This window comes from Methylophilus aquaticus (genome assembly GCF_030769565.1).
Taxonomy (GTDB): Bacteria; Pseudomonadota; Gammaproteobacteria; order Burkholderiales; family Methylophilaceae; genus Methylophilus; species Methylophilus aquaticus.
Genome location: NZ_JAVCAP010000001.1, coordinates 1 through 89400 on the forward strand (window position 1 = coordinate 1; position 89400 = coordinate 89400).

An 89400-nucleotide genomic window follows, 5' to 3' on the forward strand; every position below is an offset into this window, starting at 1 on the left:
GCGTGGGTTCTTCGGGTACGTTTCATTGCTTTCTTTCTCTGCTTTCTGCCGCCTATCGGCTGCAAGGTTAAGCAAGAATATCACTTAAAACACTGTCCAGTTTTCCGGGTCCACCTCTGTGCTCTAGCGGGTGGCTCGGAAATTGCACCTGCTAGATATCAGTTTGCTATCCAAGCCAACAATCTAGGAAGTGCTGAAAAAGGTGCGGTATGCGTATTTGAAACGTTGGATAAAGTCTCGCCAGATGAACAACAGAACATCGCTATCTATGAAGAGGTTACTGGATCACAAAAAGACATGACTGTACAAGAGTATACCCATAGTACATTTCAGCAAATACACTCAAGATTGGAGAACGCACAGTCTAAAGTGTCATTGCTTGCACCCGATATTGATAAGCTAAAATTAGCTTTACAAAGGGATAAAGATAATAAGCCTCCTTCTTCGGATGATGAGACAGCAGCTCAAGAATTCATAGATAAAAAAATTAACGAAGAAATCGAAAGACAAAAAGGGAGTAATAATTTTATGGCCAAGGTCACATCATGGAAACAAACTGCAAAGATCAAGGTAGCAGGTGCAACCTATACTCAAGATGAGGTGAATCAGAAGAACAAAGATGGAGATATAGCTTTGCAAAATATCAAAGCTAAATTTGATGTTTGCATTCAATCAGTGGCAAATGCTATTTGAGTAAGTGATTCCAAAACAATTGTTCAAATTAAAAAATCGACTTTATTAAAAAAGCAGCAAAATTGATCGTAATTGATCTTAGCGAGAGAGGAAAGATCAGTAAGACTTAATCATTGCAGTAACCTTCTTGCCAGGAAATTAGAGGATGATATTCACACCCGATCAAGCGAAGAATTTAGAAGTTTTACAAAAGGAACTTCAAAGTATTTCGACTAAAGTATTTGAGGAGTTGGTCGCAGGCTTGATTTCAGAAATATTGCAGATCGGAGTGTCTGTAGCAAAATCTGGATTTCAACATGGTGCTGACGCGGGTACAGCAGGTCGTCAAGGGAGGAACCTCCGTATCGAGTGTAAGAGATATCAGGATAAAACCTCGTTAAAAGATAGGGAGTTACTTGGAGAAATTGATCATGCATTAAAACGGGATGCTTCACTTGAAGCATGGATTCTTGCTTCCACCCGAGATGTTCCAGAGCAGCTTGAAAACGATCTTTTCGAAAAAGCATTAGATGTTGGTCTTCCAATCATCATAATTGATTGGAAGAGCGATTATTTTAATGCAATGGCAGCTCTGTGTTGCGTCTCTTGGCAGTTAGTTGGAGATAAAGTATCTCCAAAGGCCGCGTCTGCAGTACAGTCAATATCTGATCTTGCTGGTGAGGCTATATACAAGCTAAAAAAAGATTTTGAGAGTTGGTACATTGGTTATCCAACTTTGTTAAATCTTTCTCGGAAGAAACTGATTGAAGTTTGGAGTGACGAGAGAGAGAGTCTGTCGCTTTGACCTGCCCCCAAAAACCATACCATTTTTAAGTTAGCAAAGTCCGTTAAAAATCATTTTGCATGCCTTAATTTCTGGGCGTAAATTGCTGGCGGAATCCTGCCACAACTACTGTGAGGTCGAACTTCATTGTAGTCCTGTCGCCACAGCGCAATTGTCTTTCTCGCTTGTGCGAGTGTCTCAAACCATTGCTCGTTTAAACACTCATCACGGAATTTACCATTGAACGATTCAATGTAGGCATTCTGCGTGGGTTTACCTGGCTGAATCAATAAATGCTCAATCCCATGGGTATGCATCCAAGCCATGAATGCCCGACTGGTGAATTCCGGTCCACCATCTGTTCTAATCGCTTTGGGAAATCCTCTGAACCTGGCCGCCTGTTCCAATACTCTGGTCACGTACAGTCCGCCAATGCCGTGGTCTACTGCAATATCAACACACTCATGTGTCTTGTCATCTGCAATTGTTAGACATTTAAGCTTTCTGCCATTGGCCAGACTGTCCATGACAAAGTCAATACTCCATACCTGATTAGGGGCATCAGGCACCAGCAATTCAGCACGTTCAGTGACAGGACGCTTTGCTTTCTTACGGCGCTTAACGCCGAGTTTTTGCTCTGTATACAAGCGATAAATACGCTTGTGATTGACTGTAACGCCTTGGAATCGCAGTAGGTCGTGAATACGTCGATAACCAAAGCGGCGACGCTGATGAGCAATTACCTTGATACGCTCACGTAACTCAGCTGTTTGATGCGAATCCTGTGGCGTGTCACGCCAGCTGGATCTGGATAACCCCACTAAACGACAAGCACGCCGTTCTGACAGCATCTGAGCATCCAGAATGCGCTGTATGCCATCACGTTTCGCTTGTGGGGCTAGCGCTTTACCCCAAAGGCAACCTTCAGTGCTGCCATATCCAAATGCGCTTCTGCCAGCAATTTCTTAAGCTCCGAGTTCTCTCGCTCAAGTGCTCTGAGCCGTTGCGCCTCAGTCGCCTCCATGCCGCCAAACTTGGCACGCCACTTATAGAACGTAGCATCACTGAAGCCACCTCGACGACAAATGTCAGTCACTGGTGCGCCAGCTTCTGCTTCCTTCAAAAAACCAATAATTTGCTCTTCGGTAAATCTGCTCTTCTTCATTACATCCACTCCATTGAGTGGACTTTACTAACTTTTAATTGGTAGGGCAAACGGGGAGCAGGTCAAAAGATATCTATGAGCTAACATCTGAATCTGAATTTCAACAAACAAAGCTCTTAAATTGGAAACTGAACAACAGTGCTTTCAAAAATACGATAAAGAAACGGGAAGAAAAATTAGACAGAACCTACCTTGGATTTGATTTGCCAGATGGTTTAGGTTACTGGTTGCACTAATCATGGACTCTATGTTTTTCTGGTTCCCACAGGTAGTCAGTATTGTTAATTAAAATGGCAATAATGGCGATTTCAAGCTTTTTATTTACATTTTTTAATATATGTATAGATAAATATATGAATATTTTAACTATTTCAATGGTTAAAGTTTATTGCATGTAGTTTATGGTGAATATAACCATTTTAGACTCACAATATTACTAATTGTAAATATAGATTGAATAAGGCCCTGTTTTTACAGGGCCTTTTTATTGATAAGTGTTGCTGTTATCGCGTAATCGGTTTGTAACGTATACGTTTAGGCTTGGCCGCCTCTTCTCCAAGACGTTTTTTCTTGTCGGCTTCGTATTCTTGGTAGTTACCATTGAAGAAGGTCCACTGTGAATCGCCCTCGGCCGCCAGAATATGCGTCGCAATTCTGTCCAGGAACCAGCGGTCATGCGAGGTTACCAGCACGCAACCAGAAAACTCTAGCAGAGCATCTTCCAGCGCACGCAGGGTTTCCACATCCAGGTCGTTAGAAGGTTCATCCAGCAGCAACACATTCGCCCCGGAAATCAATGTTTTGGCCAAGTGCAGGCGACCACGCTCACCTCCCGACAACTGGCCAACGACTTTCTGCTGGTCGCCACCCTTGAAGTTAAAACGGCCGATATAGGCACGGCTCGGCATCTCGAATTTACCGACAGAGAGGATATCCAGACCACCAGAAATCACTTCGAATACGGTTTTATCGTTATCCAAACCATCACGGGTTTGATCAACTGCGGCAAGCTTGACCGTGAGACCCATCACAATCTCGCCACTATCAGGCTGCTCTTTGCCCTGTAGCATTCGGAACAGGGTAGATTTACCCGCACCGTTGGGACCGATCACGCCAACAATCGCACCCGGCGGCACACTGAATGTCAGGTTATCAATCAGCAGGCGGTCACCAAACCCTTTGGACACGCCGTTAAATTCTATGACCTGATTGCCCAGACGTTCGCCTGGCGGGATAAAGATTTCCTGGGTTTCGTTGCGACGCTGGTATTCGAGGCTGGACATTTCTTCGTAGCGGGCCAAACGGGCCTTGCTCTTGCTCTGACGGGCTTTGGCGCCCTGGCGTACCCATTCCAGCTCCTGCTTCATGGCTTTGCGGTGAGCGTCTTCCTGTTTTTGCTCCTGGGCCAGACGGTCTTCTTTCTGCTCCAGCCAGCTGGAATAGTTGCCTTTCCATGGAATGCCCTCGCCACGGTCCAGCTCTAAAATCCACTCGGCGGCATTGTCAAGGAAGTAGCGGTCATGGGTGACCGCAACGACTGTACCGGGGAATCGCACCAGGAACTGTTCCAGCCACTCTACAGACTCTGCATCCAAATGGTTGGTCGGCTCATCGAGCAACAACATGTCAGGTTTGGACAATAACAATTTACACAGCGCAACACGGCGCTTTTCACCGCCCGACAGCGGACCAATTTTGGCCTCCCACGGCGGTAAGCGCAGCGCATCCGCGGCAATTTCCAGCTGCTGCTCGGTATCACTGCCGCTGGTGGTGAGGATGTTTTCGTATTTGGCCTGTTCTTCGGCCAGCTTATCAAAATCAGCATCCGGCTCAGCATAGGCAGCATAGATTTCTTCCAGCTTTTGCTTGGCCTCCATCACGGCACCGAGGGCGCTTTCCACTTCTTCACGCACGGTTTTATCGGCATCCAGTTGTGGTTCCTGTGGCAGGTAACCAATCGTCATATTAGGTTGCCATTGCACTTCGCCTTCGTATTCTTTGTCAGCACCGGCCATAATGCGCAACACTGTTGACTTGCCTGAACCATTTAGCCCGAGCAGACCAATTTTTGCACCAGGGAAAAAGGACAGGGAAATATTTTTGATAATTTGCCGTTTGGGTGGCACGATTTTGCTCACGCGGAGCATGGACATGACATATTGCGCCATAAGATTCTCAATCACCTAACATACAAAAAATGTATTTTAACCCATATCCGGATTGTCGACTTGAGCACACTGATGGCATCCGCGTAACTTGCCATGCAACCTTTAAAATGAAAGACAGAGATCTTATCTCCAGGCTCGGGGACTATTGGACAGCAATAAAAAAGGGCCCTCAGGCCCTTTTTTATCTAAAGCAGTTTAAGCTGCTTTTTGCTCAATCAAGGTGGGGTTTACCTGGATGCCGATTTCTATTTTGCGTGGTTTCAGGGCTTCAGGTAGTTCCCTGACCAACGCAATAGTGAGCAGGCCATGTTCAAGCTGTGCACCAGTCACTTTGACGTGGTCGGCCAGCTGAAACTTGTGCTCAAAATCACGGGTGGCTATGCCACGATGCAGGAAGGTGGCTTCCTGTTCTTTTTTTGCTTTGCGGCCTGTGACACGCAAGGTTTGCTGTTCGCTCTCGATTTCCAGCTCAGCCTCGTTAAAACCGGCGACCGCCATGATAATTTTGTAAGCGTTTTCATCCACCAGTTCGATGTTATAGGGTGGGTAGCTTAATTCGTTTTCGTTTCTTTGCACATCATTCAGCATTTTGGCTAAACGATCAAAGCCAATGGCAGTGCGATACAGTGGAGTTAAATCATAATGACGCATAGGTTTATCCTTTCAAAAATAAGCGATGAACTTTTACAGACCTCGAGTTGCAAGCATCTGTAGTTTTAATATTTGATCATCGTTTTATTTTTTCAAGTCCCTACAAGCCTAACGTTTCTGTCCAGGCCAAAGCGTCAATATGGCACTGGTTTATCTGGTTAGGGTTAAGTTGTAATAACTCGGCAAGTTTTACTATTTCTACGCTATTGTTATCCTCACAGGCTTCAGTTAACTGCAAGAAAGGGCCAAATACACCTGTACGATATAGCAACGCGTCTGCAATCGGTTCGGGTAATTGCAGCTTTTCCAGCGCCTGCTCCATTGGCATTTTCAAGATCACATCAAGCAATGAAAATACGCCCACTACAAACAAATTGTCTTTATCCTTTTTTTCAAAAAGTGCCTCGCCCAGCAACTCGGTCAAACGGCCACGAATAATCGATGTTTTCATCAATGCAGACGAGGTCGAATTATCGCCAGCCGTCACCATGAGTAATGTCAACCATCGATAAAGCTGGTTACGTCCCAGTATGGTCAATGCATGCCCAATCGATTGCACTTCGCAGGACAAACCAAAGCCGACGGAATTGATATATCTGAGTAACTTGTAGCTGAGTGTCGTATCACGCTTGAACCCGTTTTCAATCACACGGTTTTCAGCATCCTGGCTGACCAGATTGAGTAAGCTCAGCACCCCCTCAAAACTTGGGTTGATCACTTTAACGCTGATATTTTCTGGCTTTGCATAAAAATTACCCTGGAAATACCTGTAACCAGCTTCTTGCAATTCGGCAAATTGATTTCTGGACTCAATGCCTTCAGCAATAAGCGGACGCTGGATGGCCTGGTATTTTTTTAACCAAGCACTGGCTTGCGCATTGTTAACGTCGCGCATATCAATTTTAATAAAATCTGCGACTGCTATCAGTGGCGCAAGGTGTTCATATTGCTGTGGATTGTCGAGCGCAATTTTGAATTTGGCTGCTTTAAGCATTTCACAACGGGCAATAATATCTGGTGTCACCTTTGTTTGACGCATAATTTGCAGCACCGTTTTATCCGCAGGCATTAGCTCAATAAACGCCATATTGAGCATGACATGATCGACATGAATAAATGCAATCTGTTGACCAAGCACCCATTGCTCCTGTATGCCATCCAAGGTTGCGGACAATATTTTGGCACAAGACTCTACGTCTTCTTCCGACAGGTTTCTACTGTCATCCGTTTGGCTGCTGAAGAAAAACTCATAGCCAACTATCTGCTGCTTGGCATTGACTACAGGCCGCCGGCTAATAATGCTGTGTTGTGACATAGCTGTGATCCAAAGATTTTTTACCGGTTATCAGTGTAATTGCGTAGCGCAGAGTTCTTAACGAAAATAAACCCCCGTTTTACCGGGGGTTTATCACAATTGACTATTATTCTACTGTCACGCTTTTAGCCAGATTTCTGGGTTTATCAACATCAGTCCCTTTAAGCAGGGCCGCATGATAAGCCAGCAACTGCACCGGAATCACATGCAGGATGGGCGAAAGCACGCCAACGTGGCGTGGTGTACGAATCACATGTACCCCTTCAGAGGCATTAAAATGACTATCCGCATCTGCAAATACAAAGAGCTGACCACCGCGCGCTTTGACTTCCTGCATGTTGGATTTTACTTTTTCCAGCAGGACATCATTGGGTGCAATCACAACCACCGGCATATTGCTGTCGACCAGTGCGAGTGGTCCATGCTTGAGTTCACCGGCCGGATAGGCTTCAGCATGGATGTAAGAAATCTCTTTTAATTTAAGTGCACCCTCCATCGCGATCGGGAAATGCACCCCGCGACCAAGAAACAAGGCATGTTCCTTGTCGCCAAACTGTTTAGCCCATTCTCGAATTTGTGGTTCAAGGTTCAAGGCAATTTGTACGCTGCCGGTCACTTGTCGCAAGTCGCTCAAATAAGCCAGCTCTTGGGCAGGGGACAGTAAACCGCGTTCTTTTGCCAACGTCACTGCCAACACAAAGAGCGCAATTAATTGCGTCGTAAATGCCTTTGTACTGGCAACGCCAATCTCGGCACCTGCACGGGTATAAAACACCAGGGATGAGGCACGTGGAATAGCACTTTCCTGCACGTTACAAATGGCGAGGCTATGCGTGTGACCCAGCTTCTGTGCATGCTTGAGTGCTTCCATGGTGTCCAGGGTTTCACCGGATTGTGAAATGGTCACGATCAGCTGTTTTGGATTCGGTACGGACTCACGATAACGATATTCACTGGCAATTTCCACCGAGGTGGGTATTCTGGCAATACTCTCCAGCCAGTATTTTGCGGTCAAGCCTGCGTAATAACTGGTGCCTGCAGCCAGTATCAATACGCTGTCTATCTGACTGAAAATATCTGCGGCCTCAACACCGAACAGTTCTGTTCTGAATGCGCCATCATCAATCAGTGCTTCAATCGTATCGCTGATTGCACGCGGTTGCTCGTGAATTTCTTTCTGCATAAAGTGGTTATAAGGGCCCAATTCAAGGGAAGCCAGTGAGACATCACTCAGGTGCTCTTTACGCTCGACTACTTGCAGTGTTTTATCATAAATGACGACGCCGGCCGAAGTTAAACTCGCCACATCGCCATCTTCCAGATAAATCACTCTACGGGTGGCTGACAATACAGCCGAAACATCTGAAGCGACAAAGTTTTCGCCATCACCCAGTCCTATCAGTAAAGGACATCCCAGTCTGGCTACCACCATTTGTGTCGGGTTTTCCAATGCGATCACGCTAATGGCATAAGCACCTGTCAATTCGCTGATGGTTAATTTAACCGCTTGCAACAAATCCCGTGTTTGCTGATAGTAGTAATGCACAAGATGCGCAATCACTTCAGTGTCAGTTTGTGAGTGAAACGCATAGCCGAGTGCTGTCAGACGATCGCGTTGCTCATCGTGATTCTCGATAATGCCGTTATGCACGACTGCAATTTGCGGGTTGTCTTGTGTGGGCGATACATGCGGATGTGCATTCTGCTCGGTGACTCCACCATGCGTCGCCCAGCGTGTATGTCCAATACCAATGAAGCTCGACAAACCTTGCGCTTTGCGCTCCAGTTCGGCAACGCGGCCGACCGCACGTACACGTTCAATCTGTTGGTTGAGCACGGCGATTCCGGCGGAATCATAACCACGGTACTCCAGCCTGCTCAGGCCTTCTATCAGGATAGGGACAATATTTCTTTGCGCAATTGCGCCTACAATGCCACACATGATTTATCTATTTCTTCACTTTCTGCGGACGTTTCCATCCCTGAATAGAACGTTGTTCTCTGGCGCGGCACAAGGTAAGGCTGCCTGCCGGGACATCTTTGGTAATTGTGGATCCTGCGGCAATGGTTGCACCCTTACCAACAGTCACGGGAGCCACTAGCTGCGTATCCGAACCGACAAACACAGCGTCTTCAATAACAGTCAGGTGCTTGTTGGCGCCATCATAATTACAGGTAATCGTACCAGCACCAATATTCACATCGGCGCCGACGGTCGCATCCCCGATATAACTGAGGTGATTTATCTTGCTGCCGATGCCGAGTGATGCATTTTTGATTTCGACAAAGTTACCCACGTGCGTTTCAGCTGCCAATTGACTACCAGGGCGCAAACGCGCGAATGGGCCGACTTTACTGCTAGCACCTATTGAAGCCTGATCAATGTGGGTAAATGGCGCAATTTTGCTATGTTTGGCAATGTGTGCCTCTTTGATCACACAGTTGGCGCCAATCTCCACCCCATCTTCCAGTGTCACCTGACCTTCAAATACACAATTGACGTCAATCACAACATCGCGACCGCATTGCAATTCACCACGAACATCTATGCGTTGTGCATCCAGCACGGTGACGCCTTGCATACACAGCTGTTCGGCGAATCTGGTCTGAAACACGCGTTCAATCTGCATAAGATCCAATTTTGAGTTGATGCCGGTGACCGACCACTCGTCGCTCACAACATGCGCATACACTGGGCTGTTCTCTTTTACTGACAGGGCAATGATATCAGTGAGGTAATACTCTTGCTGCGCATTATGATTATTCAGTTGGGCTAACCAGCGCTGTAAACCGGTATTTGGCATGGCCATGATGCCGGTATTCACTTCCTGAATAGCGCGCTGCGTATTATCTGCATCTTTATGCTCAACAATCGCAATCACTTCGTTCGCTGCATTACGCACAATGCGTCCATAGCCAGCAGGGTTTGGTTTGATAAACGTTTGTACCACAAGATGCTGTGCTGCTGCCTCAAGCATTTCTCTGCACGCCTCTACATCCACAAGCGGCACATCTCCAAGTAAAATCAGGGTTTTGGCTTGTATATCCAGCAAGGGGAGGGCTTGTTGTACCGCATGGCCGGTACCAAGCTGATCGGCTTGCAACACCCACTGCAAGTCGTCACCGGGCGTATTCTGCTTTACCTGTTCGCCGCCAAAACCGTAAACGATGATGATTTTTTGTGGTTGCAGCTTTCTTGCGGTGGCAATGACATGATGCAAAATAGGCTTGCCCCCTACTGCATGCAATACCTTGGGTAAATCAGAACGCATACGCGTACCTTTACCTGCTGCCAGAATTACAATATTGAGTGGTGTCATGTGCTTATTTTATCTCAACGCAATAAAAAAGGCGGCTTTTAGGCCGCCTGATTTTTAAATCACTACTGAACTCACACTGACAGTCTAGTGTATTGTTTTACGTAATTTCTGAATTGCCTGAATCTGTGCTACAGCCTCTGCCAGTTCCGCCTGTGCAGCAGCATAGTCAATGTCAGCTGATCTATTTTTCAAGGCTTCTTCCGCGGCTTCTTTAGCAGCGATTGCTTTCGCCTCATCCAGATCCTGACCACGAATGGCAGTATCAGCGAGCACTGTAATCATGCCAGGCTGTACTTCCAGCATGCCACCGGAAATAAAGATCAAGGTCTCTTCCTGCTCTGAAGACTGCTTGATGCGTAAAGCCCCTGGTTTGATGGTCGTAATCATCGGGGCGTGATTTGGATATATACCCACTTCACCGCCGCCTGCTGGTGCAACCACAAACTCGGCTTCACCTGAGAAGATGGATTCTTCTGCACTCACTACATCAATATGCACGGTATTTGCCATAATGTTCTCTTTTCAAATCACTGTTAATTTGTTCTTTTCTTCAAACGAGACAAATATCATGGATATCTGCCTCGCCCTGCTCAGAAAATTAGTTCAGTGTTTTTGCTTTTTCGATTGCTTCCTCGATACCACCTACCATGTAGAAGGCTTGTTCTGGCAGGTGATCATACTCACCAGCCACAATAGCTTTAAAGCCTTTGATGGTTTCTTTCAGTGAAACGTATTTGCCTGGTGCGCCAGTAAATACTTCAGCCACGTGGAAAGGCTGTGACAGGAAACGTTGGATTTTACGTGCGCGGCCTACAGCCAGCTTGTCTTCTGGTGACAGTTCGTCCATGCCCAGGATCGCGATAATGTCACGCAGCTCTTTATAGCGTTGCAATGTTTGCTGTACTGAACGTGCCACAGAGTAATGCTCTTCACCAACTACCAATGGGTCCAGCTGACGTGAGGTTGAATCCAGTGGATCCACCGCTGGGTAGATACCCAGTGATGCGATGTCCCGTGACAATACAACGGTGGAGTCCAAATGCTGGAAGGTCGTTGCTGGTGATGGGTCTGTCAAGTCATCGGCTGGCACATATACGGCCTGGATAGAAGTAATAGAGCCCACTTTGGTAGAAGTAATACGCTCTTGCAGGCGACCCATTTCATCAGCCAGGGTAGGTTGGTAACCCACCGCTGATGGCATACGGCCCAGCAAGGCAGACACTTCAGTCCCGGCCAGTGTGTAACGATAAATGTTATCAACAAAGAACAACACATCACGGCCTTCATCACGGAATTTTTCCGCCATGGTCAAGCCTGACAACGCTACGCGCAAACGGTTGCCTGGAGGTTCGTTCATCTGACCGAACACCATGGCTACTTTTGATTCTTTCATGTTATCCAGTTTGATCACGCCAGCTTCTGCCATTTCGTGATAGAAGTCGTTACCTTCACGGGTACGCTCACCCACGCCGGCAAATACAGACAAACCAGAGTGCTGTTTAGCAATGTTGTTAATCAGTTCCAGCATGTTCACGGTTTTACCCACACCCGCGCCGCCGAACAGACCCACCTTACCACCTTTGGCAAATGGACAAACCAGGTCAATCACTTTGATGCCTGTTTCCAGCAGGTCCACAGAAGGAGACAGCTCTTCAAAGGCTGGTGCTTTCTGGTGAATGGTACGGAATTCTTTTGAATCAATCGGACCCACATCATCAATTGGGCGACCCAATACGTCCATAATACGACCCAATGTACCTTCACCTACAGGTACTGAAATCGCAGAGCCCGTATTTTTAAACGCGGTGCCGCGTGCCAAGCCGTCAGAAGAGCCCATGGCAATGGTACGTACAATGCCGTCACCCAATTGCTGTTGCACTTCTAGTGTCAAACCGGCTTCCGCGTTGGAATCCTTGTCGTCAATAATCAATGCATCAAATACTTTAGGCATTTGATTGCGTGGAAACTCCACGTCAACCACAGCGCCAATACACTGCACTACTTTACCTGTTACTGCTTGATTTGCCTTTGCCATTTTCTTTCCTAACTTTATAGAGTCAGATTCAATTAAATTCTTTTACTTGCAGATGCACGAAGCATCTTCACTTAGGACGATACCGCCGCTGCACCACCAACGATTTCTGAAATCTCTTTGGTAATCGCAGCCTGACGCGCCTTGTTGTAAACCAGTTTCAATTCACCAATCACACTCTTCGCGTTGTCTGATGCAGACTTCATCGCCACCATACGTGCAGATTGTTCTGAAGCCATATTTTCCGCCACAGCGTTGTAAATCAGTGACTCAATATAGCGTGTCATCAATTCATCCACGACAGGCTTTGCCTCGGGCTCATAGATATAATCCCAATGACCGGTCGGGCTACCGAGCTGCTCGCCAGACAATGGCAGTAATTGCTGCATAGTAGGCTCTTGCTTCATGGTGTTAATGAACTTGGTATAGCAGATGTAAAGCTGATCAATTTCACCGGCAATATAAGCGTCCAGCATCACTTTGATGCTCCCGATCAGTTTTTCCAGATGTGGTGTATCACCCAATCCTGTGATGTGTGATTTTACCTGTGCGCCAATCCGGTTCATAAAGCCGTAGCCTTTGTTACCGATGGCACTCACGCTGATGCCTTTGCCCTCAGCTTCCCAAGTTTTCATCTGATTCAAGGACAAACGCAGTACGTTAGTGTTCAAACCACCGCACAGACCTTTGTCCGAACTGACCACAATCAAACCCACATTTTTCACTACATCACGCTTGATTAAAAACGGATGACGATACTCGGATTGTGCAAAGGAGAGATGCGCAGCCACATTACGGATTTTGTCCGCATAAGGACGTGAGGCGCGCATTCTGTCCTGCGCCTTACGCATTTTCGAAGCCGCCACCATTTCCATCGCTTTGGTGATCTTGCGTGTATTTTCTACACTTTTGATCTTGGTTCTAATCTCTTTACTACCTGCCATATTAGGTTCCTAAGTCGAAGTGTCAGAGATTAATAAGCGTTGGTTGCTTTGAAATCTTGAATCGCCGCTTCGAGCGCTTTTTCGTTGTCGCCGCTCAAATCCTTGCTGGACTCAATCGCATCCATGATGTTCTTGTACTTGGAGTTCAGGAAACCATGCAATGCATTTTCAAATGCCAATACTTTATTGGTTGGCACGTCGTCAAAGAAGCCTTTGTTTGCTGCAAACAAGCTTACACCCATATTTGAAACGCTTAATGGTGCATATTGTGCCTGCTTCATTAACTCGGTAAACATGCGACCACGGTCCAGCTGTTTACGGGTTGCCTCATCCAGATCAGAAGCAAACTGCGCAAACGCAGCCAGTTCACGATACTGTGCGAGTGCCAGACGCACACCGCCGCCCAGTTTTTTGATGATTTTTGTTTGTGCAGCACCACCCACGCGTGACACTGAAATACCGGCGTTAATCGCTGGACGTACGCCTGCGTTAAACAAGTCTGTTTCCAGGAATATCTGACCATCAGTAATCGAAATCACGTTGGTAGGAACGAATGCAGATACGTCACCCGCTTGAGTTTCAATTACAGGTAACGCAGTCAATGAACCTGTTTTACCTTTGACTTTGCCTTTAGTGAATTTTTCTACGTACTCTTCGTTCACACGTGCTGCGCGCTCCAGTAAACGTGAGTGGATGTAGAACACGTCACCCGGGTAAGCTTCTCGGCCTGGTGGGCGGCGTAGCAACAGGGATATCTGACGGTAAGCCACCGCTTGCTTGGACAAGTCATCGTAAACGATCAGTGCATCTTCACCTCGGTCACGGAAGTACTCACCCATGGTACAACCTGCATAAGGCGCCAGGAATTGCAATGCTGCAGAATCAGATGCTGAAGCAGCCACGATAATGGTGTAAGCCATCGCACCGTGCTCTTCCAGTTTGCGTACCACGTTGGCAATCGTAGAGGCTTTTTGACCAATCGCAACGTAGATACAGGTCATGTTCTGACCCTTCTGGTTGATGATTGCGTCGACTGCAACAGCCGTTTTACCTGTCTGACGGTCACCAATGATCAACTCACGCTGACCACGACCCACTGGCACCATGGAGTCAATAGATTTCAAGCCAGTTTGTACTGGTTGTGACACTGATTTACGTGCAATCACACCTGGTGCAATTTTTTCAATCTTGTCCGTCAGCTTGGTTTTAACCGGGCCCTTGCCATCAATTGGCTGACCCAAGGCATTCACGACGCGACCAATCAGTTCTGGACCTACTGGCACTTCCAGAATACGGCCGGTACATTTACATACGTCACCTTCGGTGATGTGCTCGTAATCACCAAGCACCACTGCACCCACGGAGTCACGCTCCAGGTTCAGTGCCAAACCAAAGGTGTTGCCTGGAAACTCAATCATCTCGCCAGCCATGACATTAGACAGACCGTGAATACGCACAATGCCGTCTGTCACCGAAATCACGGTACCCTGGGTACGTGCTTCAGCGGTAGTAGAGAAGTTTTCCAAACGGCTTTTGATAAGCTCGCTAATCTCTGATGTAGATAACTGCATTTAATTCTCCTATGCCTTATGCTGTGAGCGTATAGGCTAAATTTTGTAACTGACCTTGGACAGACGCGTCGATGACGGTGTCGCCAACAATAATTTTGATGCCGCCGATAATTTCAGGATCTACCGAAACCGTTGCTTCAATTTTCTTGCCGAACTTGGCTTCCAGACGTTTTACCAAATCTTTGGTTTGTGTTGCCGTAATTTTTGCAGCAGCAATGATTTGAGCGTCCAAGGTGCCTTCATCTTGTGCTTTCAAAGCCTCAAACGCTTCAGCAATAGCAGGCAATAAGGATAAACGACCGTATTCAACCAAAATTTTGATTAAATTTTGCCCTTGTTCGTTGAGCTTTTCGCCACAGACCTTAAGAAATGCAGATTCAATATCTGCTGCATTCAGTTTGGGGTCATCAATCAAATTTTTCATTTGGTCATTAGCAGCCACCGCAGCCGCCAATGCCAACATTTCAGACCATGTTGCCAATGCCTTTTTTTCCTTGCCTAACTTGTAGGCAGCGACAGCATAAGGCCTTGCAATGGTTGAGAGTTCAGCCATGTTTTATCCTTTATCCCTCTTACCTTAAAGTTCCGCAGCGAGTTTGGACAACATATCGCTATGCGCTTTGGCGTCGATCTCTTTACGCAGGATTTTTTCTGCGCCAGCCACGGCCAGTGCAGATACTTGTGTACGCAGGCCTTCCTTGGCACGGTTCACTTCCTGATCAATCTCGGCTTTGGCACCTGCAATAATGCGATCACCTTCAACCTTGGCATTGCCCTTGGCTTCATCGATAATTTGCGCGGCGCGCTTTTCAGCTTGCCCAATGATCTCGCTTGCTTTCTGCTTGGCCTCGTTCAAAGTTGCTTCAGATTTTTTCGCAGCCACTTCCAAGGCACTTCTGCCTTCCTGCGCTGCAGCCAAACCATCAGCAATTTCTTTTTGGCGTGTTTCTATCGCTTTTAACAGCGGTGGCCAAACAAATTTCACTGTGAACCAGATCAACACTGCAAATGCGATTGCTTGCGCGACGAGTGTGAAATTAATATTCATTTTTGATCCATCATACTGGTTGGTTGAAAGGTTTAAGTCAGCACTTAAACCCTACCGGGCGTGATTACCGTTTAATTACTGGGCAACAACGCTCAACAATGGGTTTGCAAATGCAAACATCATTGCCAAACCAACACCGATAATGAAGGACGCGTCAATCAGACCCAACAGCAGGAATACTTTACCTTGCAAAGCTGGAATCATTTCAGGTTGACGTGCAGCGCCTTCCAGGAAACTGGCACACATAATACCAATACCGATACAAGCGCCAGCGGCACCCAAACCGATAATCAAACCGATACCAATACCTGTGTAGGCTTGAATCAATGCTAATGCTTCCATTTATTACCCTCTCTTATAAAGATTTAAAAACAACTACAAACTACGCTAATTTAGTGTGATTCATGCGCCATGGCCAGATAGACCACAGTCAGCATCATGAAAATAAAGGCTTGCAAGGCAACAATCAAAATGTGGAAGATAGACCAACCAGCACCTAGAATTGCACCAAATATGGTACCAGCCAAACCTGTAGCTGCCCACATGCCTAATAACAAGAAAATAATCTCACCCGCATACATGTTGCCGAACAGTCGCAAGGAATGGGACAGTGGCTTGGAAACATACTCAATGAGGTTGAACAAGAAGTTGGCTGGCCATACCAGTGGATTAGAACCAAACGGCGAACAGAACAGTTCATGAATCCAGCCACCGAGGCCTTTTGCCTTGATTGAGAAGAAAATCATCAAAAACCAGACAGCGAGTGCAAGTGCAAAAGTCGTGTTGATGTCAGAAGTTGGGACTGCGCGCCAATGCTCGAAACCCAGGCCGTGCATCAATTTGGCAAATATATCGACAGGCAGGAAGTCCATGGCATTCATCGCAAGCACCCACAAGAACACCGTCAATGCTGTTGGTGCGATAAAACTGTGACGATCGCCGTGGAAAATATTTTTAACCTGATCATCCACAAAACCAAACACCAGCTCCACAAACGCCTGACGTTTCGTCGGCACACCTGCAGTCGCGCCACGTGCCACCCACCAGATTAGTCCCATCACAACTAAACCCAAAATAACGGACATTGCCAGCGTATCCACATGTAGCGTCCAAAAACTGGCATCGCCTACGGATTGCGCATTAAAACCCAGATGATGTTGAATATAGCTGGAAGGGGTCAGTGCGTGTTCAGCTTGTTGTGTGTGTTCAGTTGTCATAATCTCAAACTATTTTTTAAATTAACTTGTCTACACTTCGGTTTGTGCTTTTGCCAATGCTGCACCTGAAAACAACGCAGCAGCAGCAAGTCCTGCAATCAGTGCAAAAGGCACCAGAGAATGGTAAAACTTGAAAATCACAAACAAGATGATCGCGATTAACAAAATTTTTACAGCTTCTGCTTTTAATAAATTCAGCAGTGCGGCGGTTGCTTGCATGTTTGACTGACCTTTTTCTGCAATTTTTGCGGCAGTCCATGCGCCTGCAATCACAGAAGTGCCACCCAACAATGCTGAAATGCTCGCTGAACTTCCTGCAAGAATACCTGCTAACAGCGCCACACCCAAGGTGGCCAGCACTTGCCAACGCAACATATTACGGTACATTTGCCTGGCTGACTGCTGGTTTTCCAATGTGCTCATGGGGGTTGACTACAAAAATTCAAGGCAAAATGCTACAAAGACGCGAGATTTTGAATTATTCATCGCGTGAAGTCAAGCGTAAGCGTAAGCATAACTGTCTGAATGTGCTGGAAAAATCCAGCACTCCTGCAGAAATACGCTATTTAACGCATCATTTTCACTTGCCAGCCTTCAGTTTTGCAATCCAATCATCCAACTGGTCCAAATTCGCGTAGCTCAATTTAAGCACACCCGAGCCATTAGTTTTTGTACTGATGACCACATCCGCGCCCAACTCTTCGCTCAGTTGTGTCTGTAATGCGGCAACATCCGGCTGCACTTTTTCTTTATTTTTTGGCTTGCTCCCGGGAGACTGTTGCATGAGTCGCTCAACCTCACGCACAGACAATCCTTCATGGGCAACTTTATTAGCCAGCATGATTTGTTGTGCCGGCTCAACCCCGATCAATGCACGCGCATGCCCCATATCAATCTGGTTATCCAGCAACATGTCCTGCACCATGGGTGTCAGCGTCAACAAACGCAACAGGTTTGAAACAGCGACCCGGGAACGGCCCACAGCCTCCGCCGCTTTTTCATGCGTCATGCTGAATTCATCAATCAGGCGTTTGATGCCCATTGCCTCTTCCAAGGGGTTTAAATTTTCCCGCTGGATGTTTTCAATCAGGGCCATGGCCAAGGCGGCCTCATCGGCAATATCACGCACCAATACTGGCACTTCTGCCAACCCTGCTTTTTGTGCGGCGCGCCAACGGCGTTCACCGGCAATAATTTCAAACTGGTTGGCTGTTAATTCACGCACCAATATTGGTTGCATAATGCCTTGCGAGCGAATTGAATCTGCCAGCGTTTGTAACGCCTCTTCATTCATGTATGACCGGGGTTGATATTTACCCGGACACAATTGGCTGACATTTAATGTTCGCAATGTATCTGATTGCGCAATCTCCCCCGTGTCGCCAGACAGCAATGCATCCAACCCACGCCCCAGTCCCTTAGGCTTTACCATACTGCTGATTCCTTGTTAATTAATTGAGTCACAACATTAATTTTTCTGAATAATTTCCTGCGCCAGCTCCAAATAGGCTTGCGCGCCCTTGGATGAACGGTCATACAGCAACACTGGCATGCCATAACTGGGCGCTTCCGCCAGGCGCACATTGCGCGGAATGATGGTGTCGTAGACTTTTTTTCCAAAATGGCTGACCAATTGTGCGGATACCTGCTGCGCCAGCATATTTCGATTATCAAACATGGTACGTAGTAAGCCCTCAATTTCAAGTACCGGATTCAAGTGCGCACGTACTTTTTTGATGGTATTGACCAGATCAGACAACCCCTCAAGCGCATAGTATTCACATTGCATCGGAATCATGACCGAATGCGCTGCGGTCAAGGCATTGACCGTGACCAGATTCAAAGAGGGCGGGCAATCGAGCAACACATAATCGTAGAGCTCAGCGCCCAGCTTCAAAATCGCGTTCTTCAACCGGGTTTCACGTGCCATTTCATTCACCAGCTCAACCTCCGCACCTGCCAAGTCACGGTTGGAGGGTGCCACATCAAATTTGGAGGCTTCCGCACGGATGATGACTTCCTGCAATGTGTTGTTACCAATCAGCACCTGATAAATACTGCCTTTGAGATGCGCTTTATCAATGCCGCTACCAGTACTGGCATTGCCTTGCGGATCGAGATCAACCAGCAACACTTTCTTGCCATGTTCGGCGAGACTGGCAGCCAAATTGACAGTGGTTGTGGTTTTACCTACGCCCCCTTTTTGATTGGTGATCGCGATTATTTTCATTGTACATTCTCAAACACGATTAAATGCCTTTCCGCATCCAGCTGCGGCACTTGCAAGCGAATCACTTGCGCCGGGATGACGCCAGCCTGACTCAGTTCTTCTGTGGGTAACACGCCCTTCATTGCCAGCCAGCGACCATGCACTGCCAGCAAATGCAGGGTAAGTTTCCTGAATAAGGCAATCTCGGAAAACGCACGCGAAATGATTTGTGTAAAAGGAGAGGGGGTCTGATAAGACTCTACCCGACCATGCACCACTTGCAAATTATCCAAGCCCAGTTCAGCTTTTACCTGACGCATAAAAATTGCTTTTTTCTGTACGGTATCAATCGTTGTCACTTGCACATCTGGACGCGTAATAGCAACAATAATGCCGGGTAAACCACCGCCACTGCCTACGTCCAGCAAATTACCCGCCTGAATATGCGGCACAACACTCAGACTGTCTAGTACATGCAATCTCAACATTTCCTGCGGATCCCGCACTGCCGTCAGGTTGTATACCTTGTTCCACTTTTGCAGCAAATCCATATAAGCCAGGCATTGCTGCTGCATGTGCGCATTGACAACAGTTTTTAAACCCAACGCATCGACGCCTTGGGAGAGTTGTAACTCTAGCGCTTTCATGCGGCAATATGCCCGGACTGACTTTGTTTTTTCTGTTGTCGGCGAAGGTAAACCAGCAACAATGAAATGGTAGCAGGCGTAATGCCCTGAATGCGACCAGCTTGACCAATGGTTTCCGGTTGATGCGAGATTAGCTTTTGTCTGGCCTCGTTACTCAAACCATGGACATCATTGTAATCAATCGCATCACCCAGCTTAATCTTCTCGCTCCCTTTTTGGCGGGCGATCTCTTCTTTTTGCCTGTCGATATACCCCTGGTATTTGGCAGCGATTTCCACTTGTTCCAATACGTCTTCCGCAAGCGCCTCTGGAGCGGGCATCAATGTCAGTAGCGCGTGATAACTCACTTCAGGTCGGCGTAACAATTCGAACAGCGAATACTCATGCTCAAGCGTTTTACCGAAAGCCGCTAATTGCTGCGCCTCGGTAACCCCCTCAACCCCACTGCCTTTATGTTGGCTTTGTGCAGGCTGCAAGAAAGTGCGCTTCAGACGGGCTTGCTCCCGCTCAATCGCTTCCTGTTTTTTACAGAACGCCTCCCAACGCACATCATCCACCAGACCGAGCTTGCGACCCTCTTCAGTTAATCGCATGTCTGCGTTGTCCTCACGCAATTGCAAGCGATATTCAGCGCGACTGGTAAACATACGATATGGCTCTGTCACCCCGGTGGTAATCAGATCATCGACCATCACCCCCAAATACGCCTGCTCACGGGAAGGACACCACCCGTCTTTACCTTGTGCGTAAAGCGCTGCATTTGCCCCTGCGAGCAAACCCTGTGCAGCCGCCTCCTCATAACCTGTGGTGCCATTGATCTGCCCGGCAAAAAACAACCCTTGCACAGCCTTGCTTTCCAGAGTCGATTTCAATCCACGTGGATCATAGTAGTCATATTCTATCGCGTATCCGGGGCGCAGGATGTGTGCCTGCTCGAGACCACGGATGGAGCGTACCAGCGCCAGTTGAATATCAAACGGCAAACTGGTCGAAATGCCGTTAGGGTAAATTTCATGCGTGGTTAAGCCTTCAGGCTCCAGAAATACCTGATGGGATTCCTTATCAGCAAATCGATGAATTTTGTCCTCTACCGAAGGGCAATATCTTGGACCAACCCCCTCAATCACACCCGTATACATCGGAGAGCGATCCAGGCCACTGCGGATAATGTCGTGCGTTTGCTGATTGGTATGGGTAATCCAGCACGGTAATTGCTGCGGGTGCTGTGACGCATGCCCTAAAAACGAGAATACCGGCACCGGCGTATCGCCAGGCTGCTCGGTCATGAGACTGAAATTAATACTACGCCCATCAATGCGCGGAGGGGTGCCGGTTTTTAAGCGACCAGCAGGCAGACCGATTTCACGTAGCCTTGCGGCCAGCGAAATGGCCGGGGGATCACCAGCGCGTCCTGCACTGTAGTTTTGCAAACCCACATGCACCAAACCACCCAAAAACGTTCCCGCAGTCAGCACAATCGATTCGGCATAAAAGCGCAACCCTATTTGCGTCACCACACCCGTCGCACGCACATCCTCCAGAATGATGTCATCTACCGCCTGTTGAAATAACCATAGATTGGGTTGATTTTCCAGACGCTGGCGTATCGCAGCCTTGTACAAAATACGGTCTGCTTGTGCACGCGTGGCGCGCACGGCCGGTCCTTTGCTAGAGTTAAGGGTACGGAACTGAATACCGCCCTCATCGGTTGCGGCCGCCATTGCACCACCCAGTGCATCCACCTCTTTGACCAAATGGCCTTTCCCGATACCACCGATAGAGGGATTGCATGACATTTGTCCCAATGTTTCGATATTATGACTTAGCAGCAGCGTTTTTTGCCCCATACGGGCAGATGCAAGCGCAGCTTCGGTACCGGCGTGCCCACCACCGACCACAATTACATCAAATTTATCAGGAAAGTTCATAATGACAGTATTGAACTGTTTGATTTCAAAAGAAATGTGATTTTAGCGTAAACTAGCGAAATGGTCATTCTATTCACAGCTTTGTTACAACATATCCGTGGTTGAATACAAATTGATAACGGTTTAATACAAATCAATTACAAGCGCGCCATACTTGCTTAACATAGGTTTTTTATCATAGACTTAACAACAACAAAGGAGTCCTTACCATGAAAATTAAAACAATCATTGCAACATTCGGGGTATTATTTTCTGCACACGCGTTGGCTGATGTCACCAATGCTGAAAAACTTGTCTACAAATATACCAATATCGCACATTCAGTAAATGCCACCTACCAAGCGCCATCCATTACTGATGGCAAAATTTTCTTCAACCGTAAATTCAAAACACCCAGTGGTAAAGAAGCTGCTTGCGCATCCTGTCACACCAACAACCCGGCCAATGCTGGTAAAAATATTGTGACAGGTAAAGAAATTCCACCATTGGCGCCGCGCGTTAATCCAAAACGCTTTACCGATCTGGACAAAGTGGAAGAAGAGTTCACCAAACACTGCAATGACATTTTGGGTGCAGATTGCGAGCCATCCGAAAAAGCTAACTTCATTGCCTATTTACTGACCGAAACAAAACCATCCAAATAACTGATGCTGCGATACGTTTGGGATCCGTTCATCAGGGTATTTCACTGGTCACTGGTGGGGGCCTTTGGGTATGCGTTTTATACCCATAACTCCCTCTGGGAACAGCTGCATCACGCTTATGCCGGCTACGTTGCAGGCTCATTGATTGTTGCACGCATTATCTGGGGCTTGCTTGCTACGGGGTATGCCAACTTTCACAGCTTTCCACCCAACCCGGTTTGGGCATTCAAATATTTTTTCAAAGTACTCAAAGGCACAGCCCGACATTACATTGGCCACAATCCGATAGGCTCCATGGCGATTTATGCCATGTTAGGCCTTGGGATTGTCACCGTGGGATCAGGCTGTATTGTATTTAATAATGGCTGGGGCTTGATTGATGACCAGGTGAGCAGGGTCATACACCATTACGCAACATGGACCTGGTTGGGCGTAGTTGTGGTGCATGTACTCGGCGTACTTTTCGATAGCTTTATTCATCATGACAATCTGATATGGGCCATGATTACCGGTTGCAAACGCGTATGCAGCATAGACGAACGCTTCGACCAAGGAAACACACCTTTCCCGCGTAAAAAAACCCGCTAGTGCGGGTTTTTATTTACCTATACAAAAGCGACTGAATATTTCACCCAGCAAATCGTCTGGTGTAAATTCGCCAGTAATACTCGACAAAGCCTCTTGCGCATAGCGCAACTCTTCTGCAATCAGCTCTGCAGCATGCATATTGGCCAAAGCACAATGCAAATGCGTATCCACCCTCTGCAACGCTTGCAAATGTCGTGCGCGTGCCATAAAAACACCTTCGCCACTGGGTTGATATCCAACAATCTGCAGCAAGGTTTTTTTTAGGTGGTCGATACCCATGCCTGTCTTGGCCGATAAAAACACGTGGCTTTCTTTTTCCAGCAACTCAACACGCGATGTTTCACGTGAAACATCAATTTTGTTATGCACCCAAACTTTTTGCACGCCCGCAGGGATGCGCTGCAAAATTTCAGCCTCAAAAGGACCAATACCATGCGCGCTGTCAACCAGTAACAATGCGACATGAGCAGTTTCCATGGCTTTCCAGGTGCGGGCAATCCCAAATTGCTCTACCGCATCTTCGGTATTCCGCAAGCCTGCAGTATCAATCATATGCAAAGGTACACCTTGAATTTGGATGGCTGATTTAATGGTGTCTCGGGTGGTGCCCGCAATAGGCGTCACAATCGCCACCTCTTCACCAGAGAGTGCATTTAACAAGCTGGACTTACCTACATTGGGCTGGCCAATGAGTACAACATTAATCCCTTCACGCAACAACAAACCTTGTTCTGCCTGTCTGAAAATAGCTTTTAAGCTTGCCTGATTGGCCTGAAGCTTCTCCAGTACATGCCCTTGCGTAATAAAATCTATGTCTTCCTCAGGAAAATCCAGACAGGCTTCCACATACATGCGTAGATCAATCAACTGTTGCAATAAGGTCTGAATCACTTGCGAAAATTCACCACTCAGTGAGCGAACCGCACTTCGGGCAGCCTCTTCAGTGGCTGCATTGATGAGGTCAGCCACTGCTTCGGCTTGAGCAAGATCAATTTTTTCGTTTAAATAGGCACGCTTGGTAAACTCGCCAGCCTCTGCATGACGTGCTCCACACTCAATACAGCGACTTAACAACAATTGCATCAACGCTGTGCCACCATGCGCTTGCAACTCCAGCACATCTTCGCCAGTATATGAATACGGGTTGGGGAAGTAGATCGCAATCCCGCGATCAATCAAACGACCATCAGCCTGTAAAAAAGGAAGGTAAGTGGCATGACGCGGGGAGGGGAGATGTCCGAGCACCTGCTCGGCAATGTGGCTAGACAGTGGCCCGGATACCCGAACCACACCAATACCACCAGCACCAGGCGCGGTGGCAATAGCGGCAATGGTTTCTATGGCAGACTTATTTGCCATGTCCTTTTTTAACTTGTGCTTCCGCATGAATCATACGGTTAATGGCCCACTGCTGCCAGATTGACAGAATATTGTTAACCAGCCAGTACAACACCAGACCCGCCGGGAAGAAGAAGAAAAATACACTGAACAGAACTGGCATCACCTTCATTACTTTTGCCTGGATGGGATCCGTCGGTGGCGGGTTCAATGTGGTTTGAATGATCATGGTCGCGCCCATCAAGAGCGGCAATACAAAATAGGGGTCGGTGGCCGACAAGTCATGTATCCAGCCAAAAAAAGGCGCATGACGTAACTCAACAGAACCTAAGAGCACCCAGTAAAGTGAGATAAATACTGGTATCTGTACCAGTATTGGCAAGCATCCACCCATTGGGTTGATTTTTTCGGTGCGATACATCTCCATCATGGCTTGCTGTAATTTTTGTTTGTCATCGCCAAACTTGTCTTTGAGTGCTTGCATGCGCGGTGCAATCTCGCGCAAGTGCGCCATGTTGCGATAGCCTGAAGCAGACAGCTTGAAGAAGGCCGCTTTGATCATGATCGTCAGGATGATAATCGCTACGCCCCAGTTTTTCACCAGTTCATGAATATGAGATAACAACCACATCAATGGCTTGGCAATAATAGTCAAAATGCCGTAATCCACAACATATTCCAACCCTGGCGCGGTCGCTTCCAGTTCTTGCTGTACCTGTGGCCCACTAAACAGTTTAGCATCTACTGTTTTACTGCTACCTGCAGCAATTTCTCCAACTGGCAACATAGCACCAATGGAATAATCATGCTCACTTAACTTGGTTGTATAGAATTTACGTTCATTGCCCGATTGTGGTATCCAGGCACTGACGAAATAATGTTGTACCAGTCCCACCCAACCATCCTTGGCGTTGATCGATACATCCTGTTTGGCCATCTCGTCAAATTTAACCTTGTTATATTTGTCAGCGACCGTGTAATAAGCCCCACCTGTAAAGGTGGGCATCATTTTAGAGCCCTGGTTGGACTGATTATCGTGAATAATTTGATAGTAAACAGATGGGGAGATGGCTTTATCACTGTTGTTTTTGATTTCATAGCGCACATCAATGACATACTGGCCGCGATGAAAGACATAAATCTTGTCAACTGCAATCCCGTTACTTTCCGGTGACGATAAACGAACCTCCAGCGTGTCCTGGCCGTCTTGCATTGCATAAATGCTTTGCGCGGCAGTGAATGTTTGATAATGCGTAGGCAATCCATCCCCTTTTAAACCAGTTTGCGCTACATACAGTTTGTCCTGAGACTGATCCGTCATCAGTTCATAAGGACCGGAATTATCATCAGCTTTGTGCTCCAGCAAAGACAACTGACGCAAGTCACCACCCGTGGTATCAATTTCTGCCGCATAACGATCAGTCTTCACCTGAATACGCTCGCCTTTCCTTAGATTAAAACCGGCAGCGGCCTGTGGCTTGTCAGTGGGTGCTGCGAGCGCAGGCTGTGAGTTTGTCGCCGCTGGTTGCGGCGTGTGCTGTTGTTGCCAGGCATCCCACAACAACATGATGGAAAAAGAAAAAATCACAAAAAGAATCAGACGGCGAGTATCCATATACACTTTTCTAACAAATCAGGGGAGGGGATCAAAACCACCGGGATGCCATGGATGACAGCGGCCAATCCGGCATACTGCCAGCTTGCATCCATGCCATGCACCATAGCGTTGTATTGCCTCAATGGCATAATGCGAACAGGTAGGCTGAAAACGACACTGGCGACCCATCCATGGGCTCAAACCCCATTGATAGCATTTAACCAGCGTGATCAGGAATGTTTTCATCATGGCCTTAGGAATTGCGAGACAATTTCTCCGGAGAAGTTTTTTGCATTTTACGCAGCAAAAAAGACATTTCTTGTTGTACGCGATCAAAATCTGCATGTTGAAATGCCTTGCGTACCTGCAACACGACATCATACCCGTAGACAGCCGACACTTCTAGTCGGCATAGCTCGCGTAAGACACGCTTCATATAATTACGGTTGACGGCAAGTTTGGCAGTTTTTTTGGAAACAACCAGACCAAAACGATAACAACCAAACGTATTCGGCTTTATGTGGGCAATCAGCCACTCACCATAAAGACGTTTCCGCAAATTAAAAACGGATGAAAATTCATCCGTTTTTTTTAGACGCTGCACATTCATGCATTGACTGTCATGCAATGCATTTATCCGGGCTTACAGACCCAAACGCTTGCGACCCTTGGCGCGACGAGCAGCAATCACTGCACGGCCACCTTTGGTTTTCATACGTACCAGAAAGCCATGGGTACGTGCACGACGGGTTTTAGATGGTTGATAGGTACGTTTCATTATGAGCTCCTGCCAGCTGGCAAACAAATAGTATTCGACATGTATTCACAGTGTAAATCGCACACTTTGAATACGGCTTACGCTGCACACAGACAGCGTAAAATTTGCCGATTTCAAAAACCCTCAATTAAACATTAATTGCCTGCATTATGTCAATGATTTTTTTTATATTTTTGTAGTCAGGGCTTGTGGATAACTTCAGGTAAAAAGTTTAGAATGTGGCTTGATTGAATAAAACAAGATCAGCATCCAATGTAACTTCCTGCCACACTATCCCGGCACACCTATAATAACTCGCAATCAAACGTTATACAGTAACGTGGCGTTTGCGTTACTAAAAAACACTGGAGCAATGGAAAACTTTTGGGCGCATTGTCTGCTAAGGTTCGAACAAGAACTGTCAGCGCAACAATACAATACCTGGATCAAGCCGCTGAGAGCACGCGTCAATGGTCAATCGGTACAAATCATCGCGCCTAACAAGTTTGTGATGCAGTGGGTCAAAAGCAAATTCTTCAATCGTATTGAATCCATGGCACATGGCTTGTCACAAACTGCGACGGTTGAATTAATTGTCGATGATTCAGAACATGCGTCTACTTTAACTCCAGAAATCAAACTCAAACCAGCTAATCCGGTAGAAACTGTCATTACAGAAGCAGTACAAAAATCACCGGGCAAACAGCCGGTAAAAGCACACGCAAAACCACTCAAACAAGAAAGAACCAGTGGTTTGAATAACAGTTTTCTGTTTGAAAACTATGTGACAGGCCGGGCAAACCAGTTAGCACGGGCTGCAGCGATTCAAGTCGCTGGCAATCCAGGGCAAGCTTATAACCCGCTATTCATCTATGGCGGAGTAGGGTTAGGCAAGACGCATTTATTGCAAGCCATTGGTAACCAGCTCAAAAAAGAAAAACCGGATGCCAATATCCGCTATTTGCATGCTGAACGTTACGTCTCCGATGTAGTAAAAGCTTATGAAAATAAAGCTTTTGATGAATTCAAACGCCAATATCACTCACTCGACTTGCTATTAATTGACGATATTCAATTTTTTGCCAAAAAGACACGCACACAAGAAGAGTTTTTTTACGCCTTTAACACTTTAATTGAAGAGAAAAAACAGATCGTCATCACCTGTGACACTTATCCTAAAGAAATTGTGGATATGGATGAACGCTTGCGTACGCGTTTTAGCTGGGGTCTCACAGTTGCAGTTGAACCACCAGAACTTGAAATGCGGGTGGCTATTTTGCGCAAAAAAGCAGAAACACTAAAAATTGATTTGCATGAAGATGTTGCTTTTTTTGTGGCCAAACAAATCCGTTCAAGTATTCGTGAACTGGAAGGGGCATTGAACCGGATTATTGCCATGGCAAACTTTACCGGGCATGCGATTGATGTACATTTGGCTAAAGATGCCTTGCGCGATTTGATTGCAGTGCGCGGCCGCCAAATCACTATTGAAAATATACAAAAAACGGTCGCTGATTATTACAAAATCAAGGTCAGTGACATGTTTAGCAAAAAGCGTTCTCGTAATGTTGCGAGGCCGCGGCAAGTCGCTATGTCACTGACGCGCGAGTTAACCAACCATAGCTTTCCCGAAATTGGCGAAGCGTTTGGTGGGCGTCATCACACTACAGTGATGCATGCATGTGAAGAAATTGAACAGTTGCGTCTGAATGACCAAACATTGGCACGAGATATTGGATTGTTAACACAAGTCATTAGAGACTAAATTACTTGTAGAATATAGGGATTACAAAAGGTGTGGATAACATGCGAATCAAGTGTGCTTAAATAATGGGTTAAGCGCACACAAATTAAGTTTAAAATATCAGTCACAATTGATGCATGTTTAAATCGCAAGTTACGCACAGAGCAATAAGTTTTTAAATAATTGAATTGAATGGTTTTTTCGAGTTATCCACAAAAAACCAGTCCATTACTATTATTGTTATTTTTATATATTGAAATACATATTATTAATTAGGTCAGACCATGCAGATTAAAATCAACCGCGAGGTATTGCTCAAACCATTAAACAATGTAACAGGGATTGTTGAACGTAGACATACGCTTCCTATCCTTTCAAACTTATTGGTCAATATCAAACAACAGGAAATGCATTTAACGGCGACTGACTTGGAAATGCAGATATCACTGAAAGTGCCTACCGACATAGAAGGTGAACTGAGTACCACTATTTCTGCTAAAAAATTACTGGATATCTGTCGTTCATTGCCTGACGGAACCAGCATAGAAATGGTCAGCCAGGATAATCGTATTACATTGAAAGCTGGCAAGAGCCGCTTTAACCTGCAAACATTGCCTGCAGCGGATTACCCCCTCATGAGCAAGGCAAGTGGGCAAAATATCAGCTTTACGATTTCACAGGCAGAATTGAAGCGCCTGTTGAAACAGGTGGAGTTTGCCATGGCACAGCAGGATATCCGCTACTATCTGAATGGCTTGCTGATGGAAGTCAATGGTGATCAATTGCACGTCGTGGGCACTGACGGCCACCGTTTGAGCTATACCAATACCACACTGGATCAGACGTTTGAAAAGAACGAAGTGATCCTGCCAAGAAAAACAGTACTGGAGCTGACCAAGCTGCTTGATGAGCAATCCGAATCGCCAGTGGTGATTGATTTGTTGAATGGACAGGTCAGTTTTGAGTTCGGTGATATTCAGCTGATCAGCAAAGTCATCGATGGTAAATTTCCTGATTACAACCGCGTGATTCCATCAGGTCATCAAAATACATTTGAAGTGAATCGTCAGGCGATACTGAGTGCTTTGCAGCGAGCATCTATTCTGTCTAACGAAAAGTATCGCAGCATCCGCATGGTAATTACTAACGGTCAACTCAAGTTGATCAGTACCAACACCGAGCAGGAAGAGGCAGAAGAAGAACTTGAAATTTTGTATGATAAAACGCCGCTTGATATTGGTTTTAACGTCACCTACCTGATTGATGTATTAAACAACCTCGGCGATGAACAAATTACTTTTGCATTTGCTGATGCCAATAGTAGTTGCCTGATCACTGCTGGCAGTGATGCCAATTATAAATACGTAGTGATGCCAATGCGCATATAATGCTGACTCCTGTGTTCCACGTGAAACACGGGGGTTTGTCTTTTTTAATCTCAAATTAAAGAATCAAGTTATGGCACAGCCACAAGAATACAACTCAGACAGTATCAAGATTTTGGAAGGTTTGGACGCAGTACGTAAACGTCCCGGCATGTACATTGGGGATACCTCGGATGGTTCAGGCTTGCACCATATGGTGTTTGAAGTTCTGGATAACGCAATTGACGAAGCATTGGCAGGACATTGCGATGACATTAAAGTCATTATTCATCACGACAACTCCATTAGCGTCTCAGACAATGGACGTGGAATTCCGACTGACGTAAAAGACGATGACAAAAACGAGCCCAAACGTTCCGCGGCTGAAATTGTGATGACCGAGTTGCATGCAGGTGGAAAATTTGACCAAAACTCCTATAAAGTCTCTGGTGGCTTGCATGGGGTAGGGGTGTCAGTAGTCAATGCCTTGTCGGACTGGTTGCGCCTGAAGATCTACCGCAAGGGCAAAGTGCATCAGATGGAATTCCGTCGTGGCGTACCACAGGCACCGTTGGCCATGACCGGCACTACCGATAAAACAGGCACTGAAGTACATTTTTTGGCTTCTGTCGATACCTTTGTGCTGGTTGAATACCATTTTGAAATTCTGGCCAAGCGTATTCGTGAGTTGAGTTTTCTCAATAATGGCGTCAAAATCGAGTTGATCGATCAGCGCAATGGCAAGTCCGAAAACTTTGCATTCAGTGGCGGCATAAAAGGGTTTGTCGAATACATGAACCGAACCAAAACGGTATTGCATCCCAAAGTGTTTTACGCAATTCATGAAAGAGATGGCATTACTGTAGAAGTGGCCATGCAGTGGAACGACAGTTATTCAGAAACTGTGCAATGTTTCACCAACAATATTCCCCAACGTGATGGCGGTACCCACCTCACAGGGTTACGTACGGCGATGACGCGTACACTGAACCAATATATCGAACAAAACGAGTTCGCCAAAAAGGCCAAAGTTGAAACCACCGGTGACGATATGCGTGAAGGCATTACCTGCGTATTGTCAGTCAAAGTCCCCGATCCAAAATTCTCTTCCCAGACCAAAGACAAACTGGTATCAAGTGAAGTGCAACCTGTGGTGCAGGAAATTGTTTCGGCCAAACTCGCCGAGTTTTTAGAAGAAAACCCGGTGGATGCCAAAATTGTATGTGGCAAGATTGTTGAAGCTGCGCGTGCGCGTGAAGCTGCACGTAAAGCCCGTGAAATCACCCGCCGTAAAGGCGTGATGGACACCATGGGTCTGCCGGGTAAGCTGGCCGATTGTCAGGAAAAAAATCCTGCCCTGTGTGAGCTCTACCTGGTCGAGGGTGATTCTGCCGGTGGGTCTGCCAAACAAGGCCGGGACCGTAAATTCCAGGCGATTCTGCCGCTCAAAGGCAAGATCCTTAACGTTGAAAAAGCCCGCTTTGATAAGTTGCTGGGCTCGCAAGAAATTGCTACCTTGATCACCGCCATGGGCACCGGTATCGGTAAGGATGACTTTAACCTGGAAAAATTACGCTATCACCGTATCATCATCATGACCGATGCTGACGTCGATGGTGCGCACATCCGTACGCTATTACTGACTTTCTTTTACCGTCAAATGCCAGAACTGGTTGAAAACGGACACATCTACATTGCGCAACCGCCGCTGTATAAAGTGAAACAAAGCCGTGATGAGCGGTATTTGAAAGACGAGCACGAGCTGGATGAATACCTGCTGAATTCTGCGCTCAGAGGCGCAGAACTGCTTACCCGCGAAGGCGGCGAGAGTCTTAAAGATGACGCTTTGAACAGCATTGCCAAACAAATGGTACTGACCGAAGCTGTGATCCGCCGTATTGCCAACCTGTATGATGAAAGCGTACTACGTGCAATTCAGGACCTCGGTGATGTGGACCTTTCCAGCGAAGCAAGCGCTCACGCCGCTGCTGAAAAATTGCGCCCTATCCTCGGTGCCGTCGGTTCCGAAGTGCTGGTGGTACAGGATACCGAAACCAGTGCTTACCGGTTGGAAATCAATAAATACGTTCATGGCAACCTGCAAAGTTGCGTGATTGATGCCGAGTTTGTCGGCAGTGGCGATTACCGTCAAATCAATCGCACCTCACACATGGTTAATCACCTGCTGGGTGAAGGGGCACTGATCAAACGTGGTGAAAAAGAGCAAAAGGTCAGTACCGTCAAGCAAGCACTGGACTGGTTACTGAGTGAAGCCAAACATAATTTGAACATTCAGCGCTATAAAGGCCTGGGCGAGATGAACCCGGAACAACTGTGGGAAACCACCATGGACCCAACGGTACGCCGCTTGCTTAAAGTGCAAATTGAAGACGCCATTGGCGCAGATGAAATTTTCACGACCTTGATGGGTGACAATGTGGAACCCCGCCGCGCCTTTATTGAAAGTAACGCGCTCAGTGTCAGTTCGCTGGATATTTAAGTAAAAAGTTTAATTTGTATTCAAATACAAAAAAGGCTCCGGTAGGAGCCTTTTTTGTACACTGAGAAAATGATTACAACGCATGTCGAAGGTGTTGCTACACTTCATTTTTGTCAGTACTCACACTTTCGAGTTCAAGCAATGTTTTAAGGTCCTGGCGACCTTGTTCCATCACACTGGACAAGGCTTTTCTATCATGCCGGATTTTAAGGGTGGCTTCGAGCTGTTCATGGTCGTGCTTTTCAAACTGTTTGATAATTTTTGCGGCAGCGCTGGCATTTTCACCAGTCGCCATCAATGCCTGTCTGGCAGCTTCCAGCGAAGAGTAAAAGGTTTCCCTGATCGGGTTCAAATCCAGCTCTCGCAAATCAAAGGCATCTGTTCTGCTTCTGGCCCGCACCACAATCGCTACGCGAGGCCAGCGCTCTTTGACTAATGTAGCCATTTCCAGCGTGGCTGCGGAATCATTGAGCGCGATCACCAGTAATTTTGCTTCTGCAATGCCGGCTTCCTCCAGCACGTCCAATCTTGCTGCATCGCCATAATAACAACGCCAGCCAAACTGACGGGTCAGGTCGACCTGGTTAGGGTCATTATCAATCAGCGTGGGGGTTATGCCTTTTGCAATCAGTACACGACCCACGATTTGTCCAAAACGGCCAAAGCCGGCAATGATCACGGAATTATTTTCCGGGATGGCATCCTTGGGGCGCTCTCCACATTGCAAGGTCAAAAAGCCGTCGTATAGCAATAACAGCAGCGGCGTAATCAACATCGAAACGGCAACGATGGCATTGAGGATATTGTACGTTTCGCGCGAAATGGAGGTTTGTGTTAGCGCAATGCCAAAAATGACAAAAGCAAACTCGCCAATTTGCGAGATGGCAACACCGAACAGCAATTTGTCACGCAGCGGGTATTTAAATAGCCAACCCAGGCCCATCAATACTGCAATTTTCAATAGCACAATCAGCAGTGCAAGCCCAAAAATCAGCAGCGGCTGGTCAGCCACCAGTGATAAATCTACCGTCATGCCAACGGAGATAAAGAACAAGCCGAGTAACAGGCCTTTCACAGGTTCAATATCCAGACGGAGTTCGTAGCGATATTCTGATTCTGCCAGTAGAACGCCGGCCAGAAAGGTTCCCAACGCCATCGACAAACCTACAGATTGCATGGCCAATGAAACACCAATCACCAGCAATAATGAAAAAGCGACAAAAATTTCCCTCACACCGGCCTGGGCGATGATGCGCATGAGCGGGCGGAGCAGGGTGCGACTGGCGATCACAATAGCTAAAATCACGGCCAGCGCCTTGGCGACAGCCAGCAAATCAAAACTCGATGTGGATCGATTTGGCGCAATAAAGGCGAGTAGCATGAAAAGGGGGATTACTGACAGATCCTGAAACAGCAAGGTGGCAAATGCTGCTTGCCCACCGGGCGTATGCAGCTGTTTTTTTTCAGTGAGTGCAGTAAGCCCGATCGCTGTGGAGGACATGGCAACCCCCATGCCAATAATCAGCGCTTCAGGCCAGCTAAAATGCATGCCATGTGCAATCACGGTGATCAGGCCCATGGTGAACACTACTTGCATGCCACCCAGGCCAAACAGAAGTTTGCGTAACTCCCAGACTTTTTGTGACTCTAGTTCCAGGCCGATCAAAAACAGCATCAACACGACACCAAACTCAGCAAAATGCATGACATGTTCCGGGTCCGCAATCAGCTTCAAAGCATAGGGGCCAATCAGAATACCTGCAATCAGGTAACCGAGGACTGACCCCAGGCCCAATCTTTTAAACAGCGGGACTAACATGATGGCCGCAGCGAGGTATATCGCGGCCTGCACAAGAAAATGAGAGGTATTCATTAGAGCCTTTTATAGATGCTTTAAACAGGGCGTGCGCTTTTCCCGGGGGGCGGTTTTTATGGGGAATTTACCATACTTACGTCTGTTAGGGTCGCGCATGCAGGACACTTGCTATTGGGCATCCTGTACATCCTATGTCAGCGCTATTGCGCAGGTCGAATCTGCGTGCTTGCCAGATTAATCTGACAACAAAATCAGACGATTCCCCGTGTTACGCTGACAGTATCCCTATTACACTACAAGCAACACATCCACAAAAATGTCTGGCAAGTTAGGACAGACCACGTATACAGGTTAAAGAACACATGTCTAGCCCGAATGAAATTGCAGAACAGATTTTTGAAGTATTGAGTTTTTCGATCAAACAAGCATGCGATGAACAAGATTGGTTCAATGTCAGCCGCGATGCACTTGCTTATGGTTTCAAGCAGAGTGACGTATCCACCAATTTTGCCTACTCGCAGCGCTTTGATCTGCTGATTGCGCCCGATATTTACCTGTGCCTGCTCTACCGGTCTTTTGACCCGTCTGGTCCATTTATCTCACTGCCCGCCATCAGCAGGTTCGAGCTAACCCTGTTACAGGGCCATGCGGTCATTAAGTCATATTTGAACGGGTTTGATGAGCCCATTTCACTCAAGGATAAAGGTGCCTGGAATGAACTCTCTTTTACTTGAGTCTTGAGTACCCAGACGATACCACTGTTGATATAAGTGTTGTATTTGCTGACTCGCAGGTGATTACGATCAAAGGAAAATACCATGTACATCAGAATGAACCGCCACGCGAAACCATCCGCCATTCAAGAAAAAAAGCCTGCATCTGCGCCCAACGCCTCTGCACTAAAAGAAGAGCAACTAGCTAACACCAACACGCTGGAAAAAGAAATTGCATGCGACATAGAAAATGGTCAGCTTTCAACCGATGAGTTGAATAGCCACAATGACATCTAGGATTTCAAAAACGCACGCATCAACTGACATAAGGTGCTGAAAGCAGGGTGTTGTGCAGCGATGAGTCTATGCGCACCCGTATTTAATGCGGCATCGTCTACTCTGCGCACCTGTACAGGCACCCCGGCCAGCAGCAATTTGGAAGCATAGCCTTCTGCCTCATCTCGCAGTGAATTCGCATGGCCCGTGATGACCAACGCCGGAGCCAGCCGGCATGAGTTTACCGGCGAAACGTAAGGGTGCATGCTATCACTGGCAACCGGAATATAGTCTGCCCACGCGCGCCGGCATGGGCTATCCACAGTGGCTGCCATCGAGCTTGAAGTTTGTGATGCACCCAGCATGGGATTGATTAACATCTGCCCGCGTAACCTGGCATACTTGTTCAGTGGTAACCCTCTGTCGCGAAACAGCATGGCCAGCACCGCTGCCAGGTTGCCACCGGCCTGTTCCCCCGCCACAACAATATTTTTCACATTGGCATCCATTGCCTGCGCATGTTCAGCCACCCATTCGAGCGCAGCATAAGCAACTTCAATTGTTTGCGGAAAACGCATGACTGGCGCCAGTGGATAGACTACACAGACAATCACTGCATCTTCAGACAGTGCGATGGCAAAATCCGCTTGAATGGAGCCACAATTAAACAGCCTGCCATGAAAATAGTCGCATCAGTGTCACCACGGATGGCGCCGCCTGCTACGAGCGCGCCATCAGGTTATTAAACGAGCTGGAAGAAACTGAAGCGGCCTTGAATCAGGCCACCAGCAATGCCAAAGACCGCTTGCGCGTAGATGTGCCCACGCCATTGGGGCGTTTGGTGATTATTCCGGCGCTACCGGATTTTTTTAAGCGCTACCCGGAAATTCAACTCGAAATCGGCTGCGATGACAGGCCGATGGATTTGCTGGAAGAGGGTGTCGATTGCGTAATTCGTGTTGGTCACCCAATGGATTCGACTTTAGTAGCCAGGCGCGTAGGCACCATGCAATTTTTGCTGGTTGCCTCGCTGACTACCTGCAAACTCATGGCAGGCCAACACATCATGACGATTTGCAACACCACCAGGCCGTGCATTTCTTTTCATCCAAAACCGGTAAAGTGCGTAATTTCATGCTAGAGCTCGAAGGCGGCCAGCAGGAAGTCCCCACTATCCGCAAACTGGCCATCAATAATGGTGATGCGATTGTATCCGCCGCGCTGGCAGGCATAGGTATCTGCCAATTGCCCAGCTTTATGGTGCAAAATTACCTGGCAAATGGGCAGCTGGAAAAAGTGCTTGGCGATTACCCGGTAGGTAGCCTGCCGCTCAATGCGCTCTACCCGCACAATCGGCACCTTTCATCCAAAGTACGCGCGTTTATCGAATGGGTGGCAGAGCTGTTCGCCGAGTGCCACTTGCTACAAAAAGCCAGCCAAAGTTAAATCACAATTTTCATAAAGGAAGCGCCATGGGCCCACTCGAACAAAATTTTGAAAACACCTTATTCAAGCTGATCCCGCAAACCAAAAACCTGGGTATGCAGATCACCAGGATTGAAGACCATCAGATTACAGTGCGTGGCGATTACGCCTTAAACAAAAACCATCTCGATATCGTGTTTGGTGGCAGCATTGCCGCAATCTCGATTACCACGGCATGGTCATTGGTGCAGCACAAAATTGAGCAAGCGGGGTTCAAGGGAAACCTGGTCATCAAACGTCAGGAGATTGATTATCTATTGCCAGTGAAAACAAATTTTGAATGTGTGGCTAGTTTTCAATCGCTGAATGACTGGACACTTTTTAAAAACACTTATCGAGAAAAGGGTAGGGCAAAAGTGATAGTCACTGCTGAAATCCTCAGTGAATCAAAAGTGGCATCAAAGTTTCAGGGTGTATTTGTGTTGTACCAGTAGAAACATTGCCATCTATAAAGCCCTGGAAGGGGAGTTTATTTTTGTTACGATGTGAAAAAACGGCATGCGGGGCGCTACTCATACGCTGTCTGAACGCGACCTTTGAACCACATTTGCTTACACCAGCCATTCAAAAAAGCTGGCTGGGAGATTGAGCGCCAATTCGTCAACAAGTGAGCCTTAGCAATGACTACATTATTGTGCTTGCTAATTTACCCTGCGGTTGAAGCGGGTGGGTTGAAGTTTTTGCTGGCATTGATCACAGACCATTATTCACCTAGTAGAGTGATTTTATTAAATAGCAGATTTCCAAGACGCCTGCATATCAATCTCATTAAATGGCTTAGGTTTACTAAAGAAATACCCTTGCACCACTTTGCAGTCACAATCTAATAAATACTTGGCCTGTTCTGCTGTTTCCACCCCTTCTGCCACCAGCTCTTTACCCAGACTTTTCGCCATGGAAATAATCGCCTGCACAATCAGTCTGTGGTCATTGTTGTCTGCTATGCCTTGCACAAAGGATTGATCAATTTTGATTTCACTGACGGGGAATTTGTTTAGATAGCTCAATGCTGAATAGCCAGTGCCAAAATCATCCAGAGATATTTTGAAGCCCAGGTTATCCAGGTTTTTAAGCATTTTTGTAATATGGATACTGTCGTTCAAGAGCAAGCTTTCGGTAATCTCGAAAGTGATCCATGCCGGATCACAATTGGTTTTTTTTAACAGGTGCTTGATGACGTTCAACAGGTTGTTATGGATAAACTGGCGACTGGATAAATTGATGGCGACGTTGATGGGCGGGTGCCGACCAGTGTTCCACCTGACGGCATCTTTAAAGGCTGTTAGCATGATCCACTCACCAATCTCGACAATCAAGCCAGAGTCTTCTGCAATGCCGATAAACCGGTTAGGCGGGATCATTTCGCTGTGGTTACGGTGCCACCGTAATAGCGCCTCCACGCCCACAATGCGCTGGGTCTCCAAATTGACCTTGGGCTGGTAGTGCAGCAGGAATTCATCATTTTGCAGTGCGGTGCGTAATGCGCGCTCAATGTCTATGCGTTCAATCGTGGTTTGCGATAAATCCGGGGAATAAAACTGGTAGTTATTTCTACCTTGTTTTTTGGCCTTGTACATGGCGATATCTGAATATTTTACAATATCGCTGACATCCCTGCTGTGGTCTGGGCAAATCACGATGCCGATACTGGCCGAAATAAACAGTTCTGTGCCCTGGATTAAAATCGGCTGCTTGATAGCCTCAAGCACGTTTTTTGCGACGACCCCCACCGTTTTAGGGTCTTGCATTGTTGACAGCACGATTGCAAACTCGTCGCCGCCCAGGCGAGCAACGATATCCGTTGGCCGCACAGACCGTTCGATGCGTCTGGCCATCTCGGATAGCAGCAAGTCACCTTCTGCGTGACCGAGTAAATCATTAACGGCTTTAAAGCCGTCCAGATCTAGCATCAAAAACGCAAATGCACAGTCTGCGCGGTCAGTTTTTTTGATGCATTGATCGAGTGTTTCGAGTAATGAAATACGATTGGGCAGCCTGGTAATGGCGTCGAAATAAGCCAGATGATGGATGCGGTCCAGATGTTCATAAGATTGCGTCATATCTTGCCCGATGGCGATGACGGCTTGTACTTCGTTGATGGCATTAAATTCGGGCGTTAATACCGTGTGCATGATTTTGTGCTTGCCATGTCTGGTGGTCAGCTTGAATGCGACATGCTGATTTTCACCACTTTGAAATACCTCGCGTATGCTTTTTTCAAGGGCTTTGGCCGATGCACCGCCGGGATACTGCGAGGGCGTTTTGCCAATCAGCGTTGTGGAATCCGTTTCATAAAATAATGCATTTGCATGATTGAGAAAGATACGTTCGCAGTCACGATTGTACTTTGCGATGCAATTGGACGAGTTTTCCACAATCGATTTGTACTCGTTTTCCCTCAGGATATTCTCCGTCACATCCCTGGCGTAACCAAGCGAGCCAACTACCTTGCCATCTACTACCACAGCAGATTTATAAGACTCTATCCAGTAGTATGCTCCTTCAGCGTTTTTAATCGGCACGGTGACGGCACTGGGGGTTGTACTCTGCATTGCTTTTTGATCGCCATCAACATACTCCTGCGCCAAATCAGGTGGAAAAAAATCAAAATCTGTCTTGCCAATGAGTTCGGCACTTGAAGCGACGCCCACCATGTTGGCATAGGCCGTATTCGCTACCAGAATGCGGCTGTCAGCATCCTTGAGCCAGACCATGAATGGAAAATTATCAATGAGTGTCTGGATGTATTGATTACTTTCAATATTTTGATTTTTAATATTTTTCATAAAAAGACTAATATTTCGAATATTGATTTATCTGTATCTTTGCATAATGAAATTAAGTTGCATGCCAATAAACTGTTTTCGGTAGTATTTAATTTTTCTTAAATATCCACTTGTTGCTAATTGGTCATTAATACATAAGTTGCTTTTTTGCGATACGGTATATTTCCCTGTAAAAGCTGCTTTGAACAGCCATAGACCTTTTTCTGGTTTTGCAGGCGTTAAGCTGCCAAGCACTATAAATTCGAGTACGATGGCGATCATGATGGAAAAACTGGAACCTACGCGCGAAGAAGTGAATGCCCTTACAGGCGTCACCCTGTTGGAGTTTGGCGCAAGTTGGTGTGGCTATTGCCAGGCGGCGCAAGCTGCGATTACGTCTGCGCTTGCTCAGTTTTCTCACGTCCATCACATTAAAGTTGAAGATGGCAAAGGCCGCAGGTTGGGGCGCTCGTTTCGCGTGACATTGTGGCCGACTCTGATTTTTATGAAAGACGGGCTTGAGCACAAACGCTTGGTGAGGGATATTGACGCGGTTGAATTGCGATTGGCACTGGCGTCGATGACGGCTGATCAAGGTATGATTTAATCAGGGTAGTATTGCAGGCGTTTATGCATAGCTACATTTAGAAAAACACAGCAGTTTTTAAAGCTGCTGTGTGGTGGTTAGCCGGTGTTATCGGGCTTGCAGCGCGTTATAAGCGGTCATCAGGTTACGGTAATCAGGAATGTGGTTGGCGCACAGGTTGCCCAATCCTTCGATATCGCGACGCCAGTCGCGGTGCAGCTCGCAGGCGACGCCAAACCAGGTCATCATTTGCGCACCGGCGGCTTCCATGCGGCGCCAAGCTGCGTCGCGTGTTAATGCGTTAAAGGTGCCGGAGGCATCTCCCACCACAAACACTTCAAACCCTTCTTCGATGGCGGACAAGGCCGGGAAAGCCACACAGACTTCGGTGACAACCCTGGCGATGATGAGCTGTTTTTTGCCTGTGGTTTTAATGGCTTTGACAAAGTCCTCGTTATCCCAGGCGTTGATCTGGCCCGGGCGGGCGATATAGGGGGCATCCGGGAGCAGGGCCTTTAACTCTGGCATCAGCGGACCATTGGGCCCAGTTTCAAAACTGGTGGTTAGAATGGTTGGCAGGTTAAAAAATTTAGCAGTATCGGCCAGTGCCATTACATTGTTTTTAAACTGATCTGGGTCGATATCACGCACCAGCGATAGCAAGCCCGCCTGATGGTCTACCAGTAATACGATGGCATTGTCACGGTCCAAACGTACGTAAGGTGTGTTGTCCATGATAAATCCTCTCAATAAAGGTTTGTGTTTAAAGTGTGGTGTCTGCTCATGCGGCTGCGATAAAACGGCCTTGATTGTAGTCATTAATCGCCTGGTCAATTTCTTCCCAGCTGTTCATGACAAACGTGCCATGGCCGACCACTGGTTCATTCAGCGGCTCACCGTTAAGCAAGAGCAACACAGTGTCTTGTTGCGCCTGCAAAATCAATTCAGTGCCTTCACGTTGCATCACCGCCAGTTCGGCTGGGCGGATGGTGTGCACTTCGCCGGTTTTTACCGCGCCATGCAGTACAAAAATGGCGGTGGTGTGGCCTTCAGGCAATGTTATCGTCGTGCGGGTGCCTGCATTCAGGCGTACATCCCACACATTCATCGGGCTAAAGGTATTGGCCGGACCTTTCTGGCCAGCATATTCCCCCGCAATTACCCGCACTTTGCCAGTTTCGTTGGGCAAAGCGACTTCCGGGATCTGCGTACGCGTAATGCCTTGATACCCTGGTGCAGTCATTTTGTCCTTGGCCGGCAGGTTGACCCACAGTTGTATCATTTCAAACGGACCGCCGGTACGGGCATAGTCATCGCCATGATATTCCTCATGAATAATGCCTGAACCCGCCGTCATCCATTGCACTTCGCCGGGACCAATGCTGCCACCGGCATTGGTGGAGTCATGGTGTGACACCTGGCCGTCATAGACAATCGTCACGGTTTCAAAGCCGCGGTGCGGATGCTGACCGACACCACGCCGTTGCTCGGTGGGTTCAAAGCTGGCAGGGCCTGCATAATCCATGAGCAGGAAAGGTGAAATCTGCTCGGCGATATCACGGTAAGAAAAAATGCTTTGCACCGGAAAGCCATCACCTACCCAGTGGTTGCCATTGCTGCGTTTGATAAAAGCCAGTTTTTTCATGATGCGCTCCTTGAAAGTGGTGTGCGTGTTTGCATGGTTCACACTATAAACAGATGACAATTCAGGCACTAGATGGTTAAATATGAAATTACTTTTCATTTAAATGAATAATATACCGGTATGGATTTCAATGAAGCCGCAGTCTTCGTCAAGGTGGTGCAAGCAGGCAGTTTTAGTGCCGCAGCGCGACAACTGGGGTTGCCGACTTCGACCATCAGCACACGGGTGGCAAGGCTGGAAAAAAGACTGGGTGTGACCTTGTTGCAGCGCACCACCCGGCGCTTGAGCCTGACCGAGGCCGGGACACTGTATTTTGAACATGCCTCCACCGGTTTAGGCTATTTGCTGGAAGCCGAGGCTGCACTTGATGAAGCCCGCCAGCAGCCGCAAGGGACACTGAAAGTGACCGCTCCGGCTGATTTGGGCGACGCCTTGCTGGGCCGTTTGATTGCGCAGATGCAAACCAGTTATCCAGCCCTCTCCGTAGAAGTATTACTCACGGAGCGCTATGTAGACTTGGTGGCAGAAGGTCTGGACGCGGCGATCAGGACGGGTGACTTGCCCGATTCCAGCCTGATTGCCAAGTCACTGGGCAAAATACAGTGGGCCCTGTTTGCCAGCCCGCAGTATTTGCAGCAGGCAGCCAGCCTCGAACAACCTACGGATTTAAATCAGCATCAATGTGTACAATTCACCCCGATGGGACGCCACCATTGGACGCTGCAGCGCGAGACCACCGAGATTAGGGTGCCGCTGGCCGGACACACCCTGGTCAATAGTATAGGCGTGGTGCGGGCGATGGCCGAGAGCGGGCAGGGTGTGGCTTTATTGCCGACGTTTATCTGCCAGCCTTCGGTGCTGCAGGGTGGTTTGCAGCGCGTGTTACCAGCGTGGCGCGGGCAGGCCGATGCGGTCAGTCTGGTGTATCCAAAACAGCGTTTCATGGCACCCAAACTGCGTGGATTTATCGAATTAGCCATGGCAGAATTCAAGGCATTACTGCATGGGCCATCATAAAACAGCCCACACATTCAGGAGTCTGACATGTCCAGCCATCCAGCTTCACCACCCATGACAGGTGCCAGTGTGGTGATTACCCACCGCATTATTCCCGCATTACAAGGCCAGTATGAAGCATGGCTCAACGAAATTGGTCCGCTTTGCCGCACCTCCGAAGGCTTGCTTGACTGGCATGTCATCCGGCCGATTGCCGGCTACACCGATACTTATTCGGTCATCATTCGCTATCAGTCCGAACACGATTTAAAAAAGTGGATGGATTCTCCCGAGCGGGAACGGCTGATTGCCAAAGCCAGGCCTTTGCTGCAGGATGTGGACCGTTATTACATTTACAGCAGACTGGACTTTTTGTTTGAACTGCCCAGTCAGCCCGTACCGATGCATCCGGTATGCTGGAAACAGTTTTTACTGACATGGTCAGCCTGTCTCTGTATGGATAGTGCCTTTGCTGAGCGCACTGAGCGCGCCGCAGAGCCGCATTCTGGATACGTTTGTGGCCAGCGGGATTGTCGTGTCTGATGGTGTATCTAATCATGCCACGCTACACCAGGCTGGTAAAACACTGGTTGTTTCGTTAAAACAATCCACCAACGGTGAACATTGACTGTGCTACGCGCTGAGCAGCATCAAGCTTTCAGGCTAGGCAATACTCCTTTTTAACGCTGCCTGGCCACTGCCTGAGTGTATCGTCTATACAACAATGGGTAGGATTAGGCGATCAAAACATATCGATTTCTTTTAAAAACAATTGCTTATGGATTAAAGTAAATTCAGTGGCATACCGTAAATACCCTATATAACAATTATTATTGGGGAAATCATGTGTTGAAAGCAGCCAGCGAGCCGATTGCACTGGATACAGAAATTGTAGAGATGCTCTACGCTAACAATTCGCGCTCACTGGTGGCTGCGTTGGTGGTAATGTCGGCACTGGTGTTTGTGCAGCAAGCATTGATTTCCACTGTGGTGCTGGTCAGTTGGGCAGTGATTTTTTTACTGGCTTATGGACTGCGTACCGGCCTGACATTTTTATATTATCGTAGCAACGCCAAATCTATCTATAGTCAGCAATGGCTTAAACGTTTTCGACTAAGCTCCGGTTTTTGCGGGGTATCGTGGGGATTGGCTGGCATCTTGTTGTTTCCCGAAACAGATACCGCGCATCAGGCTTTTCTTATTTTTGCGCTGGTAGGTGTGGCAGGTGCGGGCATCGTCATTTATTCTATCGATACCCTATGCTCTAATCTGTTCAGCGGTGGCCTGCTGCTACTGATGATTCCACGCTTTATCATCCACGGCACACAGCTTTCTATTGCGCTGGCTATTCTGTTTATTGTCTATGTGGTCTATGTGACGATTGCCGGACGCGGACTTGCAAAGAGTCTGCGCGAAAATATGTCATTACGTATTGCTTCCAATCTGGACAATCAAAAAGTTCATCAACTGGCTTATTACGATTTTCTTACCGGCCTGCCCAACCGTCGCTTGTTGTCCGACCGTTTGAATCAGGCGTTTATTCGCTGCGCACGCACGCAAACCTATGGTGCCGTGCTGTCACTGGATTTGAACAATTTTAAAGGCCTGAATGATAGCAAAGGGCATTTGGCCGGGGATGAACTGTTGCAGCAGGTGGCTGAACGCCTGCAACACTGTTTACGTAAAAAAGACACCATTGCCCGCATGGGGGGTGACGAATTTGTTGCCGTGCTTGATGATCTGGGCAATCACCGTGGGCAAGCGGTCATTTCAGTGCTGGCTACGGCCGATAAACTGATGGATGCATTCAGTCTGCCATTTCAGTTAAAAAATGGGCAATACCGTTCTAAACCCAGTATAGGTGTTTGCCTGTTTTTAGGCGAAGAATCTAGCGAGGCGGAGGTGCTCAGGCGCGCCGATATTGCCATGTATCAGGCCAAAAAATCTGAAAACATGCATGGTATACAGCTGTATGACGAAGCGCAGTATCCTGCCATTGAGTTGCGCGTTACCCTGGAAAATGACTTGGCCTTTGCCTTGCAGTCCGGTCAGCTCTCGCTTTATTATCAGTTGCAAGTCGACCAGGATCTCGCCCCGATCGGGGCCGAAGTATTATTGCGCTGGCAGCATCCAGTATTGGGCGTGGTGCCACCGGATCAGTTTATCCCGATTGCTGAAGAGTCAGGTGCAATTGTGGCGATTGGGCACTGGGTATTGCAGCAATCCTGTGCGCAGCTAAAGGCCTGGGAGCATGACCCAGCCATTGCTCGCTTGCACTTGTCCGTGAATGTCAGCGCTTTGCAATTCAGTCAGCCGGAGTTTGTGGAACAGGTGATGCATACCGTACAAGCCAGCGGCTGTAACCCCAGGCACTTGAGACTGGAGCTGACCGAAACTGCAATTGTAAAAAATGTGGAAGATGTGATCGACAAGATCAATGCATTGAAATCCTGTGGCATCACCTTCTCGCTCGATGACTTTGGCATTGGGCAATCCTCATTATCGGTGTTGAAACGCCTGCCACTAGACGAACTGAAAATTGACAGAAGCTTTATCAGCGACATTTTGCACAATAACTACGACACCTTTATTGTACAAACCATCATCGAAATGGGTAAAAACCTGGGACACCATGTGATTGCCGAAGGGGTGGAAGTCGAGCAGCAAAAAGTCATGCTGCAAGCGCTGGGTTGTCATGCCTTTCAGGGCTATTTATTCTGCAAGCCTTTGCCATTGGCTGACTTTGAAGCCAAGGTACAGCGACTCTTTTCCGCCGCACAGTTGGCGTCTGTCACCATGAAACCGGCATTGCACAGCTAACAGTCTGTCTCGCCATCAGGGCTTGGCTGTTTATACCTTGACCCATTCTGCACCTTGGCTTAACCAGCGCTGCAAATGCACTTCCACAGATTGCGGTGCGCGTGCGAGCAACGCATCCGCCTTTTGTTTGGCATGCACCAGCAATTCGGCATCACGTTCCAGATCGGCAATTTTGAGCATGGGTACGCCGCTCTGGCGCGTGCCCAGCAGTTCACCGGGGCCTCGAATCTGTAAATCGGCCTGGGCGATTACAAAGCCATCGGTATTTTCGTAAATGACTTTCAGCCGTGCGCGGCCAATCTTTGAACATTGCTGTTTGCTATAAAGCAGAATGCAGGTGCTTTTGGCTGCCCCGCGACCCACGCGACCGCGCAACTGGTGCAACTGGCTCAAGCCCATACGCTCGGCATGATCAATCACCATCAGGCTGGCATTTGGCACATCAACACCGACTTCAATCACCGTTGTCGCTACCAAAAGATGCAAATGATTGGCCGCAAATGCTTGCATCACTGCCTGCTTTTCAGCAGGCTTCATCCTGCCATGCACCAACCCGACCTGCAATTCGGGGAAAGCGCCCTGCATATAAGCGTAGGTATCATTGGCTGTTTGCAGTTGCAACGCTTCTGATTCCTCGATCAGCGGGCATACCCAATAGGCCTGATGGCCGAGCGCACAGGCTTCCCGCACGCGTTGCAAAATCTCTTCACGCCGGTCATCGGCCACCAGCTTGGTGACCACCGGTGTGCGCCCGGGCGGTAATTCATCAATCACTGACACATCGAGATCGGCGTAATAGCTCATCGATAAAGTGCGTGGAATCGGCGTGGCGGACATCATCAGCTGGTGCGGCTCGATGGCATGCTGTTGCCCTTTTCTGCGCAAGGCCAGCCGTTGTTCTACTCCAAAACGATGCTGTTCATCGACAATCGCCAGGCCGAGTTGTTTGAATTGAACCTCGTCCTGAAACAGGGCATGCGTGCCGACTGCCAGCATGGCTTCGCCACTGGCAATACGCGCCAGTGACTGCGCGCGTTCCCTTTTAGGCTGGCTGCCGGTCAGCCAGGCGACATCAATACCCAAGGGCGTGAGCCAGCCATGCATTTTCTTGTAGTGTTGTTCGGCCAGAATCTCGGTGGGCGCCATGATGGCCACTTGCCAGCCCTGTTCGATTAACTGCAAGGCCGCCAAACAGGCGACGATGGTTTTACCGCTGCCGACATCGCCCTGCAGCAAGCGTTGCATCGGGTGGGGCTGGGTCAGGTCGTGCGTAATTTCTGCGCCTACTTTTTGCTGGGCAGGGGTGAGCGCAAATGGCAATTGTGCGCACAGCGCAGGCACCAGTGTGCGGGATGGGGCAATGGCGGGTGCGCGTGCCTGCTTGCGGCGCGCATAATGCAAGCGCATGGAGAGCTGCTGGGCCAACAATTCATCAAAGGCCAAGCGTTGCCAGGCTGGATGGCTGCGGTCTTCCAGTGTGTTTAAGGCCGTTTCTGGTGTGGGTTGGTGCAGCAGTTGTACGCTGCTGGCGAAATCGGGCAAATGGATGTCCTGATAGACCCAGGCAGGCAAGGTTTCCTGTAAATAGTCTTGGGTGAGTACACGTTGCACCGCTTTGCGCAGCGTATTTTGGCTGACACCGGCGGCGGTGGGGTAAACCGGCGTGAGTGCGGTGCTTACCGGTGTTTCCTCGCTGACTTTACGCTGTTGCGGGTGCACCATTTCCACCCCGAAAAAGCCAGGGCGAACCTCCCCAAATGCGCGCAGGCGGGTGCCAACCTGCATGGCGGCAATCTGGCTGGGATAAAAATGCACAAAGCGCAAATTCAGGATGCCGGAATCATCCTGCACATGCACGTTCAGCATCTTGCGCGGTTTGTAGCTGACTTCGTTGTGCACCACCACGCCTTCAATCTGGGCTTGTTCACCGAGTCGCAAATCACGGATCAGAGTAACTCTGGTTTCATCCAGATAGCGCAGTGGTAAGTGCAGCAGCAGGGCTTGCGGGGTATGGATAGAGAGTTTGCCCAACTGGCTCAGCAGAGCGGGGGTGAAACCACGAATGTCGCTGAGCTGGCGCATGTTTCACCTCATGAACTACTGAATACGCTGTTCTGCTTGCGTACCCTTGACCCGGTTGATGCGTACCACTTGCTGAATTTTACGCAGGTTGCGGATCAGGTCGGCCAGGTGCACCCGGTTATGCACTTGTACGGTGAAATTGACGTTGGAGTACTGACTGCCATCACTGTCTTCGACGCTGACGTTATCAATATTGGATTCGGCACTGGCAATGGTGGCGGCAATTTTAGCCAGCATGCCGCGCTCGTTGGAGACCGTGATGCGCAAGTTGACCTTGAACAGTTTTTTCTGGTCGGCATCCCACTCCACATCCAGCCATTTTTCCGGATCCAGCTTGAATTTTCGGATGGCCGGACAATCATGGGTATGAATAACCAGCCCTTTGTCTTTGTTGATGAAGCCCAGAATCGGGTCGCCGGGGATGGGGCGGCAGCATTGTGCAAACTGCACAGCCATGCCTTCCGAACCTCGTATGGTAATGGTATCCAGCGTTTTGGTCGATTTGTCATCAGACTCAGCCGGATGCGCTAATAGCTGGTGTGCCACCATCAGGCTGTTGCGTTTGCCCAAACCAATATCCGTCAAAATCGTTTGACGGGTTTTGGTACTGTAGTCATTCATCACCTTTTGCCATTGCTTGTCGCTGATGTCCTGCGGTTCAATGTGCATGGCGCGCAGGGCAATATTCAGCATGCGTTCACCCAGCTGGGCTGACTCTTCCACCTTGACCGTTTTCAGGTAATGGCGGATGTGCGAACGCGCCTTGCCGGTGACCACATAATTAAGCCAGGCCGGATTGGGTTTGGCCAGCGGTGCGGTGATAATTTCCACATGGTCGCCATTGCGCATTTCACTGCGTAACGGCGCCAGTTCATTATTGATTTTCACCGCGACACAACTGTTGCCTACATCGGTATGCACGGCATAGGCAAAGTCCACCGCGGTCGAGCCGCGTGGCAGCGCCATGATGTTGCCTTTGGGCGTAAACACATACACCTCGTCGGGGAACAGGTCGACTTTAAAATGCTCCAGAAACTCATAGCTGTCATCGCTTTCAGTCTGAATTTCAACCAGCCTTTGCAGCCACTGGTGGGTTTGCTGTTGCAATTTGGTCAGGTGTGCATCGGTGGTTTTATATAACCAGTGCGCCGCAACGCCAGCATCAGCAATGTTGTGCATTTCCTCGCTGCGGATTTGTACCTCGATCGGTGTACCAAATGGACCAAACAAGGTGGTGTGTAAGGACTGGTAACCATTGGCTTTAGGGATGGCGATATAGTCTTTAAAGCGTCCCGGAATCGGCTTGTATAAAGCGTGTAATGCGCCTAGGGCCAAATAGCAGGAAGCGGTGTCTTTGACGATGACACGAAAGCCGTAAATATCACTGATTTGCGAAAGCTTGAGCGACTTTTCGCTCATTTTCTTGTAAATGCTGTGCAAGTGTTTTTCGCGGCCTTGCACATCAAATGCAATCTGGTATTGCGTGAGCTGGTTCTGGATCGCTTCCAGAATTTTGCCAATGACTTCTTTGCGGTTGCCACGCGCGGTGCGGATGGCTTTATCAATCACCCGATGGCGATTGGGATACAGGTATTTAAAGCTCAGGTCTTCGAGTTCGTGATAAATCGGGTTGAGGCCCAGGCGATTGGCAATCGGCGCATAAATGTCCAGGGTCTCGCGCGCGATGCGTTTTTGTTTCTCTGGCCGCATGGCGTCCAGCGTTTGCATATTGTGCAAACGATCGGCCAGTTTCACCAGAATGACCCTGACATCCTGGCTCATGGCCAGCAGCATTTTGCGGAAGTTTTCAGCTTGCGCCTGGGTGGCGGTTTGCAGTTCCACCTTGTCCAGCTTGGTCAGCCCATCGACCAGATCACCGACCTGTTTGCCAAACAGCTCGGCAATTTCCGCGCTGTTGACATGCGTATCCTCCACCACATCATGCAGCAGGGCTGCCAGCAGGGTAGGTAAATCCAGATGCAATCTGGCCAGAATGCAGGCCACCGAAATCGGGTGCGTGATGTAGGGTTCACCGGTTTTGCGCGTTTGTCCGGCGTGCGCATGTTCGGCATAGCGGTAAGCCTGCCAGACCAGTTGCACTTCTTCTTCATTCAGGTACTTGCGGATGAGCTGAGTGAGGGGAGAGTCCTCCCGGTCAGCTGGGAGCAAGTCCGCTTCTTCAGGTAAAGATTTGGACTTGCGGGTGTGATGTTCGCCGTGGGTGTGCGGCATAGAAAATTATGGCTGCCCCTTGCTCAACAACTCCACACCGATTTTGCCAGCCGCAATTTCACGCAGGGCAATTACGGTGGGTTTGTCTTTTTGTGAGTAACCACTCACCAGCGGATCAGAGCCATTGGCCAGCTGGCGTGCGCGGTAAGCAGCCACCAGGGTCAGTTGAAAACGGTTAGGGATATTATCCAAGCAATCATCGACAGTAATACGTGCCATATAAAAACCTCTTTAGATGTTAAATCACAGATGATCACGCAGGCGCGGCGCGCTAGGTGAGTGATTGAATCAGTGGTGCGTGACAGGCCATTTGTCGCGCTAGCTGCAAGCGTTGGGCGCGGACAATGGCAATCAGATCCTGTAACGCCACGTCAAAAATGTCGTTAATTGTAACATAATCAAACTCATGCACGTGGCGCATTTCCTCGCGGGCAGCCGCGAGGCGTCGTGCAATCACTTCTTCGCTGTCCTGGCCTCGGCTATTCAGGCGGTGTGCCAGGGCTTCAATCGATGGCGGCAGAATAAAAATGGAGGTCGCCTGTGGAAACAGCTTGCGGATTTGTTGCGCACCCTGCCAGTCAATTTCAAGAATCACATCACGGCCACCTGCAAGTGACGCTTCGACCTCGCTTTGCGCAGTGCCATAACGGGCGCCATGCACGTGGGCGCTTTCCAGAAAACCGCCTGCCTCCAGAATCGCCATAAACTCGGTTTCGGAAGCAAAATGGTAGTGAATGCCGTCTTCTTCACCCGGCCGTGGCGCACGCGTGGTATGCGACACCGACAGTTTGAGTACAGGGTCCTGCGCCAGCATGGCACGCACCAGGCTGGTTTTTCCAGCACCAGACGCGGCAGAAATAATAAATAAATGCCCCTGACTCATGATGCGCTCCAGTCTGGATTGGGTAAGGAAGAAAATACCGCTTTCAGGCCTTCGCCCCAGCCTTTGCGGATGCTGACGTAGTAGGGATCTTGTTCGGTGAGACGCTGGCGGCAATTGCCATGCAGGCTGTGAGTACGGTAGAGCATCAAGTCAATCGGCATGGCGACCGAAATGTTGCTGCGGATAGTGGAGTCGAACGAGATCAATACACACTTCACGGCATCCATCATCTCGGTCTGGTATTTAACGACACGGTCTATGATGGGTTTGCCGTATTTGGTTTCGCCAATCTGCAGATACGGTGTGTCCGCCGTTGCCTCAATAAAATTGCCCGCCGCATAGACATTAAACAGCCGCGGCTTTTCACCCTTTATCTGGCCTGCCACCAAAATGCTGGCGCTAAAATCAATGCCATGCTCCTTGAGTGCTTCGCCATCGCGCGCATGCACACTGCGCATCGCAGCACCCACTACACTGGCGGCTTCAAACATCGACTGCACATTGTGCAGATGCGACCCCTGTTCAGGTCCGTTTAACTGTTCGCGTAGCAAATTGACCACGGATTGTGTAATGGCCAGATTACCGGCCGTCAGCAATACAATCAGGCGTTCGCCGGGTTGTTCAAAGACATGCATTTTAGGGGCGATGGCAACTTGATCCACCCCGGCATTGGTCCGGGTGTCGGAAGCGAGGACCAGCCCCTGTTCGAGAAGAATGCCTACACAATAAGTCATAAACGATTTGGAAAAATAGGAGTGAAAACAACAAGGCCACATGATAACACGGGCAGAGGAGTGCTTTTTAAGCTGAATGCGAAGCTGGCTTATTGCTGTTGGGCGGTTTTTGCCTGCTGGTAGAGTGCTTGCATATTGGCTTTGCGCTGCTCATAGCTCAGCCCGGCGCTTTGGTTGACGCTGACCATGCTGGACATGCCTTCAGCACCGCCGCCCATGCGTGAACCGGTGACCGGGCTGGCACTGCGATAATCAAGGCCGGTGGCCAGCCGCACATGCATCTCATCGACCAATGTGCCATTGGAGACATCTAGCCCCAGCCAGTGGTCGGTTTGCCAGACATCGACCCAGGCATGGGTTTGCATCAGGCTGCCATCCGGCGTGAACAGGTAGCCGCTAACATAGCGCGCGGGCAAGCCCAGGCTGTGACAGCAGGCAATAAAGATATGGGTATGGTCCTGACATACACCTTGGCCGAGCCGAAATGCTTCAGCTGCGGTGGTATCTACCTGTGTTGCCCCCTTGATGTACTGCATGCGGTCACGCAAGGCCAGCATTAACTCGGCCACAGGCGCTTTTGCATAGTGCTTGGCAAATGCGGTAATGGCCGCATCTGCCTGTGTGAGTGGTGTGTCACGCAAATAAATAGCCAGTGGCAGCGGCTGGTGTGCTTCCAGTCCGCTGACGCCGGTTTCAACCTCGCCAGAAACTGAAATCAGCAGTTCCTGATGCGGCTGGTCTATGACCAGGGTATGCGTGGTGTTGCCAAAGGTGTCTTCAAAGGCGTGCAACTGGCCGTTGACTTTGATTTCCCACTGTTTGACATGCTGCCCCATGCCGTTACGCGGCGTCAGGCGCAGTTGCTGTATGGTGTATTGCACCACATCGCTGTACACATACTGGGTTTGATGTTCGATATTGAGCAGCATAAAAACTGGAATCCAGACACGGAATGAGAGTGGAAGCTTACCCTAAATCAGACGCTTGCACACCCTAGACCGTGGCACTTAAAAAGCTGCGCTGTATTTCCTTGCCAAGTGTATGGTTGGCGGTAATAAACTCGTCCAGAAAGTCACGCAGGCCAAACTTGAAGATATCCAGCATTTTGCCGTAGTGCAATCTGGCATGCAGCTCACCGGCAAGTCGCCTGGCCTCGGTTTGACGCGAGCCGGCCACCTGTTCGATAATCGGCATGATTTCATCGTAGCAAGCATGCAGCGAGCGCGGCATGTCATGGCGCAATACCAGCAGTTCCGAGACCTTGAGCGGGTCAATCGCATCACTGTAGACTTTTTGATAGGCCTGGAATGCCGAAACCGAGCGCAGGACTGCGCTCCATTCGTAGTAATCCACCGCGCCGGCGCTGGCTTCTTCCTGCGACATTAAAAAGTCATATTTCACATCCAGCAGGCGGGCAGTGTTGTCCGCACGCTCCATAAAGGTGCCCAAGCGCACAAAGCTGAAGGCATCGTCGCGCAACATGGTGCCAAAACACACGCCGCGAAACAGGTGCGAGCGGCTTTTGACCCACTCACAAAACTCGCCAAGGCCAGATTGCGTCAGGTCTTGCTTGATGTATTGGCCGAATTCCAGCCACAAGGTGTTCATATTTTCCCAGGTTTCGGTGGTCATGGCCACGCGCACGGCGCGGGCATTTTCACGCGCGCTACGCAAGGAACTGTAAATGCTGGAAGGATTTTCACTGTCCATCACCAGATGCAGGATGACATTGGTGGCATTGATCTCTTTGTAGGTGCGGTCATAAATATCGCGGATCCCGGCAATTTCCAGTACGGCATTCCACAAGTCCGCTTCATTACTGCTGTCTGAGGGCAATAATGACATATGGTAGGTCACATCCAGCACGCGGGCGACGTTTTCGGCACGCTCGATATAGCGCGCCATCCAGTACAGGTTATCTGCGGTACGGCTTAACATGTCACCACCTCTTGATTCATTTGCTGTGCCGCCATTTGAGATTGTGCGGTTTCAATATTAATTTCATCGCGTTCCAGTACCCAGGTATCTTTGGTACCGCCACCTTGCGACGAGTTGACTACCAGAGAGCCTTCTTTCAGAGCGACACGCGACAGGCCACCAGGCACCACGCTGACGGTTTTACCCGACAGCACAAATGGACGCAGGTCAACGTGACGTGGCGCAATGCCTTGTTCCACCAGTGTCGGGCAGGTGGAAAGCGCCAATGTGGGTTGCGCAATATAATTGGAAGGTTTGGAAACAATCCGCAACCTGAACTCCTCGATTTCCTGCTTGCTGGCAGTGGGGCCGACCAGCATGCCATAACCGCCAGAGCCTTGTACTTCCTTGACCACCAGCTCGGGCAGATGATCCAGCACATAGGCCAGATCATCTTCCTTGCTGAGTTGATATGTAGGCACGTTTTGCAAAATGGGCGATTCACCCAGATAAAACTTGATCATCTCCGGCACATACACGTATGTAGCCTTGTCATCGGCTACGCCGGTGCCTACGGCGTTGGCCAATGTGACGCCACCATTGCGGTAGACGGAGAGCAGACCCGGCACACCCAACATGGAATCGGGCTTGAACACCAGAGGGTCCAGATAGTCGTCGTCAATGCGGCGGTAAATCACGTCGACCCGTTGTGGGCCTTGCGTGGTGCGCATGTAGACGGCGTTATTACGGACAAACAAATCCTGGCCTTCTACTAGTTCAATCCCCATTTGCTGGGCGAGGAAGGCATGTTCAAAGTAGGCGCTGTTGTACGCTCCGGGGGAGAGTAGTACCACGGTCGGGTCAGTCACGCCGGTTTGCGCGACCGAGCGCAGGTTATTCAATAAAACCTGCGGATAATGTTCCACCGGCGCAATCGGATATTGCCTGAACAGATCCGGGAACAAACGCATCATCATTTTGCGGTCTTCCAGCATATATGAGACACCGGAGGGCGTGCGCAGATTGTCTTCCAGCACGTAAAACTGTGATTCGCTGGTGCGTACCAAGTCCACGCCAGCGACATGCGCGTACACCTGGTTAGGTACATTGACGCCGACCATTTCCGGACGATACTGCGCATTGCTTAAAATGCTGTGCGGGACGATACCGGCTTTGATAATTTCCTGATCATGATAAATATCATGCAAAAACATATTGAGGGCGCGCACGCGTTGAACGGCACCCTTGGAAAGGTGCGCCCACTCGCTGGCCGAGATCATGCGCGGAATCACATCAAACGGGATCAGGCGCTCGGCGCCGTCCTCTTCCCCATAAACGTTAAAGGTAATGCCCACGCGACGGAACAGTACTTCCGCTTCGGCGCGTTTGGCCACCAGTTGCTGGGTAGGGACTTTGGCCAGCCAGCGATCATAGGCCTGATAAATGGCGCGTGTGTTTCCCCCGTAGGCTTGCATCTCATCAAAAAATTGTTTGGCCGTTTGCGTCATGATGCGGGACCTTTTGCTTTATCTATAGAAATCACTGTATACAAGAGCAAGCCTTGTGCCAAGCATTAAATATTTTAAAAATCATAAACTTAGATTTAATTCGTATAAGGGGAAAATAAAAACGCACCGTTGTGGTGCGTTTCTCGATCACGGTTTTGGTGCAGATTGCTCTCTGCACAGCAGGGTTTATTCAATATTCTGTATTTGCTCGCGCATTTGCTCGATCAGCACTTTGAGCTGCATTGATACTTGTGTGGTCTCAATCGATACCGATTTGGACCCTAATGTATTGGCTTCACGGTTCATTTCCTGCATTAAAAAGTCCAGCTTCTTACCCACTGCGCCGCCTGCAGCCAATATTCTGTCCATCTCGGTAATGTGCGATTGCAGGCGCGCCAGCTCTTCATCCACATCAATACGTTGTGCAAACAGCACCATTTCTTGACGGATGCGGTCATCCTCTTCGAGCAAGGCTTCGCGTAGCTTGGCCGTCAGTTTTTCCTGATACTGCGCGATCAGTTGCGGCAGCAGCGGTTTGACGATGCCAATTTGCTCGCGCACGCCTTGCAGGCGGTCAAGCAGCACTTGCTTGAGTTTTTCACCCTCACGCTGACGTGCAGCAATGAGTTCTTTAATAGCTTGCAGCAAGCCCTCATGCAGACTTTGCGCCATGGCTTCAGTATCCACCGGGTCACTCTGGCAGATACCCGGTAGTTTGAAAATGTCCACCAGATTCACGGCTTGCGCGTCGGGAAAGTGTTCTCGCAAACGTGTCAGCGTTTGCGCAATTTGCGTCACCATTTGCGGATTCAGCACGACCGCTGACTGGGTAGCCGCATCACTTTTCAGGCTCAGGCGGCACTCCACCTTGCCGCGTCCAAGATGCGTTTGCAGCAGTTCCCGTACCAGGGGCTCAAACTGGCGTAAGGCATCTTCAATTTTGACATGCAGCTCCAGATAACGATGATTGACTGCACGCAGTTCAATCAGTAGCGTGCCACCGGGGAAGCGGGTTTCACGGGCGGCAAAGCCGGTCATACTTAAAATGGTCGGGGCAGGACGGGTCATGCGGGTCTTTCTTGAAAATAGTGCCAGAGGTATCGGGCTTGGGCTACTGGATTTGAAGTATCGCCCGATTGTATCAAATGCCTGTTGGTTGTGCGAAAATAGAAAGATGTCCTCCCTGAAACTGCGCGTACTGAAAACGCGCCCGATACTGTATTGAAGCTAGCCACTAAAATTGATTTTGCGTTGCCGGTGGGCACGGTGCTCAATGATTACACGATTACCCGTGTGCTCAGTCTGGGCGGGTTCAGCTTCGTCTACCTGGCGCAAGACAGCCAAAAGCATACCGTTGCTATTAAAGAGTACATGCCAGTGTCGCTGGCCGAGCGCGAAGGCACCACCGAAATCCGTTCCAATGGTAAGAACGAAGCTGCTTTCAAGCATGGCATGAAGTGCTTTTTTGAAGAGGGTCTGGCACTGGCCAACATCGAGCATAAAAATATCGTGCGCGTGCAGAATTTCTTCCGTGCCAATAACACCGTCTATATGGTGATGAAATACGAGCGCGGCAAATCGCTGCAGGATTACATTATGGCCTTGCCAAATGCGGTGCCAGAAAACTTCCTGATCCGCATGTTTGTGGAGCTGCTGAATGGCTTGCGCGAAGTACATACACGCAAATTGCTGCATATGGACATCAAACCGGCCAATATTTATATCCGGCTCGATGGTTCACCAGTATTACTCGATTTTGGTTCGGCACGACAGGCTTTATCTGAAGTAACACTGGCGCCCACTTTCACCCCCGGCTTCGCGCCGCCCGAGCAATATTATGACCGCAAGCACCTGGGGCCATGGAGTGATATTTACAGCATAGGGGCCAGCATGTATGCCTGTATGCAGCGTACCTCGCCGCAACCGGCAGACATGCGCATGAAAACGGATAGCCTGGTGCCGGCCATGGCCGCAGGCAAGCAGGTGTATTCGGAAAAGCTGCTGGCGATTATTGACCACTGTATGCAACTCGATTACATGCTGCGCCCGCAAAGCGTGTTTTCGCTGCAAAAGAAGATGTTGGCGGTGCGTGTCATAGACGACCCGCGTGGCTCGCTGGTGGATAAAATTATCAAGGTACTGACAAAGCCGTTATGAAGTTTTCTATTTCACAAGGCAGTCGCCAGGGGCCGCGTCCATACAATCAGGATCGCCTGGCGTATTCTTACAGCCGCCACGGCATTTTAATGGTGTTGGCAGATGGCATGGGCGGGCATCAACACGGCGAAGTGGCGGCCGATATTGCGGTCAAGGGCATGGTAGAAGCCTTTGAACGGGAAGCCTCGCCCATGATCGCACAGCCTGCACAATTTCTACGCGAGCAGATTGCCCGGGTGCACGCGGTGATTGAAAATGTGCGCTTGCGCAAACGGCTGATGGAGTCGCCGCGCACCACGATTGTGGTGGCGCTTATCCAACATAACACCTTGTTCTGTGGACATGTCGGCGACTCGCGTTTATACCTCTATCGTAATGGTCTGATCGAACACCAGACCCAAGATCACTCGGTTGTGCAGTCATTGTTGCGCGATGGAAAAATCCGCGCCGAAGAAGTGGCCCATCACCCCCACCGCAATAAAATTTATAATTGTGTGGGCGGTGAACAGCCGCCGCAGATTGAGTTGGCGCCGCCCATGCCCTTGCGTGAAGGCGACGTAATTTTGCTATGTTCTGACGGTGTGTGGAACAGTGTGCCAGAGGTGTCTATCGCGCAGGATATGCTGGCCGCCAACATTAGTCAGGGCGTCACACGTCTGTTGGATGATGCCGAAGCTGCCAGTCAAACTGAGGGCGACAACATGAGTGCCATTGCCTTGCAGTGGGGCGAACGCCAGTCGGCGCCGCTCACTGTTTCTACCTTGGATTTACCGGTCAATGGCACCACTACCATGATGAATCAGGTCGCGGTGACGCCGCACCCCTATGCGTTGGATCTGACCGACGACGAAATTGAACGGGCCATTGCCGAAATTCAGGAAGCGCTGGGTAAAAGCCGGCAATATATTAAAAAACAGGAATCTTAAACCATGAACAGACCCAGTCAGCGCGCGAATGATCAGTTGCGCAGCATCGAAATCCACCGTCACTACACCAAGCACGCCGAAGGTTCGGTGCTGATCAAATTTGGCGATACCCATGTGATTTGTACCGCCAGCGTCGAAGAAAAAGTGCCAGGCTTTTTAAAGGGCAAAGGTCAGGGCTGGGTGACGGCTGAATATGGCATGCTACCCCGTTCGACTGGCAGTCGCATGGACCGTGAAGCGGCCAGAGGCAAGCAAAGCGGACGCACACAGGAAATTCAACGCCTGATCGGCCGCAGCCTGCGCGCAGTGATTGATTTGCAAAAACTCGGCGAGCGTACCATTCATTTTGACTGTGACGTGATTCAGGCCGATGGCGGCACCCGTACCGCCAGTATTACCGGCGCCTATGTCGCCATGGTCGATGCGGTCAGCACCTTGCTCAACAAAGGCCTGATCAAGGAAACACCGATTAAAGAAGCCGTCGCGGCGATTTCCGTCGGCGTCTATCAAGGCGTGCCGGTACTGGATCTGGATTACATTGAAGACTCCGATTGTGATACGGACATGAACGTGGTGATGACAGGCCGTGGCGGTTTTGTCGAAATTCAGGGCACCGCCGAAGGCGAACCATTTGCGCGTGAAACCATGCAGCAGATGCTGGACCTGGCCGCCAAAGGCATTGCCGAACTGGGCATACTGCAACAACAGGCACTGGCAAAGGATTAAGCATGGCGCTGCCGTTCGAAAAACTGGTGATCGCTTCCGGCAACAATGGCAAGCTGCGCGAGTTTGCACATTTGCTGGCCCCGCTCAATGTGCAGATTCTCCCGCAAGGCGAATTGCAGGTGCCAGAGTGTCCGGAGCCACATTGCACTTTTATTGAAAACGCGCTGGCAAAAGCGCGCCATGCCAGCCAGCATACTGGCCTGCCGGCACTGGCGGATGATTCCGGCTTGTGCGTCGATGCCCTGCAAGGCGCACCCGGTGTACTTTCGGCGCGTTACGCCGGGCCGCAACCACCCAACAGCCTGCTCACGCAAGACGAACGCAATAACGACAAATTGCTCGAAGCCATGCAACGCATCAGTGATCGCCGCGCCCATTTTTATACGGTACTGGTGCTGGTGCGTCACGCGAACGATCCGCAACCTCTGATTGCCGAAGGTCTGTGGCAAGGCGAAATCCTGCGCGAGTTTCGTGGCAGCGATGGCTTTGGCTATGACCCGATTTTTATGGATGCCAAGACCGGTAAAACCGTGGCAGAATTACCGCTTGAAATTAAAAGCCGCATCAGTCATCGCGGGCAAGCGATGACCAAACTGCTGCAACAGCTGGAAAGATTAAGCACATGAACACTGAATGGCCTAAATGGCTGCGTGACGATGGTTCGGTGGTTTCCTGTACCGAAAAAGTCAAAGTCATGACTGAAAATTTTGACGAACTTAAGCAGATCGCACAAGATGCGCTCGAAGACGGCTTGCTGATGGAAGTGAGCGAAGCACAGATGCGCAAAGCGTTACACGACCTCGTAGATCAATTGATTAATCCGTATAACAAAATCTAGGCGTGCTATCCCACATGGCCAGCCTCTCACCACAGCACATCCTCCACGACGTTTTCGGTTACAACCAGTTCCGCCAACAGCAACAAGCCATCGTGGAACACGTCATCAGTGGGCAGGATGCGCTGGTGCTGATGCCCACCGGCGGCGGCAAATCCCTGTGTTACCAGATTCCCGCCCTCGCACGCGAAGGTCTCGCCATTGTCGTTTCGCCCTTGATTGCCCTCATGCAAGACCAGGTCGAGGCCTTGCAGCAATTGGGCGTCAACGCAGCATTCCTGAATTCCAGTTTAAGCGCAGAAGACAATGCCCGCATCACCCGCCAGGTCGTCAGTGGTGAAATCAAATTACTCTACGTCGCCCCCGAGCGGCTAATGGTCGGCAGTTTTTTAAGTCTGCTGGATGAAGTACAACAGCACGTTGGCCTCGCTCTGTTTGCCATCGACGAAGCGCATTGCGTCTCGCAATGGGGCCATGATTTCCGGCCTGAATACCGTCAGCTTACCGTGCTGCATAATCGCTTCCCCGATGTGCCCCGTATCGCGCTGACTGCGACGGCCGATGCACCGACACGTGCTGAAATTATCAGTCAGCTTAATCTCGATAATGCCCGCCAGTTTGTCTCCAGTTTTGACCGTCCGAATATCCGTTACCACGTTGGCATTAAAAATAACGCCCGCCAGCAACTACAAGCCTTTTTGGAACGTGAACACACGGACGATGCCGGTATTATTTATTGTTTATCACGCCGAAAAGTCGAAGAAACGGCCGCTTGGCTGGTGGAAAAAGGCTGGCCTGCTTTAGCCTATCACGCCGGTTTACCCGCACAGTTACGCGAGCACAATCAGCGTCGTTTTTTGCGTGAAGAAGGCATCATCATGGTGGCAACCATTGCGTTCGGCATGGGCATCGATAAACCCAATGTGCGCTTTGTCGCCCATTTAGACCTGCCCAAAAGCATGGAAGGCTATTATCAGGAGACTGGCCGCGCCGGGCGCGATGGCCTGCCTGCCAATGCCTGGATGGTCTACGGCATGGGCGATGTGGTCTCCATGCGGCAAATGCTAGATAGCGGCGAAGCCTCCGAAGAGCGCAAACGGCTGGAGCGGTTGAAACTCGATGCCCTGCTAGGCTACTGCGAATCCACCGCCTGCCGCCATCAAAGCATTTTGCGCTACTTTGGCGAGAGCCACCCCGGTGCCTGTGACCAGTGCGACAACTGTCTGCACCCGGTTGAAACCTGGCAAGCCACCCAAGTCGCGCAAATGGCACTTTCGTGCGTCTTCCGCACTGGGCAACGCTTTGGTGCAGGCCATTTAATTGATGTGCTCACCGGCAAACTCACCCCGCAAGTCGAGCGCTTTAACCATCAGCAAGTCAGCACCTTCGGCATCGGCAAAACACTTAACCAGGCGCAATGGAGCGGCGTTTACCGTCAACTGATTGCCGCCGGTTTTTTAGAAACCGATATGTCAGGCTATGGTGGCTTGCACCTGACTGAAGCCGCCCGCCCGGTACTCAAAGGCGAGCAGGAAGTCTGGCTACGCCGTGATGCCGAACCCGAAAAGAAACTCAGCAAAGCCGAACGCAGCGCCCGTGCCAAAGAAGCGTTTGCCGGTGCCAGCGACGACCCGCTCTGGCAAGCGCTCAAAGCCAAACGGCTGGAACTGGCCAAAGAGCAAGGTGTGCCGCCCTATGTGATTTTTCACGACAGTACTTTGCTTGAAATTCATAACCGTCAGCCGCAGACCTTAGAGGAAATGGGGCAGATTAGCGGCATAGGCCAAGCCAAATTGCAGAAATATGGTGATGCGTTTTTGCAGGTGCTCGAAGAGATGGCTTAAAAAGCCATTTGTGCTTTTTTAATATTGATCCCCATTGGCCCGGGTTTGCCTGGCGATGTTGCCGATTCACTTAAACAGTAGTCAATGCAGCAACGGCTGCAAACTGGATTGGCGACGAATCAGTCTTTTTTGTTTAACAGCTTGCGAATCAGCCGATTGGCGCTGATTGCAGCCAGTGTGGCCCCAAACTCATAATCATCAAAGCGCGAAGCTTCAATATAAGGCAGCGCCACCAGCTTGCCATTAATCAGGCAGATGCGGCACATGTCTTGCCACACTTCGTGTGTTTGTGGCTGGGTCGGGTGTTGGTGGGGCTGGGCTTGTTCCATGCTGAGCGGTATACAAAATACAATAGGTTTAACTCATTATCTCCAACTGCCATATTCACTCAATAGCCTGTTCGGGCTATCCACTTTTTTCGGGTGGTGTGAATAAGACAGTGATTTAAAGCTATGTAAAGCCAGCGTGACAAGCTTGGCTGTGCAACATGTTCCGGTGCTTTAATAAAGTTTGCTGTACCCAACAACAATCAGGAGAAAAGCGATGGCAGGATGGTTTGAACTGACAAAAAGCGACGCCAACGGGCAATTCAGCTTTGCGCTGAAAGCTGGCAATGGCGAACAAATATTAAAAAGTGAGCAATACACCACCAGGGCTGCCGCAATAAACGGCATCGAATCTGTACGCAAAAACAGCCCGCTGGATGAGCGTTTTGAAAAACTCACGGCTAAAAATGGCAGCCCCTATTTCAACCTGCTGGCAGGCAATCACCAGATTATCGGCACCAGCCAGATGTATGCCTCCGAAGCCTCGCGCGACAACGGCATTGCCTCGGTAAAAAACAACGGCCAGGCAGAAACAGTGAAAGACCTCACCGGCGCATAACTGTCTCTAAGCGATGGATTAGCTGTAAGCCCTGCACACTGCAGGGCTTTTTGTTTTGGGTAATTAAAGCATGAGACTTTTGCACGCACTAAAAAAGAGTCAATTTTTAACAAAAGAAGCAATCACCCGTCATTCCCGCAAAAGCGGGAATCCATTTTAATCACTCGCTTACATGGAGCCGCGCGTTCGAGAGCATTTTCTGCAGGTATTGCCTTCTACAACCATTACGCGAGGATGACGAAGTGATGCGTTTTTTCAGGTGTTGAAACAAATATCCCAAAAAGTGTCTTTTAAGTTTTCCGTAAAGCTTGACACCTTGAAATGATCGCTCTAATGTATATACATGGATAAACATTATTTGGGGTTAATCATGGAATTAAAAATCGCAAAATGGGGTAACAGTCTGGCCGTGCGCTTGCCTTCGAGTATCGCCAAACAAATGCAAATCCAGGATGGTGATAGTGTAGAAGTCAGCTTAAACCCACAAGGCGAATTGGTGCTTGCCCCCCAAAAATCTTTTGATAAAACTGAATTTATTCAAGATCTGCTTGCGCTCCAGCAAGCGCTCCCCGAGACAACTTCAGTGATAGAGGTCATGCGTAATCAAGAACGGTACTAATGATGTGCTATGTTGATACCAGCGTTATCGTAGCTATGCTCACACACGAGCCTAAGTCGGCGGTCTGCATCGAATGGTTTAAAAATCAAAAACAGCTCCCGCAAAGTACTGATTGGCTAATCGCAGAATTTAATAGTGCGATTTCGCTCAAGCTGCGCACGGGACAATTACAAGCAGAACAAGCCACAGCCATCTTGCAGACATTTGAAACCCTCATTAGTGGCGGCATCAAACTTTTACCCATCAACCGAGAAATTTACAGTCAGGCGGGTGCGCTAATTCGTAGTCATCCTAATTTACGCGCAGGCGATGCGCTGTATCTCAGTGTGGCATTAGGCGCTGGAATAAAGGAGTTTGTGACTTTGGATAATAATCAGTCAAAAACCGCGCAAGAAATGGGTTTCTCTTGTGAGGTAATGTGATTTTGCAAAACCTCTGGGTAACAAAAATTTGTTACATAGCAAAAGTGCCTTGCGGCTAACTTAATGGTTGCGGCATCAAGAAACAAGGGATTTTTTTATGGAAATGCAACAACCTTCTCACCCCGGTGAGGTATTAAAAGAATACCTACCCTTCAATTACAGTGTGACAGACGCTGCAAAACACCTTGGTATTACCCGCGCAGCCCTCTCGCGCATACTTAATGGCAAAGCTGGCATCAGTGCAGAAATGGATTTGAGGCTGGCAGATGCATTAGGCACTTCACCTGGTTTTTGGTCATGCATGCAAGTGCAATACGATATTTGGCAGGCCAAGCAACATTACAAACACCAAATTTCAAGGTTTTTAAATGCAGCATAAGGATGTTTTAGCTGTATTAAAAATCTATCGAGACTGACTCCATCGATTCTTCAAGACGGTATCTGCCCCCTAGTTTTATGCATGCCTCAAAAAATGATGGCTGAATGAGTTGATTGGGAGTTGATTGGGGTCGGAGTAAAATAACAGCATTGAACTAATAGTTTAGTTTTGTGCCACCTCTTGCTGAGGCACATCAGCAAGACTCAAGTAGTCCAGTCTCCAGCGCTTCAATCGCCTAAATACCAGATAGGGCATCGCCGCATCTGAAATGGCTTCGCAACTTACTAATTCAATCTTTTTCCAACTGTTGGTTGGATGCAACAACCTCTGCTCAAACGCCTTTTGAACTCTTACTACTGCGTTTGTAGCTGAATTAAACGCACGCCCCTCATTTGACTCGGAAGCATACAAAATATAGATATCAAGCTTGTATAAATCATCATCTCCATTACGGGTTATATCTTCTCCGTCATCGAGATTGAAAAGGACAGCTAGGATATCTTCGCCACCAGGCCTTACAGCCTCAGATATTGCTTTTGCCAATTTTGAAGATTGTAGTCTATCTTCAAACTCATCTGGAAATGCTGACCGATAATATCGGCTTCCCAGCCAATATTGATATGTCCTTAAATCATCGACACTTAAAGAATATGTTTTAGAGGGGTTAATTTTTTCAAAATGGTTTTTAGCTATAACACTTTTTCGAGGGGCTTGAAACTCAACATAGAGAGTCGATTGTCCGATTACAGTCGTATGCAATCTTCTGGCTGTTTTTGCATCAGCACAATTTCCATCAATCTTGTTAATTACATTCCCAACAATAAATTCTACGACAGGCTCGATTTCTGGAGGTCGAGTTAAATCGCAATCATGAGAAGCAATAATTACTAGCGATGTATGTATTTCATCGGGATTTATTAATCCCAAGGAAACGGCATCACTCGGCTCTACAATAGAGCCTTGCCTCCAAAGAGTTGTGCGCCATTCATACATGTGTTGTTTTTATACAAACTCATTGGGTGCGGGTAATGCAAAGTCTGCAGTTGGATTGGCACCTTTTTTGTTTCTGAATTTGTCCAGTACTTTACTTCTTTGTGCTTCCGCCCTTAACTGAGCTGTGACAATTTGGTTAGCCGCATATTTTGCCGATCCGCCATCGCGCACAATTTGAAAAAGATTTTTCCCATGAATAAGACGGGACTTCAATATCATCGAGGATAATTTAATGCCTGATGAAGCAAAAATTTCTGCGGCTTCAGTAAGGTTAGCTAGTTTTGCTAAGTTGGCATCAGCAATTTGCTCTCCATTTAACCAATTGTAAATAGACTGCCTAGATACATCGAATGTATTAGCCAGGTCTAATATAGATGGAGAAAACACACTTTTGATAAACTTAAGATTCTCTTGGGGATTACGAGAAACAACTACGTTAAGCCTTACATGTGAGGAGCGCTCTGTAAGAGCTCTTGGCGAAATTTCACCTGCAGTCTGCAATCCAACAATACTTGCAATAATTGTGCAGTAAGCCAAGCCACATGATTTAACAAAAGTTGTTACATTCCCAGTTTTTGCCTGAGGAGCAAACCACCCGCCATATGTGCTTGTGTTATTCATTATTTCATCCCGTGGCTATTGCCAAGTCTGCAATGCGTAATCTGATACTGACGCCTTGAAAGAGTCACCTGCGTTAATATGCAGTTTTTCTAATGTTTTTTTAATTCCGTCTAAACTAAAAGGCTGACGCATCAGAGTAAAAGCGTCAGAATCGATTATTGCATGCTCTCCTTCATAGGAGACAAATTTATGCGCAAACCTAACATGCTGCATAGCTAAGTCCTCAGGAAGTCCTACAGCCCCATTTCTTATTATCACCCTTGAAATTAACTGACCCGCATCGTTTTCTGTGACAGTCTCTGTATAAGTATGAACAAAGTTCCCAGCAATCATATTTTTAAGACCGCGCACTTCGTTAACTAAATACTCATTCAGAGGCTCACCGTTGAGCGGAAAAACCGCGTCTAAATACCTTAGCCCTACTCGCTCAGTAAATGCAAGATTTATAATATTATGAACAACACCTAATCCTGCACTAAAACATTTCACGAAGGTTTCATAGGTTTCATAATTAGTTGTTTCAAATGTTAGAGCATTATTATCTAAGATGAATTTACTTAGTCCTTCAATATCTCCAAATAAATTTCTATTTTCTTGGATTATGCTAGGCACGCTTTGACTGTTCGGATTGTGCTGGTCTGGATTGAGGAAAAATCTTTGCCTTACTTCTCTTTTATAGTCTGGGAAACCTAATCCCCGCATTTCAGACTGAATCGCGGGCATAAAGCTATCGAGATTAAGAATTGGGTTAAATTGTACCTGCACAACTGTGTAATACAGTGGCGCATTGCTAAGTTTTTTACCCATATATTATCCTAGTTATATTTGTTTCACTTGACATTCTACTTGACATTATATTTAACGGAAAGTTTTTTGTATCTTGGGATAGAGTTCAATAAACAGGTTAATTTAGTGCATCTCAATTTCAACTTGCCACTTAATTGCCCACAAAACGACCTTGTGGTGAGTTTCCATTATTAAGAAAATCAAAGGGTCAGACTCCTTTGATGCCTATTTGACTACCCCTAAAAATACCGCCAAAGATCGCTATTTCTATAAAAACACCTGCACTGATTCTGCCTATCGTTGGGTTGTGCCTTCATCAAGGGTGGCTTTAATAGTCACGAAAGTTTATTTTTGAATAGATCGATGAATAGATAAAGCGCTGTCAAAAGCAGTCTGATTTTTGGTTGGTAACCCATAAAATAAATATATAAATCAATGCTTTAATGAATATTAATATCTGATAAAATATCAGCACTGATTTTATAAGTGAATAGATATTGAATAGAAAAGTGATTAATTTTTCGCTTTATTAGCCAGCTTCAATACAGCACTTAGTGTTGGCCAAACATTCTCAAGTAACTTAGGCTGTGCATTCACATTCGGGTGCAACCCATCTTCAATCACTAAATCAGCGTGCCCGCTAATCCCATCCAGAAAAAACGGGATAAACGGTGTTTTGTATTTCTCTGACAAATCCAGAAACGCCGATTTAAAACTATTGGTATATTTAGGGCCATAGTTCGGCGGGATCAGCATGCCTAATAACACTACCTGCGCATTCGCTTGTTTGCTGGCCTGAATCATTTTTTCCAGGTTATTTTTCATGGTATCTGTCGGCAGGCCGCGTAAACCGTCGTTTGCTCCTAGCTCTATCACGATTATGCTTGGTTTAAACTGCTTGAGTGCCGCAGGTAATCTGCTGAGTCCACCAGCAGTTGTTTCACCGCTTACACTGGCGTTGGCAACTTCGTGGGGCAATTGGTTGTCCTTCACTCGTTGCGCCATCAGATTGACCCAACCTTTTTCTTTGGGGATGCCGTAGGCGGCGGATAAGCTGTCGCCGAAGATCAGAATTGTTTGTTTGGACGTCGTCTCTGCCATTGCGAAGTTGGTAAACAGTAAAGCAGGTAATAAGATTAATAAATTAAGAAATCGGAACACCATTAATGCAAACTCCTTATGCAGTTGAAGCGGTATCGTTAAGTAAATCGGTTGTTAGCAATGATACAACACTCCCTATTTTGACTGGTTTGAATCTGGCCGTGCCGCAGGGTGAGCGGCTGGCGATTATCGGCAGTTCGGGGTCGGGTAAGTCTACATTGCTGGGCTTGTTAGCAGGCTTGGACACGGCAAGTAGCGGAAAAGTCCTGATTGCGGGTGAGGATATCGGTGTGATGGATGAAGATTGCCGTGCGGCGATGCGTGCCAGGCACATGGGCTTTGTCTTTCAATCATTTCAATTGCTGGGCTCACTGACTGCCTTGGAAAATGTGATGCTGCCGTTGCAGCTGGCGGGTCGCCGTGATGCGCAAACGGTTGCGGTAACGGCACTTGAAAGTGTAGGGCTGGCCGCACGTGCCACGCATTACCCGAAACAATTGTCGGGCGGTGAGCAGCAGCGGGTGGCCATTGCCAGGGCGTTTGCGGCCAACCCTGCCATTTTATTTGCGGATGAGCCAACCGGTAATCTGGATGTCGCGACAGGTGAGGCCATTATCAAGTTGCTGTTTGATTTAAACGCGCAAAACGGTACGACGCTGGTGCTGGTGACGCATGATATGCATTTGGCCAGACGTTGTCAGCGTGTGCTCAATTTGCAGAATGGCGTACTCGGTGAGATCACTATTCCCGACAATTCAGGAGCGCATTAATGTTAGCCTTCTCCATTGCCTGGCGTCAGTTTCGCAGCCTGTGGTCTTCGGGTGAGATTCGGGTATTGCTGTTTGCACTGATTCTGGCGGTGACGGCAACCACATCTGTCAGTTTTTTCACTGACCGTATCAAATCCAGCATGCAAACTCAGGGCAATGTGTTGTTGGGGGCAGATCTGGTGGTCAACTCAGACCATGTTCTCCCAGAAAAATATCTGGCCGAAGCGCAACGGCGCCAATACCAGACCACGCAGGCGTTAGAGTTTTCCAGCATGGTGGTAAAAGACGAGAGTAGTGAGCTTGCTGAAATCAAGGCAATAGAAGCTGGTTTTCCGCTACGTGGATATTTGACGATCAGCAAGCAGTCAGCGACCGATGTAAAGGCTGAGCAACCTTCAGCTGAAATCCCGGCACCCGGAACGGTATGGATGGAGCCGCGACTGGCGCAAAAACTCGCATTGAAGATTGGCGATGAAATTAGCGTCGGCGAAAGCCAGTTTGCGGTCGCGGCATTTGTGTTGCAGGAGCCGTCGCGGGGCGGCGATATGTTCAGCATTGCGCCGCGCTTGTTTATGAACAGTGCCGATGTCCCGGCTACCAAATTGGTCCAGTTTGGTAGCCGGGTGAAATACCAGTTGCTGGTCGCAGCCAATATGGATGGCGCATCGGTCAACCAGGCCATGGAATACTATGCCGAATGGCTTAAACCGCAGTTAGCCCGAGGTGAGCGCGTAGACGATATCCGCAGCGCCCGCCCGGAAATGCGCAATGCGCTAAATATGGCGCAACAGTTCTTGGGCATTGCCTCCATGGTGGGCGTGATTCTGGCGATGGTGGCGATGTTGCTGGCGAGCATTCCCTATGTGCAAAAAAGCCTGGATGCGTATGCGCTGATGCGTTGCTTTGGCGCGACCAAAAAACTGATTACGCAGATTCTGCTTGTCCAGACCTTGTTGCTGGCGTTGGTCGGTAGCGTGATCGGGTGTGTGTTGGGTTTTGTCGCGCAATACGGATTGGCCATCCTCGCTGGCCGCCTGTTTTTGGAGACCTTGCCCGCCCCCAGTTGGATGCCGGTGCTGTTAGGCTTAGTCACCGGGTTTGCTACCTTGCTCACCGTGGTATGGCCGCAGCTAATGCGTTTGCGCGCAGTACCGGCACTTCGCATTTTGCGCCAGGATATGGAAGGCAATGTGCGTATGAATGTCATTGTATTTATCCCTGCATTCTTAGTGCTGGCAGGGCTGGTGTTCTGGCATGCCGGTGATATCAAACTGGCTGGGATTGTATTTGCTTCGCTGTTAGCATTGGTCGTGGTGGCAGGTTTACTGGCGTTGGTTGGGCTTCGGATTGTTCAATCGTTCAGTGTACAAAATTTCGGCGTAATCAAGCTCGGTTTCATGGGCTTAAGACGCCGCCCCATGTTGACCATCGCGCAGGTGGTTGGCTTAAGCATGGGTTTGATGGCGATCTTGTTGCTGGCATTTGTGCGTAATGACCTGCTAAAAAACTGGCAGACCTCGTTACCCGCAGATGCACCTAACCGGTTTGTCATTAATATCCAGGCCGATCAGATTCCCGGCATTCATGACGTATTAAGCGCACATGGCATACAGCATGCCGTTATTTTGCCCATGGTGCGCGCAAGGCTGATCTCAGTAAATGGTAAGCCTCTTAATATTGAAGATTACAAAGATGACCGCGCCAAGCGCCTGGCCGAGCGTGAATTCAATTTATCGTGGGCAGCGCAGATGCAGGCCGATAACGAACTGGTAGCAGGGCAGTGGTGGCGGGCCGAAGATGCAGGCAAACCGATGTTGTCACTAGAGCAGGGGTTGGCTGAAACACTCAATTTAAAGCTGGGCGATAAATTGTCTTACGATGTGGCCGGTACCCAGCTTGAACTCACCATCACCAGTTTGCGCAAGGTGGAGTGGAACAGCATGCATGTGAATTTTTTTGCGGTGACGCCACCCCAGGTGCTGGATAATTACGCCGCCAATTACCTCACCAGCTTTCACCTGCCCGCGGGCAATGAAGACGCCCTGAATCAGCTCGTCAGAAAATTCCCCAATTTAACCATCATTAATGTGGCGGCGGTGCTGGAGCAGATTCAAAGCCTGATCAGCAAAATGAGCTATGCGATTGAATTCGTGTTTGGTTTTAGCCTACTGGCGGGCCTGGCTGTGTTGTATGCCGCGCTGATGGCAACCCGCGAAGAGCGGGTGCGCGAAAGCACCTTGATGCGGGTGCTGGGCGCTTCAAGAAAGCAGGTGGTGCTTGCCATGCTGGTAGAGTTCTTATGTATCGGCGTACTCGCCAGCGTTGTCGCCAATATTTTTACCAATATCGCGGCCTATTACCTGGCAACGGGGGTGCTCGATATGGAATATCAATTCAACGCTTGGCTGACCGTGCAAGCCTTGTTGGCGGCAATTGTGCTGGTGCCCTTGTCTGCCTGGCTGGTGGCGCGCAACCAGTTTAACCAGCCGCCCAGGGCGTTGCTGCAGAGCATATAAGGCGTTAATCGATTGACTGCGTCTAGACCAAAAACACTGCCAGAGACCACGCAATTTCAAAGGGTCAGTTGGGGCCCACTTTGCCGAGCTTAGCCTATGATTTAAGTTTTGACCGTTAACATTTATTGATCATCACTGGCGAGACTTGCTGAAAACCATTTCAGCATTGCAAAGGATTATACAAGGCTGACATAGCGGTATTGACGAGTGTTTTGCGTTTGCCAGCGACCTTGACGGAATGCGGAAATGAGCGCTCTGGCATGTTCGCTATGCATGCCGTCAAATCCGCTTTCCTCTTTATCCAGGAAATCTGTTAATCCGGTTTCTTGTACCAGATCTTCACGAGTGACATGACGGTAACCCATGCTCCAGGCATCAAAGCCGCGCGTCATAATAGGTTCTTCTAGCAATTTGATGACATGATGATGGCGTTTGTCCTGGCCGATTTTGATGTACAGTGTTTCCAGCACTGCACGATCTCCTTCCAACACCTGAAAGAAACAGCCTTCCATATAAAGCAACATGCCAGTGATCCCGCGTTTGTGGTTATTTTCACGCGCCTGGTGCAATAGCTGAATCAACTCCTCATGTGTCATCAAATGGCTGGCAATGCTGGTGTAACTCAACATGATTAACTCGTGGTCTTCGCTCATTGGTGGCTCCATCATCACAATCCCTTGAATTTTGACTTTTGGGGCTTTAAATAGTTGCAGTGCAGCAAGAGTGGTCGGCTATGCAAAAACTACAGAGGGGGGAGGGTTGCGTACTGCGAGTATGATCAAATTAAAGAAATCATTCATCAAGGCTTAGCAGGGTTTACGCGGTAGAATATGCACATATGATTCCGATTTACCCTGCCCATAGCCTTAAAGAAGCTCCGTTGCAAGGTGAAGCCACCTTGTCCGGCCTGACCAATCCGCCGCCGCTCTCACTGTATATCCATATACCCTGGTGCGTACGCAAATGCCCATACTGTGACTTTAATTCGCATGAGGCGCGGCAGGAAATCCCCGAGGCGGCCTATGTAGATGCGCTGATTGCCGACCTCGAGCAAGCCACGCCGCTGGTGTGGGGGCGCAAAATCCGCAGTGTGTTTTTTGGCGGCGGCACGCCCAGCATTTTTTCTGCCGAGGCGATTGATAAAATTTTGAGCAACGTCCGCATGCTCACGCCGCTGGAGTACGATGCAGAAGTCACGCTGGAAGCCAATCCGGGCACGGTGGATATCGCCAATTTCAAGGGCTACCGCGAGGCCGGAGTCAACCGGGTATCGCTGGGTATTCAGAGTTTTCAGCCGCAATATCTCAAAGCCCTTGGCCGCATTCATGACCGTGAACAGGCCTTGGCAGCCGCGGAGCTTGCGTTGAATACTTTTGACAAGGTGAATCTGGATGTGATGTATGCATTGCCGGAACAAACGCTGGAAGACGCACTAAAAGACGCCGAAACCGCCTGCCAGCTTAAGCCTGCGCATTTATCGTTTTATCACCTGACGCTGGAACCCAACACGCCATTTCACCGCACGCCACCGAGCTTGCCCGATGACGATACCAGCGCCACCATGCAGGAAGAAATCGAGAAGATACTTGCTGCGCATGGCTATCAGCATTACGAAACTTCGGGGTTTGCCCAGCCTGGGCAGCAATGCCAACACAACCTGAATTACTGGACCTTTGGTGATTATCTAGGTATAGGTGCCGGGGCGCATTCCAAGCTGAGTTTTCATGACAAGATTATTCGCCAGAGTCGGCATAAGCATCCCAAGCGTTATCTTGAGGCGATCACTACCGGGCAGGTGGTGGATAGTGAATGGCAGATTGGGCGCGAAGACTTGGCGTTTGAGTTTATGATGAATGCGTTGAGGCTGGTAGATGGCGTTGAAGCTGATTTGTTTCAGCAACGCACGGGATTGCCGTTGCGGGTGATACAGGCGCAGTTGCTTGAAGCGCAGCAAAAGGGATTGTTGGAACAGGTTGGGGGCGCGATTAAACCGACCTTGTTGGGGCAGCGGTTTTTGAATACCTTGTTGGAGATGTTTTTAAAGGGATAAAGACGCCTTAACAATTGTCATTCCGGCGGAGGGTGTAGCAGGGGTTTCGCAGAGCTTGCTCTGCGCCTGCGGAACGGCTGGCTTATGCAGAAGCCAGCGCGCCCTGCAAGGGGGAATCCAGGCGTTGTGTGATTGCAATAAAAGGCTGTTCTTTGTTTTGTAGGGTGAGCATGGATACCAACGCGTTAGTAGATGTTTGTCAGGTAGCTTTTCGCTTTTTCAGCGAGTTACTTTTCTTTGCTTGCCAAAAGAAAAAGTAACCAAAAGAAAGTGCACCCTAGCTTCCGCTTGTTCCCTGCGTTGCTTATCAGCGCGGGCGTCCAGCGAAATTGGCTACGGCCGCCACAGCGTGGCTTAACCTAAAGGTTAGCCTGCGCCGCAACACTCCGTTAGTTGTGGTTACTTTATGTGGGGCAAGCAACAGAAAGTTACTCGCCTAAAGGCGAAAAAGTGAGTAACAAAGACCCACAAAGATTACCGTTAATCTCGCCGCGTTTCCAACACCCCCCACACCAAACTCAACACCAGCAACCACACCGCACATCCCAAAATAATCGCTTGTTGTGGGTGCTGGTAAATTGCCCGCAAAGGCGTTTGTGCAATGGCCCGGGCATTCGCCTGATAATGCTCTGCCGCTTGCACGCCCAGTTTTTTCACCTGCTGCCATACCGGTTGTATCGCCTGTTGACCATGCTTTAGCCAGTGCTCAGAGCGCGTCAAAAAGGATTTTTTAACCTGATCAAACTGTGCAGTTTCTAATGTTGGCAGATGCACACTGGGCCAATGGATCTCGCGCCAGTGCAATCTGGACAAGAGTGGTGGAGCAGGAAGCGGGGCTACAGGGCCGCCGCTGATTTGCATGCTCATGACCAAACCAGGCAGCTTTTCATCCACAGTATCGGCAGTCAGTTCTTCCGCCTTTTTAATGCGGCGGGTCACAGTATGCATGTCGCCTGCATCGGGAACGGCAATTAGTTGTGCGCGTTGAGTGGGTGCATCCGCCTGCAGAAGAATGCCACGATGACGACTGAAGCTCAGGGCTTGTTGGATAAAGCGTTGTTGCAAAATGGGGCTTTGCGGGTAGAGTTTGACCGCCAGGCTCTGCAGACTTTCACCTGGCAATAGCGGCCATAGCATGCCCGGTTCACGCGGCGGTGTTTCAATACCAAGTGCGGCCTGTGCCTGCGGGATGGGCAGCGCGAAGGCTATGCTAATGGCAAGCAATGAAAGTTGGTCCATCATCCCCTTGTGTAAGCAGGTTTTGCGTAACCAGTGCCACAAACGGTGATGAGGGAGGTGGCGCATCAGCTGCCCAGTTGTTGTCTGGCTTGCGCGATGGCGCGGCGCACTTGTGCTGGTGCGGTGCCTCCGGTGTGGTTACGGCTGGCGACCGAGCCTTCGAGCGTGAGCACTTCAAACACATCGTCGTTGATGCTGCCACTAAAGGCTTGCAGTTCGGTCAGGCTGAACTCAGCCAGATCCCGGCCAGATTCAACACCAGCTTTGACTGCATGCGCGACGACTTCATGTGCATCACGGAACGGCATGCCTTTTTTCACCAGATAGTCGGCGAGATCCGTTGCTGTTGCAAAGCCCTCTAATGCCGCCTGACGCATATTGTCGGCTTTGACGGTAATGCCGCGCAGCATGTCTGCATAAATCTGCAAGGTCACCAGCAAGGTGTCCGCCACGTCAAACAGCGGTTCCTTGTCTTCCTGATTGTCTTTGTTGTAGGCCAGTGGCTGGCCTTTCATCAGGGTCAGCAGGCCGACCAAATGGCCATAGACGCGGCTGGTTTTGCCACGCACCAGTTCTGGTACGTCAGGGTTTTTCTTTTGCGGCATGATGGAAGAGCCGGTGCAAAAGCGGTCAGCGATATCAATAAAGCCGAAGCGTGGACTCATCCATAAAATCAGTTCTTCAGAAAAACGTGACAGGTGCATCATGAGCAAAGAAGCCGCCGCATTAAATTCAATGGCAAAGTCACGGTCGGAGACGGCATCCAGCGAGTTCTGGCAAACGCTGTCAAAGCCGAGCAACTCGGCCACCAGTTCCCGCTTGATCGGGTAGCTGGTGCCCGCCAGTGCAGCGGCACCCAATGGCAGGCTATTAATCCGTTTGCGTGCATCGGCAAAGCGCTCGGCATCGCGGTTGAGCATTTCAAAATAGGCCATCAGGTGGTGGCCAAACGTCACTGGCTGCGCCACTTGCAAATGGGTAAAGCCGGGCATGATGGTGGCGGCATGTTGTTCGGCCAGATCGAGCAGCGAGGTTTGCAGGGCGCGGATGCCAGCGATGGTGTCATCGACCACGCTGCGCAACCATAAGCGTACATCGGTGGCGACCTGGTCGTTACGCGAGCGGCCGGTGTGCAGGCGTTTGCCTGCATCGCCAATCTTCTCGGTCAGGCGTCTTTCAATATTCAGGTGGACATCTTCCAGATCCAGCAGCCATTCAAATTGCCCGGCTGCAATCTCAGCCAGAATCTCGCTCAAGCCGCGTTTGATGTCTTCAACGTCTTTGGCAGAAATAATGCCTTGTGCGCCCAGCATGGTGGCGTGGGCGATGGAGCCTTGAATATCAAAAGCGGCCAGACGTTTGTCAAAATCCACCGACGCTGTGTAGCGTTTGACCAGTTCGGCCACCGGCTCGTTAAAGCGGCCTGACCATGCCTGGTCTTTTTGATGCAATGAAGACTGTGTATTGGAATTGGACGTTGTCAAAACAAAATTCTTTCTGCCAGAAATTGGGCGGCTAGCGCGTGCTTGCACCTGTGGCACTTAATACTTATGATGCTATCACGACATTATAAACGAACATCACACTGTGCGTAAAAGTAGCCGCATCCCCAATTTTCGCAATCTGGGCATTCACTTAAGAGTGTTATTGCTGCATGTGGGCTTATTGCTGTTGCTGGCATTGTTCAACTGGCAGCCTGCACTGGCCAACAACACCTTGTGGGCGGATATCACAGGCTTTGGTTTGTGCCTGTTGCCGCCTTTGTTACTGGTGCTGGGCATGCTGACGCTGTGCTATCCGTGGCTGAGTCGCTGGCCTTATCGTTCGGGCATGGCCGCCATTATTGGGCTGGCCCTGCTGCTGACCCTGGCCATCACGGCGATTTACCAGCAATTTATTGCCGCCCTGACGCCGCTCAACTGGGTGCAGGTGACCTTGGTTTGTATGGGCGACAGCGTGCTGAGTTTGTATTACCTTGACTTGTTACAGCGTGCGTACTCGCCTGCCATTGCCGAAGCGCGATTGCAGGCCTTGCAAGCCAGAATCCGCCCCCATTTTTTGTTTAACAGCTTAAATGCAGTGCTGTCATTGATTCGTAGCCAGCCACAGCGTGCTGAAACCGCACTGGAAGACATGGCGGAGCTGTTTCGCGTATTGATGGCGGATAATAGAGACTTGGTGCCATTGGCGCAAGAGATGGCTTTGTGCCAGCAGTATCTGAGTATTGAAAAATTGCGACTGGATGCCCGCTTGCAATGCGACTGGCAACACGCGGCAATTCCACCTGACATCATGATTCCGCCACTGATTTTGCAGCCCTTGCTAGAGAACGCGGTGTATCACGGCATAGAGCCGCGTGCGCAAGGCGGCGTAATCACGATTGAAATTGATACCAGCGACAAACGTTTGTTACTGCGTATCAGCAATCCGTTGCCCCCCAATAATGACAAGCCCGGTGGCAATAAAATGGCACTCAAAAACATTCGGGAACGCTTGCGTTTGCACTATGACCTTGAGGCGCAGCTCCTGCAATATCAGGCCGATCAGCGCTATGTAGTCGAAATCACGATTCCGACGCGACCGCTGTCCGAGGTCATGCATGGCTGAAATAACCGTATTGATTGTCGATGACGAGCCACTGGCTCGACAGCGTTTGCGTGATCTGGTGGGGGATATAGGCGGCTATGCCATTGCAGACGAAGCTGCCAACGGTGTAGAAGCGATGGCGCAATTACAGGCCTCTGCCGTGGACATTGTGCTGGTGGATATTCGCATGCCAGTGATGGATGGCATTGAGTTTGCACAACATTTACGCGGGATGGCCGCGCCTCCGAGCCTGATTTTTACCACGGCTTATGACCATTATGCCTTGCAGGCATTTGACTTGAATGCCGTTGATTATGTGCTCAAACCGATACGCACCGAGCGCCTCGCGGCGGCGCTCGCAAAAGTGCAAGCCAAACAGCCCATGACTGACAAACAGCTGCAGGCACTGCAACCATTGCAATCTACCCACGCACATCTGAGTATCCATGAGCGCGGCAAGGTGATACTGGTGCCTCTCTCCGAGGTGTTGTATTTGCGTGCTGAACTCAAATATGTCACGGTGCGTACGCGTGAAAAATCCCATTTGCTGGAAGCCTCGCTGAGCCAGCTGGAGCAGACCTATAGCCAAAATTTTGTGCGTGTACATCGCAATGCGCTGGTGGCGCGTGATGCCATTGCCGGTTTTGAAAAACTGCGTAGCGAGGCGGAGGATGTGTCCGCCGAAGCTGCGTGGGTGGTGCTGATCAAAGGTATTACTGACACGTTGGCCGTCAGCCGTCGGCACCAGCATTTGATTAAAATGGTTTAACGTATTCAAAAAAAGCCCGGCGAAAGATGTGTCGCCGGGCTTTTTAAACCCAGATTTTCCATGAGGACTTGAAACGGCCACGCAGGGTGGTTTGATGGATTTTTTGTGGAAATTTGAGGGACTAAAAAATAGTCATTCTATTCACCGAAAATTTGCGCAAAAAAGACGCAATCCGGACAAGTTGACGTTCAAGTAGATTGAAAATCGCCTAATGGAAAATCTGGGTTTATTGCAAAATACCGCTTATTTTTTCTTCTGCTGCGCCTGTTCAATTACCCGATTTGCCCAGTCGCGGCCACCCAGTCCAAACGCAATCGCCAGTGCCAGAAACACGGCGCCAAACACAATCACGAACAATGCATGGATCAATTGCATGCCGATACCCAGCTGCTCCAGCCCGATAAAAATCGCCAGTATTTGAATGCAGTATTCAGCTGATGTGCTGATGACAAGCGCATGTTCAAATTTGATACTGTGCAACCACGCGAACACCAGGCGGTTGATAAAGCGGGCAAACAGCGTCCCAAAGATCACCACCAGAATCGCGACAATAATATGCGGCAGATAACTGGCCAGTTCACGCAGCAACACGGCGACTTCGGTCATGCCCAGCGAGTTGGCACCCGTAATCACAAACAGCAAAATCACCAGCCAGTAAACGACCTGGCTGATAATGCCACTCAGAGTGACATGGTAATTGGCGTCCTGCATAAAGGCTTCAACCCCAGATTTTTTTGCAAAAGCATCAAAACGGGTGATTTCGAGAAGACGTTTAACGCCGAGGCGGACCAATTTGGCGATCAACCAGCCAAAAAACAGAATCACCATCGCCGCTAACAGTTTGGGTACAAAATTGACCAGATCGATCCAGAAATAATTGAGAGAAGACAGGAAGATTTCGAGTTGGTATTGCATTATTTACCCCTTTCGGACAATGCTGGTCTATTCATTTGTGTGCTCTAAAAGCGCATGAGCAAAAGACACGGCTCATAAGCTTACCCGATCTTTTAGGGCTTGTGTGTCAGTGTATAGCTGACATGGTGACGGCGATGGCTTTATATTCGCTGAATTAGAATGCTCCTGCGCGCAGCGCTGCATACGGGCAAAGTATTTGGCAGGCATGTGCTGCCAGTGTGTCGCGCGCTCAGGGCGCACCATCCGCCCGTGCCCTCGGGAAAAATCTGGGTTAAAATGCCGGGATGACGACATTCAATCCCCCTCAAACACTGGTGATTGCCTCACGCGAAAGTGCGCTGGCGATGTGGCAAGCCAAGCATATTCAGGCACGATTACAGGCGCTCTATCCGCAATGCACTGTGACTATTCTTGGCATGACGACCACCGGCGACCAGATCCTGGATTCACCATTGTCGCGTATCGGCGGCAAGGGTCTGTTTGTAAAAGAGCTGGAAAACGCATTGGCAGATGGCAGTGCCGATCTCGCCGTACACAGCATGAAAGACGTGCCCATGCATCTGCCAGAGGGCTTTATGATGGCAGCGACCGGTGAGCGAGAGGATCCGCGCGATGCCTTTGTTTCCAATGACTATGATGCTTTGGAAGATTTGCCCGCGGGAAGCGTAGTGGGGACTTCCAGCTTGCGGCGGCAAAGCCAGTTGCAGGCACGCTTTCCGCACTTGAAGATCGAATCTTTGCGCGGTAATGTACAAACCCGTTTGCGTAAGCTGGATGAAGGACAATATGCCGCCATCATTCTGGCAGCGGCGGGTTTGATCAGGTTGGAATTGGGCCACCGTATTCGCCAGTCTATCGCACCGCAAGACAGCATTCCAGCAGTTGGGCAGGGCGCCTTGGGCATAGAAATCAACGCCAAGCGCCAGGATTTACTGGCCATATTGGCACCATTAAATCATGTAGATACCGAACTGTGCGTGCTGGCTGAACGAGGGTTTAGCCGTGCGTTGGCCGGGAGCTGTACCGTGCCATTGGGCGCCTATGCGACCAAGCAGGATGGCATGTTGCACATGACCGGTTTTGTGGCGAGTGTAGACGGCAAACAAATGCTCAGGGAAACCGTCACGGGCTCTGCTGACGAGGCAGAAAAGCTGGGCCAGCAATTAGCGCAGCAACTGGTTGCGCGTGGCGCAGATAAAATACTGGCAGCGCTGGACGGCGTGAAATGACCTTGCCCCTGGCCGGGCAGACCATTGCCGTCACGCGCCCGCCCGAGCAAGCCACCCGGTTGACAGCTGCCATCGCGTCAGCAGGGGGCGCAGTCATCTCATTCCCACTGCTGGATATTCAGGCACTGCCTGATCTCTCTGATTTTCATCAAGCCATCACCCCCCTGAGCCAGTTTGACTGGGCGATTTTTATCAGCAGTAATGCCGTACAGCATGGTATGCCGCTATTGCAGCAAGCCGGGTTACCGGCCACGCTGCAATTTGCGGCAATCGGCCCGACCACAGCGGCCAGTCTGCGTAGCTTTGGTATTGCGCAAGTGCTCACTCCGCAAGACCGCTTTGATAGTGAAGCGCTGCTTGCACTAGAAGCTTTTCAGGCGATGCAGGGGCAGCGCGTGCTGATCGTGCGTGGCGTGGGTGGGCGTGAAGTGCTGGCCGATACCTTGAAACAACGCGGTGCCGAAGTGGTGTTTGGCGAATGTTACCGGCGCGTCAACCCTCAAAGCAATGCGCAAGTGTTGGCGCAGGCCTATAATCAAGGCCAACTGCATGGCATCGTTGTGACCAGCAGTGAAGCCCTGCGCTTTTTACTCGACCTGGCGCAGGATGCCGCCTGGTTGCAAGCCACGCCTGTCTTTGTGAACCATGCCCGTATTGCCGAACAGGCGAGTGCGGCGGGTCTCACGGCCTACTGTAGTGGTGTTTCAGGGGATGACGCCATGCTGGATCTGTTGCAACGTCAGCTTGCGTAGTCGTCAAAGCAGCCTGCGTCTAAACGCCAGCAAGCCCAAACCCAGCCATAGCATCGCCGCGCGATTTGCCTCTGGCACAGCCGAAACTGAAGCAGTGAGCGGGGTGTTGATCAGGGGTGAGGATATTTGACTTGATGAAATTTCAATAGCGCCATCTGGTTTGATCACAATTTGACCTCCAACTGCAATCACGCCTGAAGGAGCACTTGTGTGTGTGGATGGCATATTGAAATGCACGGTGCTACCGGCATTGACTGACAGGTCAAAAGCTTGCCAGTGAATGATGGGTGTTTTCGGGAATAGACCGTTGTTACCTGCACTGATCACGACTTGCCCACCGCCACTGCCATCGTTTTGAACGGCGTTAATATTCACGGTGTTTGCGATATGGATGCCACCTTGGAACGTCGAAAGCGAAATTTCTTGCGCATTCAAGTTGAGGTTTTCTAGCAGCAAGTCCCCGTCTGCGTGAATAAGGATGCTGGCGTCAGCGTTTATCCATCCGCCATTTAAAGTGAGGTTACCGTCGCAGCTGAGCGAGGCACCAGAGAGCGATGAAATGGACATCTGGCCACTGCAATAGCTACTCTCCAGACTGATCACGGTACTGGCATGGGCAGTCACAGGCATGGCAGCCAGCAACGATAACACGACAGCTAAACGTAACATTTGTCGTTCCCGGATTGGTTTATTTTTCGCATTTTCAACATAGTGTAACGGTCCGGGTTGGCTGGCGAATGACGATTTAATGAAACCCTGACTATGGGCCAGACGCACTATTTTCAACACGCTACTTGACAAAATAAACTAAATAACTAATTATTTAGTTATATGAAAAAAATCACTTCCATCCCGGATGCCTGGACCGAGATTTCTGATCTCTTTGTTGCGTTGGGTGACGCCCACCGGCAGCGTATTTTGTTATCGTTTGAAAAAAACGAGCGCTTGACCATCTTGCAGGTGGTTGAGGCTTCACAGCTCAGCCGGACAGCGGTCACGCATCATCTCAAGGTGCTCGAACGAGGGGGGGCTTTGAAAAGTGAAAAAGTAGGACGTGAAGTCTATTTTCAGGTGAATAAAGACTGGATGCAGCAGGCGCTACATAATGTCTTGCAATACGTTGAAGAAGAAATTTAAACAGGGGAAGGCAATGCTGGTTAGCATGTTAAGAGAATTGTGTCGTTTAATGTTTCGTGTAAAGGTCAGTGGACTGGAACATATTCCAGCTGAAGACCGTTTGTTGATTATTGCCAACCACGAGTCATTTCTGGATGGGTTGTTGCTCGGCCTGTTTTTACCCAAGCGCGCGACCTTTGTTGTGCATAGCGAGGTATTGAAAAATCCATTTTTCAGGCTCGTGTTGAAGTTAACACCGCATCTTGCGGTAAATCCCGGCAGTCCATTAGCGATGAAACAGGTGATTCAGCGCCTGAATGCGGGTGAAAACGTGGTGATTTTCCCTGAAGGCCGCATTACGCTGACAGGTGCCTTGATGAAGGTGTATGACGGCCCGGGCTTTGTGGCGGCCAAAACCGGGGTCAAAATTTTACCTGTGCGCGTAGAGGGCGCCGCGCAATCTTATTTTGGCCGATTGTCTGATGCGCATCCGCGCAAGCTGTTTCCACGGGTTTCGCTCAAGGTGTTGCCAGTCACCGATATCCGCATTGAACAGCACGGGCAGCATGCCCCATTAAGCGCCAAGCAACGCCGTCGCATCGCTGGCGAAGCCATGCGCAACATCATGCAGCATATGCTATACCAAACCCACCAGAGTAAAACACTGTTTGAGACTTTGCTGGATGCCATGGACAAATTTGGTGCCAAAACCCGCATCATCGAAGATATGAATCAAGTGGAGGATACTTATCAGGAGGTGCTCAAGCGGAGTCTGGCACTGGGTCGGCTGGCATGCAAAGTCAGTGTCTCTGGCGAAGCGGTGGGGGTGCTGATGCCCAATGTTACTAACACGCTGGCGTTGATACTGGGCATGACAGCTTTCAAGCGCGTACCGGCCATGCTCAATTACACAGCCGGGACCGCTGGCATACAGAACGCCTGTATTGCCGCCGATATTCGCACGGTCATCACTTCACGCAAGTTTCTCGAAGCCGCCAAGCTGGAAGAGGTGGTGGCACAGATGCAAGGCTTGAACATTGTGTACCTTGAAGACTTGCGTAACCAGTTTGGCATGCTCGACCGAGCCTGGCTGATGGGTTATGCCCTGCATTACCCGCGTGCCGCCATAGAGCCTACCCAGGCGAATGATACCGCAGTGATTTTATTTACCTCGGGTTCGGAGGGTAAGCCCAAAGGGGTGGTGCTCAGCCATAAAAATATTCTGGCCAATATTCACCAGACCATTGCTATGCTGGACTTTACACCTGCTGACAAGCTCATGATGTCATTGCCCTTGTTTCATGCCTTTGGCTTTACCTGCTCATTGCTTGCGTTGTTTAACGCTGTGCGTATTCTGCTGTTTCCCTCACCCTTGCAATATAAGCTGATCCCGGAAGTGATTTACGAAAAAGGCTGCACGGTGTTTTTTTCCACCAGCACTTTTTTGGGCAATTATGCAAAACATGCGCATCCCTATGATTTTTACAAGCTACGCGTTGTATTTGCTGGCGCAGAAAAACTCAATGAAGAAGTACGCAAGATTTATCATGAAAAATTCGGGATCCGCATTCTTGAAGGCTATGGCACCACGGAATGTGCGCCCGTCATTTCTGCCAATACACCGATGGCCAACCGTCATGGCAGCGTAGGTCAGTTCTTCCCCGGCATCCAGCATCGGCTAGAACCCGTCCCCGGCATTACGCAAGGTGGATTGCTGTATGTAAAAGGCGATAACGTCATGAAAGGCTATTATTTATACGACCAGCCAGGCGTGCTGGTGCCGCCCAAAGACGGATGGTATGACACAGGCGATGTCGTTGAAATCGATGGCGAAGGATTTATACATATCAAAGGCCGGGTCAAACGCTTTGCCAAGGTCGCTGGCGAAATGGTATCGCTTGAAACCGTTGAAAAAATTGCGCATACCGCCGCCCCTGATTGTGCGCACGCAGCCAGCACCCAGACAGACGCCAACCGTGGTGAAAATATTGTGCTGTTTACAACCGACCCTGCCCTCAAGCGTGAAGACCTGCAAATCGTTGCCAAAAACCTGGGCGCACCAGAACTGGCAATTGCACGCAAAATTATCCGTGTCGACGAAATTCCATTGCTGGGCACTGGTAAAACGGATTATGTGACTCTCAAACAGATGGCAGAAAAGGCAGCATGAACCGTAGGCAGTTCATCATGGCTGGCGGAGCGTTTCTGTGCGGAGGGTTAACGCAGCCTGCATGGAAGTATTTTCCAGACAGCGGGCTGGCACATCCCTGCAAAACGGAGCTTACACCAGCGCTTTATCAGCACGAAACATGGCAAACGATCTGGCAAGGCATACGTCCTGACCAGGTGTGGGATGCCCATGTGCATTTAGTCGGGGTTGGTGACGCATCGAATCAAACCTGGTTTAACCCGGCCATGGATGAGTGGCTTCATCCACAGCTAAAGCTGCAAAAGAATTTTTATATGAATGCCACATGTGCAGATCCATCTCGTATAGATGAATCTTCTGTGGCCAGAATGGATGCACTGACCCAAGCGATGCCTGCAGGCATGAAATTGATGCTGTTTGCATTTGATTGGCACCGCGATACACAAGGCAACATTCTTAAGCAGCATTCGATTTTCCATATTTCAAATCAATATGCGGCCACTATCGCCCAGCGCATGCCGGAAAGATATGAATGGGTCGCCAGTATCCATCCTTTTAGACCCGATGCGGTTGATGCGCTCGATCACGCGTATGCGCTTGGTGCGAAAGCAATCAAGTGGTTGCCATCAGGCATGGGCATAGACCCGGCCTCTGCTAAATGTGATGCTTTCTACAAAAAGGTAGCACAATTGGGAATGCCGATTATTAGTCATACAGGCCAGGAAAGTGCTGTGCCCGGCGGTGAGCAAGCGTTTGGTAATCCTTTGAGGATGCGACGCGCGCTTGATCACGGTGCAACAGTCGTACTTGCCCACTGCGCCAGTGATGGAATGGATCAGGATTTAGACCATGGGGGTCGGCAAGTGAGGAGTTTTGAGCTATTTAAGCGCTTAATGGATACGCCTGATTACCAACCCTTGCTATATGGCGATATTTCGGCAACGACTTTGATCAACCACGCCTGGGTATTACCGGAGTTAATCCAAAGACAAGATTGGCATACAAGGTTAATACATGGGTCAGATTATCCTCTGCCTGGCATTATGCCGCTCACGAATGTGAATACATTGGTCGCACATGGCTGGCTTGATGAAACGCATAAACCGTTTTTAATGGCTTTGAAAAACCATCACCCCTTGTTATATGACTTTGCTCTGAAGCGATTAATCGCGATCCACGGCCAAAGTTTCTCCACCGCAGTTTTTGAAACCAGACATATTTTTGAGCGAGCATGAGCAATCCTTTCCACTTGTTACATCAGCAACGGTTTAGCCCATTTTTCTGGACACAAGGCCTGGGCGCGTTTAATGACAATGTGTTTAAAACTGCATTGATCACGCAAGTGGCTTTTAATACCGCCAGCCTGACGACGCTGGATGGCGCGACACTGGCGACCTTGCTGCCCGGCCTGTTTATTCTGCCTTTTTTCCTGTTTTCGGCTTCTGCCGGGCAATTGGCGGATAAGTACGAGAAGTCAAAGATTGTCCGGCTGGTCAAAATCCTGGAAATTTGCATCATGCTGTTTGCCAGCATCGGTTTTTTAAGCCGTAGTTTGTGCATGTTGGCGCTGGCCCTGTTTTTAATGGGTGTGCATTCCACCTTGTTTGGCCCGGTTAAATACTCTTATTTGCCGCAGCATCTTCAGCCAAATGAATTGACAGCAGGCAATGGGCTGGTGGAAATGGGCAGTTTCGTTGCTATTTTGCTGGGCCAGGTGCTGGGTGCCTGGTTGGGCAGCCTGGAGCAGCATGCCTTGTTTACCAGTGTGTGTGTATTGCTGGTGGCGATGTCTGGGTATCACCTTAGCCGACGCATTCCGCTATCACCCGCTCCCGAGCCAAGCATGGTCATTAACTGGAACCCGATCACTGAAACCATACGCAATGTGCGTATGGTTTGGGCGCAGCAAACCTTGTGGGTGGCGATTGTGGCGATTTCATGGTTCTGGTTTTTTGGTGCAACCTTGCTGGCACAGTTTCCTAATCTGGCGAAACAGGTGTTGCAGGGCAGTGAGCGTGACTTTATCAGCCTGTTGTCGATTTTCTCGGTGGGGGTAGGCATCGGTTCGGTCTGGTGTGAAAAGCTGTCCAAAGGCAAGCAGGAGTTAGGCTTGGTCATGCTGGGTGCGCTGGGCATGTCGCTATTTGCCTGGGATTTTGCCAATACTGCCGCGAGTATTCAACAGCAATTACACGCACATCCGGGACTGACGTTGCACACCCTGGGCGGGTTGGCGTATTGGCGCATGCTGCTGGATGTGGGTTTGCTCGGCGTAAGTGGAGGCCTGTATATTGTGCCTCTTTATGTGTTGCTGCAAATCCGTGCTCAGCCCGCTTATCAGTCACGTGTGATCGCGGCCAACAATATTATGAATGCCTTGTTTATGGTGCTCTCGGCCGGATTTTCACTGCTGTTGTTTGGCATGGGGGTTGGCATCCCGCAATTGTTTGCCATCACGGCGGCAGTTAATGTGCTGGTGGCGTTGTATTTATGTATGCGCCAGCCAGAATACTGGCACAGCGTGCGTGATTATATTTCCGGTTTGAGAGGTTAAGCATGCGGCGCTTATTTGGCGTGGGCCTTGGCCTGGTGACTTCATTTGCCCAGGGTGCGACAGAGGTGGATAGGTTGGGGCTGCACAAACAATCACAGTTTCAAACCGTACAAGGCGCTTGTGCGCAGTGCGCAATTTCACCACAAGCCTTGTGGTATTTTAGAAATGAGACCTTCGCAGTGCCCAAGCCTGGCCTGCCGGTCTCAGGCATCTCTCCCCACAAACGCGGCGCAGACGATGTTGACGCATTAGATGAAGATGCGCTGCCTGCTTTAATATGGACCGGCTCCAGCCGATACTGGCCGCAGATGACGCTTAACGCCACGGCGACAGAAGTGAGCTCAGCAGGCGGTGAGCGTTTGCGTTTTGAGTTAGTGCCTAAAATTGCCAGTAACCTATCCTATTGGAACGCGGATACCCGTGATTTCTTCAGTCAGTCGGTGATTGCCGTACGCGGGGAATCAGCGTCTAATGCCCTGGTTGCGCGCACGGTGTGGCCCCATGCGTTCAAGCTGGATTTAGCCGCCGGTCAGCAACCGTTGCACAGCGGTGAAACCTTGCAATCGCTGGTACAGTTTGAGCAGGGGGGTGCACGCAGCCCTTACCAAAGTCGCTTATTGTGGGAGAAGTCACCCGGCATTGCACAGCAATCGGCCGGAAAACCCGCTTTGGGCATATTGCTTAATGGCGCCCAAGGCGATGACGATGAAGCCCATGGCGGACACTTTGCCCTGGCCACCGGGGAGGTCGGCAACGCGGGGGAATATGGCGCATGGTTGGTCAATAATTATTACAACCTCGCGACCAATAGCGAAAAAGGCATTATTGCCGGGGTCACGCCCTTTGATAAATACATGGGAGACCTCAATAGCGGGCAGGCATTTTACCGGCCATCGTACATGCTGGTGGCAGTGTTCAGCCAGCCGGATATCCCCAAGCAGATACAGGCCCTGAATAATCGTGTGATGCAACATTTTTACCGCAACGATTTTAAGTACGATCATGCACTGGAAAACTGTGCAGGTATCAGCATCGATACTTTACGCAATCTGGGCTGGCAGGTGCCTATGCGTGGCGTGGAAAGCATGCTTAAAGCCAGTGCAGCTTATTGGTATGTGGCTGCCACAGAGCGTAGCTTAAAAAAAGGCCGGGCCATCTACGATTACCTGAATACGGAAATGACGCGGCTGTTTCCCGCTGTGGCGTTTGATGCTATTGGGAATGACCTGCTGAACATCGCCCAGACTGGCAGCACAAGTAGCTTGCGCTCGCCCATCATGCAGGCAATGGCGCAACAGATTGAAGCCCTCTATTTTGTGCGGATTCCACAAATTCCTTCTAGCCGGGCGTATGGTCAAGCACCCGTCTACAGTTTCGCGCAATATCTGCAACAGGCCCCGGCAGATAGAAGCCAGTGGAAAATCATTCCAGTGACGCCGAATCCACTGCCGCAACATTTGAAAGAGGGTTTGGCGCTTAAATCCCAATCCGCTGCGTTGTTACCGTTACCGGCGATGCTGTTTTTAATCAGTGTGATTGGACTTGTATTGATGATAGTTGGAGTTTGCGCAAAAGTATTCAAAAAGGTGTCAGGAAAGTACGATGTGTAATTGAGTAAGGTAGCGCTAATTAATTACGTAAAGATTGAAGCATATGAGTTTGGATAGAGTATGGATTTATTTACCCCTGTTGTAGATGAAGCTCGGTTACATCAAAACTTTATTTCGATATTGCTTGATGGGCGCGAACCCATGAGAGCCGAGCTTGCTAGATGGGCTGAAGGTTTTCAAGATCGAGATGGAAAGTTTGTGAAAGAGTTTCAAACAACATTTAATTCTAGTTTTTGGGAAATATATTTGTTTGCTGTTTTCAAAGAGTATGGATTTGACGTTGACTGGAGTAATCAGTCACCAGATTTCAATCTTATCGCTGATGGGCTTAGAGTTAATGTTGAGGCAGTTACTGCCAATGCAGCTCAAGGTAAACCCAATGAATGGGAGAGAACATTTGAAACGCTGATGGCGAAGCCAAACCTTAATGAGCTCAATCGAGAGTCCATTATTCGCTTGTCAAATGCAATTCTAGGCAAAGCTCGAAAGTACAATGATTACTATTCGAAACTTGCGCATGTTGCTAGGCATCCTTTTGTGATTGCCATAGCACCTTTTGAGCAACCGTTATTCAACTTACAATACAATCGACCAATTAAAGCCTTGCTTTATGACTATTATGTTGATGAAGAAGCCTTCATGGCAAATCCATCAAAATATCCAAACGGACCTCCTGTGAAAAGTCTCGGATTTATTGAAAAGGATAATGGCTCTGAAATTGAGCTAGGAATATTCAATAGCAATGCCTATTCTGAAGTTAGCGCGATTATTTTTAGTTGTACAGCAAGTTGGGGGAAGGTAGATGCAATGTGCCATGAACCAGATAGTAAAATGGTCATAAACTCAATGTGGGGGTCAGAGCCTCATGGTGAGCCAGTGCAAAAAACTTCGTATAAGCATGAATATACCGAACTGATTACAGATGGCTTACAGATATATCATAACCCGTTTGCAAAGTTTCCATTGCCCTTAGGTGTTTTTAGAAGAAAGGGTGTGGTTCAAGTGTATCCAGATCATGAAACGTTTGAATTGAAAGAAGAAGAGGCTACTAGAAGTCTGTTCTATCGAATGGTTAACAACTTTGTTGCACGCTAACTCTCTAGTAGCCAAGTGGGCCGCAATAACCAACGTGTATTGTGCGTGTAATTTTAGTGCAAAAAGTGAAGTTAACATGAAAGGAGTTATGTATGAAGTTAAAAAGCGCTTCTTCAGTGCGGGGTCGGGTTGCGCGCAATTGCACTCAATGTGGGATTATTGTTCAACGGCCATGGGTTTATAATTTATCTAGTAAGAAGCCGGTCTATTTGTGTTCAGAATGTAAGCCTATTGTTTTGAGTAAGTCGTTTGGAAAAAATGCGCATTTAAAACAGATGATGATTTCGACTGGATTCGAAACGAATCGAAGAAAACACTGATGTTAAATGGCAGTGCTAGACTATCCAATTCTCAACGCTGAGATTGGGCACCCGCATAAACTCATTTTCGTTATTGGTGACCAGAATCAGTTTTTCACTTAAGGCATGGGCCGCTATCCAAAGGTCATTATTGCCGATCGGCGTGCCTTTTTGCTGAAGGGTTGCGCGAATTTCGCCGTATAGTTGTCCGACTTCTTGCTGCATGTCTAATACGGGTATCACGGCGCTGAGCTTATCTAAGGCTTGCAGCGCTTTGCTGCGATGCTGGCTTTTTTGTGCGCCAAACTGGAGCTCACCAAAGGTGATGACTGAAATCGCTACATCGTTTTCGGCCAAACTTAAAAAGCGTTGATTGAGCGCCGGGTGTTGGTGTTTGGTGAGATAAATGCAAATGTTGGTGTCGAGTAAATAGCGCGCCATTAAAGTGACTCGCGTGCTTGAGGGTGTTCATCGTCTCTGCCATCCGCCATGAAGTCAGCAGGAAAGCTGGCAAAAATAGCTAGAGCATCTGCAGGTTTGTAGCGCTTTTCACGCAATACCACTTCGTCGCCGCGCTGAAAAATTTCTACGTCTTTAGATTGAAAGCGAAACTCCTTGGGTAAGCGCACGGCTTGACTATTCCCAGAGGTGGACCCGGAAAACTGGACAGTGTTTTAAGTGATATTCTTGCTTAACCTTGCAGCCGATAGGCGGCAGAAAGCAGAGAAAGAAAGCAATGAAACGTACCCGAAGAACCCACGCAGCGAGCTTCAAGGCTAAAGTGGCCTTGGCAGCC

At 49.1% G+C, this 89400-nt stretch carries 86 protein-coding genes and 3 pseudogenes; 38 read left to right on the forward strand and 51 right to left on the reverse strand.

Features of this window, described 5'->3' with window-relative positions; genetic code table 11:
• Positions 1-693, forward strand: a 693-nt coding sequence (locus Q9291_RS00005) for a hypothetical protein (protein WP_306387864.1), incomplete at its 5' end; no start/stop codon positions are given.
• 145 nt (positions 694-838) lie between these two features.
• A complete protein-coding gene (locus Q9291_RS00010) occupies positions 839-1477 on the forward strand; it encodes a hypothetical protein (protein WP_306387866.1) in 639 nt (212 codons plus the stop codon).
• Positions 1478-1527: 50 nt separating this feature from the next.
• On the opposite strand, the gene Q9291_RS00015 is transcribed toward Q9291_RS00010, so the two are convergent.
• The 19 genes from Q9291_RS00015 to mnmG form a co-directional block, all read right to left on the reverse strand.
• A protein-coding gene (locus tag Q9291_RS00015) for an IS3 family transposase (protein ID WP_370530710.1) occupies positions 1528-2621 on the reverse strand; the annotation gives its coding sequence in 2 pieces (ribosomal slippage) (positions 1528-2366 and positions 2366-2621; 1095 coding nt in all).
• A 503-nt stretch (positions 2622-3124) separates the two neighbouring features.
• Entirely contained in the window at positions 3125-4789 is a 1665-nt protein-coding gene (gene ettA, locus Q9291_RS00020) for an energy-dependent translational throttle protein EttA (RefSeq protein ID WP_306387871.1), read from the reverse strand.
• Positions 4790-4984: 195 nt separating this feature from the next.
• Positions 4985-5440, reverse strand: a complete 456-nt coding sequence (locus Q9291_RS00025) for an Hsp20 family protein (RefSeq protein WP_306387873.1) — start codon at positions 5438-5440, stop codon at positions 4985-4987.
• Between the two features lie 100 nt (positions 5441-5540).
• On the reverse strand, positions 5541-6755 hold the full coding sequence (locus Q9291_RS00030) for an EAL and HDOD domain-containing protein (RefSeq protein ID WP_306387875.1): 1215 nt from the start codon (positions 6753-6755) through the stop codon (positions 5541-5543).
• A 106-nt stretch (positions 6756-6861) separates the two neighbouring features.
• Positions 6862-8697: a glutamine--fructose-6-phosphate transaminase (isomerizing) gene (glmS, locus tag Q9291_RS00035; RefSeq protein ID WP_306387877.1), complete on the reverse strand. Its 1836-nt coding sequence runs from the start codon at positions 8695-8697 to the stop codon at positions 6862-6864.
• 7 nt (positions 8698-8704) lie between these two features.
• Positions 8705-10075, reverse strand: a complete 1371-nt coding sequence (gene glmU / locus Q9291_RS00040; protein ID WP_306387880.1) for a bifunctional UDP-N-acetylglucosamine diphosphorylase/glucosamine-1-phosphate N-acetyltransferase GlmU — start codon at positions 10073-10075, stop codon at positions 8705-8707.
• Between the two features lie 84 nt (positions 10076-10159).
• Positions 10160-10585 (reverse strand): F0F1 ATP synthase subunit epsilon, encoded by a 426-nt coding sequence (locus tag Q9291_RS00045; protein WP_306387882.1) that lies wholly within the window; start codon positions 10583-10585, stop codon positions 10160-10162.
• A gap of 88 nt (positions 10586-10673) precedes the next feature.
• The gene (atpD, locus tag Q9291_RS00050; RefSeq protein WP_306387884.1) at positions 10674-12110 is read right to left on the reverse strand and encodes a F0F1 ATP synthase subunit beta; all 1437 of its coding nucleotides are present in this window, start codon (positions 12108-12110) and stop codon (positions 10674-10676) included.
• A 71-nt stretch (positions 12111-12181) separates the two neighbouring features.
• Positions 12182-13051, reverse strand: coding sequence for a F0F1 ATP synthase subunit gamma (gene atpG / locus Q9291_RS00055; protein ID WP_306387888.1), 870 nt, complete (start codon positions 13049-13051; stop codon positions 12182-12184).
• Between the two features lie 29 nt (positions 13052-13080).
• Positions 13081-14622 (reverse strand): F0F1 ATP synthase subunit alpha, encoded by a 1542-nt coding sequence (gene atpA / locus Q9291_RS00060; protein WP_306387889.1) that lies wholly within the window; start codon positions 14620-14622, stop codon positions 13081-13083.
• 16 nt (positions 14623-14638) lie between these two features.
• Entirely contained in the window at positions 14639-15175 is a 537-nt protein-coding gene (locus tag Q9291_RS00065; RefSeq protein WP_306387891.1) for a F0F1 ATP synthase subunit delta, read from the reverse strand.
• Between the two features lie 24 nt (positions 15176-15199).
• A complete protein-coding gene (locus Q9291_RS00070; protein ID WP_306387893.1) occupies positions 15200-15670 on the reverse strand; it encodes a F0F1 ATP synthase subunit B in 471 nt (156 codons plus the stop codon).
• Positions 15671-15745: 75 nt separating this feature from the next.
• Positions 15746-16012: a F0F1 ATP synthase subunit C gene (gene atpE / locus Q9291_RS00075; RefSeq protein WP_055830697.1), complete on the reverse strand. Its 267-nt coding sequence runs from the start codon at positions 16010-16012 to the stop codon at positions 15746-15748.
• Between the two features lie 50 nt (positions 16013-16062).
• Positions 16063-16887 (reverse strand): F0F1 ATP synthase subunit A, encoded by an 825-nt coding sequence (atpB, locus tag Q9291_RS00080; RefSeq protein ID WP_306387897.1) that lies wholly within the window; start codon positions 16885-16887, stop codon positions 16063-16065.
• A 30-nt stretch (positions 16888-16917) separates the two neighbouring features.
• Positions 16918-17310: an ATP synthase subunit I gene (locus Q9291_RS00085; RefSeq protein ID WP_306387898.1), complete on the reverse strand. Its 393-nt coding sequence runs from the start codon at positions 17308-17310 to the stop codon at positions 16918-16920.
• A 157-nt stretch (positions 17311-17467) separates the two neighbouring features.
• On the reverse strand, positions 17468-18319 hold the full coding sequence (locus Q9291_RS00090) for a ParB/RepB/Spo0J family partition protein (RefSeq protein ID WP_306387899.1): 852 nt from the start codon (positions 18317-18319) through the stop codon (positions 17468-17470).
• 36 nt (positions 18320-18355) lie between these two features.
• Positions 18356-19117: a ParA family protein gene (locus Q9291_RS00095; RefSeq protein WP_306387900.1), complete on the reverse strand. Its 762-nt coding sequence runs from the start codon at positions 19115-19117 to the stop codon at positions 18356-18358.
• On the reverse strand, positions 19114-19743 hold the full coding sequence (gene rsmG / locus Q9291_RS00100; RefSeq protein WP_306387901.1) for a 16S rRNA (guanine(527)-N(7))-methyltransferase RsmG: 630 nt from the start codon (positions 19741-19743) through the stop codon (positions 19114-19116). The genes Q9291_RS00095 and rsmG overlap by 4 nt, the downstream gene beginning before the upstream one ends.
• Positions 19740-21671: a tRNA uridine-5-carboxymethylaminomethyl(34) synthesis enzyme MnmG gene (gene mnmG / locus Q9291_RS00105; protein WP_306387902.1), complete on the reverse strand. Its 1932-nt coding sequence runs from the start codon at positions 21669-21671 to the stop codon at positions 19740-19742. Before mnmG ends, rsmG begins: the two co-directional genes overlap by 4 nt.
• A gap of 209 nt (positions 21672-21880) precedes the next feature.
• Between mnmG and cycA the strand changes: the two genes are divergently transcribed.
• Positions 21881-22315 (forward strand): cytochrome c'', encoded by a 435-nt coding sequence (gene cycA, locus Q9291_RS00110; RefSeq protein WP_306387903.1) that lies wholly within the window; start codon positions 21881-21883, stop codon positions 22313-22315.
• Positions 22316-22318: 3 nt separating this feature from the next.
• Positions 22319-22903, forward strand: coding sequence for a cytochrome b/b6 domain-containing protein (locus tag Q9291_RS00115; protein ID WP_306387905.1), 585 nt, complete (start codon positions 22319-22321; stop codon positions 22901-22903).
• Between the two features lie 9 nt (positions 22904-22912).
• Here the strand turns inward: Q9291_RS00115 and mnmE are convergent, their stop codons facing one another.
• The 5 genes from mnmE to rpmH are packed head-to-tail and all read right to left on the reverse strand — an operon-like array spanning position 22913 to position 26616.
• Complete coding sequence (mnmE, locus tag Q9291_RS00120) at positions 22913-24262, reverse strand: tRNA uridine-5-carboxymethylaminomethyl(34) synthesis GTPase MnmE (RefSeq protein WP_306387907.1); 1350 nt, start codon at positions 24260-24262, stop codon at positions 22913-22915.
• Positions 24252-25856 (reverse strand): membrane protein insertase YidC, encoded by a 1605-nt coding sequence (yidC, locus tag Q9291_RS00125; protein WP_306387908.1) that lies wholly within the window; start codon positions 25854-25856, stop codon positions 24252-24254. Before yidC ends, mnmE begins: the two co-directional genes overlap by 11 nt.
• Before the next feature lie 18 nt (positions 25857-25874).
• The gene (yidD, locus tag Q9291_RS00130) at positions 25875-26087 is read right to left on the reverse strand and encodes a membrane protein insertion efficiency factor YidD (RefSeq protein ID WP_370530711.1); all 213 of its coding nucleotides are present in this window, start codon (positions 26085-26087) and stop codon (positions 25875-25877) included.
• A 4-nt stretch (positions 26088-26091) separates the two neighbouring features.
• On the reverse strand, positions 26092-26448 hold the full coding sequence (gene rnpA / locus Q9291_RS00135) for a ribonuclease P protein component (protein ID WP_306387910.1): 357 nt from the start codon (positions 26446-26448) through the stop codon (positions 26092-26094).
• Positions 26449-26481: 33 nt separating this feature from the next.
• Positions 26482-26616 carry a 50S ribosomal protein L34 gene (rpmH, locus tag Q9291_RS00140; protein ID WP_018987191.1) on the reverse strand — a complete coding sequence of 45 codons (135 nt, stop codon included), beginning with the start codon at positions 26614-26616 and terminating at the stop codon, positions 26482-26484.
• Positions 26617-26968: 352 nt separating this feature from the next.
• Between rpmH and dnaA the strand changes: the two genes are divergently transcribed.
• From dnaA to gyrB, 3 genes are all read left to right on the forward strand, one after another.
• A complete protein-coding gene (dnaA, locus tag Q9291_RS00145; RefSeq protein ID WP_306387921.1) occupies positions 26969-28360 on the forward strand; it encodes a chromosomal replication initiator protein DnaA in 1392 nt (463 codons plus the stop codon).
• A gap of 263 nt (positions 28361-28623) precedes the next feature.
• Positions 28624-29727: a DNA polymerase III subunit beta gene (dnaN, locus tag Q9291_RS00150; RefSeq protein WP_306387922.1), complete on the forward strand. Its 1104-nt coding sequence runs from the start codon at positions 28624-28626 to the stop codon at positions 29725-29727.
• Between the two features lie 70 nt (positions 29728-29797).
• Positions 29798-32203, forward strand: a complete 2406-nt coding sequence (gene gyrB, locus Q9291_RS00155) for a DNA topoisomerase (ATP-hydrolyzing) subunit B (protein ID WP_306387923.1) — start codon at positions 29798-29800, stop codon at positions 32201-32203.
• 97 nt (positions 32204-32300) lie between these two features.
• Here the strand turns inward: gyrB and Q9291_RS00160 are convergent, their stop codons facing one another.
• Positions 32301-34076 carry a monovalent cation:proton antiporter-2 (CPA2) family protein gene (locus Q9291_RS00160; RefSeq protein ID WP_306387924.1) on the reverse strand — a complete coding sequence of 592 codons (1776 nt, stop codon included), beginning with the start codon at positions 34074-34076 and terminating at the stop codon, positions 32301-32303.
• Positions 34077-34381: 305 nt separating this feature from the next.
• On the opposite strand from Q9291_RS00160, the gene Q9291_RS00165 reads away from it, so the two are divergent.
• Entirely contained in the window at positions 34382-34753 is a 372-nt protein-coding gene (locus Q9291_RS00165) for a hypothetical protein (RefSeq protein ID WP_306387926.1), read from the forward strand.
• 84 nt (positions 34754-34837) lie between these two features.
• Positions 34838-35029, forward strand: coding sequence for a hypothetical protein (locus tag Q9291_RS00170; protein ID WP_306387928.1), 192 nt, complete (start codon positions 34838-34840; stop codon positions 35027-35029).
• Here the strand turns inward: Q9291_RS00170 and Q9291_RS00175 are convergent.
• Positions 35026-35682, reverse strand: a pseudogene (locus Q9291_RS00175) (alpha/beta hydrolase fold domain-containing protein); the annotation flags it as partial. The gene Q9291_RS00170 and the pseudogene Q9291_RS00175 overlap by 4 nt on opposite strands.
• 167 nt (positions 35683-35849) lie before the next feature.
• Between Q9291_RS00175 and Q9291_RS00180 the strand changes: the two are divergent.
• Together Q9291_RS00180 and Q9291_RS00185 are read left to right on the forward strand one after the other, a co-directional pair.
• Positions 35850-36454, forward strand: a pseudogene (locus Q9291_RS00180) (LysR substrate-binding domain-containing protein).
• A gap of 26 nt (positions 36455-36480) precedes the next feature.
• Entirely contained in the window at positions 36481-36927 is a 447-nt protein-coding gene (locus Q9291_RS00185) for a YiiD C-terminal domain-containing protein (RefSeq protein ID WP_306387929.1), read from the forward strand.
• Positions 36928-37221: 294 nt separating this feature from the next.
• Here Q9291_RS00185 and Q9291_RS00190 read toward each other — a convergent pair whose 3' ends face one another.
• Together Q9291_RS00190 and Q9291_RS00195 are read right to left on the reverse strand one after the other, a co-directional pair.
• Positions 37222-39279 (reverse strand): sensor domain-containing protein, encoded by a 2058-nt coding sequence (locus Q9291_RS00190; RefSeq protein WP_306387931.1) that lies wholly within the window; start codon positions 39277-39279, stop codon positions 37222-37224.
• 27 nt (positions 39280-39306) lie between these two features.
• On the reverse strand, positions 39307-39540 hold the full coding sequence (locus tag Q9291_RS00195; protein ID WP_306387933.1) for a hypothetical protein: 234 nt from the start codon (positions 39538-39540) through the stop codon (positions 39307-39309).
• 1 nt (position 39541) lies between these two features.
• Here Q9291_RS00195 and Q9291_RS00200 point away from each other — a divergent pair, with 1 nt between their 5' ends.
• Entirely contained in the window at positions 39542-39865 is a 324-nt protein-coding gene (locus Q9291_RS00200) for a thioredoxin family protein (RefSeq protein ID WP_306388253.1), read from the forward strand.
• 87 nt (positions 39866-39952) lie between these two features.
• Here Q9291_RS00200 and ycaC read toward each other — a convergent pair whose 3' ends face one another.
• Both ycaC and Q9291_RS00210 read right to left on the reverse strand, forming a co-directional pair.
• Positions 39953-40579 (reverse strand): isochorismate family cysteine hydrolase YcaC, encoded by a 627-nt coding sequence (ycaC, locus tag Q9291_RS00205; RefSeq protein ID WP_306387935.1) that lies wholly within the window; start codon positions 40577-40579, stop codon positions 39953-39955.
• A 46-nt stretch (positions 40580-40625) separates the two neighbouring features.
• On the reverse strand, positions 40626-41489 hold the full coding sequence (locus Q9291_RS00210; protein ID WP_306387937.1) for a pirin family protein: 864 nt from the start codon (positions 41487-41489) through the stop codon (positions 40626-40628).
• Between the two features lie 120 nt (positions 41490-41609).
• Between Q9291_RS00210 and Q9291_RS00215 the strand changes: the two genes are divergently transcribed.
• From Q9291_RS00215 to Q9291_RS00225, 3 genes are all read left to right on the forward strand, one after another.
• Positions 41610-42506, forward strand: coding sequence for a LysR family transcriptional regulator (locus tag Q9291_RS00215; RefSeq protein WP_306387939.1), 897 nt, complete (start codon positions 41610-41612; stop codon positions 42504-42506).
• 27 nt (positions 42507-42533) lie between these two features.
• The gene (locus tag Q9291_RS00220) at positions 42534-43028 is read left to right on the forward strand and encodes a putative antibiotic biosynthesis monooxygenase (RefSeq protein ID WP_306387941.1); all 495 of its coding nucleotides are present in this window, start codon (positions 42534-42536) and stop codon (positions 43026-43028) included.
• 303 nt (positions 43029-43331) lie between these two features.
• On the forward strand, positions 43332-45305 hold the full coding sequence (locus Q9291_RS00225) for a putative bifunctional diguanylate cyclase/phosphodiesterase (RefSeq protein WP_306387943.1): 1974 nt from the start codon (positions 43332-43334) through the stop codon (positions 45303-45305).
• Between the two features lie 30 nt (positions 45306-45335).
• Here Q9291_RS00225 and recG read toward each other — a convergent pair whose 3' ends face one another.
• The 9 genes from recG to Q9291_RS00270 form a co-directional block, all read right to left on the reverse strand.
• Positions 45336-47387 (reverse strand): ATP-dependent DNA helicase RecG, encoded by a 2052-nt coding sequence (gene recG / locus Q9291_RS00230; protein ID WP_306387945.1) that lies wholly within the window; start codon positions 47385-47387, stop codon positions 45336-45338.
• 15 nt (positions 47388-47402) lie between these two features.
• Entirely contained in the window at positions 47403-49619 is a 2217-nt protein-coding gene (locus Q9291_RS00235; RefSeq protein WP_306387947.1) for a RelA/SpoT family protein, read from the reverse strand.
• A gap of 6 nt (positions 49620-49625) precedes the next feature.
• Positions 49626-49838, reverse strand: coding sequence for a DNA-directed RNA polymerase subunit omega (rpoZ, locus tag Q9291_RS00240; protein WP_306387949.1), 213 nt, complete (start codon positions 49836-49838; stop codon positions 49626-49628).
• 52 nt (positions 49839-49890) lie between these two features.
• A complete protein-coding gene (gmk, locus tag Q9291_RS00245) occupies positions 49891-50502 on the reverse strand; it encodes a guanylate kinase (protein ID WP_306387950.1) in 612 nt (203 codons plus the stop codon).
• A complete protein-coding gene (locus Q9291_RS00250) occupies positions 50499-51236 on the reverse strand; it encodes a proteasome-type protease (protein WP_306387951.1) in 738 nt (245 codons plus the stop codon). The genes gmk and Q9291_RS00250 overlap by 4 nt, the downstream gene beginning before the upstream one ends.
• 89 nt (positions 51237-51325) lie before the next feature.
• Positions 51326-52165 carry a transglutaminase family protein gene (locus Q9291_RS00255; protein ID WP_306387952.1) on the reverse strand — a complete coding sequence of 280 codons (840 nt, stop codon included), beginning with the start codon at positions 52163-52165 and terminating at the stop codon, positions 51326-51328.
• 64 nt (positions 52166-52229) lie between these two features.
• Positions 52230-53174, reverse strand: a complete 945-nt coding sequence (locus Q9291_RS00260) for an alpha-E domain-containing protein (protein WP_306387953.1) — start codon at positions 53172-53174, stop codon at positions 52230-52232.
• On the reverse strand, positions 53168-54661 hold the full coding sequence (locus Q9291_RS00265) for a circularly permuted type 2 ATP-grasp protein (RefSeq protein ID WP_306387955.1): 1494 nt from the start codon (positions 54659-54661) through the stop codon (positions 53168-53170). The genes Q9291_RS00260 and Q9291_RS00265 overlap by 7 nt, the downstream gene beginning before the upstream one ends.
• 186 nt (positions 54662-54847) lie before the next feature.
• Entirely contained in the window at positions 54848-55729 is an 882-nt protein-coding gene (locus Q9291_RS00270; RefSeq protein WP_306387960.1) for a YicC/YloC family endoribonuclease, read from the reverse strand.
• Between the two features lie 153 nt (positions 55730-55882).
• Here Q9291_RS00270 and Q9291_RS00275 point away from each other — a divergent pair, with 153 nt between their 5' ends.
• Genes Q9291_RS00275 through recQ form a run of 6 tightly spaced genes read left to right on the forward strand, consistent with a single transcriptional unit; the run spans position 55883 to position 61149 of the window.
• The gene (locus tag Q9291_RS00275) at positions 55883-56818 is read left to right on the forward strand and encodes a serine/threonine protein kinase (RefSeq protein WP_306387963.1); all 936 of its coding nucleotides are present in this window, start codon (positions 55883-55885) and stop codon (positions 56816-56818) included.
• The gene (locus tag Q9291_RS00280) at positions 56815-57744 is read left to right on the forward strand and encodes a PP2C family protein-serine/threonine phosphatase (RefSeq protein ID WP_306387964.1); all 930 of its coding nucleotides are present in this window, start codon (positions 56815-56817) and stop codon (positions 57742-57744) included. The genes Q9291_RS00275 and Q9291_RS00280 overlap by 4 nt, the downstream gene beginning before the upstream one ends.
• A gap of 3 nt (positions 57745-57747) precedes the next feature.
• Positions 57748-58470 (forward strand): ribonuclease PH, encoded by a 723-nt coding sequence (gene rph / locus Q9291_RS00285; RefSeq protein WP_306387965.1) that lies wholly within the window; start codon positions 57748-57750, stop codon positions 58468-58470.
• A 2-nt stretch (positions 58471-58472) separates the two neighbouring features.
• Positions 58473-59096 carry an RdgB/HAM1 family non-canonical purine NTP pyrophosphatase gene (gene rdgB, locus Q9291_RS00290; protein ID WP_306387966.1) on the forward strand — a complete coding sequence of 208 codons (624 nt, stop codon included), beginning with the start codon at positions 58473-58475 and terminating at the stop codon, positions 59094-59096.
• Positions 59093-59308: a hypothetical protein gene (locus Q9291_RS00295; RefSeq protein WP_306387968.1), complete on the forward strand. Its 216-nt coding sequence runs from the start codon at positions 59093-59095 to the stop codon at positions 59306-59308. Before rdgB ends, Q9291_RS00295 begins: the two co-directional genes overlap by 4 nt.
• A gap of 14 nt (positions 59309-59322) precedes the next feature.
• On the forward strand, positions 59323-61149 hold the full coding sequence (gene recQ, locus Q9291_RS00300; RefSeq protein ID WP_306387970.1) for a DNA helicase RecQ: 1827 nt from the start codon (positions 59323-59325) through the stop codon (positions 61147-61149).
• Positions 61150-61268: 119 nt separating this feature from the next.
• On the opposite strand, the gene Q9291_RS00305 is transcribed toward recQ, so the two are convergent.
• A complete protein-coding gene (locus tag Q9291_RS00305; protein ID WP_306387972.1) occupies positions 61269-61478 on the reverse strand; it encodes a hypothetical protein in 210 nt (69 codons plus the stop codon).
• 214 nt (positions 61479-61692) lie between these two features.
• Between Q9291_RS00305 and Q9291_RS00310 the strand changes: the two genes are divergently transcribed.
• The 4 genes from Q9291_RS00310 to Q9291_RS00325 all read left to right on the forward strand — a co-directional run bounded on the left by Q9291_RS00310 (position 61693) and on the right by Q9291_RS00325 (position 63454).
• Positions 61693-62034, forward strand: coding sequence for a YegP family protein (locus Q9291_RS00310; RefSeq protein WP_306387973.1), 342 nt, complete (start codon positions 61693-61695; stop codon positions 62032-62034).
• Between the two features lie 370 nt (positions 62035-62404).
• Complete coding sequence (locus tag Q9291_RS00315) at positions 62405-62653, forward strand: AbrB/MazE/SpoVT family DNA-binding domain-containing protein (RefSeq protein ID WP_306387975.1); 249 nt, start codon at positions 62405-62407, stop codon at positions 62651-62653.
• Positions 62653-63075: a type II toxin-antitoxin system VapC family toxin gene (locus tag Q9291_RS00320; RefSeq protein ID WP_306387977.1), complete on the forward strand. Its 423-nt coding sequence runs from the start codon at positions 62653-62655 to the stop codon at positions 63073-63075. The genes Q9291_RS00315 and Q9291_RS00320 overlap by 1 nt, the downstream gene beginning before the upstream one ends.
• 97 nt (positions 63076-63172) lie before the next feature.
• Positions 63173-63454, forward strand: a complete 282-nt coding sequence (locus Q9291_RS00325) for a HigA family addiction module antitoxin (protein WP_306387979.1) — start codon at positions 63173-63175, stop codon at positions 63452-63454.
• A gap of 162 nt (positions 63455-63616) precedes the next feature.
• On the opposite strand, the gene Q9291_RS00330 is transcribed toward Q9291_RS00325, so the two are convergent.
• The 4 genes from Q9291_RS00330 to Q9291_RS00345 form a co-directional block, all read right to left on the reverse strand.
• Entirely contained in the window at positions 63617-64447 is an 831-nt protein-coding gene (locus Q9291_RS00330; protein ID WP_306387982.1) for a hypothetical protein, read from the reverse strand.
• Between the two features lie 9 nt (positions 64448-64456).
• Positions 64457-65068: a hypothetical protein gene (locus Q9291_RS00335; protein WP_306387983.1), complete on the reverse strand. Its 612-nt coding sequence runs from the start codon at positions 65066-65068 to the stop codon at positions 64457-64459.
• Between the two features lie 15 nt (positions 65069-65083).
• The gene (locus tag Q9291_RS00340; RefSeq protein ID WP_306387985.1) at positions 65084-65875 is read right to left on the reverse strand and encodes a TIGR04255 family protein; all 792 of its coding nucleotides are present in this window, start codon (positions 65873-65875) and stop codon (positions 65084-65086) included.
• Between the two features lie 492 nt (positions 65876-66367).
• Positions 66368-67018, reverse strand: a complete 651-nt coding sequence (locus tag Q9291_RS00345) for an arylesterase (RefSeq protein WP_306387987.1) — start codon at positions 67016-67018, stop codon at positions 66368-66370.
• A 2-nt stretch (positions 67019-67020) separates the two neighbouring features.
• Here Q9291_RS00345 and Q9291_RS00350 point away from each other — a divergent pair, with 2 nt between their 5' ends.
• Together Q9291_RS00350 and Q9291_RS00355 are read left to right on the forward strand one after the other, a co-directional pair.
• Positions 67021-67725 (forward strand): ABC transporter ATP-binding protein, encoded by a 705-nt coding sequence (locus Q9291_RS00350; RefSeq protein ID WP_306387989.1) that lies wholly within the window; start codon positions 67021-67023, stop codon positions 67723-67725.
• Positions 67725-70241 carry an ABC transporter permease gene (locus tag Q9291_RS00355; RefSeq protein ID WP_306387991.1) on the forward strand — a complete coding sequence of 839 codons (2517 nt, stop codon included), beginning with the start codon at positions 67725-67727 and terminating at the stop codon, positions 70239-70241. Before Q9291_RS00350 ends, Q9291_RS00355 begins: the two co-directional genes overlap by 1 nt.
• Before the next feature lie 176 nt (positions 70242-70417).
• Here the strand turns inward: Q9291_RS00355 and Q9291_RS00360 are convergent, their stop codons facing one another.
• Entirely contained in the window at positions 70418-70909 is a 492-nt protein-coding gene (locus Q9291_RS00360) for a BLUF domain-containing protein (RefSeq protein WP_306387993.1), read from the reverse strand.
• A gap of 170 nt (positions 70910-71079) precedes the next feature.
• Between Q9291_RS00360 and hemW the strand changes: the two genes are divergently transcribed.
• Complete coding sequence (gene hemW / locus Q9291_RS00365) at positions 71080-72291, forward strand: radical SAM family heme chaperone HemW (RefSeq protein WP_306387995.1); 1212 nt, start codon at positions 71080-71082, stop codon at positions 72289-72291.
• A 480-nt stretch (positions 72292-72771) separates the two neighbouring features.
• On the opposite strand, the gene Q9291_RS00370 is transcribed toward hemW, so the two are convergent.
• Positions 72772-73596 (reverse strand): hypothetical protein, encoded by an 825-nt coding sequence (locus Q9291_RS00370; RefSeq protein ID WP_306387997.1) that lies wholly within the window; start codon positions 73594-73596, stop codon positions 72772-72774.
• The gene (gene argH, locus Q9291_RS00375) at positions 73596-75014 is read right to left on the reverse strand and encodes an argininosuccinate lyase (protein ID WP_306387999.1); all 1419 of its coding nucleotides are present in this window, start codon (positions 75012-75014) and stop codon (positions 73596-73598) included. The genes Q9291_RS00370 and argH overlap by 1 nt, the downstream gene beginning before the upstream one ends.
• A gap of 103 nt (positions 75015-75117) precedes the next feature.
• Between argH and Q9291_RS00380 the strand changes: the two genes are divergently transcribed.
• Positions 75118-76137, forward strand: a complete 1020-nt coding sequence (locus Q9291_RS00380) for a sensor histidine kinase (RefSeq protein WP_306388001.1) — start codon at positions 75118-75120, stop codon at positions 76135-76137.
• Complete coding sequence (locus Q9291_RS00385; protein ID WP_306388002.1) at positions 76130-76885, forward strand: LytR/AlgR family response regulator transcription factor; 756 nt, start codon at positions 76130-76132, stop codon at positions 76883-76885. The genes Q9291_RS00380 and Q9291_RS00385 overlap by 8 nt, the downstream gene beginning before the upstream one ends.
• Before the next feature lie 243 nt (positions 76886-77128).
• Here the strand turns inward: Q9291_RS00385 and Q9291_RS00390 are convergent, their stop codons facing one another.
• Positions 77129-77800, reverse strand: coding sequence for a mechanosensitive ion channel family protein (locus Q9291_RS00390; RefSeq protein ID WP_306388003.1), 672 nt, complete (start codon positions 77798-77800; stop codon positions 77129-77131).
• Between the two features lie 284 nt (positions 77801-78084).
• Between Q9291_RS00390 and hemC the strand changes: the two genes are divergently transcribed.
• Complete coding sequence (gene hemC, locus Q9291_RS00395) at positions 78085-79029, forward strand: hydroxymethylbilane synthase (RefSeq protein ID WP_306388004.1); 945 nt, start codon at positions 78085-78087, stop codon at positions 79027-79029.
• Positions 79026-79781 (forward strand): uroporphyrinogen-III synthase, encoded by a 756-nt coding sequence (locus Q9291_RS00400; RefSeq protein ID WP_306388005.1) that lies wholly within the window; start codon positions 79026-79028, stop codon positions 79779-79781. The genes hemC and Q9291_RS00400 overlap by 4 nt, the downstream gene beginning before the upstream one ends.
• Before the next feature lie 3 nt (positions 79782-79784).
• Here Q9291_RS00400 and Q9291_RS00405 read toward each other — a convergent pair whose 3' ends face one another.
• A complete protein-coding gene (locus tag Q9291_RS00405; protein ID WP_306388006.1) occupies positions 79785-80450 on the reverse strand; it encodes a hypothetical protein in 666 nt (221 codons plus the stop codon).
• Between the two features lie 162 nt (positions 80451-80612).
• Between Q9291_RS00405 and Q9291_RS00410 the strand changes: the two genes are divergently transcribed.
• From Q9291_RS00410 to Q9291_RS00435, 6 genes are all read left to right on the forward strand, one after another.
• Positions 80613-80918 carry an ArsR/SmtB family transcription factor gene (locus Q9291_RS00410; protein WP_306388007.1) on the forward strand — a complete coding sequence of 102 codons (306 nt, stop codon included), beginning with the start codon at positions 80613-80615 and terminating at the stop codon, positions 80916-80918.
• A 13-nt stretch (positions 80919-80931) separates the two neighbouring features.
• Positions 80932-83067 carry a bifunctional acyl-ACP--phospholipid O-acyltransferase/long-chain-fatty-acid--ACP ligase gene (aas, locus tag Q9291_RS00415; RefSeq protein ID WP_306388008.1) on the forward strand — a complete coding sequence of 712 codons (2136 nt, stop codon included), beginning with the start codon at positions 80932-80934 and terminating at the stop codon, positions 83065-83067.
• 245 nt (positions 83068-83312) lie between these two features.
• Entirely contained in the window at positions 83313-84281 is a 969-nt protein-coding gene (locus Q9291_RS00420) for an amidohydrolase family protein (RefSeq protein ID WP_306388009.1), read from the forward strand.
• Positions 84278-85600, forward strand: coding sequence for an MFS transporter (locus Q9291_RS00425; RefSeq protein ID WP_306388010.1), 1323 nt, complete (start codon positions 84278-84280; stop codon positions 85598-85600). Before Q9291_RS00420 ends, Q9291_RS00425 begins: the two co-directional genes overlap by 4 nt.
• A 2-nt stretch (positions 85601-85602) precedes the next feature.
• Complete coding sequence (locus Q9291_RS00430; RefSeq protein ID WP_306388011.1) at positions 85603-87210, forward strand: hypothetical protein; 1608 nt, start codon at positions 85603-85605, stop codon at positions 87208-87210.
• A 60-nt stretch (positions 87211-87270) separates the two neighbouring features.
• The gene (locus Q9291_RS00435; RefSeq protein WP_306388012.1) at positions 87271-88305 is read left to right on the forward strand and encodes a hypothetical protein; all 1035 of its coding nucleotides are present in this window, start codon (positions 87271-87273) and stop codon (positions 88303-88305) included.
• A 335-nt stretch (positions 88306-88640) separates the two neighbouring features.
• On the opposite strand, the gene vapC is transcribed toward Q9291_RS00435, so the two are convergent.
• A complete protein-coding gene (gene vapC / locus Q9291_RS00440) occupies positions 88641-89045 on the reverse strand; it encodes a type II toxin-antitoxin system tRNA(fMet)-specific endonuclease VapC (RefSeq protein WP_306388013.1) in 405 nt (134 codons plus the stop codon).
• Positions 89045-89242: pseudogene (locus Q9291_RS00445) on the reverse strand (antitoxin); the annotation flags it as partial. The gene vapC and the pseudogene Q9291_RS00445, both read right to left, overlap by 1 nt.
• Positions 89243-89400: the final 158 nt, after the last annotated feature.

Excerpts from the sequence above, each read along its gene's own strand:
- Q9291_RS00010 (WP_306387866.1), top strand. The coding sequence starts at position 839 with ATGATATTCACACCCGATCAAGCGAAGAATTTAGAAGTTTTACAAAAG.
- ettA (WP_306387871.1), bottom strand. The coding sequence starts at position 4,789 with ATGGCGCAATATGTCATGTCCATGCTCCGCGTGAGCAAAATCGTGCCA.
- Q9291_RS00025 (WP_306387873.1), bottom strand. The coding sequence starts at position 5,440 with ATGCGTCATTATGATTTAACTCCACTGTATCGCACTGCCATTGGCTTT.
- Q9291_RS00030 (WP_306387875.1), bottom strand. The coding sequence starts at position 6,755 with ATGTCACAACACAGCATTATTAGCCGGCGGCCTGTAGTCAATGCCAAG.
- glmS (WP_306387877.1), bottom strand. The coding sequence starts at position 8,697 with ATGTGTGGCATTGTAGGCGCAATTGCGCAAAGAAATATTGTCCCTATC.
- glmU (WP_306387880.1), bottom strand. The coding sequence starts at position 10,075 with ATGACACCACTCAATATTGTAATTCTGGCAGCAGGTAAAGGTACGCGT.
- Q9291_RS00045 (WP_306387882.1), bottom strand. The coding sequence starts at position 10,585 with ATGGCAAATACCGTGCATATTGATGTAGTGAGTGCAGAAGAATCCATC.
- atpD (WP_306387884.1), bottom strand. The coding sequence starts at position 12,110 with ATGGCAAAGGCAAATCAAGCAGTAACAGGTAAAGTAGTGCAGTGTATT.
- atpG (WP_306387888.1), bottom strand. The coding sequence starts at position 13,051 with ATGGCAGGTAGTAAAGAGATTAGAACCAAGATCAAAAGTGTAGAAAAT.
- atpA (WP_306387889.1), bottom strand. The coding sequence starts at position 14,622 with ATGCAGTTATCTACATCAGAGATTAGCGAGCTTATCAAAAGCCGTTTG.
- Q9291_RS00065 (WP_306387891.1), bottom strand. The coding sequence starts at position 15,175 with ATGGCTGAACTCTCAACCATTGCAAGGCCTTATGCTGTCGCTGCCTAC.
- Q9291_RS00070 (WP_306387893.1), bottom strand. The coding sequence starts at position 15,670 with ATGAATATTAATTTCACACTCGTCGCGCAAGCAATCGCATTTGCAGTG.
- atpE (WP_055830697.1), bottom strand. The coding sequence starts at position 16,012 with ATGGAAGCATTAGCATTGATTCAAGCCTACACAGGTATTGGTATCGGT.
- atpB (WP_306387897.1), bottom strand. The coding sequence starts at position 16,887 with ATGACAACTGAACACACACAACAAGCTGAACACGCACTGACCCCTTCC.
- Q9291_RS00085 (WP_306387898.1), bottom strand. The coding sequence starts at position 17,310 with ATGAGCACATTGGAAAACCAGCAGTCAGCCAGGCAAATGTACCGTAAT.
- Q9291_RS00090 (WP_306387899.1), bottom strand. The coding sequence starts at position 18,319 with ATGGTAAAGCCTAAGGGACTGGGGCGTGGGTTGGATGCATTGCTGTCT.
- Q9291_RS00095 (WP_306387900.1), bottom strand. The coding sequence starts at position 19,117 with ATGAAAATAATCGCGATCACCAATCAAAAAGGGGGCGTAGGTAAAACC.
- rsmG (WP_306387901.1), bottom strand. The coding sequence starts at position 19,743 with ATGAAAGCGCTAGAGTTACAACTCTCCCAAGGCGTCGATGCGTTGGGT.
- mnmG (WP_306387902.1), bottom strand. The coding sequence starts at position 21,671 with ATGAACTTTCCTGATAAATTTGATGTAATTGTGGTCGGTGGTGGGCAC.
- cycA (WP_306387903.1), top strand. The coding sequence starts at position 21,881 with ATGAAAATTAAAACAATCATTGCAACATTCGGGGTATTATTTTCTGCA.
- Q9291_RS00115 (WP_306387905.1), top strand. The coding sequence starts at position 22,319 with ATGCTGCGATACGTTTGGGATCCGTTCATCAGGGTATTTCACTGGTCA.
- mnmE (WP_306387907.1), bottom strand. The coding sequence starts at position 24,262 with ATGGCAAATAAGTCTGCCATAGAAACCATTGCCGCTATTGCCACCGCG.
- yidC (WP_306387908.1), bottom strand. The coding sequence starts at position 25,856 with ATGGATACTCGCCGTCTGATTCTTTTTGTGATTTTTTCTTTTTCCATC.
- yidD (WP_370530711.1), bottom strand. The coding sequence starts at position 26,087 with ATGATGAAAACATTCCTGATCACGCTGGTTAAATGCTATCAATGGGGT.
- rnpA (WP_306387910.1), bottom strand. The coding sequence starts at position 26,448 with ATGAATGTGCAGCGTCTAAAAAAAACGGATGAATTTTCATCCGTTTTT.
- rpmH (WP_018987191.1), bottom strand. The coding sequence starts at position 26,616 with ATGAAACGTACCTATCAACCATCTAAAACCCGTCGTGCACGTACCCAT.
- dnaA (WP_306387921.1), top strand. The coding sequence starts at position 26,969 with ATGGAAAACTTTTGGGCGCATTGTCTGCTAAGGTTCGAACAAGAACTG.
- dnaN (WP_306387922.1), top strand. The coding sequence starts at position 28,624 with ATGCAGATTAAAATCAACCGCGAGGTATTGCTCAAACCATTAAACAAT.
- gyrB (WP_306387923.1), top strand. The coding sequence starts at position 29,798 with ATGGCACAGCCACAAGAATACAACTCAGACAGTATCAAGATTTTGGAA.
- Q9291_RS00160 (WP_306387924.1), bottom strand. The coding sequence starts at position 34,076 with ATGAATACCTCTCATTTTCTTGTGCAGGCCGCGATATACCTCGCTGCG.
- Q9291_RS00165 (WP_306387926.1), top strand. The coding sequence starts at position 34,382 with ATGTCTAGCCCGAATGAAATTGCAGAACAGATTTTTGAAGTATTGAGT.
- Q9291_RS00170 (WP_306387928.1), top strand. The coding sequence starts at position 34,838 with ATGTACATCAGAATGAACCGCCACGCGAAACCATCCGCCATTCAAGAA.
- Q9291_RS00185 (WP_306387929.1), top strand. The coding sequence starts at position 36,481 with ATGGGCCCACTCGAACAAAATTTTGAAAACACCTTATTCAAGCTGATC.
- Q9291_RS00190 (WP_306387931.1), bottom strand. The coding sequence starts at position 39,279 with ATGAAAAATATTAAAAATCAAAATATTGAAAGTAATCAATACATCCAG.
- Q9291_RS00195 (WP_306387933.1), bottom strand. The coding sequence starts at position 39,540 with ATGATCGCCATCGTACTCGAATTTATAGTGCTTGGCAGCTTAACGCCT.
- Q9291_RS00200 (WP_306388253.1), top strand. The coding sequence starts at position 39,542 with ATGGAAAAACTGGAACCTACGCGCGAAGAAGTGAATGCCCTTACAGGC.
- ycaC (WP_306387935.1), bottom strand. The coding sequence starts at position 40,579 with ATGGACAACACACCTTACGTACGTTTGGACCGTGACAATGCCATCGTA.
- Q9291_RS00210 (WP_306387937.1), bottom strand. The coding sequence starts at position 41,489 with ATGAAAAAACTGGCTTTTATCAAACGCAGCAATGGCAACCACTGGGTA.
- Q9291_RS00215 (WP_306387939.1), top strand. The coding sequence starts at position 41,610 with ATGGATTTCAATGAAGCCGCAGTCTTCGTCAAGGTGGTGCAAGCAGGC.
- Q9291_RS00220 (WP_306387941.1), top strand. The coding sequence starts at position 42,534 with ATGTCCAGCCATCCAGCTTCACCACCCATGACAGGTGCCAGTGTGGTG.
- recG (WP_306387945.1), bottom strand. The coding sequence starts at position 47,387 with ATGCGCCAGCTCAGCGACATTCGTGGTTTCACCCCCGCTCTGCTGAGC.
- Q9291_RS00235 (WP_306387947.1), bottom strand. The coding sequence starts at position 49,619 with ATGCCGCACACCCACGGCGAACATCACACCCGCAAGTCCAAATCTTTA.
- rpoZ (WP_306387949.1), bottom strand. The coding sequence starts at position 49,838 with ATGGCACGTATTACTGTCGATGATTGCTTGGATAATATCCCTAACCGT.
- gmk (WP_306387950.1), bottom strand. The coding sequence starts at position 50,502 with ATGAGTCAGGGGCATTTATTTATTATTTCTGCCGCGTCTGGTGCTGGA.
- Q9291_RS00250 (WP_306387951.1), bottom strand. The coding sequence starts at position 51,236 with ATGACTTATTGTGTAGGCATTCTTCTCGAACAGGGGCTGGTCCTCGCT.
- Q9291_RS00255 (WP_306387952.1), bottom strand. The coding sequence starts at position 52,165 with ATGCTGCTCAATATCGAACATCAAACCCAGTATGTGTACAGCGATGTG.
- Q9291_RS00260 (WP_306387953.1), bottom strand. The coding sequence starts at position 53,174 with ATGTTAAGCCGTACCGCAGATAACCTGTACTGGATGGCGCGCTATATC.
- Q9291_RS00265 (WP_306387955.1), bottom strand. The coding sequence starts at position 54,661 with ATGACGCAAACGGCCAAACAATTTTTTGATGAGATGCAAGCCTACGGG.
- Q9291_RS00270 (WP_306387960.1), bottom strand. The coding sequence starts at position 55,729 with ATGACCCGTCCTGCCCCGACCATTTTAAGTATGACCGGCTTTGCCGCC.
- Q9291_RS00280 (WP_306387964.1), top strand. The coding sequence starts at position 56,815 with ATGAAGTTTTCTATTTCACAAGGCAGTCGCCAGGGGCCGCGTCCATAC.
- rph (WP_306387965.1), top strand. The coding sequence starts at position 57,748 with ATGAACAGACCCAGTCAGCGCGCGAATGATCAGTTGCGCAGCATCGAA.
- rdgB (WP_306387966.1), top strand. The coding sequence starts at position 58,473 with ATGGCGCTGCCGTTCGAAAAACTGGTGATCGCTTCCGGCAACAATGGC.
- Q9291_RS00295 (WP_306387968.1), top strand. The coding sequence starts at position 59,093 with ATGAACACTGAATGGCCTAAATGGCTGCGTGACGATGGTTCGGTGGTT.
- recQ (WP_306387970.1), top strand. The coding sequence starts at position 59,323 with ATGGCCAGCCTCTCACCACAGCACATCCTCCACGACGTTTTCGGTTAC.
- Q9291_RS00305 (WP_306387972.1), bottom strand. The coding sequence starts at position 61,478 with ATGGAACAAGCCCAGCCCCACCAACACCCGACCCAGCCACAAACACAC.
- Q9291_RS00310 (WP_306387973.1), top strand. The coding sequence starts at position 61,693 with ATGGCAGGATGGTTTGAACTGACAAAAAGCGACGCCAACGGGCAATTC.
- Q9291_RS00315 (WP_306387975.1), top strand. The coding sequence starts at position 62,405 with ATGGAATTAAAAATCGCAAAATGGGGTAACAGTCTGGCCGTGCGCTTG.
- Q9291_RS00320 (WP_306387977.1), top strand. The coding sequence starts at position 62,653 with ATGATGTGCTATGTTGATACCAGCGTTATCGTAGCTATGCTCACACAC.
- Q9291_RS00325 (WP_306387979.1), top strand. The coding sequence starts at position 63,173 with ATGGAAATGCAACAACCTTCTCACCCCGGTGAGGTATTAAAAGAATAC.
- Q9291_RS00330 (WP_306387982.1), bottom strand. The coding sequence starts at position 64,447 with ATGTATGAATGGCGCACAACTCTTTGGAGGCAAGGCTCTATTGTAGAG.
- Q9291_RS00335 (WP_306387983.1), bottom strand. The coding sequence starts at position 65,068 with ATGAATAACACAAGCACATATGGCGGGTGGTTTGCTCCTCAGGCAAAA.
- Q9291_RS00340 (WP_306387985.1), bottom strand. The coding sequence starts at position 65,875 with ATGGGTAAAAAACTTAGCAATGCGCCACTGTATTACACAGTTGTGCAG.
- Q9291_RS00345 (WP_306387987.1), bottom strand. The coding sequence starts at position 67,018 with ATGGTGTTCCGATTTCTTAATTTATTAATCTTATTACCTGCTTTACTG.
- Q9291_RS00350 (WP_306387989.1), top strand. The coding sequence starts at position 67,021 with ATGCAAACTCCTTATGCAGTTGAAGCGGTATCGTTAAGTAAATCGGTT.
- Q9291_RS00355 (WP_306387991.1), top strand. The coding sequence starts at position 67,725 with ATGTTAGCCTTCTCCATTGCCTGGCGTCAGTTTCGCAGCCTGTGGTCT.
- Q9291_RS00360 (WP_306387993.1), bottom strand. The coding sequence starts at position 70,909 with ATGATGGAGCCACCAATGAGCGAAGACCACGAGTTAATCATGTTGAGT.
- hemW (WP_306387995.1), top strand. The coding sequence starts at position 71,080 with ATGATTCCGATTTACCCTGCCCATAGCCTTAAAGAAGCTCCGTTGCAA.
- Q9291_RS00370 (WP_306387997.1), bottom strand. The coding sequence starts at position 73,596 with ATGCGCCACCTCCCTCATCACCGTTTGTGGCACTGGTTACGCAAAACC.
- Q9291_RS00385 (WP_306388002.1), top strand. The coding sequence starts at position 76,130 with ATGGCTGAAATAACCGTATTGATTGTCGATGACGAGCCACTGGCTCGA.
- Q9291_RS00390 (WP_306388003.1), bottom strand. The coding sequence starts at position 77,800 with ATGCAATACCAACTCGAAATCTTCCTGTCTTCTCTCAATTATTTCTGG.
- hemC (WP_306388004.1), top strand. The coding sequence starts at position 78,085 with ATGACGACATTCAATCCCCCTCAAACACTGGTGATTGCCTCACGCGAA.
- Q9291_RS00400 (WP_306388005.1), top strand. The coding sequence starts at position 79,026 with ATGACCTTGCCCCTGGCCGGGCAGACCATTGCCGTCACGCGCCCGCCC.
- Q9291_RS00405 (WP_306388006.1), bottom strand. The coding sequence starts at position 80,450 with ATGTTACGTTTAGCTGTCGTGTTATCGTTGCTGGCTGCCATGCCTGTG.
- Q9291_RS00410 (WP_306388007.1), top strand. The coding sequence starts at position 80,613 with ATGAAAAAAATCACTTCCATCCCGGATGCCTGGACCGAGATTTCTGAT.
- aas (WP_306388008.1), top strand. The coding sequence starts at position 80,932 with ATGCTGGTTAGCATGTTAAGAGAATTGTGTCGTTTAATGTTTCGTGTA.
- Q9291_RS00420 (WP_306388009.1), top strand. The coding sequence starts at position 83,313 with ATGGATGAGTGGCTTCATCCACAGCTAAAGCTGCAAAAGAATTTTTAT.
- Q9291_RS00425 (WP_306388010.1), top strand. The coding sequence starts at position 84,278 with ATGAGCAATCCTTTCCACTTGTTACATCAGCAACGGTTTAGCCCATTT.
- Q9291_RS00430 (WP_306388011.1), top strand. The coding sequence starts at position 85,603 with ATGCGGCGCTTATTTGGCGTGGGCCTTGGCCTGGTGACTTCATTTGCC.
- Q9291_RS00435 (WP_306388012.1), top strand. The coding sequence starts at position 87,271 with ATGGATTTATTTACCCCTGTTGTAGATGAAGCTCGGTTACATCAAAAC.
- vapC (WP_306388013.1), bottom strand. The coding sequence starts at position 89,045 with ATGGCGCGCTATTTACTCGACACCAACATTTGCATTTATCTCACCAAA.